The sequence below is a fragment of the Massilia sp. LXY-6 genome, assembly GCF_051233485.1.
GTDB lineage: Bacteria > Pseudomonadota > Gammaproteobacteria > Burkholderiales > Burkholderiaceae_D > Telluria.
Map to the genome: position 1 here is coordinate 1 of NZ_JBKFGF010000031.1, position 89,764 is coordinate 89,764.

Here is an 89,764-nt window from a genome sequence, read left to right on the forward strand (position 1 = left end):
CACGATATCGTGCAGAACTGCGATATGCTCAGGCTTCAGTGCTGGCGGCCTGCCGCCGGGATGGACCGACGGGACAGAACCGTCGAGTGAACGTTTCGTCGCCATAGCATGCTCCCTCCATACCCCAATAGCATGCCACACCTACGTCATTCATTTCGTCTACACCCTGTAAGCGCACGCTTGTCGTCGAAAGCTTCTTTTTAGTCCTTGGCGATATTGTCGAGCTTCGCTTATCGATATAGTCGTAAATAAGGGCCGGAGCGTTTTGCAAGTTGATAAGCGAATATGCTCCTAGCTCTGCTAATACCGGCTGGATACGCCCGGCCTCTGTTGTCCGGGTTTTCGGGGCTTTCTGCAAGAAAGATTGTGACTGGCGGTACTTCGCCCAGCACTCAGCCAGCGTGACGTCGGTGGGCGCTTCGACCGCTTTCTGTTCGCCGCGTATCGATGCTTCCGCATCCTCGGCTTCGTGGCGGGTTGCAAAAACTTTATCGTATTTCGGGTAGCCCTTGCGGCGAATCTGTACACGATACTTGCCGCTTGGAAGTTGACTTACTGGCATGACTTAAATGTGCGAGTGGTTCATGTGCAAAGAATTGCACAGCGGATTGCACAGAGTCAAGAAAAAAGGGGCTACGCTTTTGCGTAACCCCTTGATTTTATTGGTAGGCCTCCCGTGAGTCGAACACGGCACCAACGGATTATGAGTCCGCTGCTCTAACCAGGCATGAGCTAGAGGCCCGAAACTGGTACATCCAAGGGATGCTCACATCCCGCCACTTGCGGGCCGGCACCGAAGTACCGAAAACCCCGAAGTGGCGAGAGGATATTGCTTTAGTCTAGCCCCGTCAAGGCTCAACAACAATCAGCTGTTACCCTCGAGGAAACTCTTCAGCTTGTCCGAGCGCGACGGGTGGCGCAGCTTGCGCAGCGCCTTGGCTTCGATCTGGCGGATGCGCTCGCGGGTGACGTCGAACTGCTTGCCGACCTCTTCCAGCGTGTGGTCAGTCGACATTTCGATGCCGAAGCGCATGCGCAGGACTTTCGCCTCGCGCGGGGTCAGTGAATCCAGCACGTCCTTCACCACGCCACGCATCGAGGCATGTAGGGCCGCGTCCGACGGCGCCAGCGTGTTGTTGTCCTCGATAAAGTCGCCCAGATGCGAATCGTCGTCGTCGCCGATCGGGGTTTCCATCGAAATCGGCTCTTTCGCGATCTTCATAATCTTCCGGATTTTGTCTTCCGGCATTTCCATCTTGATCGCGAGGGTCGCCGGATCGGGCTCGGCGCCGGTCTCCTGCAGGATCTGGCGCGAGATCCGGTTCATCTTGTTGATCGTTTCGATCATGTGCACCGGAATACGGATCGTGCGCGCCTGGTCCGCGATCGAACGGGTGATGGCCTGGCGGATCCACCACGTCGCGTAGGTCGAGAATTTATAACCGCGGCGGTATTCGAACTTGTCCACCGCCTTCATCAGGCCGATATTGCCTTCCTGGATCAGGTCGAGGAATTGCAGGCCGCGGTTCGTGTACTTCTTCGCGATCGAGATCACCAGGCGCAGGTTGGCCTCGGTCATCTCGCGCTTGGCCTTGCGCGCCTTCATTTCACCGGCCGCCATCTGGCGGTTGATGTTGCGCAGGTCCGGCAGCGGCAGCACGACGCGCGCTTGCAGGTCGATCAGGCGTTGCTGCAGTTCCTTGATCGTCGGGATGTTGCGGCCGAGGATGGCGCTGTAGGCGTGGCCGGCGTTGACTTCGCCGTCGACCCATTCCAGGTTCGTCTCGTTGCCCGGGAAGACCTTGATGAAGTGGGCACGCGGCATGCCGCAGCGGTTCACGGCCACGTCCAGGATCTGCTTCTCGATGTGGCGCACTTCGTCGACCTGGCCGCGCAGGGTGTCGCACAGCTTCTCGACGACCTTCGCGGTAAAGCGGATGCCCAGCAGTTCGCTGGAGATCGCATCCTGGGCCCTGATGTAGTCCTTCGAGTTGTAGCCCTGCTTCTCGTAGGCCTTGCGCATCTTGTCGAACTGCTGCTCGATCATGCGGAATTTGTCGAGGGCCGAATTCTTCAGCTGTTCGAGCTGCTCGGCGGAATAGCCGGCCGCGCCGGAGCTGGCGTTGGCTTCTTCTTCCTCTTCCTCTTCTTCCTCTTCTTCCTCGTCGTCCTCATCGTCGTCATCGGTCGACGTCGGCGCGACCGCGGTCGGCGAGGTGTCCTCGGATTCGTCGGGATCGACCATGCCGTCGACGATCTCGTCGATCTTGATCTCGTCGTTCTCGATGCGGCGCGCGGCGTCGATGATCTCGGCGATCGTCACCGGGCAGGCGGAGATCGCCTGGATCATGTCACGCAGGCCGTCTTCGATGCGCTTGGCGATCTCGATTTCGCCTTCGCGGGTCAGCAGCTCGACCGAGCCCATCTCGCGCATGTACATGCGCACCGGGTCGGTGGTGCGACCGAAGTCGGAATCGACGGTCGACAGGGCGGCTTCCGCGGCGGCTTCGGCTTCGTCGTCGCTGGTGACGGTGGCGACATTGTCGGACAACAGCAGCGTTTCGGCATCGGGCGCATGCTCGTAGACGGCAATGCCCATGTCGTTGAAGGTGCCGATAATGCCTTCGATCGCTTCCGGATCGACGATGTTGTCCGGCAGGTGGTCGTTGATTTCGGAATAGGTCAGGAAGCCGCGCTCCTTGCCCGACTTGATCAGGGCCTTGAGCTTGTTGCGGCGGATCTCGAGTTCTTCCTCGCTCGCTTCGGTGTCCGACGAGAACGCGTCTTTCAGCAGCGCTTTTTCCTTGGCCTTGCGGTCCTTGGCCTTGGCCTTGTCCGCAGCCTTCAGTTCGGCGCGCTCGACCGCGTTGAGTGCGGCGACTTCGTCGTTCTCGGGCGTGAATTCCTTGGGCTTGCGACCGCGCCGTCCGGGTACCTTAACGGCCGGCAGCACATAGCCCGACGTGTCGATCGCGGCGAGTGCTTCCGCGTCGGTCGTCTGGCTCACAGGCGCAACACCCGCGACGCGGGCTTCCGCCTTGTCTTGAGAATTGTCCGCCTTGGCGGACATCCTGGTGGATTTGGTAGCCACTTTGGTTTCGGGTTTCTTGGTTGGCACAGGCGCTTTCGAAGTCACGACGACTACTTTACTAGGTTAAAGATAAAGTTTATTACCCTGTATTTGTTACCTTGTATTTATTACGTTGTATTGCCCCGCTAACTGACGTTCCAGGCCCGCATTGCGACGAAAAATCGATGCAAAGGTTGCAATAGTTAGCGTTTTATTATAGCACGCACCCCTATATTTTCCAGTCAAGAACACCCGTGTCGCCACGGGTACACTTCAGGCAAATTTGGCCGGGGTGTCGTTCGCGGCTTCCCGCGTCAGGAGGTCCTGCTGTGCTGTGATTTCGCGATAGCGGGCACTCACCTGATCTGGGGTCAGGCCAGAAGAAAACAACTGGTTCAACTCCTGTTTTAAGACATCCATCTTGATTTGCCGCACAGCACTTGTGAGCCAAACGCGATCCGCGTCGATATCCGATTCGGGTTCGGATGCAATCTCCGCGATCAGGTGGTCGTACTCGGTGCTGGACTCCTTCAATTGCTGGGACAACGCGGCGAAGCTGGCATTCGCGCCCAATGCCTGGGCTTGCGCGATCAGCCAGCGCAAGCGGTCCGCGGGTTCCGCGCCGAAGTGGTCGAAGGCGCGCAGCGCGCCCTCATCGAGGCCCAAAGCCAGCGAGGGATGGCCCACCAGCATGCGCATGATCTGCAGTTCCAGCCCGACCGGCTCCGGGCGGCCCTGGCGCGGCGGCGCCTTGCGCGCAACCGATACCGGCTTGGACAACTCGAACAGGGCTTCGATCTCCGCCGGCGTCGATTGGGTCATGCTGGCCAGGCCGCGCACGATCTGCAGGCGCAGCGCGGTCGGCGCCATTGCCTGCAGCAGCGGCTTGGCCTCGAACTGGGCATGTGCCCTGCCCTCCGGCGTGTCGAGCTCGTGTTCCTGCGTCACCTCGCGCAGCAGGAACGAGGACAGCGGCATCGCTTCGTTGATTTCCTGCGCGAACGCGTCGCCGCCGAATTCGCGCACATAGCTGTCCGGGTCATGCTCCTGCGGCAGGAACAGGAACTTGATGGTCTTGTCGTCCGACATCTGTGGGAGGCAGGCTTCCAGCGCGCGGCGGGCGGCGCGGCGGCCGGCCTTGTCGCCGTCGAAGCTGAAGATCACATGGTCGGTCTGGCGCAGCAGCTTTTGCACATGGGTGCTGGTGCAGGCCGTGCCGAGCGTCGCCACCGCCTGCGGGAAGCCAAGCTGGGCCAGGGCGACCACGTCCATATAGCCTTCGGTAACCAGCACATAGCCGGCGTCGCGAATCGGCTGGCGCGCCTCGAACAGGCCGTACAGCTCCTGCCCCTTATTAAATAGCGGGGTTTCCGGCGAGTTCAGGTATTTCGGTTCGCCGCCATCCATCACGCGGCCGCCGAAGCCGATCACCTGGCCCTTGGTGTTGCGGATCGGAAACATGATGCGCTCGCGGAAGCGGTCGTAGCGTTTCTTGTTACCACCGTCCTCGTCCACGCGGTCGATGACCAGGCCGGACTCGACCAATGCAAGCGCCTCGTAGTCCTTGAACACCGAGCGCAGGTTGTCCCAGCCGGGGGGCGCGTAGCCCATGCCGAAACGCGCCGCCACCTCGCCCGTCAGGCCGCGGCCCTTCAGGTAGGCGATCGCGGCGGGCGCCTGGCGCAGCTGGGCCCGGTAAAAGTCGCAAGCCATCTGCAGCGCGTCGGTCATCGCCAGCGACTGGGCCTGCTGGGCGGCGCGCTGGGCCGGGGGAATCTTGTCGTCCTCGTTCGGCACGACCATGCCGACGCCCTGGGCCAGGTCCTTGACCGCGTCGACGAAGCCCATGCCCGAGTATTCGATCAGGAAGCCGATGGCGGTGCCGTGCGCGCCGCAGCCGAAGCAGTGGTAGAACTGCTTGGTCGGGCTCACCGTGAAGCTGGGCGACTTTTCATTGTGAAAAGGGCACAGGCCCATGTAGTTGGCGCCGCCCTTCTTCAGTTGGACATAGCGGCCAACCACATCGACGATGTCGATACGATTGAGCAGATCGGTAATGAATGATTGCGGAATCACTAGAGCAATAACAGTGTTTGTCTAATCTCAGACTATACCGCAGCGTTCGCCACAGATTGATTTGCAGCAAGGCAAAAGGGCATTGCCACCTCGAAGCACCGGAAAGCAGGCGCGGCCGTGGCAAGGATGCCGACAGCCACGCCGTGCGGCCGGGCTCACCTGGACGCTTACGCGCCCGCCAGCGCCTTCTTCACCAGGGCCGACACGGCCGTCATGTCGGCGCGTCCGGCCAGCTTGGGCTTCAGGATGCCCATCACCTTGCCCATGTCCTGCGGGCCGGCGGCACCGGAAGCGGCTACCGCGGCTTTCACCTCGGCGGCGATTTCCTCGTCCGACAGGCCGGCCGGCATGTAGGCCGACAGCACGGCCAGTTCCTTCTTTTCGATGTCGGCCAAATCCTGGCGGCCACCGGCTTCGAACTGGGTGATCGAATCCTTGCGCTGCTTGATCATCTTCTCGACGACGGCGGTGACCTGGGCATCGTCCAGTTCGATGCGCTCGTCCACTTCCTTGCGCTTGATGTCGGCAAGGATCAGACGGATCGTGGCCAGGCGCTCGCTTTCCTTGGCGCGCATGGCGGCTTTCATGTCGTCGGTCAGTTGTTCTTTCAGGCTCATGAATTCTCCACGGTAAAATCAGTAGGGAAAAAGGCAAAACCCGCTGCGGTATCGACCGGAGCGGGCTTCGACATGTTCAGGTCTCGCATGCCGGGACTGGCAATGGGCCGTCACCGGGGGAGACAAGAACGAAATTAGTACAGCTTCTTCGGCAGTTGCTGGCTGCGGATGCGCTTGTAGTGGCGCTTCACGGCAGCGGCCAGCTTGCGCTTGCGCTCTGCAGTCGGCTTCTCGTAGAACTCGCGTGCGCGCAGTTCGGTCAGCAGACCGGTTTTTTCGATAGTGCGCTTGAAGCGACGCATAGCGACTTCGAACGGCTCGTTTTCTTTAAGGCGGATAGTGGTCATGTAAAAATGAAACCGTTGGATTTAGGGAAGAACGAAATTCTAACAGCTTTTCAAAATCCGTGGTAGGTTTTCTCATCATGTGCCGCAATTGCTACATCAATGAAAATCATTCGATGCTGGAGCCGGCCACGAAGCCCGACGCCCAGGCCCACTGGAAATTATAGCCGCCCAGCCAACCCGTCACGTCGACCGTCTCGCCGATGAAATACAGGCCCGGCACCTTATTTGCCATCATCGTCTGCTGCGACAACTCGCGCGTATCGACCCCGCCCAGCGTCACCTCGGCCTTTTTATAGCCTTCGGAGCCGGTCGGCACGATGGCCCAGCGGTTGATCGCATCGCCCAGCTTGCGCAATTTGGCGTCGGCCATGTCCGGCAGGCGCGCGTCGGGGGCGAAACCATTCGCGACCAGCAAGCCTTCGGCCAGGCGCGCCGGCAGCCATTGCGACAGGATATTGCCGAGCTGCTTCTTCAGCGTCGTCTTCGCACCGATCAATTCCTCGGCCACGTCCAGTTCCGGCAGCAGGTTCAGCACGATCGGCGTCCCCGGCTGCCAGTAGCTGGAAATCTGCAGGATCGCCGGGCCGGACAGGCCGCGGTGGGTGAACAGCAGGTCTTCGCGGAAGTGGCCATATCGATTACCTTTAGCTTTGCGGCTGCCGGTTTCGACCTCGACCTCGAGCGCGATCCCGGCCAGTGGCACGAAGGGCTGCCAGCTCGGCCCGTCAAAGGTCAGCGGTACCAGGCCCGGGCGCGGCTCGATCATGTTCAAGCCGAAGCGCTTGGCGATGCGGTAGCCGAGGTCGGTGGCGCCGATCTTCGGGATCGACAGGCCGCCGGTGGCGACCACGACGTTGGCCGCCTCGATCGCACCGCCATCCGTGCCGACACTGAAGCCGTCATCGAGCTCCTCTACCCCCGTCACCTTGCAGGGCATGCGCCACTCCACGTCGCCGGCGTTGCACTCGATCTTCAGCATGCGGATGATCTGTTCCGAGGAGTCGTCGCAGAACAACTGGCCGCGGTGCTTCTCGTGGTACGCGATGTGGTGTTTCTTTACCAGCGCGAGGAAATCCTGCGCCGTGTAGCGCGACAGCGCGCTGCGGCAGAAGTGCGGGTTCTCCGACACGAAGTTCTGCCAGCCGGCGTTGATGTTGGTGAAATTGCAGCGGCCGCCACCGGAGATGCGGATCTTTTCGGCAAGCTTCGCGGCATGGTCGACCAGCACCACGCGCTTGCCGCGCCGGGCCGCCACCGCCGCGCACATCATGCCGGCCGCGCCCGCGCCGATCACCACCACATCGTATCGTCTTGCCATGCCGTCCGTCCCGTTGCGGTTTGCCGCGCACAAAAGACGAGATTGTAAGCCGGCGGACGAACTTAGGCATATCTATAGATCAGCGGGCGGCCTCCCCGCCCGCGCGCAGGGCCGCAGCAACGCGCCGGCAATGCGCCACCTGGGCCGCGATCGGCGGCGGTACCGGCTGCTCGCCGCGCAGGGCGCGCAGGATCCAGTCGGCGGTGGCGGGCGCGTCGCGCCCTTCCGGCGCCGGCGCCGGCGCGTCGGTCGGGGCGTCGCGCTCGGCCAGCAGGGTCTGTTGGCCGGCGTGGAACCAGTCGATCTGCTGGGCGCGGTTGGCATTCGCCACCGTCTCGCCCTCGGTACCGCGCATCAGGAAGGCGTCGCCGCGCCCGGCCGGCGCCGCGCTCCTGAAGTAGTCGGTCAGCATCGTCAGGTACTCGGGGTGCGTGTAGGAGACCAGGCGCAGCGCCGGCCCGTCGAAAGGCTGCAGGATCTTGACCAGGGTATGGGTCGAGTTCCGCACCCCGAGGATGCGGCGCAGCGACAGCTGCCGGGCCAGCTTCGGGGCCAGCGTCTCGACCCGCATGAAGCAGGGTTTGCGGTCCGCGAAGGCGTCGAGCATGTCGGCGGTGGAGCCGGCTGGCTTGAATCCCATCTCGGCCAGGATCTCGGCCGTGGTCACCCGTCCCGGATCCTGCTGCACGCCGTGGATCAGCACCGGCACGCCCTCGCGCGCCAGCAGCAGGGCCAGCAAGGGCGTCAGGTTGGCTAACTTGCGCGAACCGTTGTAACTGGGGATGAGCACCGGCGCGTACTCGCCCGGCGGCGACGGCAGCGGCGCGAACGAGCCTTCCGCGGCTTCCATGAAGCCGGCGATCTCGTCCACCGATTCGCCCTTGATGCGCAGCGCCAGCAGGATCGCGCCCAGCTCGAGGTCGGACACGCGGCCGTCCAGCATGGCGGCGTACAGCGCCCTGGCATCGTCGCGCGTCATGCTGCGTGCGCCTTTCACGCCACGGCCGATCTCCTTGATGAAGCGGGCGGCGTGGAAGGCTTCCTGGTCCGGGTGGTCATTGGTCTGCATGACGATAGCATACCGTCATTTTTTGGACATTGCAGTGCAACATCGACGATTTCGGGCTAGACTGGTCCTCCCCTTCGGAAAATACGCTGAGAAAAACGTCAAGCCATGCTGATCACGCCCGATATCGAAAACACCAACGTTACCTCGTTCGCGACCATGCCGTCGCCAGTCGAACTGCACCAGAAGCTGCCGTTGACCGACTTGGCCTTCAGCACCGTGATGAAGAGCCGCGAAACGCTGCGTAACATCCTCGACCGCAAGGACAAGCGCCTGTTCGTGGTCGTCGGCCCCTGCTCGATCCACGACCCGGTTGCCGGCCTGGATTATGCGCGCCGCCTGAAGGCGCTGCAGGCCGAGGTCGCCGACACCATGGTGCTGGTGATGCGCGTGTACTTCGAGAAGCCGCGCACCACCACCGGCTGGAAGGGTTATATCAACGATCCGTTCATGGACGACTCCTTCCGCGTCGACGTCGGCATGGAGCGCGCGCGGCAGTTCTTATTGGATGTTTGCGAACTCGGCCTGCCGACCGCCACCGAGGCGCTGGACCCGATCTCGCCGCAATACCTGGGCGATTTGATTGCCTGGACCGCGATCGGCGCGCGCACCACCGAATCGCAGACCCACCGCGAGATGTCGTCCGGCCTCTCGACCCCGGTCGGCTTCAAGAACGGTACCGACGGCGACATCGAAATCGCGGTCAATGCCGTGCTGTCCTCGTCGAGCCCGCACTCCTTCCTGGGCATCAACGGCCAAGGCACGGTCTCGATCGTGCGCACCAGCGGCAACGCCTACGGCCACGTGGTGCTGCGCGGCGGCGGCGGGCGCCCGAACTACGATTCGGTGTCGGTCGCGATCGCCGAGCAGGCGCTGAAGAAGGCCAAGCTGCCGGCCAACCTGGTGGTCGACTGCTCGCACGCCAACAGCTACAAGAAGCCGGAGCTGCAGCCGCTGGTGATGTCGGACGTGATCCAGCAGATCAGGCACGGCAACCGTTCGCTGCTGGGCGTGATGATCGAGTCGAACATCGTCAGCGGCAACCAGCCGATTCCGGAAGACCTGTCGCAGCTGAAGTACGGCTGCTCCGTCACCGACGGCTGCATCGGCTGGGAAGATACCGAGGCGATGCTGCGCAGCGCGCACAAGGAGCTGCTGCAGCGGCCTTGATGCCGCGGGTCTGCGAGCGTCACGCGTGGGCATTTCGTTTTGAGGCCCCCGGCCTCAAAACCCCACCCTACGGTAAAATGGCGGATTCTGCTTTTTCGCTTCCGCTATTCCCATGATTGTCCTCGGCGTCGAATCCTCCTGCGATGAAACCGGCCTGGCTCTGTACGACACGGAGCACGGGCTGCTGTCCCATGCCCTGCACTCGCAGGTCGCGATGCATGAGGAGTACGGCGGCGTGGTGCCGGAACTGGCCTCGCGCGACCACATCCGCCGCGCCCTGCCGCTGCTCGAACAGGTACTGGCCAAGGCTGGGTTGCCGAAGGAACGCATCGACGCCATCGCCTACACCCAGGGTCCGGGCCTGGCCGGCGCGCTGCTGGTCGGCTCGTCGGTGGCCTGCAGCCTGGCGCTGGCGCTGGATAAACCGGTGCTCGGCGTGCATCACCTCGAGGGTCACCTGCTGTCGCCGCTGCTGGCCAGCGAACGCCCGGAATTCCCCTTCGTCGCCCTGCTGGTCTCGGGCGGCCATACCCAGCTGATGCGGGTCGACGGCGTCGGCCGCTACACCCTGCTCGGCGAGACCCTCGACGATGCCGCCGGCGAAGCCTTCGACAAGTCGGCCAAGCTGCTGGGCCTGGGCTACCCGGGTGGACCGGCGATTTCGCGCCTGGCCGAGTTCGGCGATCCGGAAGCCTATACACTGCCGCGCCCGATGCTGCACTCGAAGGATTTCAACTTCAGCTTCTCGGGCCTGAAGACGGCCGTGCTGACAGTGGCGAAGAACAGTGCCGGCGGGATCGCCAACATCTGCGAGCAGGACAAGGCCAACATCGCGCGCGGCTTCGTCGATGCGATCGTCGATGTGCTGACCGCCAAGTGCGTGTCCGCGCTCAAGCACACCGGCCTGAAGCGCCTGGTGATCGCCGGCGGCGTCGGCGCCAACCGCCAGCTGAGGGAATCGCTGAACGCGGCGGCCGCGAAGAAGAAATTCAGGGTCTACTACCCGGAACTCGAATTCTGCACCGATAACGGCGCCATGATCGCCTTTGCCGGCGCCCTGCGCCTGGAGCGCAATCCGCAGGCCGCGACCCACGATTACGGGTTCAACGTGCGTCCGCGCTGGCCGCTGGACGAGATCGAACCGGCCTGAATTGTGAACTTGCAAGCCTGACATCGATCCTACCGTGTGACCTTTCAGCCCGAATAGATGGCAATATCGGGCAGTTGAGTCTTACGGAGGTTCTACATGCGCGTAGTCAGTTGGAATATTCATTGGGGCTGCGGAAAGGACGGGCGCATCCGGATCCACGCCATCATCGATGTGCTGCGCAAGCTGAATCCGGATGTGATCTGCCTGCAGGAAGTGGCGGCCAATCATCCGGAACTCGAGGGCAGCGCCAGCGCCAGCCAGTTCAAGCAGCTCGGCGGCGCACTCGGCGGTTACCACATGATCGAACACGCGCCGAGCGAAATCTACCGTAACAACCTGCCTCGCCAATTCGGCAACATCCTGCTGTCCAAATACCGCATCACCCAGGCCCAGCGCCACATGCTGCCGTGGCCGGCCGCTCCCGAGCATCCGGCCGGCATGCCGCGCGGGATGATCGAAACCGTGCTCGACGCGCCCGGCGGCAAGCTGCGCGTGCTGACCACCCACCTCGAGTACTATTCACCGCCGCAGCGCCGCGCGCAGGTCGCACGGATCCGCGAGCTGCATGCGGAAGCCTGCGCGCGCGCCGCCATCTACCAGCCGGAGCCGGAGCTCGATCCGCCGTTCCAGCTGGGCTTCCGGCCCGGCACCGCGATCTACTGCGGGGACTTCAATTTCACGCCCGAGTCCGACGACTACCGTGCGCTGCTGGCCCCGCCCGAAGGGGGCGCCCTGGCCCTGGTCGACGCCTGGAAGGCCCGCCACAGCAGCATGGCGCGCGCGCCGACGGCCGGCCTGCACGGCTATCCCTGGCCCGACCGCGCCGATTGCTACGACTACTTTTTCGTGACCGAGGATTTGGCGCCGCGCATCGCGGAAGTCAACGTGCAGTCCGAGACCGCAGCCTCGGACCACCAACCGGTCGTACTCGACCTACTCAGTTGATCGAGTAAAACCGCTCATTCGAGCATCAGACTGTTTCTTCCTGTTCGGCGAGCTGGCGCAATGCCTGTTCGAACACCTCGGGCGGCTGGCCGCCCGAGATCAGGTGGCGCTCGTTGATGACGATCGCCGGCACCGACCGGATGCCGGCGCGCTGCCAGTAGTACTCGCGCTGGCGCACCTCGTCGGCGTAGCTGTCCGATTCGAGCACGGCGCGCGCCTGTTCCTGGTCGAGACCGGCATCACCGGCGACGCGCACCAGCAGCTCGTGCGAGCTGGGGTCCTCGCCGCGCGTGAAATAGGCTTCGAACAGTTTTTCCTTCAGCGCGCGCTGGCGTCCTTCGCCCTGGCCCTCGGCCCAGTGCAGCAGGCGGTGCGCATCGAAGGTGTTGTAGATGCGTCCGCGCTTGCTCATGTCGAAGGTGAACCCGACGTCAGCGCCGCGCTGGCGGATCATCTCGCGCGACTGGTCCTGCTGGGCCGGTGTCGACCCGTATTTTTCAGTGATGTGTTCGAAGATGTCCTGCCCCTCCGGGCCCATGCCCGGGTTCAGTTCGAACGGTTGGAAATGGATGTCCGCCTGCACCTCGCCGACGACGCGCTCGAGCGCCTTTTCCAGCGATTTCAGGCCGATCGCGCACCAGGGACACGATACATCCGACACGAAATCAATTCTCATTTGCTTGCTCACGACTCACCACCTTCCTGGAATAGCCGCCGCTACCATGCGGCGTTTGGCATATGGTGACACATCGAAGGAAAGCGGGCAGCGCGTATAGGGAAACGCGCCGCCGTTTGATTAACGACAAACCGGGGTCAGACTCCGATTTTTAGAAATAGCTAACGAGCCATTGCCAAAATTTGGAGTCTGACCCCGGTTTTACGGAGATCAGGTAAGAGCTTATTTTTTCTTGACGGGCTGCTTGGCGCCGGCGGCCTTGCTGCCGATGCGCGATTCTTTGCCGGCCAGCAGGTTGCCGATGTTCTTGCCGTGGCGGATCAGCAGCAGCGCGCTCATGATGACGACGGCGAACAGGATCTCGTTGGCGCCGAACAGCAGGCCGTAGTAGAACGGCGCGAAGATCGCCGCCACCAGCGCCGCCAGCGAGGAATAGCGGAAGGCGTAGGCCACCACCAGCCAGGTCACCAGGGTCGCCAGGCCCAGCCAGACGTTCAGGCCGAGCAGCACGCCGAGCGCGGTCGCCACGCCCTTGCCGCCGACGAAGCGGAAGAATACCGGCCACAGGTGGCCGGCGAAGACCGCGATCGCCACCAGGGCGATGCCGCCGTCCTCGATGCCGAAGCGGTCGCCGAAGTGCACCGCCAGCCAGACCGGCAGCCAGCCCTTGAGGCAGTCGCCGGCCAGCGTGGCGATGGCCGCTTTCTTGCTGCCGCTGCGCAGCACGTTGGTCGCGCCCGGATTCTTCGATCCATAGGTGCGCGGGTCGGACAGGCCGAAGGCGCGGCTCATCACGACCGCGAAGGAAATCGAGCCGATCAGGTAGGCTGCGATGGTGAAGATAACTGTGTACATGCTGTCTCTTTTCTATTGATCCCTGTGCCGGACAGGGCCGGCGCGTGGAATATACACCATCGGCCGAGCCCGGCGGTAATTCCAGCGGCTAATCGACCAGCGCGCAGTGGACCGGGCGGGCCTTCAGCACCGCGGCCAGCACGGCCGGGTCGATGCCGATCAGGAAGCCGCGCCGGCCGCCGTTGATATAGATTTTCGGCAGCGCCAGGATGCTCTCTTCGACGTACACCGGCATCGCCTTGCGCACGCCGAACGGCGAGGTGCCGCCGACCAGGTAGCCCGAATGGCGCTGCGCCACCTCCGGCTTGCACGGCTCGACCGACTTGCAGGGAATGGCGCGCGCCAGGTTCTTGGTCGAGACCTTGCAGTCGCCATGCATCAGCACGATCAGCGGGCGCGCCGCCTCGTCCTGCATCACCAGCGTCTTGACGACCGCGTGTTCGGGCACGCCCAGTGCGCGCGACGACACCGCGGTGCCGCCGTGCTCCTCGTAGGTGTAGGGATGCTCGGAAAAGACCACATTGTGCTTGCGCAAGAACTGGGTTGCCGGGGTCTCTGAAATGTGCTCTTTCTTGGCCATGCGTGTTACGCTAAAAGCAAACGGAGGAGTTGCTTATTATGCAGCAAGAAATTCGCTTTGCCACCTTCAACGTCTGCAACCTGGCGCCGCCGGGCGCCAAGCTCTACGAGAACCTGGAACCGAGTACGCCCGAAGAGTACGAAGCGAAGATTGCCTGGACCGCGCGCCAGATCGACATGCTGGGCGCCGACGTGATCGGCTTCCAGGAAGTGTTCTCGCAGGCCTCGCTGGCCGAGGCGCTGTCGCGCACCCGCCGCTACCGCGAAGCGATCCACGTCGGTTTCGACCCCGACCCCGGCGCCGACAAACTGACGCCCAGCGTCGCCCTGGTCTCGCGCCTGCCGCTGGCGGACGCGCCGGCCTCTTTTCCCTACTTCCCGCCCGGGATCGCGATGCCCCCCGGGAACCGCGACCCGGAGCGCTTCACCCGCGCGCCCCTGCACGCGGCAATCGAGATCCGACCCGGCCTGACGGTCGACGTGGTGGTTGTGCACCTAAAGTCGCGCCGTCCCGACTACCGCGCCAACGACAGCGGCGACGACCCGCAGCTGTTCGCGCTGGCGTCGCTGCGCTCGCTGATCCGGCGCGGCACCGAGGCGGCCGGCCTACGCGTGATCCTGACGAACATGGGCCGCGAGAACCGCCGCCCGCGGGTGGTGCTGGGCGACTTCAACGACGTCGCCGACGCCGTCACCACCGGCATCGTGCTGGGCCTCGGCTCCCCCAGCGGCGACCGCCTGTACGACGCCTGCCAGCTGCAGCGCCGCCAGGACCGCCTGCGCCACGTCGGTTTTTCCAACCTGCACGAAGGCCAGTACACGACCATCGACCATATCCTGGTGTCGGAGGAATTCAACGCCGAGCTGCCGGGCGCGCTCGGCGAGATCGCCGACGTGGTCTACCTGAACGACCACCTCGACCTCGGCCTGCCGGAAGCGTCCGACCATGGCCAGGTGCTGGCGCGCCTGCGCCTGTTCGAGCAGGCCGGCGACACCGCCCCGTCCGCCACCAAGCCGGGCGGCCCGACTATTCCGCCCTACGGCGACGCCTGATCAGCTTGGGTTCCCGCCTTCGCGGGAACGACGAGCGGGAATACGTGTCCGGCATGCTGTCCGCCCCGTCCGCGCGTACTGACGTCCGTCCCGGCTTTTTGACGTTTCAGCGGCCGGAATGCACGGCTCGTCGCATTCCGATAGCTGTTCGTCATGTCCTTCTCTATTCTGCTGCAATCCCCTGAATAAGAAGAGAGAAGAGCGCCGCCATGAAAATCGAGTCCCTGCCGCCCGCCTCCGCCGCCCCGTCGAGCACCGCCAAGGCCGGGCGCCGCCGCTGGCGCGCTCCCGCCATCGGCCTGGCCGTCCTCGCGCTCGCGGGCGCCGGCGGCTACGCGACCATGCAGGCGGGCGCCAAGCCCACCCCGGCCTCGCCCGCAGCCGCGGCGAAGAAGGACCCCGTCCACGAACTGTCGCCACGCGACGTCGCCCTGGTCGAAGCGCAGCCGCTGGCGGTGACGCTGCCGCTGTCCGGCTCGCTGACGCCGCTGGCCCAGGCCACGGTGCGCTCCAAGGTGTCGGGCGTGGTACGCCAGACCACGGTGCAGGAAGGTATGAACGTGACGGCCGGCCAGGTGATCGCGCGGCTGGACGACAGCGAGGCGCGCGCCCGCGTGGCCCAGCAGCAGGCGGCCTTGAACGAGGCCAGCGCGCGCCTGGCGCTGGCGAAGAAGAACCAGGCCAACAGCGCGGCCCTGCTCAAGCAGAACTACATCGCCCAGAACGCCTACGACACGACCTCGAACGCGGTCGACCTGGCCCAGGCCGCGGTCGACTCGGCCCGCGCCCAGCTCGAACTGGCGCGCATTGCCCTGAACGATACGGTCATCCGCGCGCCGCTGTCGGGCGTGGTCAGCAAGCGCCATGCCCAGGCCGGCGAAAAGCTCTCGCCGGACAGCCCGGTGTTTTCCATCGTCGACCTCAAGCAGCTGACGCTGGACGCCCAGGTGCCGGCGTCCGACATCCCGCGCATCAAGGTCGGCCAGGAGGTGCAGTTCAAGGTCGACGGTTTCGGCAGCCGCAATTTCGCCGGCAAGGTCCTGCGCATCAATCCGGCCGCCGAAGCCGGCTCGCGCGCGATGCTGGTGTATATCGGCGTCGACAACCCTGACGGGCTTCTCCGCGCCGGCATGTTCGCCAAGGGCGCGGTGACGACCGCGAAGTCGGCCGCGCATCCGCTGCTGCCGCTGGGCGCCGTGCAGAAGGAGAACGGCAAGGACGTGGTCTATCGCGTGGACGCCGGCAAGGTGACGGCGCAGCCGGTCACGCTCGGCCTGAAGAACGAGGACGCCGGGCTGGTCGAGGCGCTCGACGGTGTCCAACCGGGCGCCATGGTGCTGGCCGTGAAGCTCGACGACGTCAAGCCGGGCTCGCAGGTCAAGCTGCCCGCAGCAGCAGCAGCAGCGAAGAAGGACTGAGCCATGTGGATGACCCGTACCAGTATCAAGCACCCGGTGTTCGCGACCATGGTGATGGTCGGCCTGATGGTGCTTGGCCTGTTCTCCTACCGCAGCCTGGGCGTGGAAAGCATGCCCAACATCGAGATCCCGGCGGTGTGGATCGAGACCCAGTATCCGGGCGCCTCGCCCGAGCAGGTCGAGAACGACGTCACCCGTCCGCTCGAGGAAGCGGCGAATACCGTCGGCGGCATCAAGACGATTCGCAGCAATTCCTGGGAAGGCCGTTCCGGCATCGGCGTCGAGTTCCAGCTCACGGTCGACATGGACCGCGCCGTGCAGGACCTGCGCGACCGCATCGGGACTGTCCGCGGCGCCTTCCCGCGCGAAGTCAAGGAACCGGTGGTGTTCCGCCAGGAAGGCGAGAACGCGCAGCCGGTGCTGCTGATATCGCTGACCTCATCGGAGCGCAGCCTGCGCGACCTGTCGATGCTGGCCGAGCAGGTGATCGTCAAGCGCATCCAGTCGGTGGCCGGGGTCGGCCAGGTGCGCATCAACGGCAAGCAGGCGCGCCAGATCCTGGTCGACATCCGCCCCGAGCAGCTGCGCAGCCTGAACGTCGGCGTCGACGAGGTGATGAGCGCGATCAGCGCCACCAACGCCAACCTGCCGGCCGGCCGCATCAGCCGCGGCGAGCGCGAGAACCTGGTCCGCATCGAAGGCAAGATGAAGGAAGCGGCCGACTTCAAGCGCATCATCGTGGCCAAGCGCGCCAGCGGCCCGGTCTACCTGAGCCAGGTGGCCGAGATCAGCGACGGCGCCGCCGAGGAACAGTCGATCTCGCGCGTGAACGGCGAGCGCGCGATCTCGCTGGAGATCGCCAAGGTGCAGGATGCGAACACCGTCGCCGTCGGCAACGGCGTCAAGGCGGCGATCGAGGCCATGAAGGCGAGCCTGCCGAAGGACGTGCAGTTCCGCGTCCTCGACGACAAGGCGAAGACCGTGCAGGGCCAGCTCGACAACGTCAAGGGGACCATCGTCGAGGGCGCGATCCTGACCATGGTGATCGTGTTCCTGTTCCTGCACTCCTGGCGCAGCACCGTGATCACCGGCCTGACCCTGCCGATTTCGGTACTGGCCAGCTTCATCGCCATGAAGTGGTTCGGCTTCACGCTCAACTTCCTGACCCTGATGGCGCTGTCGCTGTGCATCGGCCTCTTGATCGACGACGCCATCGTGGTGCGCGAGAACATCGTGCGCCACCTCGGCATGGGCAAGAACCACGTGCGCGCCGCCGAGGACGGCACCAACGAGATCGGGCTGGCGGTGATGGCCACGACCTTCGCGATCGTCGCCGTGTTCGTGCCGATCGCCTTCATGCAGGGCATCATCGGCCGCTTCTTCCTGCAGTTCGGGATCACGGTGGCGGTGGCGGTGATGGTGTCGCTGTTCGTCAGCTTCACGCTCGATCCGATGCTGTCATCCGTGTGGCCGGACCCGGTCAAGGGCCGCTTCAAGTACCTGCCCTGGCTGGGCCGCCTGATGGCGCGCATCGAGGTGCTCATCGAGCACGTGCACGGCTGGTACGCGAAGGTGCTGGGCTTCGCGCTGGCCTGGCGCAAGTCGACCCTGCTGCTGGCGGTGGCGCTGTTCGCCGGCAGCCTGCTGCTGATCCCGAAGATCGGCGGCGAGTTCGTACCGCAGACCGACGACGGCTTCGTCCAGCTGAAGTTCAAGACCGCGGTCGGCTCCAGCCTCGACTACACCGACGCCAAGATGCGCCAGGTGGAAAGCGCGCTCAAGGAATTCAAGGAAATCGACAGCATGCAGACCATCGTCGCCGCCTGGGAAGGCCGCAACACCTCGATGGTCAACGTCAAGCTGACGGACGTGCGCAAGACCCACCGCCGCTCGCAGCAGGAGATGGAGAAGGCGATCCGCGACCGCCTGTCGCGCATTCCCGGCATCGGCATGACTGTCGGCCAGCGCCCGATCTTCATCGCTATCCTGGGCAGCGACGAGGCCAAGCTCGACGAGGTCGCGCACCGCCTGATGGACAAGATGAAGAAGATCAAGGGAGTGGCCGACATCGAGTACAGCCAGGAAGGCGCGAATCCGGCCACCATCGTCAAGATCAACCACGAGATGGCGAACGACCTGGGCCTGAACGTGCAGCAGATCGGCGCCGCGCTGCGCCCCTTCGTGGCCGGCGACCAGACCAACCGCTGGCTGGCGCCGGACGGCCAGAACTACGAGGTCAACGTGCAGCTGCCGAAGTCGGGCCGCGAGAAGGTGGCCGACCTGGCCGACCTGTCGGTGGCCTCCAGCCGCCTGGACGCGGCCGGCAACCCCATCATGGTGCCGCTGCGCCAGGTGGTCGAGTTCCTGCCTTCGACCAGCCCGCAGGTGCTCAAGCGCCAGGCGCTGGAGCGGCGCGTGGCGGTGTATGCGGGCCTGGAAGGCCGGCCGCTGGGCGACGTGATGGGCGACGTCAACAAGGCCATGAAATCGATCGAGCTGCCGCCGGGCATCCGCTTCGACGTCGGCGGCCAGGCCCAGGAAATGGACGAGACCATGGGCGGCTTCGCGGTCGCGCTTGGCATCGCCGTGATCTTCATCTACCTGGTGCTGGCTTCGCAGTTCGGCAGCTTCCTGCAGCCGATCGCGATCATGGTGTCGCTGCCGCTGTCGATGATCGGCGTGCTGGTCGCCCTGCTGGTCACGAAGACCACGCTGAACATCTTCTCGGTGATCGGCATCGTGATGCTGATGGGCCTGGTGACCAAGAACGCGATCCTGCTGGTCGACTTCGCCAACCACGGCCAGCGCGAAGGCAAGGGACAGTTCGCGGCACTGATGGAAGCCGGCCAGGTGCGCCTGCGCCCGATCCTGATGACGACCCTGGCGATGATTTTCGGCATGCTACCGATGGCGATCGGCATGGGCGAAGGCGGGGAAACCCAGGCCCCAATGGGCCGCGCAGTGATCGGCGGCGTGATCACCTCGACCCTGCTGACGCTGGTGGTGGTGCCGGTGGCGTACACCTACCTGGACAGCCTGGGCAAGCGGGTGGCGCGCTGGTTCAAGCGGGGGCATGAGGAAGACATGGCGCAGGAACTCGGCGACGCCGAAGCCGCTGCAGCGAAAGGGCAGGCAATCTGACGCTGCGGCGAAAGGAAAGGGAAACCAACGTCGTTCCCGGCACTGCCGGAAACGGCTCCCCGGAGGCGGGGATCCATGCTGAGCCACTAATCACGCGGCGCATGGGGAATCGTGCCGGGGGCACTATTCCACCTCCGCGGGAACGACGGTTTACGCCGAATCACGCTCCGGCTCAGCCACTTCTCCCGAATCCTGTTCCGGAGAAGCCTCGCCCTCCTCCCCCTTGTGCTGCTTGGCATCCTGCTTGCGCCTGGCCTTCTCTTCGGCCTTCTTCTTTTTCTCCAACTCACGTTGCCGTTTTTCGTACTGGAAATTCGTCTTGGCCATGGTGTCCTCGTGCATGTGGAAAGTGTTTTACTAAACCATTATGACTCACCAGACCCGCCAGGTCTTGAGAATTAACCACGCGGGTGGTGCTGGGCGTGGAGGTGCTTCAGGCGCTCGCGCGCGACGTGGGTGTAGATCTGGGTCGTCGAAATGTCGGAATGCCCCAGGAGCAGCTGCACCACGCGCAAGTCGGCGCCGTGGTTTAGCAGGTGGGTGGCGAAGGCGTGGCGCAGCGTGTGCGGCGACAGCGGCGCCGTGATACCGGCCTTCGCCGCGTGCTTCTTGATGACGATCCAGAACATCTGGCGCGTCATCGGTCCGCCGCGGCCGGTCACGAACAGGGCATCGTCGACCTGGCCGTTCAAGATCGCCCCGCGCGCTTCCTTCATGTAACGGTCGAGCCAGTGGCGCGCCTCTTCGCCGAAGGGCACCAGCCGGGTCTTGCTGCCCTTGCCCGTGACGCGCAGTACGCCGTCGTTCAGGCTCAGCTCGACGAGCCGCAGCGTGACCAGTTCCGACACCCGCAGGCCGCTCGCATACATCAGCTCGAGCATGGTGCGCTCGCGCAGGCCGAGCGGGGTGGCGACGTCCGGCGCCGCCAGCAGGGCCTCGACCTGCGCTTCGCTGAGCGTATGCACGAAGCGGAGCGGCTGGCGCGCCGAGGCCATCTTCAGGCAGGGGTCGTGTTCGATGCGGCGCTCGCGCAGCGCCATCTGGTAGAAGCGCTTCAGCACCGACAGGCGCCGGTTGGCCGAACTCGGCTTGGTGTCCTCGTGGCGTTCGGCGAAATAGGCGGCGATGTCCTGCGGCTGCACCGCGTGCAGGCTGGCGCAGTCCGGACGTTTGACTTCGAGCCAGTTGGCGAACAGGCGCAGGTCGCGCCGGTAGGCGTCCAGCGAATTCTTCGCCAGCCCATGCTCGAGCCAGAGCGCGTCGCAGAAGCCGTCGATCAGGGAAAGATTGACTGCTGCTGCCATGGAACGTCGGTGGGAAGCGCGCCTTCGTGACGCAACAGCCAGCGCTTGACCGTCAGCGTAAAGCCGTGTTCGTCGTCGCTGCTGGCGAAGCCGCCCAGGCCGCCGGCTGCCGTCACGCGGTGGCAGGGAATCACCAGCGGGAACCAATTGGCGCCGCAGGCCTGGCCAACCGCGCGCGGATGCGATTCCAGCAGCTTGGCGATCTGGCCGTAGGTGCGCACGCTGCCGCGCGGAATCGCGCAGATCGATTCCCAGACGCGGCGCTGGAACACGCTGCCGGCCTCCACCAGCGGCAAGTCGAAGCGGAAATCGGCGTCGGCGAAGTAGCGCACGACCTGCTCCGCAGCCTGTTCGGCGGCGGCATCCTGGGGCGCCTTTTCCTGGTAATGCGGCGGCAGGTAGACCAGCTCGCGCAGCCGGGTTTGCTCCCCCTGGGTCTCGGTACGGATCCCCATCGCCCCGAACGGCGCGCCGACGATCGCGCTGAAGAGTTCGCTGCCTTGTTGTATGTTCATTGATTCAGTGTAGCAAAAAAAAACGCACCCTCGTGGGGTGCGCTCTTAGTCGGTTCACGTTTGCGGCCACTCGGTCAATGCCGGCGGCATCTATAAAACGTGTGTCTCCTCAAAATTTCTCCGGTAGTCCACTGCTGGATTACCGATTTTTTTGCTTCTCCCCACATTCAATCCGGGCTTTTCGAACGCACCATGATGGTGCCAAAGCTGCGCCATCATAACGCATTCGAATAAGAAAAGCGTAGTTTTTTATATACATTCACCAAATATATTTCAGCTATAAATCAGACGCGGGAGCCACAGGCTGATCGCCGGAACGTAGGTGATTAACAGCAGGAAACCAATCATCGTCAGCAGCCATGGCAGCACGGCCACCGTCAGTTCCGAGATGCCCATCTTGGTCACCCCCGAGGCCACGTACAGGTTCAGGCCGACCGGCGGGTGGCACATGCCGACTTCCATGTTCACGACGATGATGATGCCGAAGTGGACCGGGTCGATGCCGAGCTGGACCGCGACCGGGAACAGGATCGGCGCCATGATCAGCACGATCGAGGACGGCTCCATCACGTTACCGGCCAACAGCAGCAGCACGTTCACGACCAGCAGGAAGCTGATCGGGCCCAGGCCCTGGGTGGTGAGCCAGCCGGCCATTGCCTGCGGCACGTTCTCGCTCGTCATCAGGAAGGAGAACAGCACGGCGTTGGTGATGATGTACAGCAGCATCGCCGACATCGCCGCCGAATCCAGCAGCACCTTGCCGACCTGGACCAGCCTCAGGTCCTTGTAGACGAACACCGCGATCACGAAGGCATACACGGCCGCGATGCCCGCCGCTTCGGTCGGGGTGAACACGCCGCTGTAGATGCCACCCATGACGATCACGATCAGGAACAGGCCCCAGGCGCTGCGCCGGAAGGCGGTCAGGCGCTCGCCCCAGGTGGCGCGCTGCATGCGCGGGTAATCATGCTTGCGGGCGATGACCCAGGTCGTCAGGCCCAGCAGGAACGCCAGCAGCAGGCCCGGCACCACGCCGGCCATGAACAGCTGGCCGACCGAGGTATTGGTGGTCACCGAATACATCACCATCACGATCGACGGCGGAATCAGGATGCCGAGCGCGCCCGAGGTCGTGATCACGCCGGCACCGAAGCGCTTCGGATAGCCCTGCTTGACCATGGCCGGCAGGATGATCGAGCCGATCGCCACCACCGTCGCCGGGCTCGAGCCCGAGACCGCGGCGAACAGCGCGCAGGCCAGCACGCCGGCCAGCGCGAGGCCGCCGTGCCAGTGGCCGACCATCGAGGTGGCGAAGTTGATCATGCGGCGGGCCACCCCGCCGTGGGTCAGGAAGTTGCCCGCCAGGATGAACAGCGGGATCGCCATGATCTCGAAGTTGTCGATGCCGGTGAACAGCTTCATCGCCACCGACTCGATCGGCACGTGCGTCATGGTGAACAGGAAGGTCAGCACCGTCAGGCCGAGCGAGATCGAGACCGGCATGCCGGTCAGCATCAGGACGATCAGCAGCGCGAAAATAATGGCGGCGTTCATGTGGATTTCCTTGCATCTTCAATTTCGTCTTCCAGGCCTTCGACGTAGGCATGGTCATGGCGCGGCAGTTCGCCGTTGCGCAGGAAGTGCCAGGTCACTTGCAGGAAGCGGAAGCACATCAGGTAGGAGCCGAGCGGCAGCGCCATGTAGACGATCCACATCGGGACTTCCATGTCGGACGAGGTCTGGTCGGTACCGGCCAGGCGCAGGATGAAGTTGAGGCCCAGCGTGCCGATGATGCCGGTGAACAGTGCGCCGGCCAGCAGTGCGAACACGATGAACTTCTTGCGCCAGCGTTCGGACAGGCGGTTGACCAGCACGTCGACGCCAACGTGGATGCCGGTGCGCACGCCGTAGGCGGCGCCGAACTTGGCCATCCACACGAACATAAAGGTGGACAGTTCCTGGGCCCAGCTGGTATTCAGGCTGATGAGCCAGTCCTGCAGGCCGGGAATCGGCAGGCCGGACAGGTAGCGGTGCAGCACCGCGATGAAGATGATGAGAGTGGCGCAGGCCATCAGGCTGGCGATGATCCACTCTTCGAGGCGATCGAGGATTTTCATGGGGGTCCTTGGCGAACTGCGTCGTCCCCGCGAAGGCGGGGACCCATGCTGAGGTTCCGGCTACCGTGACAGCAAATCGCTCGGTGGCAGCGCCGAATGCTCAGTATAGATCCCCGCCTGCGCGGAGACGACGGGGACTTTACTGGGCCGAAGCCGTGGCCTTGTTGATCGTGGTGATCAGGTCCGCGCCGACGCGGCCGGCCATCTGCTTCTGGACCGGCACCAACACCTTGCGCCACTCGGCCTGCTCTGCCGGGGTTGGGGTGTAGATGGTGGTCTTGCCGGCCTTGCGGATGGCGTCCAGGGCGGCGTCGTTGTCCTGCTGGGCGATCGCCTTCTCGTACTTGGTCGCTTCACCCATGGCTTGCTGCAGCTGGCCGCGCACGTCGGCCGGCAGGCCGTCCCAGAACTTCTTGTTGACGATGACGGCATAGCCCAGGTAGCCATGGTTCGACATCGTCACGTGCTTCTGCACCTCATGCATCTTCTGGGTGTACATGTTCGACGGCGGGTTCTCGGTGCCGTCCACCACGCCGGTCTGGAGGGCCTGGTAGACTTCCGAGAAGGCCAGCACCTGCGGATTGGCGCCCAGCGCGCGCATCTGCGCGTCCAGCACCTTCGAGCTCTGGATCCGCATCTTCAGGCCGCGGAAGTCACTTGGCACGTGCAGCGGCTTGTTGGCCGACATGATCTTGAAGCCGTTGTCCCAGTAGGCCAGGCCGGTGATGCCCTTCGGCTCCAGCTTCTGCAGCAGGCCCTTGCCGATCGGGCCTTCGGTCACGGTGTACAGGGCGGTCTTGTTCGGGAAGATGTACGGCAGGTCGAACACCTCGAATTCCTTCACGCCCAGCGGCGCGAACTTAGCGAGCGACGGCGCCAGCATCTGGACCGCGCCCAGCTGCAGGGCTTCGAGTTCTTCCTTGTCCTTGTACAGCTGGCTGTTCGGGTAGACTTCGACCTTGACGCGGCCCTTGGTGAGCTTTTCGGCCAGGTCCTTGAAGCGTTCGGCGGCACGGCCCTTCGGCGTGTCGGTCGCGACCACGTGACTGAACTTGATGACGATGGGGGCCTGGGCCGATGCGTTGAGTGCGAAGCTGGCGCCCGCAACCATAGCAAGTGCCGCGACCATGGATCTGATCTGCATGCTGTCTCCGTTAAGTATGTTTTTTATATGTCACTGCAGTCTGCTGAGCTTTCCCCTCGATTGCTATTGTGGAAAACCACAATAGGCGCTCAACAGTAAACGTATCACGTTATTTGCATGAAAAACCCATTTCCGATCCCGCGGCCGGTGCCGGACGGCCCCTGGCGCTGGCTGGTGCCGGTGCTGCTGGTGCTGCTGTTCCTGCTGGTCCTGCTGTGGTTGCCCTGGCAGGCGCGCCAGATGGAGAGCAACGAGCGCCAGGAACAGCTGATCGCCGATACCCTCTGGGTCGAGCAGACCCTGCGCTTCGAACTGGCGCGCAGCGAAGAGGCGCTGGCGACCCTCGGCGTCGACCTGGCGGCCGACACGCGGCCCACGCAGCAAACCCTGCAGGCACGCCTGGCGCAGATGTTCAAGAACGGCCACGAACTGCGCCGCGTGGCCTGGCTGGACGCCGACGGCAGGCTGCTGGCCATGCGCGGCGCCGAGCTGCCGGGCGAGCCGATCCAGTCCTCGCGCGAGGCCCAGGCGATGTCGCGCACTACGCGCAGCGGGCGCTACAGCGATCCCTACGGCCCCTCGCCCACCCTGCGCGGCTTGGTCGACTACCACCTGCCGCTCTACCACCACGGCAAGTTCGCCGGCAGCCTGGTCGCCACCTACAGCCTGCAGACCCTGCTGGACGAGAACGTGCCCTGGTGGTTCGCCCAGGACAACGCCCTGTCCCTGCTCGACCGCGACGACCACGTGGTGGCCCAGCGCGCCGCCGGCGGCCCGGGGCGCGGCGTGTACACCCACAAGCGCGCCCTCGACCTGCCGGGCGGGCAGATCGTGCTGGCCACCGACAGCGTGAAGGGCGCCCCAAACCTGCTGCCCAACCTGCTGGTCGGCTCGGTGATCGTGCTGGCGCTGGGACTGGTGCTGTCGCTGGGCGCGCTGTGGCGCCACATCGCGCGCACCATCGCCGCCGAGAACGCGCTGCGCCAGCAGATGGCGTTTCGCACCGCGATGGAGAATTCGCTGCTGACCGGCCTGCGCGCGCGCGACCTGGAAGGCCGCGTGACCTATGTGAATCCGGCCTTCTGCCGCATCGTCGGCCTGCCGGACCACGAACTGCTCGGCAAGAAGCCGCCCATGCCCTACTGGGCGCCGGAAGCCATGGACGATTACGAGCAGCGCTTCCGCAAGGTCCTGGCCGGCCACGCCACGCCGCAGTTCGAGACCGTGTTCCAGCGCCCCGACGGCTCGCGCGTGCCGGTGCTGGTGTTCGAGGCCCCGCTGGTCGACAGCCACGGCCGCCACACCGGCTGGATGAGCTCCATCCTCGACATCACCGACCGCAGGCGCGCCGAGGACCTGGCCCGCCAGCAGCAGGAAAAGCTGGAGACCAGTGCGCGCCTGGCGACCATGGGCGAGATCTCGTCGATGCTGGCGCACGAGCTGAACCAGCCGCTGGCGGCGATCTCCAGCTACACGGCGGGGGCGCTGAACGTCCTGGCGCGCGTCGGCGACGGCGGCCCGTCCGCTCCCGCGCTCGACGCCGGCATGCTGCGGCGCGCGCTGGAACAGGCCAATACCCAGGCCCGGCGTGCCGGCCAGATCATCCGCAGCGTGCACGAATTCGTGAAGAAGCGCGAGCCGCGCCGCGAGAGCGTCACCGTGCAGCACGTGATCGACGGCATCCGCGCGCTGGTCGACCTGCAGGCGCGCCAGAGCTACGTCACGCTGCAGGTCGAGGTGCCGCCCGACCTGCCGCCGGTACTGGCCGACCGCCTGCTGCTCGAGCAGGTGCTGCTGAACCTGACCCGCAACGCGATCGAGGCGATGCAGGACATCGACAGGGAACGCCGCGTGCTGCGCATCGAGGCCGCGCACACCCGCACGGAGGAGCAGGGCCAGGTGGCGGTGTCGGTGATCGACAACGGCCACGGGATTCCGCCGGAGGTGGCCGAGCGTTTGTTCTCGCCGTTCTTCTCGACCAAGGCCGAGGGCATGGGCATGGGCCTGTCGATCTGCCGCACGGCGATCGAATTCCACGGCGGCACCCTCACCCACGCCGACAATCCGGGCGGCGGCACCGTGTTCACGTTCACGCTGCAGCAGGCGCAGGCTACAATACCCACCTGAAGAGTAGGAGCCCAACACCATGCTGCACATCGTCGACGACGAAGACGTCATCCGCGACGCCCTCGAATGGCTGGCGCAATCGCGCGGGCTGGCCGCGCGCGGCTATGCCGGCGGCCAGGCCTTCCTCGACGCCCTGGATGCCCGCCCCGCGGCGGCGGATGGCCAGGGTTCCCAGGGCGATTGTGTGCTGCTGGACGTGCGCATGCCGGGCATGAACGGCATCGCCGTGTTCGACCAGCTGGTAACGCGCGGCCTGCTGGCGCGCCTGCCCGTGATCTTCCTGACCGGCCACGGCGACGTGCCGATGGCGGTCGATTCGCTCAAGCGCGGCGCCTTCGATTTCGTCGAAAAGCCCTTCAACGACAACCAGCTGATGGACCGCGTCGAGGAAGCCCTGGCCAGGTCGCGCCAGGCCGCCGCCGCCAGCGCGGTGCGCGAACGCCTGGCCACGCTGTCGGCGCGCGAACGCGAAGTCCTCGACCTGATCCTGGCCGGGAACCTGAACAAGGTCGTGGCCGACAAGCTCGGCATCAGCATGCGCACGGTGGAGGTGCACCGCGCCCATATCTTCGACAAGATGCAGGTCAAGACCGCGGTCGAGCTGGCCGGATTGTTGAAGTAGCCGGCAAAAAATTTCGCAGCGGCCTCTTGCGAATCAGCATCCCCATCCCTAGCTAGCTTTTTCCCCTTCGGCACCAGACGTTCCGCGGCTTCAATCCTCGCGGGCGGATGGCGCCGCTTTTGCTCCCGGACCCCGCGCACGGCAGGTTTTCTCCGCTGTGTTTTAGGGGTTCGCTTGTAAAATCCAATGAACACGACCGTGGCCCACGCAGCCACACCGAACATTATTTAGGAACGCAGATGAGCGAAAAGACGATTGCAGACAAGATGTTCCTGAGGAACGCGAAATCGATGCTGATCCTGAACGGGAACGTCCATCCTGGCATGGTGGCGCAGATGCCGCCCGACCTGATCAAGAACGACCAGGAGCAGGTCGACGTGGTGCTGATGTTTGCGATGAACCGCAAGGAACTCGAACAATATTTCCCGACCGCGAAGGCGCGCCTGGGCGAAAAAGGCTCGCTGTGGGTCGCCTACCTGAAGCAGACGGCATCGAAGGCGACTGATATCAATCGCGACTCAATCAACGCCTATGCAAAGGAAAACGGTATCACCGGCGTCGCCATGATCTCGATCGACGGCGACTGGTCGGCCCTGCGCATGAAGCGCATCGAGATCTAAACCGCGACGCCATGGCGCGTGAGGGCCCAGGCCACGTGCTCGCGCACCAGCGCTGACGGATGCTCCAGCCGGGCCCGCAGCGCCGCCACGATCCGCTCGTCGCCCCCGGCGGACTCCGCGACGTTACCCATACCCACCGCCAGGTTGCGCAGCCAGCGTTCATGCCCGATCCGGCGGATCGGGCTGCCCTCCATCCTGCGGTTGAACTCTTCTTCTTCCCACGCGAACAATGCCACCAGCCCGGCCTGGTCCAGCCCGTTGCGCCCGTCGAAATCCGGCAGCACGGCGCGCTGCGCGAACTTGTTCCAGGGGCAGGCCAGCTGGCAGTCGTCGCAGCCATAGATGCGGTTGCCGATCAGCGGCCGCAGGTCTTCCGGAATACTGCCTTTCAGCTCGATCGTCAGGTAGGAGATGCAGCGCCGCGCATCCAGCCGTCCCGGCCCCAGGATCGCGCCGGTCGGGCAGGCGCCGATGCAGGCCTCGCACTGGCCGCAGTGCGCGCCCGTGGCCTGGTCGACCGGCAGCGGCAGGTCGACCAGGATCTCGCCGATGAAGAAGGTCGATCCGGCTTCCCGCGACAGCAGCAGGGTGTGCTTGCCGCGCCAGCCCAGCCCCGCCTTTTCCGCCAGCGGCAACTCCATCACCGGCGCCGAATCCGTGAACACGCGGAAGCCGTACTCGCCGGCCACGCCACGGATGCGCTCGGCCAGCTGCTGCAGGCGGTTCCTCAGCACCTTGTGATAGTCGCGTCCCCTGGCGTACAGCGAGACCACGGCCGCCCGCGGATCCTGCTGGCGCAGGCGTTCGCGCGCGCGCCAGTCGGCCTCCGTATCCATCGGCAGGTAGTCCATGCGGGCGACGATCGCGCGCACCGTCCCCGGCACCAGTTCGGCCGGCCGGGCGCGCTTCATGCCGTGGCTTGCCATATAATCCATCTCGCCATGGTGGCCGGCATCGAGCCAGGCTTGCAGGCCGGCCTCGTGGCGCGCCAGGTCGACGTCCGCGATCCGCACGTCGGCAAAGCCCAGCTCCCTGCCCCAGGCCTTGATGGTGTGCGCTAGTTCGATCAGGTCAGGCTGGGATGAGGACATAATTTACTATTCTATTCGATGCAGCATTCACTAGCAGCTTACCTTCCCGACGAAACCGCGACCCAGGCCCTGGGCGGCGCCCTGGCGCGCGCGCTCGTCCCCGGCCTCGTGGTCTACCTGCACGGCGACCTCGGCGCCGGCAAGACGGCCCTCACGCGCGCCACCCTGCACGCGGCCGGCCACAAGGGCGCGGTCAAGAGCCCGACCTATACGCTGTCCGAGCCCTACTGGATCACACTGGACGGGCAAGCCGTCAACCTGATCCACTACGACCTGTACCGCATGTCCAGCCCGGAAGAATTCCTGGATGCGGGCTTCCGCGAAGACTTCGACGGCAGCAACATCTGCATCGTCGAGTGGCCGGAAAAAGGCGAGCCGGTGTTGCCGCCGCCCGACGTCAATATTTCGCTTTCGGTCAGTGGCCACGGCCGTCATGTAGAATTGCAGGCGTTGTCTGAACTGGGCCAGCTATGCCTCGAACGCCTGCACTATCCCCCGATTCCCTGATTCCAGATTCGCCCAAGCGCCGTGCCACCCTGAAGGCCGGCGGCACGCTGCTCCTGTCGGTGCTCGCTCCCGCCCTGCTCCCTTCGATGGCCATGGCCGCGCAGATCATGGCGGTACGCGTGTGGCCGGCCGACGAGTACACCCGCGTTACCCTGGAAAACGACGGCGAGCTGAAAACCACGCACTTCATGGTGGCCGATCCGCCACGCCTGGTGGTCGACATCGACGGCCTGGCGCTGAACGATACCCTGAAAAGCCTGGTCGCGAAGGTCGAGTCGAACGACCCCTACATCAAGCAGGTGCGGGTCGGCCAGAACCGCCCGAACGTGGTGCGCCTGGTGTTCGACCTCAAGGAAGAGGTCAAGCCGCAGGTATTCAACCTGGCCCCGGTGGCCGGCTACCGGCACCGTTTGATCTTCGACCTGTACCCGGTGCGGGCAGTCGATCCGCTGGCGGCCATCATCGCCAAGGAGAACTGGTCCGACGGCGGCGTCCCGGCCGCGACGCCGGCCCCGGCGCCCCGGCCGGGCGCGCCGACGGTCGGCCAGGCCGGCCCCGACGCGATCGCCAAGCTCGAAGCCGACGCCGCCCGCGCCGGCAGCACCCCGGCCACGCCGCAGCCGACCGCGCCGCAAGCCCAGCCTCAGCCGCCGTCGCAGGGCAAGGGGACGCCCGGCAAGGTAATGCGCATGCTGACCATCGCCCTCGACCCCGGCCACGGCGGCGAAGACCCGGGCGCGACCGGCGCCACCGGCGTGCACGAGAAGGACATCGTGCTGGAGATCGCGAAGCGCCTGAAGGGCAAGCTGGAAGACCTGCCGAACACCCGCGTGATGCTGACCCGCGACGCCGACTTCTTCGTGCCGCTGGGCCAGCGCGTGGAAAAGGCGCGCAAGGTCCAGGCCGACCTGTTCGTCTCGATCCACGCCGACGCCTTCATCCAGCCTTCGGCGCGCGGCTCCTCGGTGTTCGTGCTGTCGGAAAAAGGCGCGAGCTCGAGCGCGGCGCGCTGGCTGGCGGCCGACCAGAACAAGGCCGACCTGATCGGCGGCGTCAACCTCGGCACGCAGGACAAGCAGCTGGCCAGCGTGCTGTTCGACCTGTCGACCACGGCCCAGATCAACGATAGCCTCAAGCTCGGCAAGGCCGTGCTGAGCGAGATCGGCGGCATCAACCGCCTGCACAAGGGTGCGGTCGAGCAGGCCGGCTTCGCGGTGCTGAAAGCGCCGGACATTCCCTCGATCCTGGTCGAGACCGCGTTCATCTCGAACCCGGAAGAAGAGGCCAGGCTGAAGGACGACGCCTACCAGAACCAGCTCGCGGACGCGATCACGAAAGGCATCAAGCGCTACTTCGCGTACAATCCGCCGCTGGCGAAGAGCCGAATGACCTGATCTCAGCCTGGAGGTTTGTCGTGAGCGCAACTACCACCCAATTCGGGCAACTGCCCGCCCTGCTGCTGCGTGCGCCGGACGGCGCCGAAGCGACCATTACCCTGTACGGCGCCCACTTGGTGTCCTGGAAATCCGTTTCCGGCACCGGTGCCGCGCCACAGGAACGCATGTTCATGAGCAGCCTGTCCGCGCTCGACGGCAGCCGCGCGATCCGCGGCGGCGTGCCGGTGATCTTCCCGCAATTCGCCGAACGCGGCGAGGGCATGCGCCACGGCTTCGCGCGCGTCAGCACCTGGCGTGTGCTCGACAGCGGCGAGCAGGACGGCGCCGCCTTCGCCGTGCTGGGCCTGAACCAGGACGACCTGTCGCCGCAGGCGTCGAGCGCCTGGGCCTACGCCTTCGAACTGGTCCTGCGGGTGTCCGTGCGCGACGCCGAGCTGGACATGACGCTCGACGTGCGCAACATCGGCACCCATCCCTTCTCCTTCGCCGCCGCCCTGCACACCTACCACCTGGTCGAGGACGTCGAAGCCGTACGCATCGACGGCGTGCAGCCCGAGACCCTGGCCATCACCGACAAGCTGGACCAGGTGTTCGAAGGCATCGCCGGCCCCATCACCTTCGACAACGGCGCCGACAAGCTGCTGCTGCGGCAGACCGGCTTTACGGATGCGGTCGTATGGAATCCGGGCGCGGCCGATGCGGCGGCGCTGGCCGACATGGAGGACGAGGAATACCGGAACTTCGTGTGCATCGAGCCGGCCCTGCTGGGGCCGCAGACGCTGGAGCCGGGCGGGAACTGGCGCGGGGAATACCGGGTTACGCCGGCGGTTTGACTAGTACCCGTTACGCCAGCACGTCGTTCCCGCGCAGGCGGGGGCGACGTTGCCGAAGCGAGCGCGCCTGCCTCAGTTCGATTCCTTGATCATCCGCCCCGAGGTCGACTGCACCGGCCGCGCATTCAGCGGATACAGGCGCGAGAACAGCGCCATCTGCGCCGGCGAGGCCTGGCGCGGCTGCTTGAACACCAGCCACAGCACGTTCTCGGTGCAGGGCGGCTCGGTCAGCGAGCCCATGTAGGTAAAGTATTCGCGGCTCGAAGGCAGCGCCTCCATCGGGTCGATCACGATCGACGGCGACACCACTTCCTGCTTTTCCAGCGGCAGGTTGTCCCAGATGGTCTGGATCAGCTGGTGCGGCTGGCCGCGTTCGAGCAGGACGGCGATGATCGCAATCTTGCCATCGAAGCTCTTGTGTACGAGGTGCATGACCATCTCCGTGCCCTTGCCGTTGATCTTTTCTTCGGACGGGCGGTGGAAGTGGAACTGCTGCAGCTCGTAGGTCTGGTTGCCGACGGTAATAAAATTGCCGCCGCCGACCGTCACCTGGATCGTGTGGCCGTTGTTCACCTCGTTGAACGAGGAGGGGTGGTAGTCGAAGCCGATCTGCTCGAGGTTGACCTTGATGCCGTCGCGCAGGTCGATCGGCGACTGGCGGTTGCCACTGCCGCACTTGGCCCAGTCCACATTGATCTTCGACCAGTTGGCCGGGCCGAGTTCGCCCTCGTAGGACCAGACGGTGCCGTGCTTGGGCGCGGCGGCCAGGATCGCGGCGGCCGCGGCGGCCCGCTCTTCCTCGCGGCGCCTGGCGTCCACCGCTTTCTTCGCGCGCGCGGCCGCGGCGGCGCGCGCCTGCTGGCGCTCGCGCAGCTCGGCCAGGCGCTCGGCGATCTTGGCCGAGAGGGCGACTTCGGCTTCTTCTTCCTTGTTGTCCTGGGCGGCAGCCGGTGCGGCCTTCCTGGCCGGCACCGCTTCCTTGGCGGCGTCTTTAGCCGATCCTTTGGCCGATTCCTTGGCCGATTCCTTGGCCGAGGCCGCCGGCAGGGAGGCCGATGCGGGCCTGGACACGGAAGCCGCGAGTTTGGCTGCCGCGGCGGGGGCAGGATCGTTCGCGCTTGCGCTCAGGACAACGCAGCTGCAAGCGAACAGGGCGATCAGGTTACGCATGGGATTCCAGTAGTGTTGCTATCCCCTGCTTTATCGGCGTGACCGACAGTAAACTTGAGCCTTGCGGACGAACGATCAACGGCTGAGCATGCGGCGCCCGAACTTGTACAGGCCGCCCAGGGCGAGCGGCACGATGGCTGCGCCGACGCCGACCAGCACGATGGCGGTCAGGTGGTCGCGCACGACCGGGATGTTGCCGAAAAAGTAACCAGCGGTCACGAGGCCGGCCACCCACAGCACGGCGCCGGTGATGTTAAACATCTGGAAACGCGTGTGCGTCATGTCCGAGACGCCGGCCACGAAGGGGGCGAAGGTACGCACCACCGGCACGAAGCGCGCCAGGATGATGGTCTTGCCGCCGTGCTTTTCGAAGAAATCATGGGTCCGCTTCAGGGCGTCCTTGTTCAGCCAGCGGTAGTCGTGGGTGAACACGCGGTGGCCGATGGCCCCGCCGATGTAATAGTTCAGGGTATTGCCGGTGACGGCGGCAAGGACCAGCAGCAGCATCAGCAGCGGATAGCTCATCTCGCCGGTGGCGCAGAAGGCGCCGGCGATGAACAGCAGGGTGTCTCCGGGGAAGAAAAACAGCACCACGAGACCGGTCTCGCAGAACACGATCGCGAACAGGACCGCGTAGACATACACACCATACTGGGCCAGCAGGTCGCCCAAAGTTTTATCGACGTGCAGGAGCATGCCGAAGAGTTGCATCAGATCCATGATTGTCCTAAATGGTAGCGCCGCATCATACCATCAGACCGTTGCCAAAAAATGGCCGGTGCCTCAAGTTCTGGCACAGAAAATTGTCGCCGTCTGCACAAGTTTTAAGATTGTCTACTTTCCGGATTACAATCATTAACAAAAGAACGACGGGAGATGACATGCAAGCTCTGCAGAAAAAAGTGGTGGCGGCCCTGGTACTGGGCATGACGGCGGTGCTGGCGGCGGGCGCCAAGGAACTGCCGCCCAGGCCCAGCGTCGGCGACGTGCTGAAGGGATCGAAGCCGGGCGACTGGCGTCCGCTCGACGCCGACAACACGCTCTACCTGGAGCTGCCACAAGGGCGCGTGGTCATCGAACTGGCCCCGTCGTTTGCCCCGAACCACGTCAGGAACATCAAGGCGCTGGCGCGCGAGCACTTCTACGACGGCTTGGCGATCATCCGCTCGCAGGACAACTTCGTGGTCCAGTGGGGCGATCCGCACGAAGACGACGAGCAGGCGCGCCAGGTGAAGAGCGCGCAGAAGACCCTGCCGGGCGAATTCACGGTGCCTTTATCGAATGACAAACAGTTCACGCGCATGCGCGACGTCGACGGCTTCGCGCCCCAGGTCGGGCACTCCGGCGGCTTCCCGGCCGCGCGCGATCCGAAGGCCGGCCAGACCTGGCTGACGCATTGCTACGGCATGGTCGGCGTCGCGCGCGGCAACGAGTCCGACAGCGGCGGCGGCACCAGCCTGTACGTCGTCACCGGCCACGCGCCGCGCCAGCTCGACCGCAACATCACCGTGGTCGGCCGCGTGGTGGCCGGCATGCCGATCCTGTCGACCCTGCCGCGCGGCCCGGCGCCGATGGGCTTCTACGAGCAGCCGGGGATGCAGGTGCCGATCGGCGCGGTGAAGGTCGCGGCCGACGTCCCCGAAGCCGAGCGCGTCCGCCTCGAAGTACTGCGCACCGAGAGCCCCACCTACCAGGCCGTCCTCGACGCCCAGCGCAATCGCGGCGGCCCGTGGAACAAGTACTCGCCGAACTACCTCGACCTGTGCAATGCGCAGATTCCGGTGCGCGAACAGAAATTGTGATTTAGTTCAAACCGGGGTCAGACTCCCAATTTTGGCAACTCACCTTGAGAAATTGCCAAAATTGGGAGTCTGACCCCGGTTTGGGAAAAATCAAACACCTGCGGTTGGCGGCTTGGCGGCGAGCTATAATTTATGAATGAACGCCCCGGCCCCCACCCACCGCCCCATCCAGCAGCTCCCTGACCAGCTCATCTCGCAGATCGCCGCCGGCGAAGTCGTCGAGCGGCCCTCGGCCGTGGTCAAGGAATTGCTGGAAAACGCGCTCGACGCCGGCGCGACCCAGGTCACGATCCGCCTCGAGGAAGGCGGGGTCAAGCGCATCGCCATTACCGACAACGGCCGCGGCATCCCACCGGAAGAGCTGCCGCTCGCGCTGGCGCGCCACGCGACTTCGAAGATCGCCTCGCTGACCGACCTCGAGAACGTCAACACCCTCGGCTTCCGCGGCGAGGCGCTGGCCTCGATCGCCTCGGTGGCGGCGGTGTCGATCACCTCGCGCACGGCGGACGCGGCGCATGCCTGGGAAATCGTCGGCTCGCACCAGGGCACCGTCTCGCCCTCCTCCGGCGCATTCGGCACCACGATCGACGTGCAGGACCTGTACTTCAATACGCCGGCGCGCCGCAAATTCCTGAAGTCCGAGCAGACCGAGTATGGCCACTGCGCCGAAGTCGTGCGCCGCATCGCGCTGGCGCGTCCCGACGTCTCGTTCAGCCTGACCCACAACGGCCGCACCATCGACCACTGGAACGTCAGCGAGCCGGCCAAGCGCAGCGCCCAGATCCTCGGCAACGATTTCGCCGAGGCGCGGCTGCAGCTCGACGAAGCCGCCGGCCCGCTGCGCCTGCACGGCTACGTCGGCCTGCCGACCGCCTCGAAGGCGCGCGCCGACGGCCAGTTCTTCTACGTGAACGGCCGCTTCGTGCGCGACAAGCTGCTGGTGCACGCGGTGAAGGCCGCCTACGAGGACGTGCTGCACGGCGACCGCTTCCCCAGCTACGTGCTGGCGCTGGAGCTGGACCCGGCCATGGTCGACGTCAACGTGCACCCGTCGAAGATCGAGGTGCGCTTCCGCGACAGCCGCGCCGTCCACCAGTTCGTGTTCCACGCGGTGCAGCGCGCGCTGGCCCAGACCTCGGCCACTGCCCACGGCAACGCGCCGGCACCGGTCAGCGCGGCCGAGATCGCGCCGTCGTCGGGCGCGTCCTGGGGCGGCGGCTTCGGGCGCGATTCCGGCAGCGGCGCAACCCCTGCCTGGCGCCGCCCGCACGAGCAGACCTCGTTCGGATCGCAGCTGACGCCGTCGTCGCCGTATGCATCGACCTTTTCGCCGTCTCCCTTCCCGGCCGGCAGCCGCTGGGAGGCTCAGTCCGGCGGTGGCGTGGCGCAGCGCACCGAGAGTTATGGCGCGCTGTTCACGGGCCTGAAGGACAGCGATGCGGCGCCATCCAAGCCCTCGGGCTTCGACATGCCGCTGCCGTCGGCAACGCAGCCGGCTTCCGACGACGACTTTCCGCTCGGCTTCGCCCTGGCCCAGCTGCACGGCATCTACATCCTGGCGCAGAACCGCAAGGGCCTGGTGCTGGTCGACATGCACGCGGCCCACGAACGCATCCTGTACGAGCAGCTCAAGAACGCGCTCGACGCCCAGGCCGGCGGCGAGCAGATGCAGGTGCAGCAGATGCTGATCCCGGTGACCTTCTTCGCCGACGCCATCGAAGTCGGCACCGTCGAGGAAAACCAGGAAACGCTCAAGGCGCTCGGTTTCGACATCGCCGCCGTCTCGCCGACCACGCTGGCCGTGCGCGCCGTGCCTACGCTGCTGAAAAACGCCGACGCGCAGACGCTGGCGCGCGACGTGCTGCGCGACGTGCGCGAATACGGCGGCTCGCGCGTGCTGATCGAGCGCCGCAACGAACTGCTCGGCACCCTCGCCTGCCACACGGCGGTGCGCGCCAACCGCATCCTGTCGGTGCAGGAGATGAACGCCCTGCTGCGCCAGATGGAAGCGACCGAGCGCGCCGACCAGTGCAACCACGGCCGCCCGACCTGGGTGCAGCTGGAAATCTCCGCGCTGGATAAACTGTTCCTGCGCGGGCAGTGAAGAGGTTGTTCCAGAATGGGCATGGCTAGGCGCAGCGACGAAGACAGTGCCTCTGCACGGCGAGGACGTGCAACAACGCCATGGCCATTCTGGAGCAACCTCTATTATTTATGACTGTGAATCACAAATCTATGGCGGTCGCCATCATGGGCCCGACCGCGTCCGGCAAGACCGCGGCCGCACTCGCCATCGCGAACGAGATGCCGGTCGAGATCATCTCGGTCGACTCGGCCCTGGTCTACCGCGAGATGGACATCGGCACCGCCAAGCCCAGCGCGGAAGAACTGGCCAGCGTGCCGCACCACCTGATCGACATCATCGACCCGCTCGAGTCCTATTCCGTCATGCAGTTCCGCGAAGACGCGATCCGGCTGGTGGCCGAGATCCAGGCGCGCGGCAAGCTGCCGCTGCTGGTGGGCGGCACGATGATGTACTTCAAGGGCCTGGTCGACGGCCTCGACGACCTGCCGACCGCCGACGCCGACGTACGCGCCCGCATCGACGAAGAGGCCGCGCGCATCGGCTGGCCCGGCATGCATGCCAGGCTGCGCGCGCTCGACCCGGCGACCGGCGACCGGCTGGCGCCGAACGACGCCCAGCGCATCAACCGCGCGCTGGAGATCATCGAATTGAGCGGCAAGCCGATGTCCGAACTGCTGGCCAGGCGCGAGAAGACGGCGCTGCCCTTCGACCTCGTGTCGTTCGCGCTGGAGCCCTCCGACCGCGCCGTGCTGCACAAGCGGATCGCGCTGCGCTTCGACCAGATGCTGGGCGAGCGCGACGACGAAGGCATCGTGGCCGAAGTGGCAAGGCTGCGCGCGCGCGGCGACCTGCATGTGGGCCTGCCGTCGATGCGCTGCGTCGGCTACCGCCAGAGCTGGGAATACCTCGACGGCCTGGTCGACCGCAAGCAGCTGCGCGAAAACGGCATCGTCGCCACCCGCCAGCTCGCCAAGCGCCAGCTGACCTGGCTGCGCTCGATGCCGGAGCGCATCGCAATCGACTGCCTGGGGCAGGATCCGGCGGGGCAGATGCTTGCCCATCTGACGACGTTGCAGGCGTGACGCGCTGGACACACCGACCCAAAACGCGTAGCCTTGACACCTCGGCGAGCGGACGGCATAATGCTCCCCGTTCTGGTGATATAGCTCAGTTGGTTAGAGCATAGCATTCATAATGCTAGGGTCGGTGGTTCAAGTCCACCTATCACCACCAAGATTCAAGCGGAATGGCTTGGCTTCCTCAGCTGAGCCATTTTGTTTTAGGTCCGTTTTAGCTGGTGATATAGCTCAGTTGGTTAGAGCATAGCATTCATAATGCTAGGGTCGGTGGTTCAAGTCCACCTATCACCACCAGAATATAAGCCAGAAAAAAGCCGCCGGCTCTCACGAATCGGCGGCTTTTTTCTTTGATCGGCTCCAGGTCTTGGTACAATGACATCACCATGAACAAGACCGCCATTTCCCTCATCCTCGGCGTGACATTGTCCGCCGCGCTGTCCGCCTGCGACAGCAAGACCTCCGCCAACGAAAAGAATTTCGCCATCACCGTCACCCAGTACTTGGACAAGAAGGGCGACATGTGCCTGGACCCCGTGAAATGGCCGGTCGACGTGTACGAAACGGACCTGCGCCAGCAGAAGTTGTATCCGGACGGCGTTGCGGGCCAGATGGCGGCGCTGGAGGCGGCGGGCCTGGCCAAGGGCGAGGACATGGAATTGCCCGGCGCCGCAATCGACGGCCAGCCGAACGGGCTGAAGGTGAAGGCCAGGCGCTACACCATGACCGACGCCGCGAAGCCCTATCTGCGCGCGGATGCGGGAGGGCAGCCGCGCATGTGCTGGGGCCGCAAGTCGCTGGACAAGGTGGTGCGCTGGGCGGACCCGGCCAAGGTGGGCGACCACGAGGAATCCAGCGTTATCTACACCTACAAGCTGTCGAACGTGGCCGCTTGGGCCAGGAAGCCGCAGACCAAGGAGGCGTTCACCGTCCTTGGGCGGACCGTCGACGGCGAGCACACGCAGAAGGAAAAGCTGTACGTCAAGCTCACGCCGCAGGGCTGGGAAGCGCTTGGCTTGAACGACTGAGGCTCAGGCAGTCCGGACTGATGTGACCAAAGTCCGGACCTCGCCCTCGATCCTGCGTGATCAATGGCTGTCCGGGGCAAAATCCCGGATCCGCCGCACCTCCGCCGCATCCAGTTTCTTCAGCATCGAAACCACCAGCTCCACCATCTGGTCGAAATCGCGCCGGTTCAAGATGCCGTTATGTGCATGCGTATACCGCACCGGCACCACCAGGTTCACGGTCGGCACGCCGCCATTGCTCTTCTGGATCTCGGCCGAATCGTCGCCATAGCCCTGCACCAGGTCGAACTGCAGCGGCAGCTTGCGTTCAAGCGCGGTCTGCTTCACGAAGGCGGTCAGCTTGCGGTTCGGCAGCGCCGACGAGTCGTACAGGAAGATGCCCGGCCCCGCGCCCAGCTTCACCTGGGTCTCTTCCGGCTTGCCCGGGAAAACGTCACCGGTGATGCCGCCCTCGATGGCGATGGCGAGATCGGGCTTGACCACGTCGGCAGCGGTATGGGCGCCGCGCAGGCCGATCTCTTCCTGGGTCGTGATCACCCAGGCAATCTGGTTCGGGTGGCTTTCGCTGGCCAGCCGGCGCATGGCCTCGACGATGACGGCGCAGCCGACGCGGTCGTCCCAGCCCTTGCCGAGGTAGTTCTGGGTGCCGTTCAGGATTTCGAAGGGTGCGTCGGGAACGATCGGGTCGCCCGGCGAGATGCCCATCTCGCGCACTTCCGCCTCGGTGCGGGCGCCGACGTCGAGGAACAGGCCGTCGCGCGCGAACACGCGCGTGCGCTCGTCCGCCGGCACCACGTGGATGTCGCGGATGCCCGTCACCGCCTTCACCGGACCCTTGCTGCCGATGATGACCCAGCGCTTGTCCGGCAGTGCCTGGTCGAGCCAGCCGCCCAGCATCTGCATGGTCAAGAGGCCGTTCGGCGTGATGCGGCGAACCATGCCGCCCAGTTCGTCCATGTGGGCGTCGACCATGATCTTCGGTCCGCCCGAGCCCTGCGTGGCGATGATCGACCCCATGCCGTCGTAGGCGAGCGAGCTGGCGAGCGGTTTCATCATCCCGACCAGCACGGCGCGCACCGGTTCCTCGAAGCCCGGCGGGCCGGCGGCGTCGGCAATTTTTTGCAGGGTGTCGACGGTGCGGTCTGGAGCGGGAGCGGCGATCGCGCCATAGGTAGCCGCCAGCAGTGCGATGGCGGCGGTAAGTCGACGGCTTGTGTTCACTTGGGAGTCTCGTTATCGTTGTGTTGGCGGCACACGGCCGCGTGCCGTCGAGTATGCCAATAAAATGGCGGCTTTGACAATCCACTCAGGAGAACAACGATGAGCGACCATGCCGATGAGGTGGCGCGCCGCGAAAACGCCGCGCGCCAGGCCATCAAGAACGGTTTCGATATGGAGGACGAGGACTCCGGCGCCGCCATGTTCGTCGCCTTCCACCTCGAAGAACTCGCGCCCGACTACTGGCAGGCGCGCACCGGCAGCGGCCGGCCCGATCCGTCCGCCGTGCTCGACATCCTCGAATTGCGCGCGCACTGGGGCGGCGAGGATGAGCTGGAATACTTCGATTTCACCTTGCCGGACAAGGTCACCGACTACGTCATCAGCGTCCGCTTCGACAGCAAAGGCAAGGTCGACGAAATCTCGATGGAGAGCTAGGCCTCCGCCACCGGCTGGCGGAAATGCTCGACCAGGAAGTCGATGAAGGCCCTGGTCCGCGCGGCCTGGTTGCGGCGGTTCAGGTAGTACACGAACAGGTCCGCCGACGGCAGCCGGTACTGCGGCAGCACGATCTTCAGCCGTCCGCTTTCCACAAAGCGCGCCAGGTCCCATTCCGAGCGCACCAGGATGCCGTGCCCGTCCAGCGCCCAGCCCAGCACGATGTCGCCGTCGTTGCTCGACAGTGCGCCATGCACCTTCACCACCTCGCTGTGTTCCTCCCCCTCCCCCGAATAAAAGCGCCAGACGCCGTGCGCCTCGTCGTTCTGGCGGTGCACGATGCAGCGGTGCTTCACGAGATCGGACAGTTGCGCCGGCGTGCCATGCTCCTTCAGGTAGCGCGGCGAGGCGCACAGGAAGCGCCGGTTGCTCATCACCCGGCGCGCGTTCAGGCGCTTGTCGGGTAGTGTGCCGAAGCGGATCGCCAGGTCGTAGCCGCTCTCCACCAGGTCGACCGGGCGGTCGGTCACTTCCATCTGCACCTCGACCTGCGGGTAGCGCTTCGCAAACCCGGAGACGATCGGCGCGATCGTGGTGCGGCCGAAGCCCAGGGTCGCGTTCACGCGCAGCAGGCCCTTGGGGACCGCGCGGCCGCTCGACACCGCATCTTCCATCTCGCGGATCGCGGCGAGGATGCGGCCGGCGTGCGCCAGGTAGGTCTCGCCTTCGCTGGTCAGGCTGATGCGGCGCGTGGTGCGGTTCAGCAGCCGCACGCCGAGCCGCGCCTCCAGTTGCGCCAGGCGCTTGGTGGCGCTAGGAGGGGTCAGGTCGAGTGCGCGCGCGGCCGCGGCCAGGCTGCCGTGGCGCGCCACCAGCGTGAAGAATTCCATGTCGGCGGTGTGGTCGGGTGTCATCCGTTATTCACTTCAGGTTAATAATCAATTCATCCCTGCGACATTATAGGCAAGGCGGCGGGGACTAAGCTATCGGCTCCATTACCCATGCAGGACCCCACCATGAGAATCGTCGAGATCCGCGAACAGACCCTCCCCATCAGCTCTTCCATCCGCAACGCCTACATCGATTTCAGCAAGATGACGCTGAGCCTGGTAGCGGTGATCACCGACGTGATCCGCGACGGCAAGCCGGTGGTCGGCTACGGCTTCAATTCGAACGGCCGCTACGGCCAGGGCAAGCTGATGCGCGAGCGCTTCATCCCGCGCATCCTGGAAGCCGAGCCAGGCTCGCTGACCAACGACAAGGGCGACAACCTCGATCCGCACAAGATCTGGGACGCGATGTTCACCAACGAGAAGCCGGGCGGCCACGGCGAGCGCTCGGTGGCGATCGGCACGATCGACATGGCGGTGTGGGACGCGGTCGCCAAGATCGAAGGCAAGCCCCTGTTCCAGCTGCTGGCCGAGCGCTACGGCAACGGCCAGCCCGACCGCAAGGTGTTCGTATACGCGGCCGGCGGCTACTACCATCCGGGCCAGGATCATGAAAAGCTGAAGGACGAGATGCGCAGCTACATCGACCGCGGCTACACCGTGGTCAAGAAGAAGATCGGCGGCGCCTCGCTGGATGAAGACCTGCGCCGCATCGACTCGATCCTGTCGGTGCTGAAGGACGGCCAGAAGCTGGCGGTGGACGCCAACGGCCGCTTCGACCTCGACACCGCGATCCAGTATGCGAAGGCGCTGTCGCAGTACGACCTGTTCTGGTACGAGGAAGCCGGCGATCCGCTCGACTTCGAGCTGCAGGCGACCCTGCGCAATTACTACGACAAGCCGATGGCGACCGGCGAGAACCTGTTCTCGATGCAGGACGCGCGCAATCTGATCCGCTACGGCGGCATGCGCCCGGACCGCGACTGGCTGCAGTTCGACTGCGCCCTGTCGTACGGCCTGGTCGAATACCTGCGCACCCTCGACATGCTGCACCAGCACGGCTGGTCGCGCAGCCGCTGCATCCCGCACGGCGGCCACCAGATGTCGCTGAACATCGCGGCCGGCCTGGGCCTGGGCGGCAACGAGTCCTATCCGGACCTGTTCCAGCCCTTTGGCGGCTTCCCGGACGGCGTGAAGGTCGAGAATGGCTACGTCACCATGCCGGACCTGCCGGGCATCGGCTTCGAGGGTAAGGCGGACCTGTACCGCGAGATGCAGAAACTGTCGGCCTGAGCCTGGTATCGGCCGGCGTCATTCCCCGACGTCGGCATCCTCCCCCAGCGCGAACTCGCCGCGCTGGAAGGCTTCCAGCACCGCCTGCGCTTCCTGCAGGTGCGCGTGCGGCACCAGGATGCGCACGCCGCCAAGGGCCGGCGCCAGCAAAAGGTCGGTCTGCATCAGGTGGGCGTCGGCCAGCACCGCCGGGATGCCGGAGGCAACCAGGCAGCCTTGCACCAGGCTGGCTTCCAACGGGATCAGGTAGCGGGCCACCTCGAACAGGTCACGTCCGGGCAAGAGCTCCGCTTCGGGTGCGCCGGCCAGTACGGCATGCGATGCTGGTGTCATACATCCCCCTTTGGCAAACGGATCGGACAGCTCTGCGGCCATCTTACACCGGGGCCTATCTCTGATCCAGGTGAACACCGGAGCCGTGCGCCCCCCTACACTGGACCGTGATCGACCACCCATGGAGGTAACAATGGCCCAGTTGCAGAAAATCGCCGTGCTCGGCGGCGGCGCCGGTTCGCTCGCCGCGGCGTTCTACCTGAGCGCCCGGCCCGGATGGCGCGAGCGCTACGAGATCACAGTCTACCAGCAGGGCTGGCGCCTCGGCGGCAAGGGTGCGAGCGGGCGCGATACCCTGCTCGGTCAGCGCATCGAGGAACACGGCCTGCACATCTGGTTCGGCTTTTATGCCAACGCCTTCGCGATGCTCCGCGCGGTCTACGACGAGCTCGGACGTCCGCCCGGCGCGTCCCTGGCCGCCTGGGACCAGGCCTTCCGGCCGCACGACTACATCGTACTGGCCGAGCAGGTGGGCACCGGCTGGCGGCCATGGAACCTGGTGCTGCCGCGCCGCCCGGGCGAACCGGGCACCGGCAGCGATTCCGTCGCGCCGTGGCGGATGGCACTGGAAGCGCTCGCCTGGTTGCGTCGCTGGCACAGCGAGCTGCGTGCGCTGGCGCCCGTCGCGGCCGAGGATGACGATCCGTTCGGCGGGCTGCAGGCGCTGGCGGCCGCGCTGCCGCTTGACGCGCGCCTGCACGGCGACGCCGACCGGGCGCGTCTGCTGGAGGCGCTGCGCCGCGCCGACCGCGATGTGTGGGCGCTGTCACTCGCCCTCATCGACGACGACCATACGCGCCGCATGCTGGTCGGGCTGGCCATCGGCACCACCGTGCTGCGCGGGATGCTGGCCGACGGCGTGTTCGCGCGCGGCTTCGACGTCATCAACAGAGAAGACCTGCGCGCCTGGCTGCTGCGTCATGGCGGCGATCCGGCGCTGTGCGTGGACTCGGCGCCGGTACGCGCCATGTATGCCCAGCTGTTCGCCTTCGAGGACGGCGACCCTGGCCGGCCCAACCTGGAGGCCGGCGTGGCGCTGCGCTGGATATTCAGGATGTCGTTTGCCTACCGCGGCGCGCTGATGTACCGGATGCAGGCCGGCATGGGCGACGCCGTGTTCGCGCCGCTGTACGACGTACTGGCGCGGCGCGGCGTGCGCTTCGCCTTCTTCCACCGCGTCGAGGAGATCGCGGCCGATGCGGACGGTGTCGGCACGGTGCGCATGGCGGTCCAGGCCGATATTCCCGGCGGCGACTACCGACCGTTGGTGACGGTCAAGGGCCTGCCCTGCTGGCCGAGCGCGCCCGACTACGGCCAGATCGCGCCGGACCAGGCGGCCCTGCTGCAGGAGCACGCGGTCGACCTGGAATCGTGGTGGAGCGACTGGCCGGCGCTGTACCGGCAAGCCTTCGGCCGCGACCTCCCGCAACGCGTGCTGCTGCGCGGCCGCGACTTCGACCAGGTGGTGCTGGGACTGCCGGTCGGCACGCTGCCGCTGGTGGCGCCCGGCCTACTGGCCGCCAGCCCGGCGCTCGCATCGACTGCCGCGGCGCTGCGCAGCGTCGTCACCCAGGCCTGCCAGGTCTGGTTTGAGCGCAGCACGCAGGCGCTCGGCTGGACTTACCTGCCGGACGGCGAGGAGCCGATCCTGACCGGCTTCAGCCAGCCTTACGACACCTGGGCCGCGATGAGCCAGGTGCTGCCCGGCGAGGACTGGCCGCCGGCCTCGATGCCGCACAGCGTGCAGTATTTTTGCGGGGCGATGGCGCTGTCCGAGCTGCCGCCGCGCGCCGACAACGGCTTTCCCGCGCGCGCGGCGGCGCAGGCGAAGGCCAACGCCGTCGAACTGCTGGACAAGCGCATAGGCGCCCTGTGGAAGGAAGTGGGCAGTGCGTTTCCCTGGCAGTGGCTGGTCGATCCGCTCGGCGCCGCGGGACCGGCACGCATGGACCGCCAGTACTGGCGCGCGAACGTCGACCCGTCGGAACGCTATGTGCTGTCGGTGGCCGGCAGCGGTGCGTCGCGCCTGGCCAGCGATGGCACCAGCCTGCCGAACCTGTTCCTGGCCGGCGACTGGCTGCGCACCGGGCTCGATTCCGGCTGTGTCGAGGCCGCGGTGATGGGCGGCATGCAGGCGGCGCGCGCGATCGGCGGCTATCCGGAAGAGATCCTCGGCGACAGCGATGCCGGCTAGATGAATGGCAGTGTCGACAAGAAGTACAGCGCGACGCCGATCAGGCCGCCGACCACGGTGCCGTTGATGCGGATGTACTGCAGGTCCTTGCCGATGTTGAGTTCGATCTGCTCCGACATCTCGCGGCTGTCCCAGTTCTTGACCGTATCGGCGATGTGGCGCGTCAGGAAGCCCGCGAACTCGGGCGCCGCGCCGCGCGCTGCCAGCTCCAGGTTATCGTTGAGAGAAGCGCGCAAGGCCGGGTCCTCGGCCAGCGTGCGTCCGACCCAGGCCCCGGTCGCTTCCAGGCGCCGCCGCAAGACCGAGTCTTCCTTGTCCAGATCGGCCTTGATCCAGGTTTTCAGGTCGCCCCACAGCGCGCCGAGGTAGCCGTTCAGGGTCTCGTCGCCGATCAGGTAGCGCTTGATGTCCTCGCCCTTTTCCAGGAAGGCCGGATCGTCCTGCAGGCGCGCGATGAAGTCGGCGGTGAAGGCATCGAAGCGCTGGCGCAGCGGGTGCTGCGGGTCTTCGCTGACGCGCTTCAGGATGCCGGCGGCCAGCTTGACCGTGATGTCCGCCCCCTTCCTGCCGATCAGTTCCGAGGGCAGCATGCGCTCTATGAAGGCATATTCTTCGCGCAGCCAGTCGACGATGCCCTGGGCGATGAAGGCCTGGGTTTCCTCGTTGGCAAGCAATTTCGCCAATTGGACGATGCCCTCGTCCAGCAGCTCCTGGTGGCGGCCGTCGCGCGTCACGCTTTCGAGGATCGTGCCGGCGGTCTTCGACAGGTCGACGCCCTGGATCATGCCGTGCACGGCGCGCCGCACGAAGTTCTGCACCGCCGCGTCCTCGATGAAGTCGAGCGCCCAAGCGGCCGTCTTGACCAGGTAGCGGCCCAGGCGTTCGGTATTGTCGGGCTGGACCAGCCAGTCGGCCACCTTTTGCGCCGGATCGTGGCGCTGGATCAGGCGCACGATCGAATCGGTGTCGAGGAATTTCTCGTGCACGAAGGCCGCCAGGTTGTCGGCGATCCGGTGCTTGTTGGCGGGGATGATCTCGGTGTGGCGCGAGACGAAGGGAATCGGAATGCGCCGGAACAGCGCGGCGACCGCGAACCAGTCCGCCAGCGCGCCCACCATCGCGGCCTCGGCGAAGGCTTTCAGCAGGCCGGTCCACCAGTTTTGAGGAAGGAACAGCGACACCACGAACAGCACGGCCGCGCCGGCGAGGAAGCACAGCGCCAGCCGCTTCGACTGGCGCAGTTCTTCCTGCTTGTCCTTGATGGTGGTGTCGTCCTTGCTGCTCATGGCCATGGCTGAGATTACAAGGCCATGCTAACCCAGCCTAGACGACGCCGGCGCGCCGCAGGGCTTCCACGCCGGACGCGCTCCAGCCCCACTCCCCCAGCACCGCGGCGCCGTCCTGGCCGGGCTTCGACGCCGACGGGCCGAGCTCGGCTTCGGTGCGCGAGAAGCGCGGCGCCGGCGCCGGCTGGGTTACGCCGTCGCGCTCGACGAAGGTGCCGCGCGCCGCGTTGTGCGGGTGGCGCGGCGCCTCCGCCATGTCGAGCACGGGCGCGAAGCAGACGTCGGTTCCCTCCAGCAGCACGCACCATTCGGCCCGCGTGCGGGTGGCGAACAGGTCGGCGAACTTGCGCTTCAGCTCCGGCCAGTCGGCCTGGCGCCACTGCTTGCCGAACTGCGGGTCGTCGACCCCGGTCAGCGCCAGCAGCTGGGCATAGAACTGCGGCTCGATGGCGCCGATCGAGATGAATTTGCCGTCCGCGCAGGCGTAGCAGTCGTAGAACGGCGCGCCGCCGTCGATCAGGTTGGCTTCCCGCTCATCGCTCCAGGAACCGAAGGCGCGCAGACCGTACATCATTGCGCCCAGCAGCGCGGCGCCGTCCGTCATGGCGGCATCGACCACCTGGCCCTTGCCCGAGCTCTTCGCCTCCCAGGCGGCGCACATCACGCCGAAGGCCAGCATCATGGCGCCGCCGCCGAAGTCGCCGACCAGGTTCAGCGGCGGCGCCGGCGGACTGCCTGCCCTGCCCATCGCGTGCAGCATGCCGGACAGCGCCACGTAGTTCAGGTCGTGCCCGGCCGCCTGCGCCAGCGGCCCGGTCTGGCCCCAGCCGGTCACGCGGCCGTAGACCAGCCGCGGGTTGCGGTCCAGGCAGGAATCGGGGCCGAGCCCCAGCCGCTCCATCACGCCGGGGCGGAAGCCTTCGACCAGCACGTCGGCCTTCGCCACCAGGTCGAGCACCAGCTGGCGCGCACGCGGGTCCTTCAAATCCAGCGCCAGCGAGCGCCGCCCGCGCGCCATCACGTCGAACTTCGTGCCCAGCATCGGATACGGGGTCAAAGCATCGGGGTCGGGCTTGCGGTCGATGCGGATCACGTCCGCGCCCATGTCGGCCAGCATCATCGCCGCGAACGGGCACGGGCCGATGCCGACCATCTCTATTACCTTCAATCCTGCTAACGGTCCTGGCATAGCTCCCTCTATTCGAACCTGCCCTACAGCGAACGGGCAATGATTTCTTTCATGATCTCGTTGGCGCCGCCGTAGATGCGCTGCACGCGGGCGTCGAGATACATCTGCGCGATCGGGTACTCCAGCATGTAGCCGTAGCCGCCGAACAGCTGCACGCACTGGTCGACGATCTTGCACTGCAGGTCGGTGATCCAGTACTTGGCCATCGAGGCCTGCACGGTGTCCATGCGGCCGGCGATCACATCCTGGATGCAGCGGTCGACGAACACGCGCGCCACGAACGCCTCGGTCCTGGCCTCGGCCAGCACGAAGCGGGTGTTCTGCATCTCGATCAGGGCCTGGCCGAAGGCCTTGCGCTCCTTCGCATGCGCGACCGTGAGTTCGATCGCGCGCTCGATCGAGGCCACGCCGCATACGCCGACGATGCTGCGCTCGTAGGGCAACTCCGTCATCAGCTGGGCGAAGCCGCGCCCTTCATCCCCGCCCAGCACGTTCTCCAGCGGCACGTGTACGTCGTCGAAGAACAGCTCGCAGGTGTCCTGGCCCTTCTGCCCGACCTTTTCCAGGATGCGGCCGACGCGAAAGCCGGCCACGTTCGCGCCGGCGCAGTTGGAGCCCGATTGGTCTCGGGTTTCGACCAGCATCAGCGAGATGCCGCGGCTTCCAGCGGCCGGATCGGTCTTCGCGACCACCAGGATCAGGTCGGCCATGTAGCCGTTCGAGATGAAGGTCTTCGAACCGTTCAGGCGATAGCCGTCGCCGCTCCGGGTGGCCGTGGTGCGGATGCCCTTCAGGTCGGAGCCGGCGCCCGGCTCCGACATGGCGATCGCCGCGATCAGCTCGCCGCTGGCCAGCTTCGGCAGATAGGCGCGCTTCTGCTCCTCGGTGCCCTGGTTCAGCAGGTAATGGGCGACGATGGCGTGCACGTGCAGGCCGAAGGCGGTGTCGCCGGCGTAGCACAGCTCCTCGAACACCACGCACTGGTGGGCAAAGCTGCCGCCCGAGCCACCGTATTCGTCGGGGACGTCGGCCAGCAGCAGGCCCATCTCGCCGGCCTTGCGCCAGACCTCGCGGTCGACGTGCTGCTGCTCGCGCCAGTGCTGCTGGTGCGGAACGATCTCATGGTCGACGAAGCGGCGCACGGCCGAGCGAAAGCCGTCGAGTTCCGCGTCCATCCAGGGAGAAACGTAGTCCATGCTCGCTCCCTTTTACGCGCGGTACATGGTGACGACACAGGCGCCGCCCAGCCCCAGGTTGTGCTGCAGCGCGACCTTCGCGCCCTCGACCTGGCGCGCGCCGGCGCTGCCGCGCAGCTGTTGGGTCAGCTCGAAGCACTGCGCCAGGCCGGTCGCGCCCAGCGGGTGGCCCTTCGAGAGGAGCCCGCCGGACGGATTCGTCACCACCTGGCCGCCGTAGGTGTTGTCGCCATCCCGGATGAATTTGTCGGCGCCGCCTTCGGGGCACAGGCCGAGGGCTTCGTAGGTGATCAGTTCGTTGTGGGCGAAGCAGTCGTGCAGCTCGACCACGTCGAGGTCGTCGGGGCCGATGCCGGCCTGGGCGTAGACCTTCTGCGCCGCTTCGCGGCTCATGTCGTAGCCGACCAGGCGCATCATGTCGTCCGCATCGAAGGTGCTGGGGCGGTCGGTGGTCATCGCTTGGGCCGCGATATGGACGTCGGCGCGCAGGCCGTGCTTTTTCGCGAAGCTTTCCGAAACCAGCACCGCGGCGGCCGCGCCGCAGGTCGGCGGGCAGGCCATCAGGCGGGTCATCACGCCGGGCCAGATCTCGGGCGCGTCGAGCACGTCCTGCGCGCTGACCTCCTTGCGGAACAGGGCCAGCGGGTTGTTGACGGCATGGCGGCTGGCCTTGGCGCGGATGCGGGCGAACGCCTCCAGCGGGGTGCCGTATTTTTCCATATGCGCCAGCCCGGCACCGCCGAAATAGCGCAGCGCCAGCGGGATCTCGGCACGGCCCACCAGGCGGTCGGTGACGGCGTCGAAGTCGTCGAAGGGCGCCGCGCGGTCGGTAAACACGGACGCCAGCGCGCCGGGGCTCATCTGCTCGAAGCCCAGCACCAGCACACAATCGGCGGCGCCGCTCTGCACGGCCTGCCGCGCCAGGTACAGCGCGGTGGAACCGGTCGAGCAGTTGTTGTTGACGTTGACGATCGGGATGCCGGTCATGCCGACGCCATACAGCGCCTTCTGGCCGCAGGTCGAATCGCCGTAGACGTAGCCGACGTAGGCCTGCTCGACATCCTCGTAGGCGATGCCGGCATCCTCCAGCGCGGCGCGCGCGGCCAGCGCTCCCATCTCGTGGTAAGGGGCGCTCGCGCCCGGCTTGGCGAAGGGGATCATGCCCACGCCGGTGACGAATACTTTCTGGCTCATCGATGTCTCCTTTTTTCCGGTCACGCGACCTGGTTTTCGGACAATTATAGGTCAAGTGTACTAGTCGATAAAGTATAATCGGCACATGGCGACGACACTCGACAGCACGCTCAGGAACAAGGTCTCGGGCACCACCGAAAAGGGACTGGGCCGGGCGCAGGACATCCTGCTGGCGGCGCGCGGCCTGCTCGCCGCCGAGGGCTATGCCGGGCTGTCGATGCGCCGGGTGGCGCAGGCCGCGGGCATGAGCCTGTCGAACGTGCAGCACTATTACGGCAGCAAGGACCAGCTGCTGGAAGCGCTGCTGCTGACCACCATGGACGCGTTCCAGGCCCGCATGGACGGCATCGCCGCCGCCATGCGCGAGCGCTCGCAGCTGGAGCGTTTCCTGTCGACGGTCGACATGTTCCTGGAAGAGATCACCGATCCGGTCATCCACGCCCTGTTCTTCGAGATCTGGGCGCTGGCTTCGCGCAATCCCTTCGCCTCGACCCTGATGGACAAGATGCTGGGGCGCGAGCGCAAGACTGTCTACAACCTGATCCGCGGCCTGAACCCGGCCATCTCCGACGAGGAAACCATGCAGCGCGCGATCCTGATGGTGGCCCAGATCGAGGGTCTGATGCTGTTCCGGCTCGACAAGCGCCGGCGGCGCGCGCAGTTCGACGCGGTGCGGGCGTCGCTGCGCAAGGCCTTGCTGGCGCTGGCGACCATGCCGTAGGGTGGGCACCACGTGCCCACGCCGGCCGGGCCTCCCCTACGCGATGTCGCTTATACTGGACCGGTTTTTCTTTACAAGGAGGCCACGTCCGCATGCCCCACAACATCAGTCTGATCACCACCATTGCCGCCGCCCTCGGGTCCGGCTTGCTGTTCGGCATGCTCGCCGTCCGCATGCGCCTGCCGGCCCTGGTCGGCTATCTTGCCGCCGGCGTCCTGATCGGCCCCGCCACGCCCGGCTTCGTCGCCGACGTTGCGCTCGCGTCCCAGCTGGCCGAGATTGGCGTGATGCTGCTGATGTTCGGGGTCGGCCTTCACTTCTCGCTCGACGACCTAATGGAAGTGAAGGGCATCGCCCTGCCCGGCGCGGTGCTGCAGATCACGGTGGCAACCCTGATGGGCATGGGCGTGAGCCATCTGTGGGGATGGGGACTGGGCGCGGGCCTGGTGTTCGGCCTGGCGCTGTCGGTGGCCAGCACGGTGGTGCTGTTGCGGGCGCTGGAAGACCGCGGCCAGCTCGATTCCTTCAACGGCCGCATCGCGGTCGGCTGGCTGGTGGTCGAGGACCTGGTCACGGTGCTGATGCTGGTGCTGCTGCCGGCGCTGGCCGGTCCGCTGGGCGGCAACGCCGGCGACGCCGCCGGCGGTTCGCTGTGGCTCGCGCTCGGCAAGACCCTGCTGTTGGTGGGCGCCTTCATCGCCTTCATGCTGGTGGTGGGCCGCAAATTGTTCCCCTGGTTCCTGTGGCGCGTCGCCAAGACCGGCTCGCGCGAGCTGTTCACGCTGTCCGTGATCACGGCGGCGGTCGGCATCGCCTACGGCTCGTCGGAACTGTTCGGCGTCTCGTTCGCGCTGGGCGCCTTCTTCGCCGGCATGGTCCTGCGCGAGTCGGCGCTGAGCCACCGCGCGGCCGAGGAAACCCTGCCGCTGCGCGACGCGTTCTCGGTGCTGTTCTTCGTCTCGGTCGGCATGCTGTTCGATCCGCGCGTGCTGGTCGAACATCCGATCGAGGTGCTGGCGGTGGTCGCCATCGTCCTGTTCGGCAAATCGCTGGCGGCCTTCATCCTGGTGCTGGCGCTGCGCTATCCGCTCAACACGGCGATCACGGTCTCGGCCAGCCTGGCCCAGATTGGCGAGTTCTCCTTCATCCTGGCGGCGCTGGGCATGTCGCTGGGCCTGCTGCCCGAGCTCGGCCAGAACCTGATCCTGGCCGGCGCCATCATCTCGATCGCGGTGAACCCGCTGATGTTCAAGGCGATCAACCCGCTGCAGGAGTGGCTGCGCTCGAAGTCCGACCTGGCGCGCAAGCTGGAGCGTTCGGCCGACCCGCTGGCCGAGCTGCCGACGACGGTCACGCACGAGCGCCTGACCGGCCAGGTGGTGCTGGTCGGCTACGGCCGCGTGGGCAGGCGCATTGCCGAAGAACTGAGCCGCGAGGGCGTGCACTACGTGGTGGCGGAGCAGAACCGCGAGATGGTCGAGGAACTGCGGCGCCACGACCAGCCGGCGGTGGCCGGCAACGCGGCCGATCCGGCGGTGCTGATCCAGGCCCACATCGCCCGTGCCTCGATGCTGGTCATCGCCACGCCCGATACCTTCCACGTGCGCGCCATGATCAAGACGGCCAAGGCGCTGAACCCTGACATCCGCTGCGTGGTGCGGACCCACAGCGAGGAAGAGGCGCGCCTGCTGCGCGAAGAGACCGGCGGCACCGTGTTCGTCGGCGAGCGCGAGCTGGCCAGGAGCATGACGGACCATGTGCTGAATGGACTGGCGGCAGCGCCCACGGCGCATTGAACCCGCCGGCCCCGGCGGGATCAGGCGTGCGTGGCCGATTCTTGCCGTCTTGTACAGTGGCCGCTCGGCCACTGCCGGGATGCCCGGATTCGACATGCACCATGACCGCCACCGCCTCGCCTACCTGATCGACCGCCTGGTCGCCTCCGACCCCGCGCTGGAGCGGCTGCGCGGCAGCCTGCGCGGGGTCCTGACCGCCGGCATCGCCGCCGGCCTGTTCCTGCTCCTGACCCGCCGTCTGGGCCTGAAATTCGAACTGTCCCTGGGCGGTATCGTGGTGCCGATGATCGCCGCCGTCGCCCTGCCGGATGCCGGCCGCCGCCAGCAGCAGGTGACGATGGCCTGGGTGCCGGTGGTCGCCAGCGCAATGCTGGTGCTCGGCAGCCTGGTGGGCGGCAATCCATGGCTGAGCGGCGGCTGCTTCCTCCTGATCATCTTCGTGGCCTTCGAAGTGCGCCGCTTCGGCCCCCGCGCCGGCGGTCTCGGCACGATCGCCTACCAATCCTTTTTCTATGCGCTGCTGCTGAAGGTCCCAGCCTCGAAAGCGTACTGGGATCCGCTGTTCGTGTTCGCCGGCTGCGCCATCGCCTTCGGCATCCGTTTCTGGCTGGTGCCGGAGCACCCCGGCCGGATGCTGCGCAACGAGCTGCGCGCCTGGCGCGCCCGCATCGCCGCGCTGCTGCACGACCTGGCGCGCCGGCTGGACGATGGTGGCAAGGCCGGCGGCGAGGCGGCCGGCAAGCGGGTCGATGCCCACCTGGCCGCCCTGAACGGACAGTCGCTCGGCCTCGAATCGCGCCTCGCCGGATTCGCTCGGGATCCCGACGGCGCGGATACCGCCGCCCTGCGCGCGGAAGTCCTGCACGGCGAGCTGGCGGCGGAAGCCGTCGCCGCGGCGGTGCGCGCGGCCGGCGGGAGCGGCGACCGCGAGCGGCGCCGTCTCGCGGCCGGCCTGCGCGCGCTGGCGGAGGAGGTCGGCCACGGCCGCGCGATCGATTCCGCCGCCTGGAGCGCGCGCTACGCGCCCGCCGCCGGGGTACTGCCGGAAGCGCTGCGCTGGCGGCTGCGCCGGGCCCTGGATACGCTGGCCCGGCTGCCCTCGTTGCGCCAGCCTTCGCCGGCCATGCGCGACGAGCGCCAGCCGCTGCCCATCCCCGCCTCCGCCGGCGCCGGGAACAGAGCCTGGTGGGACGACGACACCACCCGGCGCGCGCTGCAGGCATGCGCCGCCGCGCTGGCCGCCCTGCTGGCGGGACGGGCGCTGTCGCCGGATCACTGGTTCTGGGCGGTGTTCGCATCCTTCGTGGTGTTCGCGCGCACGGCGACGGTCGGGCAGACCCTGTCGGGCGCATGGCGGCAAATCCTGGCCACGGTCGCCGGCGTCTGCGTGGGCATCGCGGCGGCGGAACTGGTGCACGGCCACCGCGGCATCGAGCTGTCGCTGCTGTTCGTCTTCATCGCGGCGGGCTTCTACGCCTTCCACGGCATGCAGAACGCCTACACGGTGCTGCTGAGCGCCATGCTGGCCATGCTGTACGAATTGATGGGCATGAACAGCCCGGGCCTGCTGCTGCTCAGGCTTGAAGAAACCGCGATCGGCGCGCTCAGCGCCGTCCTCAGCGCCCGGCTGGTCCTGCCGGCCCACACCCGCGACGAATCCGGCAGCAAGAGCGCCGGACTGCTGCGGGCGGCGGCCGGCTTGCTGCGCGCGGTATGGACCAATCGGCAAGCCGCGGCCCAGCATGCGGCGATGCGCGAGCTGGACCGGGCAGTCCAGGCGCTGCGCCAGGCGCTCGGCCCGGTCACCGGGACCGACTATCCGGGCTCGAAGCAAAACCGCCGCCAGCACCTGGCACGGCTGGCGCGCCTCGCCTACTGCGTGCGGCATGGCTGCGCGCTGGCGATGCACCATGCGCCCCGGCTCGCGCAATCGGACCCGCTGCGCGAGGCGGCCGGCGTACTGGCGTCCCGCCTCGATGGCACGGCCGGCCTGCTGGCGTCGCCGGAGCGGCGCACGCAGCCGCAGGAAGCCCTGCCCGCGCTCGTGCTGCCCGAGGAGAAACGGGCCGATGCCGACGCCATCCCGTTTCAGCTGGCCGCGCGCTGGCTGGTGGAGACGGACCAAGCCCTGCGCGCAGTCCGCGCCGAGCTGCAGGCCCCCGGCAAGCCCTGAAAAAAAAGCGGCGGACATCGCTGTCCGCCGCCTCATCCATCACTTCCGGTCGCTCTTTACATCAAGCCACCGCTTCGTCGGTTTCCGTGCACAGCTTCAGGCTGGCGTGGCGCTGCAGCTTGAGGCCGGACAGCAAGGCCTCCTTGTGCTCTTCGAGCAGGGCGAACACGGCATCCTTGGACAGCACGTACTGGTCGAGCAGGGTTTCCTTGATGGCGAGGATCACCTTCTCGTAGTCGCGGATCGCATCCAGCGTGTAGCTGTACAGCTCATCGGACTTTTCCTCGACCTGGCGCAGGGTGTGCTCGCCGGAGGCGTCGTTCTGCAACTGGCTGTAGTCGATCTTGGCGCGCGAGTACATCGAGAGGCGGCCGACCATCAGGTTCAGCATCTTGGTGATCTTCTCGATGTCGTTCTGGCTGCCGACCGAGATGCCGCGGGCGCCGTAGAACAGCTCTTCCGCGGCGACGCCGCCGTACAGGCCGATCACGTCGCGCTCCAGCTCTTCCAGGGTGCGCAGCGACATGTCGTCGCCCGACTGCAGCACGTAACCCAGGGCGCCGATCTTCGACACGGCTTCGGTGCTGATCTTCAGCAGGTGCGATTTTTCCTTCACCTCCTCCAGGCTCATGCCGGCACGCAGGAAGGGGTCGATCTGCATGAAGAAGTGGCCCAGTTCGTGCACGGCGATGCGCTCGCGCTGCTTGTGCTTCTCGGCGGTGGTGGCGCGGTCGGTCAGGCCGATGGTCGCGCGCTCATACGCACGGAACAGCAGGTCGGTGTTGATGATGACCTTTTCCTGGATCGACAGCATCGATGCGCGTTCGACCACGGATTCCAGCAGCGCCGGGCTGAGGTTCTGGGTGATCTCGGCCACCTGGTCCAGGTCGAGGTCCTGGTAATCGACCAGGCCTTCCTTCTTGCGCGACAGGAAGCTGCGCAGCAGTTCGCGGCGCTCGGCCTTGTTCGGCAGGCGGAAGTTGATCTTCACCGAGAAGCGGCGCAGCATCGCTTCGTCCATGTCGGTCGAGGCGTCGTCGAAGTTCGAGGCGACCACCCAGATCACGCCCTGGCCCTTGTCGCTCTTTACGCCGTCCAGCAGGCCCAGCAGGGTGTTGGCGGTATCGTCTTCCCATTTCTTTTCGCTGCGGCCGCGCGGCATGAACAGGCTCTGCGCTTCATCCAGGAAGATGATGCAGCGGCCGCGGCTTGCCGCCTTGCGGTACAGGGCGTTCAGGGCCTTGGAGCCGCCGCCGACGTAGCCCGATTCCAGCGCCGAGCCCGAGGCCTGGATCAGCGGGATGTCGAGGCGCTTGGCCAGGTAACCGACCAGCTTGGTCTTGCCGGTGCCGGCAGGACCGGTCAGCATGACGTTGAAGGGCTTGTCGATATTGTGCTCTTTGTACAGCTCGCGGTTGCGGATCATGTCTTCCAGGTGGAGGACTTCCTGCTTGATGTCTTCCATGCCGATCAGGTCGTCCATCGAGCCTTTCAGCTTGTCCGGCGAGATCAGCTGGGCGTTGCCGTTCATGCCCGGGATGCCGAATTTCACGGCGTACAGGATCACCAGCAGCACGGTCAGGTCGAGCGCGTGGCGCTTCAGGAAGGACAGGACGTCGGTGCCGAAGCCTTCGTTCTCGTCCTGCAGCACGGCCTTGTGCGATGCCAGGTAGTCGTCCTTGGCGATCGAATACGGGATCGCGTTCTTCAGCAGGACTTCACGCTCGAGCGACAGGTGGGAGGTGCTCGGCACCTTCACCACGTGCAGCTGCGGCGCGCCCTTGAACTTGTAGATATAGCGCGGCGTGTCGGACAGCGGATTGGCCACCAGCAAATAGTCCAGGCGGTCCTTCTGCATGGCCAGCTCGGTGATCTCGGAAATGTTCTGCGAATGGACGACCGGGGATGGGTCCTGCGGGACGTCGGCCTTGTAAATGCCCCAGCCCACCAGCATGCCTAATAATACGGCAGTCACGATACGGACGTAAACATTCTTAAAGGCAATTTGAAGTCGAGCAAAATTGGGCATATATCAGTACTCTTTAATCTGAAGGTGCTTCACGACGTTGATATTGCGTGCCTTCCGAAGTGCCGAGTGGACGCGAAAGGCGGCGGTGCATGGGACCGCATGGGATGCAAACGTAGGCGTCTGCTATTGTTTTGATGCCCGAGGGCAATAGGGATATGGAGACTATACCCCCAAAGAAAAGGGAGGTGTATACCGTGCGCTTAAAAAACTTTAGAACACAACAGAAGTAATCAAACTGATACCAATTTTCTTTGCAATTTCAATAAGTTAACTAAACAAAACGCAAAGTTTTCTCATTTATTTGCGTATTAAACAAGTATTCCTGAGATAATATTTTCAATTCTATTAATTATAAAATATTCATTTTTTCTATTCATAAAGAAACAGGTAACAAGACGTAACGCGCGCAATTAAAACTGTATTTTTGTTATGCTGAATTCATACCCGGATGCGTTGTCGAAGGGGCATTGCCGGGTCATGCCGGTATTGTCGCCAGACATTTAGAAGGAATGACCGTGAAACGATACGTTCTTGCCGCAACACTCAGTCTGCTCTTCGGCAGCGCCGCCCAGGCCGCCGCCATCGACCTCGACACAACCCATGCCATCGCCCATCGCCTTGCCGATATTTCGGCGGCCGCGCGTACCGAAGTGGTAGCACCGCCCTCGCCTTCCATGTCCGAGCTGCCGGAACCCGAAGTATTTGCCATGATGCTGGTGGGCCTGATTCTGATCGGCTACCGCGCGAGCCGCGACAGTAGCGAAAAGTTCGAGAAATAAACTGGCCTGGAGGACGGGAGAGTCGACGGCGCCGGTGGCGCCGTTGTCGTTTGAAGGGTACGTGAACATCATACCCAGGTTCTTTATATGGTGCTGGAAGCCCGGTTCACAAGTGGCCGTTCACGCCGCTTCGGTGCACAGCGCGTGCAGCTTCAGCAAGGTGGCCCAGTTGCGCGACGTGGTCGTATCGCCCAGCTGCTTGCCGAGTGCGGCGGCGGCAGCACTGTCGAGGATGCCGCCCGGGCACCAGACGTAGGCCGCACGTCCGCCGAGCGCGGCGGCGCCGGGATGCCAGTCCTGGCCGCACAGGGCTTCGAGCGCCTCGCGCGCCTGCGGATGGGCATGCGGGTCGGAAAGGATGAAGGCCAGCAGGCGCGAATGGTCGCCCGCCTGGCCGAGCAAGGGATTGCCGGCGATGATGGAGGCGAGCTCGCCGGCGTCGAGCACCAGGACGCGTGCCGCCACGCCCAGTTTCAGCACCAGGGTTTCTTCGATCTCGCCGGCCACCTGGTCCTGCGGCCGCACCGGTCCGCTGAAGACCAGATTGCCGCTGTTGAGAACACTGCGCACCTCGGTATAGCCCAGGTCGCCGACCAGCTTGCGCAGGTCGGCCATGGCGATACGTTTTGCGCGTCCAACATTCACGCCCCTCAGCAGGGCGATGTAGCGTTTGCCTGTCATGGCGCGCATGGTACCTTGGCGCCGCCGCGGATGGCGCAGCACACTTATGCCGGCCTTAAAAGCTGGTCCGATCGGCAGGCGGGACAGGTTCTTACTTGAGCAGGCCTTCGTTGCGCAGCGCCTGCTGCACCGCCGGACGGGCGGCGACGCGCTGTGTGTAGGCGGCGAACACCGGCCATTGCCCCAGGTCGAACTGGACGAAATTGGCCCAGCCCAGCACCGTGAACAGGTAGCCGTCGGCCACCGTGAATTGCGAACCCATCAGGTAATCGCGGCCTTCCAGCTGGCCGGCCAGCCAGTTCAGGCGGTTCGTCAGGTGGGCGCGCGCCGCTTCCTTCATGTCTTCGGTCGAGGTCGGGCGGAACAGCGGGCTGAAGCTCTTGTGCAGCTCGGTCGAGATGAAGGTCAGCCACTCGATCAGGCGATAACGCTCCAGGCTGCCGTTGGCCGGCGCCAGCTGGCGCTCCGGGGCCAGGTCGGCAATGAACTGGACGATGGCCGGGCCTTCGGTCAGCACGGCGCCGTCCTTCAGCTCGAGTGCGGGTACATAGCCCTTCGGATTGATGGTGAGGAAATCGAGGCCGCTGGCGGTCTGCTTGGCGCGCACGTCGACGCGCTCCAGCGTGAAATCCAGACCTGCCTCGAGCAGTGCGATGTGGGGAGACAGCGAGCAGGCGCCGGGGCTGAAATACAGTTTCATGGTGGTCCTATCAAAAAAGGGCTCGCCGAGAATACAACAGTTTTCGGCGTCTTGCCGGTCCGACCAATCTTTCATCCATGCCGGATGGTAATATAAATCCGTTAACAAAAAGCAAGAGGTACGCATGAATAGGGCTTACCGGATGACACCCCTGGCCGAGGTCCAGCCCGGCATGATGCTGGGCGAGGTGCTGCGCGACGGGAAGGGGAACGTGCTGCTGGCGCACGGCGTGGTGCTGAGCGAGGGCATGCTGGCATCGCTGGCCCGGCACGGCATCGAGATGCTGCCCATCCTGGCCGCCGACCGTCCCGTAGCCACGATCGACCCGGGCCGCCTCCAGCAAAGGCTGGACCGCGTGTTCCGCAATCATGAGCGCGGCAACCATAGTGACTGGGCAACTGGCATCCTGCGCCAATACGTCGAGGATTTCCGCCTGGGACGCAAGGTGCAGCCATGAGCATGTTCTCTTCGGAACGACTGGCCCAGGGCGTGCAGGACCTGCCTTCCCTGCCCGCCGTCGTGATGGAACTGCTCAGCAACCTCGAGCAGGAAAACGTCGACATCTCGGTACTGGCGAAAAAGGTTTCCTACGACCAGGCCCTGACCGCCAAGACCCTGCGCCTGGCGAATTCGTCCTCCTACGGCCTGCAGGTCAAAGTCGCGACGATCCAGCAAGCGATTACTTTCCTCGGCTTCCAGACCACGCGCAACCTGATCACGGCGGCGGCCGTCACCGGCTGTTTCCCGAATGGACGCTGTCCGGGCTTCAACGACAAGGCGTTCTGGCGCCATTCGATCGCGACCGCAGCCTGCTCCCGTTCGCTGGCGCGGCGCCTGCGCTTCAACCAGGATGTCGCCTTCACGGCAGGCTTGCTGCACGACATAGGCCGCCTGGTGCTGGTGAGCGGTCATCCGCAGGCCTACGGCGAGGTGTTGGCCTGGCGCAGGAAACACAATGGCGAGTGGCTGGATGCCGAGCGCGCCATACTGGGCGTCGATCATGTGGAGGCCGGGGTGGCCCTGGCCGAGCATTGGAACTTTTCGGACACGATGCGCCAGGCGATCGCCTACCACCACGCGCCCGGGACGCCGGGGGCGGGTTTCCTGGCTGCCATCGTCCATGTCGCCAACGCGGTCGTCCATGCGCTCGACCTGGCGGGCGAGGAAGATGAACTGGTGCCGGCGCTGTCCAGCGTGGCCTGGGATGCAATGGGTTTGAACGAGGAAGCGTATCTGGATCTGTTCCGCGAAACGGAACAGCAACTGGAAGAGATGTCGGCCATCCTGATGGCGTGAGGTCTTTCAACCTCCAGGCTCAGGATGGCCTTCAAGTGACGGCAGCGGATGCGAACCCGCTGCCGGGTCTAGCCGAAGGCATGACAGGACCGGCTGTCATGCCTACGGCATCAGTGCGCATAATTGCCGGATTTCGAAGCCTCGCTTTGATCTTGCGGCTGGGCTTGTTGCTGCTGAGCGGCTTGCTGAGCGGCGGCCTCTTTCGCAGCTTTTTCTTCAGGCTTCGGGCGGCCTTGTGCGTCGGACAGGCGATATTTGGTGCGGCGATCGCCCATCAGGTCGCGCAGGTCGCGGATGCTCATGCCGGTCACTTCGTGCATACGGATCAGCAGCGACGCACCGACCGGCAGGCGATGGTGACGGATCTTGCTGATCACCGGCGGAGCGACTTCCAGCATGCGCGACAGCGCTGCGTCGTTCTTCAGCTGCATCTTGCCGAGCAGGATGTCCAGCAAGTGGTTCGGGTTGTAGCTTTCCTGTGAAGACAGAGCGTGATGTGCCATGATTACCTCGTGAGTGGTTAAAATAGTTCTCTTACGAACTTTGTTAAAGACTTCGTTTCGTCAACATAAGTTCCCGGATCACGTTACCGAACGATTAAGCTTCTGCGCGTCGACAACGGCCCCGGATCCCGTGCGCTCCTAACTCGCTTCCCTTACGCACTTGTTTTTCGAACAAATTATCAAACTCATATGTCGAGTTCACACCCGACCTGAGCACGAAAATCATTGGTCGATATCAAGCTATCGTTTGGAAAGCTTGTCATACAGTCATTTCAGCACATGGTGACAGATTGTGGCGCACGCAAGAGTTTTCTTTAACTAAATTTGCAGTTGCTGTTCCGCAGGAACTCTTTGATTTACAAGAAGAAATAAAATATTCGTTCCTACAAGCTAAACATAACAGCTAGCAATGCGATTTCAATATTTAACAATGTAACTGACTGTATCAAAACTTTTGGTTTGGAAATTAACCATTCCCAGTAGCACCGAAACGATGCGCACACGCCCATTTCCTGGCGTGTTTCCGATTTACGGTAAACTGGAATTCACTTGTCAAAGCATCAGCCATGCAGAAAAAAGTATTCATCAAGACCTTCGGTTGCCAAATGAACGAGTACGACTCGGACAAGATGGCGGACGTGCTCGGCGCGTCCGAAGGTCTCGTACGCACCGACACCGCGGAGGATGCCGACGTCATCCTCTTCAATACCTGTTCGGTGCGTGAAAAAGCACAGGAAAAAGTCTTCTCCGACCTTGGCCGCCTGAAGGAGCTCAAGCGCGGCAAGCCGGACCTCGTGATCGGTGTGGGCGGCTGCGTCGCTTCCCAGGAAGGCGCGGCGATCGTCAAGCGCGCGCCCCACGTCGACCTGGTGTTCGGCCCGCAGACCCTGCACCGCCTGCCGCAGATGATCCAGGCGCGCCGCGCGTCCGGCGCGGCCCAGGTCGACATCAGCTTCCCGGAAATCGAGAAATTCGACCACCTGCCGCCCGCCAAGGTCGAGGGACCGGTCGCCTACGTCTCGATCATGGAAGGCTGCAGCAAGTACTGCAGCTACTGCGTGGTGCCGTATACCCGCGGCGAGGAAGTCTCGCGCCGCTTCGAGGACGTGCTGACCGAAGTCGCCGGCCTGGCCGCCCAGGGCGTGAAGGAGATCATGCTGCTGGGCCAGAACGTGAACGCCTACCGCGGCCTGATGGAGGGCGGTGAGAGTGCCGCGCAGTATGCTGATTTTGCCCTGCTGCTCGAATACATCGCCGCGATCCCCGGCATCGAGCGCCTGCGCTTCGTCACCAGCCACCCGAAGGAATTCACCCAGCGCCTGATCGACGCCTACGCCAAGATCCCGCAACTGGTGAACCACCTCTACCTGCCGGTGCAGCACGGTTCCGACCGCATCCTGCAGGCCATGAAGCGCGGCTATACCGGCCTCGAATACAAATCCATCATCCGCCGCATCAAGGCAGTGCGCCCCGACATCTCGATCTCGTCCGACTTCATCGTCGGCTTCCCTGGCGAGAGCGAGGCCGATTTCGAGGCGATGATGAAGCTGGTGGAAGACGTCGGCTTCGACAACAGTTTCAGCTTCATCTTCAGCAAGCGCCCCGGCACCCCGGCCGCCAACCTCGAGGACGACACCCCGCACGAGGTCAAGCTGGCGCGCCTGCAGCGCCTGCAGGCCCGGATCGACCTGAACACCCGCAAGACCAGCGCAAGCATGGTCGGCAGCGTGCAGCGCATCCTGGTCGAAGGCCCCTCTAAAAAGGGCCTCGGCGAGCTTGCCGGCCGCACCGAGAACAACCGCGTCGTAAACTTCGCCCCGGGCGAACTCGGCGAGACGCTGGTCGGCCAGCTGGTCGACGTGCGCATCACCGAAAGCCTGGATTACACCCTGCGCGGCGACCTGGTCGCCAACCTTGAATACGATTGCCAAAACCTTTGAAAACCCAGACACCCACCCAGCCTTCGTACTTCATCCCCGAGCCGCTCGATAACACGCGGCTCGCCCACCTGTGCGGTCCGCTCGACGAAAACCTGCGCCAGATTTCGGCGGCGCTCGACGTCACCATCTTCCGGCGCGGTGAGAAGTTCATCGTCAGCGGCACCAACGCCGAGCGCGCGGTCGAGCTGCTCGAACGTTTCTACGCGGTCGCCAACAAGGTCGTACCGATCGAGGAAGTCCAGCTGGCCCTGGTCGAACAGCGCGCCGGCCTGACGCCGGCCATCGCCGACGCCCCCGCCGCGGCCGAGCTGAAAAAGGAGCCGGGCGAGGCGCTCAGCGAAGAAGCCGAGGGCGGCGAAGAAGCCGGCGAGCTGGTCAGCCCGATGCTGAAGACCCGCCGCAGCGACCTGCGCGGCCGCACCCCGCACCAGATCCAGTACCTGAAGGCGGTGCTGGAACACGACATCAGCTTCGGCATCGGCCCGGCCGGCACCGGCAAGACCTATCTTGCGGTCGCCTGCGCGGTCGATGCCCTCGAGCGCGACGCCGTCAAGCGCATCATCCTGACCCGCCCGGCGGTGGAAGCCGGCGAGCGCCTCGGCTTCCTGCCGGGCGACTTCGCGCAGAAGGTCGATCCCTACCTGCGCCCGCTGTACGATGCGCTGTACGACCTGCTCGGCTTCGACCGCACCCAGAAGCTGTTCGAGAAGCAGGTCATCGAGATCGCCCCGCTGGCCTTCATGCGCGGGCGCACGCTGAACCATGCCTTCGTGATCCTGGACGAAGCCCAGAACACGACGGTCGAGCAGATGAAGATGTTCCTGACCCGCATCGGCTTCGGCAGCAAGGCCGTGGTCACCGGCGACGTCACCCAGGTCGACCTGCACAAGACCCAGCGCAGCGGCCTGGTCGACGCGATGCATGTATTGAAGGACGTGCGCGGCATCGCCTTCAGCCAGTTCTCCAGTGCCGACGTGGTGCGCCACCCGCTGGTGGGCCGCATCGTCGACGCCTACGAAAAATCCGCCTCGATGCAGGAGCTCGGCGCCCTGCCCGGCGTGGCCAAACCCGTGAACCGAAATGCAAGAAAAAAAGCATAAGCTCGAACTGGACGTCCAGTATCCCGACACCCGCCTGGAAGCCTCGATCACGCCCGCGATGATCGAACGCTGGGTCCAGGCCTCCCTGCTCGGCCCGGCCGAGCTGGCGATCCGCTTCGTCGACGCCGCGGAAGGCCAGCAGCTCAACCGCGACTACCGCGGCAAGGACTACGCCACCAACGTGCTGACCTTCGCCTACAACGAAGGCGCCGAACTGGCCGACGACGAGCCGACTCAGGCCGACATCGTGCTCTGCACCGACGTGCTGCAGCGCGAGGCCGAGGAACAGAAGAAGACGGTCGAGGAACACGTCGCCCACCTGGTGGTGCACGGCGTGCTGCACGCGCAGGGCTTCGACCACGAGAACGACGAGGAAGCCGAGGAGATGGAACAGCTCGAGCGCGACATCATGGAAGTGCTGGAGTATCCGGATCCGTACGCGGAGGATTAACCGTAGGGTGGGCACCACGTGCCCACCCTACGCTTTCTTCAACTGCTCCCCGATCGGCAGCTTCCGCACCCTTTTCCCCGTCGCCGCAAACACGGCGTTGGCAATCGCCGGCGCAATCCCCGCCGTCCCCGGCTCGCCGATCCCGCCCGGCTCGTCGTGGCTGTTGACGATATACACCTCGACCGTCGGCGCCTCGTTCATGCGCATCACGCGGTAGTCGCCGAAATTGGTCTGCTGCACCCGGCCATTCTCGATGGTGATCTGGTCCCACAGCGCGGCACTGGCGCCGAACACGATCCCGCCTTCCATCTGCGCGACGATGCCGTCCGGGTTGACGTTCTGGCCGCAGTCGACCGCGCACACCACACGGTGCACGCGCACGTCGCCGTCCGGGCCGACCGACACTTCCGCCACCTGGGCCATGTAGCTGCCGAACGCGAACTGGGTCGACACGCCGCGCCCGACCTTGCGCCCCGCCACCGGCTTCAGCGGCCGGCCCCAGCCCGCCTTCTCGGCCGCCAGATTCAGCACCGCCAGCGTGCGCGGCGATTTGGTCAGCAGCGAACGCCGGAACGCGACCGGGTCGGTCTTGCCCGCATACGCCAGCTCGTCGATGAAGCTCTCGACCACGAAGATATTGTGGGTCGGGCCGACGCCGCGCCAGAACGCGGTCGGCACGCCGGGCGGCTCGTGGCGCACGTACTCGACGCGCATGGCGGGAATCGCGTACTGCAGGTCGGCCGCGCCTTCCACGGCATCCGGGTCGACGCCGTTCTTGACCATCGGCGGGGCGAAGCGAGACATGATCGAGGAACCGGTCACGCGGTGGAACCAGGCGCTCGGCATGCCCTTGTTGTCGAGCCTTGCCGACAGGCGGTCGTAATAATAAGGACGGTACATGTCGTGCTGGATGTCTTCCTCGCGCGTCCAGATGACCTTCAGCGGGCCCTTGGCCAGCTTGGCGAAGGCCACCGCCTGGATCACGTTGTCGACTTCCAGCCGGCGTCCGAAACCGCCGCCCAGGTAGTGGTTGTGCACCTTGACCTTCTCGACCGGCAGGCCGGTGAGCTTGGCCGCCGCGCCCTGCGCCAGCGCCGGCACCTGGGTGCCGACCCACAGCTCGCAGGCATCGGGGCGCAGGTCGACCGTGCAGTTCATCGGTTCCATGGTCGCGTGCGCGAGGAAGGGCATCTCGTAGACCGCGTCGATGCGGCGCCCGCCTTCCTGGGCCAGCGCCTTCAGGGCGTCGCCCTTGTTGGTGGCGACCGCGCCGGTGCCCTCCGAGGCCTTGGCCATGTCGGCCACGATCGAGGCGGTGCTGACCTTGGCGTTCGGACCGTCGTCGAATTGCGGGGCCGCCGCCGCCAGGCCCTGCTTGGCGGTCCAGAAGTTGTCGGCCACTACCGCCACCGCGCCTTCGATGCGCAGCACCTGGCGCACGCCCTTGACCGCCATCGCCTTCTGCTCGTCCACCGCCGTCACCTTGCCTCCCAGGACCGGCGAGGCCATCACCGCCGCGATGCCCATGTTCGGCAGGCGCGCGTCGATGCCGAACAAGGCCTGGCCGTTGACCTTGGCCGGCGAATCCAGGCGCTTCGTCGACTTGCCGATCAGGGTGAAGCCGGCCGCGTCCTTCAGCGTCACCGTCTTCGGGAAGTTCAGCTTGGAGGCGGCATCGACCAGCTGGCCGAAATGGGCCGATCGGTTCGAGGCGTCGTGGCGCACGGTCCCGCCGACCACCTTGAGCTCCTTCTCGTCGACCTTCCAGGTCTGGGCCGCTGCCTGCACCAGCACCGTGCGCACCTTGGCGCCGGCCTCGCGCAGCGGCTTCCAGGCGCCGCGCACCGAGGTCGAGCCGCCCGTCACCTGCCCGCCCAGCAGCGGGTCGGCATATAAACTGTTGTCGGCCGGCGCCTGCTCCAGCTTCACCTTCGACAGGTCGGCGCCGAGCTCCTCGGCCAGCAGCATCGGCATCGAGGTGAAGGTGCCCTGCCCCATCTCGACCTTGTGGATGATGAGCGTGACGATGCCGTCACGGTCGATGCGGATGAAGGCGTCATGGGCCAGGCCCGCCGGCTCGGAGGCGGCGGTGGCGGCCTGGCCGACCGCCTTCTCGGACGGCGGCTCCTTGCGGTCGTTCTGCCCTTCCTTGCCGTCGCCGGCGCGACTGCAGCCGAACAGCGAAAAGCCGAACAGCAGGCTGCCGCCGGCTGCCGCGCCGGCCTTCATGAAGCCGCGGCGCGCGTTTGATACGTTTTCCTTGATGTCCATGTGCGCTCCTCCGATCACGCCTTGCGGGCCGGCGCCGGCTGGGCGGAGGGCGCCACCGCCGGGGACGGGATGCCCGCTGCAATTTTTATCGCCTTGCGGATCCGGCCATAGGTGCCGCAGCGGCAGATGTTGCCGGCCATGGCGCCGTCGATGTCGGCGTCGCTCGGCTTCGGGTTCGCCTGCAGCAGCGCGGTGGCCGACATGATCTGGCCCGACTGGCAGTACCCGCACTGCACGACGTCGACCTGGCGCCACGCGTCCTGCACCCTGGCGCCAACCGGATCGTTGCCGATCGCCTCGATGGTCGTGATCTTCTTGCCCGCCGCCGCCGAGACCGGGGTGACGCAGGAGCGGATCGGCTGGCCGTCCAGGTGGACGGTGCAGGCGCCGCACAGGGCGGCGCCGCAACCGAACTTGGTGCCGGTCAGGCCGAGCACGTCGCGGATCGCCCACAGCAGGGGCATGTCGTCGGGGACGTCGAGATTGGTCGTGGTGCCGTTGATATTCAGGCCGGGCATGGGAAGCTCCTTCGCTAGCGAATGAGCAACTATATGGCAAGCACATGCATCGGTGGCGCACACCAGCGCCGCGCTATCTGGACTGCATAAAAAACAGGCATGGCAGCTTTTGGTGTATCCTAATGCCCATCGCAACAACGGCTTCACGCCAACTATGCCCGAGCACCCTGCTGATGTCCGCACGGACGTCAAAACCCACCGGTCCCTCTTCGAACGGCTGACCGCCCTGATCTCCCCCGAGCCCGAAAATCGCGCCGAGCTGCTCGAAGTGCTGCACGACGCCCACGAACGCAACCTCATCGACGCCGATGCCCTCTCCATGATCGAGGGCGTGTTCCAGGTTTCCGACCTGTCGGTGCGCGACATCATGGTCCCGCGTTCGCAGATGGACGTCATCGACATCACCAAACCGATCGAGGAATGGCTGCCGATCGTGCTGGAAACGGCGCACTCGCGCTTTCCCGCCATCGAGGGCGAACGCGACAAGGTGGTCGGCATTTTGCTCGCCAAAGACCTGCTGCGCTACTACGCCGAGGAATCCTTCGACGTGCGCGACATGCTGCGCCCCGCCATCTTCATCCCCGAATCGAAGCGCCTGAACGTGCTGCTGCGCGACTTCCGCGCCAACCATAACCACATGGCCATCGTGGTCGACGAGTACAGCGGCGTGGCCGGCCTGATCACCATCGAGGACGTGCTCGAGCAGATCGTCGGCGACATCGAGGACGAATACGACTTCGACGAGGAAGAAGACAACATCCTCTCGATCAAGGAAGGCCATTTCGGCCCGCGCTGGCGCGTCAAGGCACTTACCGAAATCGACCAGTTCAACGAAGAGATCGGGGTCGACCTGCCCGAGGACGACGTCGACACCATTGGCGGCCTGGTGGCCAGCCACCTGGGACGCATGCCGCACAAGGGCGAGGTGTTCGACCTGAAGAATCTTCGCTTCGAAGTGCTGCGCGCCGACGCGCGCCAGATCCATGTGCTGTTGGTCGAAAAACTGCCGGCGCGCGACGGCGACGACGAGCACGACTGATGATTCTGCGCCGCCGTACCCGCCCGGCCGTCGCGCCGGACCCGGCGCTGCGCGGCACCCGCCCTTCCCTGCCCGGCCTGGCCGCCGCCGCCATCGCCGGGGCGCTGAGCCTGTTCTCCTTCGAACCCTTCGGCTGGTGGCCGCTGCAGTTCCTTTGCCTGGCCTATTTCTTCTACCAGGTCGGCATGGGCAGCTCGACCCGCCGCGCGCTCTGGCTCGGCTGGGCCTTCGGCTTCGGCTGGTCGGTGGCCGGCATGCACTGGCTGTATATCGCACTGAACCGCTTCGGCGGCCTGGCCGCGCCGCTGTCGGCCGCCGCGATCGCCCTGCTCGGCCTGTACATGGGCCTGTTCGCCGCGTTCGCCGCAGGTGCCTCCACCTGGCTGAGGAAGCGCTGGTCGCTGCCCGTTCCCGCCTTCCTGCTGCTGGTGTTCCCGGCAATGTGGGGCGTGTCGGAATGGATGCGCGGCTGGGTCTTCACCGGGTTCCCCTGGGCCGCCTCCGGCTATGCCCACAATACGGCGCCGCTGGCCGGCTTCGCGCCGATCCTGGGAGTCTATGGCATCGGCGTGCTGGTGGCCGTGTGCGCATCCAGCCTGGTGATGCTGACCCAGCGCCGCAAGCTGCCGGCGCTCGGCCTGGCGGCCGGCGTGCTGGCGGCCGGCTGGGACCTGTCGCATGTCGAATGGACCCACCCGGTCGGCCAGCCGATCGGCGTGCGCCTGCTGCAGGGGAACATCCGCCAGGACGAGAAATTCGCCGCCGCCTACCTGAACGAGATCCTGGTGCGCTACCGCGACATGATGACCGCCGCGCCGGCCGACCTGATCGCCGCGCCGGAAACCGCGATCCCCGTGTTCCCGCAACAGCTGCCGCCCGACTACCTCGCCACTTTTAACGAGTATGCGAAGCGCACCGGCAGCTTCTACCTGTTCGGGATCCCGCTGGCCGACGGCCCCACCGCCTATGCCAACAGCGTGGCCGGCATCGGCCCGCAGGGCCAGTCCTACCGCTATGACAAGCACCACCTGGTGCCGTTCGGCGAATTCATCCCGACCGGCTTCCGCTGGTTCACCAACCTGATGAACATCCCGCTGGGCGACTTCACCCGCGGCCCGGCGGTGCAGGCGCCGTTCCCGGTGAAGGACCAGCTGGTGCTGCCCAATATCTGCTACGAGGACGTGTTCGGCGAAGAGATCGCGCAGCAGCTGCGCGACGCCCCGCGCCCGGCCACGCTGCTGCTGAATGTGTCGAACCTGGCCTGGTACGGCGAGTCGGTGGCGATTCCGCAGCACTTGCAGATCTCGCGCATGCGCTCGCTCGAGACGGGCCGCCCGATGCTGCGCGCGACCAACAACGGCGCCACCGCCGTCATCGACGGCCGCGGCCGGGTCCAGCAGCTCATCCCCTACTACCGCCAGGACGTGCTGACGGCGAAGGTGCAGGGCATGGCCGGCAGTACGCCGTATATCCGCTTCGGCAACTGGGCCTTCCTGGCACTCGGGGCGCTGATGCTGGGCGCGGCCTGGCTGGGCGGGACGATGCGCAAGCGCCCGGCGACAAGCGAAGAAAATTAACCAAATCCCGGCTGATTCGCGTTTCGATGTCGAGTCAGCCGTCAAAAACCGCTAAAATTGGTGTTTTAGCAAACTCACCGTGTTCGCGGCCCGAGTGCCCGAAGCCTACAAGATGCTCACATTCCAACAAATCATTTTGACCTTGCAAACCTACTGGGACAAGCAAGGCTGCGCCCTGCTCCAGCCGTACGACATGGAAGTCGGCGCGGGCACCTTCCATACCGGCACCTTCCTGCGCGCGATCGGCCCTGAGCCGTGGCGCGCCGCCTACGTCCAGCCCTCGCGCCGCCCGAAGGACGGCCGCTATGGCGAGAACCCGAACCGCCTGCAGCACTATTACCAGTACCAGGTGGTGCTCAAGCCGGCCCCGGAAAACATCCTCGAGCTCTACCTCGGCTCGCTGGAAGCGCTGGGCCTGGACCTGAAGAAGAATGACGTCCGTTTCGTCGAGGACGACTGGGAAAGCCCGACCCTGGGCGCCTGGGGCCTGGGCTGGGAAGTCTGGCTGAACGGCATGGAGGTGACCCAGTTCACCTACTTCCAGCAGGTCGGCGGCCTGGATTGCAAGCCGGTGCTGGGCGAGATCACCTACGGCATCGAACGCCTGGCGATGTACCTGCAGGGCGTGGAAAACGTCTACGACCTGGTGTGGACCGAGTGGGAAGAGAAGGGGCCGGCCGGCGAAACGGTGACGAAACGCATGTTGTATGGCGACGTGTTCCACCAGAACGAGGTCGAACAGTCGACCTACAACTTCGAGCACTCGAATACCGAGCTGCTGTTCCAGGCCTTCGGCAACCACGAGAGCGAAGCCAAGCGCCTGATCGAGCTGGAACTGACCCTGCCGGCCTACGAGCAGATCATGAAGGCCTCGCACAGCTTCAACCTGCTGGACGCGCGCGGCGCGATCTCCGTCACCGAGCGCGCCGCCTACATCGGCCGCGTGCGCACGCTGTCGCGCCTGGTCGCCCAGGCTTATTACGATTCGCGCGAGAAGCTCGGCTTCCCGATGCTCCCGAAAGAATAAAGAATGATGAACCAGACCCCACTCGCTCAGACCTTGCTGATTGAGCTGCAAACCGAAGAGCTGCCGCCGAAGGCCCTCGTCAAACTGGGCGCCGCTTTTGCGAACGGCATCGCCAACGGCCTGAAGGCGCGCGACTTCCTCGAAGCCGACAGCGTCGTCACCGCTTATTCCACCCCGCGCCGCCTGGCGGTAGCGATCACCAAGGTGCGCGCCACCTCGCCGGACAAGGCGATCCGCGAAAAGATGCTGCCGGTTGCGGTGGCCTTGGACAAGGACGGCAACCCGACCGCGCCGCTGGCCAAGAAGCTGGCCGCGCTCGGCTTCCCCGACCTGAAGATCGCCGACCTCGAACGCGCCCAGGACGGCAAGGCCGAGAGCTTCTTCTATAGCCATACCGCGCCGGGCAGCGCGCTTTCCGACGGCCTGCAGCCGGTGCTGATCGATGCCGTCGCCAAGCTGCCGATCCCGAAGCTCATGAGCTACCAGCGCCCGGACGGCGAGACCGTGCAGTTCGTGCGTCCGGTGCACTCCCTGCTGGCGCTGCACGGCGACGCCGTCGTGCCGCTGTCGCTGCTCGGTCTGGCGAGCGGCCGTTCCACCCTGGGCCACCGCTTCCTGTCGAACGGCCAGCCCTTCGACATCGCCCACCCCGACCAGTACGCCGCCATGCTGAAGGAACAGGGCAAGGTGGTCGCCAGTTCCGAAGAGCGCAAGGAATCGATCCGCGCCCAGTTGCTGGCCAAGGCCGGCGCCGACCAGGTGCTGATGCCGGAAGCGCTGCTGGACGAAGTCGCCGCGCTGGTCGAATGGCCGGTGGTCTACGAGTGCCGGTTCGAGGACCTGTTCCTGTCGGTGCCGCAGGAATGCCTGATCCTGACCATGCAGACCAACCAGAAGTACTTCGCGCTGACGGACGCTGCTGGCCGCCTGCGTTCGCGCTTCCTGATCGTCTCGAACCTGCAGACCGATGACCCGAGCGCCATCGTCGGCGGCAACGAGCGCGTGGTGCGCCCGCGCCTGTCGGACGCCAAGTTCTTCTTCGAGCAGGACAAGAAGAAGTCGCTGGAATCGCGCCTGCCGCTGCTGGCCAACGTGGTCTACCACAACAAGCTCGGCACCCAGCTTGAACGCACCCAGCGCGTCACCCGCCTGGCCGGCGCCATCGCGCGCCGCCTCGGCTACGACGTGCTGCTGGCCGAACGCGGCGCCCAGCTGGCCAAGGCCGACCTGCTGACCGATATGGTCGGCGAGTTCCCGGAGCTGCAGGGCATCATGGGCACCTACTATGCCCGCAACGACGGCGAGAACGAAGAAGTGGCGCTGGCCGCGTCCGAACACTACCAGCCGCGCTTCTCCGGCGACGCCCTGCCCTCGACCAACACCGGCCTGGTGGTGGCGCTGGCGGACAAGCTGGAAACCCTGGTCGGCATCTGGTCGATCGGCCTGCAGCCGACCGGCGAGAAGGATCCGTTCGCGCTGCGCCGCCATGCGCTGGGCGTGATGCGCATGCTGGTCGAGAAGCGCCTGCCGCTGGGCATTTCCGACTTGCTGGCGGATGCCGCCGGCGTGTTCGACTACATGGCCGCCTTCAAGGACCCGACCCAGGAAGTAAGCGCCTTCATGCTGGACCGCCTGCGCGGCCTGCTGCGCGACCGCGGCTTCTCGCCGAACGAGGTGGAAGCGGTGCTGGCGCAGAACCCGGACCGCGTGGACGACGTGGTGCAGCGCCTGGAAGCCGTGCAGTCCTTCGCCGCGCTGCCGGAAAGCGCCTCGCTGGCCGCCGCCAACAAGCGCATCGCCAACATCCTCAAGAAGAACGAGGAAGCGCTCGCCCAGGCGGGTTCGGTCGATCCCTCGCTGCTGCAGGACGAGGCCGAGAAGAAGCTGTACGCCAGCGTGCAGCGCGTGCAGCCGGAAGTCGACGCGGCCTTCGAGCGCGGCGACTTTACGGGTACGCTGCGCACCCTGGCCCAGCTGCGCGACGACGTCGACGCCTTCTTCAACGACGTGATGGTGATGGCCGAGGACGTCAAGCTGCGCAATAACCGCCTGGCCCTGCTCGCCATCCTGCACCGCATGATGAACCGCGTGGCCGACATCTCGAAGCTGGCAGCATGAAACTGGTCATCCTCGACCGGGACGGGGTCATCAACCATGACTCCCCCGAGTTCATCAAGTCGCCCGCCGAGTGGATCCCGATCCCGGGATCGCTCGAGGCGATCGCGCGCCTGAACCAGGCCGGCTACCGCGTGGTGGTGGCGTCGAACCAGTCGGGCATCGCCCGCGAACTGTTCGACATCACCACGCTGAACGCGATCCACCAGAAGATGCATGCGGCGGCCCAGCTGGCCGGCGCCGACATCGACGCCATCTTCTTCTGCCCGCACGCGGCGATCGACAACTGCGACTGCCGCAAGCCGAAGGCCGGGATGTTCGAGGAGATCAGCAAGCGCTTCAAGCTCAGCCTGAAGGGCGTACCGACCGTCGGCGATTCGCTGCGCGACCTGCAGGCCGGCTTCATCAGCGGCTGCGCACCCTATCTGGTCCTGACCGGCAAGGGCGAGAAGACCTACGCCACCGGCGGCCTGCCGCCCGGCACCCAGATCTTCCCGGACCTCGCCGCGATGGTGACCGCCTTCCTCAAGCAAGCTGCCACTAGTCCGCCTGCCCCTTGATCTGCTAAGCTGAGCCGATGCTGTTGAGCTTAACCCGCACCACCATCCGATCCACGTCCCGGAGACCGTTCTTGCGTACTGCCACCCTGTTCCTGCGTTCCCTGTTGTTCACGATCGTGATGGTGGTCGCCACCGTCGTCTGGGCCTGCATCTGCTTCCTCGCCGCGCCCTTCAAGTACAACACGCGTTTCTGGATCACCTCGCGCTGGAATGTCTTCATCATCTGGTGCGCCAAGACCATCTGCGGCATCCGCTACCAGTTCAAGGGCTACGAGAACCTGCCTGACGGTCCGGCGATCCTGCTGTCGAAACACCAGTCGGCCTGGGAGACCATCTTCCTGCTGCCGAACATGACGCATCCGCTGGTCTTCGTCTTCAAGAAGGAAATCCTGTACATCCCCTTCTTCGGCTGGGCCATGGCGCTGCTGCGCATGATCCCGATCGACCGCAAGCAAGGCAAGAACGCATTCGCCAACGTGGTCCGGCACGGCAAGCGCCGCCTGGCCGACGGCCAGTGGATCATCATGTTCCCCGAAGGGACCCGTATCCCGGTCGGTCAGAAGGGTAAATACAAAAGCGGCGGCACGCGCCTGGCAATCGAGACAGGTGCCGTGGTTGTTCCGATCGCGCATAATTCAGGCGAGTGCTGGCCCAAGAACTCGTTCATCAAGCGTCCGGGCCTGATCACCGTCTCGATTGGCAAGCCGATATCGCCAGAAAACCACACTCCCGACAGTCTGATGCAAGAGGTCGAAAATTGGATAGAATCGGAAATGCGCGTCATTTCGCCCCACGTCTACTGAGGTACCTGAATGAGTTGGGCGCGCAGATGACAGCACCATCCAAAGTACCAGCGCTGCAGCCCACCATGACCTCCCCCAAGACCGACGCGACACAGCTCGAGCTGTTCGCGCAAGAACTTTTTGCGGCGTTCAAGCCCACCGCATCGCCACCGGCGGCACCCAAGCCGCCCGTCCCGCTGTTCAGGGCGCCCCCGAGCCCGACCCGCACCCTGCCGGTTCCGCCGGTCGGCCCGAACGACGCGCCGCTGCGCAAGATCCAGCTCGGGTCGCACACCGTCCACTACGTGCTGCGCCGCTCGGCGCGGCGTTCCCACGGCTTCATGATCAGCGACGACGGCCTGCACGTGACCTCGCCGCGGCGCGCGCCGATGGACGACATCGAGCGCGCCATCCGCGCCAAGCAGGGCTGGATCCTGACCAAGCTGTTCGAACGCGCCGAGCGGCGCACGCTGCGCGAGCAGCGAGCGCCGGTGGAATGGGTCGACGGCGCGCGCCTGCCCTATCTGGGTGGCGACATCGTGATGCGCCTGCAGGACGCCACGCGCAGCCACTGTCTGTTCGACGAGGAGTCGCGCGAGCTGCGCCTGGGCGTGACGCCGGGGCTGTCGGAGTGGCAGATCCGCGAACGCGTCAAGCTGTGGTTCCAGGACGAGGCGAAACGCATGTTCCGCGAACGCCTGGACCTGTACGCGCCGCGCGTGGGCGTGAGCTACAAGGCGTTCGCGCTGTCGTCGGCCGGCACGCGCTGGGGCTCGTGCACGGTGGCCGGCAACATCCGCCTGAACTGGAAGCTGATCCACTATCCGCTGGCACTGCTGGATTACGTGGTGGTGCACGAACTGGCCCACCTGCGCGAGATGAACCACAGCCCGCGCTTCTGGACCGTGGTGGGCGAAGTCTTCCCGGACTATGACGGCGCCAAGTCGGCGCTCAGGAAGCGTTCGGTCGAGATGCCGGTCTTGTTTCCGGATGAATGATGGCGTGGGCACCGTCATTAAGGCCCCAGCCTTAATGACCCCACGCACACATTACGCCGTGCCGCGCAGCTGCAATTCCCCCGCCGCGCGCGCCGCGGCGATTCCCTTCATCGCATCGACCTCTTTCGCGCTCAGGCAGCGGAACGGAATCGGCAGGGTCCCGCGCTTGAGCACCATCATGAAGCCGTTCGTGTAAGTGCGGATGCGCGCCACGTCGTCCCAGCCGATCAGGGTCACGCCGGTGTCGCTGGTGCGCACGATGCCATGCTGGTCGATGGTGAATTCGTAGGTGCGGCGGCCGCGTCGCAGCAGCACGAAGTGCATGGCGGCCGACAGCGTGCTCTTGACGCGCAGGTACAGGGCCATCGGCCAGCGGATGTGGCGGCGGCGGATCAGGTAGCCGCCGTGCTCCCACATGAAGCGCATGTATTCGCCGAGCGAATAGCGTACCCAGAAATGCAGGCTGTACAGCGCTGCGGGAGGATGCACGACCGGAATCGGTGCCGGCGGCATCGCGTCGGCTCCCAAGTCCGTCATTTCAGGCGCGTCCATGAGCGCGGCGCCGCCATCCACGTTGCCGCCCGCTCGCGCACGATTAGACCACAACATGTGCATCCCCTTTCGTTATTCAAGCTAAAGAGAATGGTAACAAAAGTTAACGAATAAATTGTCGCAAGAGTTCAACAGTGCGCACGGTCGCACCGCGATGGCGCCCGGCGAAGGCCAGCGCCTGTTCGCTCATCCGCGCGCGCGCGGCCTCGTCGCCCAGCAAGCGGGCTGCCTCGCTCATCAGTGCGCCAGCATCGGGCACGCGCAGCGCAGCGCCGGCCGCGACGGCTTCCTCGGTCGCCTGCAGGAAGTTGAAGGTGTGCTTGCCGACCAGCACCGGCTTGCCGACGGCGCAGGCTTCGATCAGGTTCTGGCCGCCCAGCGGCAGCAGGCTGCCGCCGATGAAGGCGCAGTCGCAGGCGGCGTAGTAGGCGAACATCTCGCCCATCGAATCGCCCAGCAGGACGTCGCTGTCGACCTCGCCGTTGCTCCCTTCCGGCAAGGCCGACCTGCGCGCCAGGCTCAGGCCGCGTTCGCGGACCATCTGCGCGACCTCGTCGAAACGCTGCGGATGGCGCGGCACCAGCAGGAGCAGCATGCCTGGCGGTTGATGCGCCAGCGCGCGGTAGGCGTCGAGGATGAGCGCCTCCTCGCCCTCGCGGGTCGAGGCGCACAGCAGCACCGGGCGCCGGGCGAACCGCGCGCGCAGCATGGCGCCGGTCTGCAGCGCAGCTTCGGGAGGCACCACGTCGAACTTGATGCTGCCGGTGACGGCGACCCGCGGCGCGCCCAGCGAGGCGATGCGTGCGGCATCCGCCTCGGTCTGGGCCGCGGCCAGCGTGATGCCGCGCGCCGCTTCCATCATCAGGCCGCCAAAGCGCTTCCCGCGCCGCAGCGACCGTTCCGACAGGCGCGCGTTCACCAGCGCCACCGGCACGCTGTGCGCGGCGCAGCCGGCGATCAGGTTGGGCCATACCTCGGTCTCCATCAGGATGCAGACCGAAGGCGCGAAATGGCGCAGGAAGCGGCCGACCATGAAACCGGTATCGTAGGGCAGGAAGGACTGGATGACGCGCTCCCCATGTTTGGAGAACAGCGCCTTGCCGGTGGCACGGCCGGTGGGGGTCATGTGGGTCAGCAGGATGCGGCAGTCGGGCCATGCGCGCAGCAGGGCCTCGACCAGCGGCTCGGCGGCGCGGGTCTCGCCGACCGACACCGCATGCACCATGATCGTACGGCGCAGTTGCCGGTCCGGCCCCGGCGCCGGGCCGTAGAATCCCAGCCGTTCGCCAAGGTGGCTGCGGTAGCCGGGCTCGCGGCGCCCGCGCCACCACAGGCGGCCCAGCACCAGCGGCAGCGCCAGCCACCACATCAGGGAGTAGAACAGCCGTATCAAGCTTGCTCCAGCAGGCGCCGGGCGGCGCCGACGACCTCGTCGATCGACGGCGGACTGCCGGTATCCCCGAGGTTGACGATGCGCGGCGACCAGTTGCCCTCGGTCTTCCAGCGCGGCGAATCGCCGTAGATCTCGACCGTGGGGCGCACGAACGCCGCGGCGATATGGGTCAGGCCGGTGTCGACGCCGACCGCCAGCGCCGCATGGCGGGCCAGTTCGACCGCATCCATCATCGACAGCTTCGGCAGCACGGTGGCGTTCGGCAGCGCCGCGGCCAGCCGTTCGGCTTCGTCCTTTTCCTTCGGCGAACCCCAGGGCAGCAGGATGGGCAAGGGTGCCAATGCATGGCCGAGCGCGATCCAGTTGGCGGTGGCCCACTTCTTGGCGTCGCGCGCGGTCCCGTGGAAGAACACGGCATATTCGCCGGCCGGCATCCAGGCCGGGCGCCGGGCCGGGTCGGGTGCCGGCAGGCCGAAGTCGGGCGGGGTGTCCAGCGCATAGCCGAGCGCGGCGGCGGCGACCACGCGGCCACGCTCCACCGCATGGGTGCGCGGCTCGACCGGAATGCTGCGGCTGTGGAAGATGCGCGAGGCAGCTTCGTAGCCCGAATCCTCGGTGCCGTTCGCCATCCCGATCTTCTGGCCGCCCGGGCGCACGCGCGCGGCGGCCATGATCAGGCCGGTCTTGATCAGGCCCTGGGTGTCGAACACATAGTCGTATTCTTCGGCGCGCAGGTCGCGGAAGAAGGCGCGGACTTCGGCGCGCACGGCCCGGTGCTTGAGCCCTTTCTTCCAGCGTCGCAGCGCAAACGGGATCACCTTGCGCACGTGCGGGTTCAGGCGCACCAGGCTGACGTAGCCCTCTTCCACCACCCAGTCGATCCGGGCATCGGGATGGTGGCGCAGGATGTCGGCCACCATCGGCAGGTTGTGCAGGACGTCGCCCAGGGACGACACCCGCACCAGCAGGATCTTCATCAGAACGGCAGGTGGGCGTCGGGCTTGGCGGCCAGGATTACGCGCGCAAATTCCTTCTGGATGCGGTCGAGCGCTTCCGGGGTCTCGCCTTCGAAGCGCAGCACCACCACCGGGGTGGTGTTCGAGCCGCGCGCCAGGCCGAAGCCATCCGGGTACTCGACGCGCAGGCCATCGATGTCGACCACGCGCTCGGCGCCCGGGAACTCGGCCTCGAGGCGCAGCTTCTCGATCAGCGCGAAGTTCTCGCCTTCCTGCAGGTGCAGGTGCAGTTCCGGTGTGCTGCTGGCCTTCGGCAGCGCATTCAGCACCGCGGACGGGTCGCTGCTCCTGGTCAGGATCTCGAGCAGGCGCGCACCGGTGTACAGGCCATCGTCGAAGCCGAACCAGCGATCCTTCCAGAAGATGTGGCCGCTCATCTCGCCGCCCAGCGGGGCGCCGGTTTCCTTCAGCTTGGCCTTGACCAGCGAGTGGCCGGTCTTCCACATCAGCGAGCGGCCGCCGTGCTCCGCGATCCAGGGGCCGAGGTGGCGCGTGCACTTGACGTCGTACAGGATCTCGGCGCCCGGGTTGCGCGACAGGACGTCGGCCGAGAACAACATCATCTGACGGTCCGGGAAGATGATCTGGCCATCCTTGGTGACCACGCCGAGGCGGTCGCCGTCGCCGTCGAAGGCCAGGCCGATCTCGGCGTCGCCGTTGCGCACGGCGTCGATCAGGTCCTGCAGGTTTTCCGGATGCGCCGGGTCCGGATGGTGGTTCGGGAAGTGGCCGTCGACTTCGCAGAACAGTTCCGTCACCTCGCAGCCCATCGCGCGGTACAGCTCGCCGACGAAGGCGCCGGCCACGCCATTGCCGGCATCGACCGCGATCTTGATCGGACGGGCGATCTTGACGTCGCCGGCGATGCGCCGGATGTAGGCGTCGCGGATGTCGTGGGTGGTGTAGCCGCCCTGGCTGGCCGCCGGCGCGAAATCGCCGCGCTCGATCCCTTGATACAGCGCCAGGATCGCGTCGCCGTAGATCGCTTCGCCGGCCAGCACCATCTTGAAGCCGTTGTAGTCGGGCGGGTTGTGGCTGCCGGTGACCATGATGCCGCTATGCGCGTCCAGCACGTTGGTGGCGAAATACACCATCGGGGTCGCGACCATGCCGAGGTCGATCACATCCACGCCCGCTTCGCGCAGGCCCTCGGCCAGCGCGGCGGCCAGTTCAGGGCCCGACAGGCGGCCGTCGCGGCCGATCACGACCTTGCGCTCCCCCTTCGCCAGCGCCGCGGCGCCGAAGGCCTGACCGATCTTTTTCGCGATGCCGGCGTCGAGAGTGCTGCCGAGCACGCCGCGGATGTCATATGCCTTGAAGATCGTTTTCGAGAGAGGGACCATTACTTATACCTTGATGAAGTGACGTGGATCGGCGCGTGGAATCGCTTATGAAGTTGACATTGTAATGGCAAGCACGGGGCTTGGGAACGCTGCGCTCTGCTGTGCGGAGGAGGCGGTTCGGCTGGCCGAAGGGGCCGGGGAAAGGAAAAACGGGAAAGCGGGGGGAGGATCGGCAAACGCGATCGATGCGGCAATCCGCCGCCGCGGATCAGGCGGCGGCGAGCGCGGGATGAATCAGACGCGCAGCTTGTCCAGCGATTTACCGCCTTCGACCCATTCCTTCACCCATTTCGGCTGGCGGCCGCGGCCGGTCCACTGCTGGGATTCATCTTCGGGATTACGATAACGAACGGCGACCGAACCCGATTTGGTGGCAGCCTTGACGCCGCGGCCGCCGCTGGCGATCAGGTCTTTCAGGGGAACGCCCACGCTTTGCGCGATCGCCATGATCTGCTCGCGGGCTTTTTGCACTTCCTGCTGTTCGCGCTGTTTCATCTCCTGCTTGATCTGCTCCTGCAGGTTACGCAAATCGCCCAAGGACATATTAGACAGATCCATCATCGTTCCTTTATAAGTGTTAAGTTGAAACCGATTTCATCGAAATCTCACCAATTGTCGCAATATACACCATCCGCAATATTCTGTTAGTTCTTTTTGTTCCAAAGCAGCCAGCGCGGTGACTTGAAACGAACAATACGCGCGTACAACCAAACGTAACTGATAACGAACAACAAACAGAAGAATATCAGAGCTCCGGTATATCGCCAGAACACGGTTGCCGGAATCACCGCGGTCAGGGAAAACAACCACAAGTAAGGCGAGGTACGCGCATTCCTTTTCATCAGCGCGCGCGCTTCCTTGCGGCCCACGGTCCATTGCACGATACGTCGGAAAATCAGGCTATGCAGGTGAATACCGTCCGGCATAGTCGGCGATTTGCCGCGCACAAACATGCGCCTATATGCGGAAAACAGGGTTTCGAAAGCCGGGTAAATCAACAGTAATGCGGCATACCAGGTCGATACGGCGGGATTGCGCATCACCAGCAGCATGGCCAGCTCGCCCAGCATGAAACCGATGAAGTAGGCGCCGCCGTCGCCGAGGAAAATCAGCCCCACCGGATAATTCCAGACGAGGAAGCCGGCGGTCGCGCCGGCCACCGTCAGCGCCGACACCAGCACGAACATGTCGCCGACCTGCCAGGCGACATAGGCCAGCGATACCAGCATGAAGATCGTGACCACGCTGGCCAGTCCATTGAAGCCGTCGATGATATTCACCGCATTCGCGATCCCGGCCACCGCCAGCACCGTCAGCGGCAGCACGATCCACGGCGAGATCAGGTTCCAGCTCATGAACGGCATATCCAGCCGCGCGATTTTCGCATCCAGCACCAGATATCCGAACAGTGCCGCAACCATGGTTAATACCAGACGCCGCGACGGCCGCACTTTACCGGTATAGTCTTCGACGATTCCGCCGGCAAAGGCAATCGACGAACAGACCAGCAGCGCCAGCAGCCAATAACCGAGGGACGGTTCGCGCCATACCGAAATGCCCGCGCTGACGGCAACCGCCAGGAATATCGGCAGGCCGCCGATCCGTGCCACGTCATGCAAATGCACTTTCTGAACACCGCCGAAATTCTTGTCGAGCGCAGCTCCATGCAATTTAGAATGCTTGATGACCAGCAGGGTCAGCAATGCAGAGGAGACAAAGCTCACGAGGAATGAAAACATTTATTATTCTTCAAACGCAATAGCCGGCAAGGCGATCCGTATGCATGGAGGAGATATATGAACGGACTGCCGTTATTCGATGCACGCGGCGGCAAAACGTCATTGTACTGGATTAAGGACGGCGCCCGGAGCTCAGCAGTTTACGCGCGCATGCCATGTTCCGATTGACGAAGATCGGGATTTTCCGCGGCCTCGCACGCGCCGGCTGACAATTTTACATTTAGAAATGAACCCAAGCCGCACCCCTGCATGAAACCATCCAAATACATTAGTATCGCCCTATGATGAAAACCTATGTGATTGGCGACCTGCAGGGTTGCGCCCATGAAGCCGGCCTGCTGCTGGAACGGATTGGCGCCGACGCCCGGGCGATGAAGGATGCGCGCATCCTGTTCGTCGGCGACTTGATCAACCGCGGGCCGGAATCGTTGGCCGCGCTGCGGCGCATGAAGGCGCTGTCGGAAAGCAGCGGGGGCCGCATCGAAGCCTTGCTCGGCAACCACGACCTGCATTTGCTGGCGGTGGCGGCCGGCGTGCAGAAGGCCAGCCGCTCGGACACCCTGGACGAGATCCTGGCCGCTCCCGACTGCGAAGAACTGATCGCCTGGCTGCGCCGGCGCCCGCTGGCGATGTTCGTCGACGCGCACTTGCTGGTGCACGCCGGCGTGCCGCCGCAGTGGAGCGCCGAGCAGACCATGCGGCTGGCGGCCGAGGTCGAGGCGGTGCTGCGCGGCGACGGCTGGATCGATTTCCTCGCCCAGATGTACGGCAACGAGCCGGACCGCTGGGATGACTCCCTGACCGGCATCGAAAGGCTGCGCTGCATCGTCAACGCCCTCACCCGCATGCGCCTGTGCTGGCCGGACGGGCGCATGGACTTCCTGCACAAGGAAAGCGACAAGGGGCCGGAAGGTTCGGATCTGCTGCCCTGGTTCGACGTGCCGGGCCGCCGCACGGCGGGCGTGACCGTGGTGTTCGGGCACTGGTCGGCGCTGGGCCTGGTATTGCGCCCCAACCTGGTGGGCCTGGACAGCGGTTGCGTGTGGGGCGGCAAGCTGACCGCCGTATGCCTGGACGACCGCACGCTGCTGCAGGTGGACTGCCCGGAATATCGCCCGCACAGCGGCAAAAAATGACCGTCGCCCCCGCGCAGGCGGGGGCCCAAGTTCTGCTTGCGTTTCGATAACGCCAGCAAACTTGGGTTCCCGCCTGCGCGGGAACGACGGTGTTTACTGCGCCGGATCGCGCACAGCCACGCCAAGCGCGACGGCGATGGCATCATGCGCAGCCCCGGCCAGCTCGCGCCGGTGGCTGCCCGCCGCATCGATCGGCGCCAGGCAGGCCAGGCGGGCGATCACGCGCTCGCCGCCGAGGATGCGCAAGATGCTGTTTACGAAGGTGGTGTCGCCGGTGTAGTCGACCGCCTGATGCCAGCCGCCCGCGCCGTCGACATAGGACAACGCATACGGCTGCACCGGGACCCCGGCGTCGATCGCCGCTTCGAACAGATTGGCATGGAAGGGCAGCAGGCTGCCCTGGGTGGCCGTGGTCCCCTCCGGGAAGAAGGCCACGCGCTGGCGCTGGGCCAGGGCGTCCACCAGTCCCTTGAAGATGTGGCGCAGGTCGCGCCGGTTGCCGCGCGCGATGAACACCGTGCCGGCCTGCGCGACCAGCCAGCCGAGCACCGGCCAGGCGCGGATCTCGGCCTTGGCCACGAAGCGGCACGGGTGCAGGGCATTGATGACGAAGATGTCGAGCCAGGAGATATGGTTCGACACGATCAGCGCGTGCTGCAGCGGCGCGTGGCCTGCGCCGCCGTCACGCTCGACCTCGACCCGGCAGATGCGCAGCAGGCGTGCCGACCAGCGCTGCACCAGGCGCTCACGCAGCGCGGCGCCGGCCCAGGGAAAGACCAGCGCGCAGGTCGCCAGGCCTTGCAACAGGTGCAGGACGAGGCGCGCAAGGCGCCCCGCAAGCCGGATCTTCACCGTCCTGCTCAACGCTCCCAGGCCAGGTGGCCGGCGACGATGGTCGCCTTCACCTGTCCGGACAGCTCGTAGCCGAGGAAGGGCGTGTGCTTGCCCTGGCTGGCCAGCGCGGACGGCGCGACCTGCCAACGGGCCTGCGGATCGAACACGACCACGTCGGCATTCGCGCCGACCGACAGGGTGCCCGCCGGCAGCCCCGCCATGCGCGCCGGATCGGCCGTGATCTTGCGGACCGCCAGCGCCAGCGCATCGGTGCGGCCGTGCTGCTCTTCCGCCCACTTCAGCATCAGCGACAGCAGCAGTTCCAGGCCGGTGGCGCCGGGCGAGGCTTCGGCGAAGGGCAGCAGCTTCTCGTCGTCGTCGACCGGGGTGTGGTCCGAGCACACGGCGTCGATGGTGCCGTCGAGCAGGCTTGCTCTGATCGCTTCACGGTCGCGCTGGCTGCGCAGCGGCGGCGTCAGGCGCGCGTTCGGATCGAAGAAGCCGATGTCGGCATCGGTCATGTGCAGGTGGTGCACGCCGACGTCGCAGGTGACCGGCAAGCCTTCCTGCTTGGCTGAACGAATTAATTCCAGCGCGGCGGCCGACGAGATGCGGCACAGGTGCACGCGCGCGCCCGAAGCACGCATCAACTCGAAGATGGTGTGCAGGGCAATCGTCTCGGACATCACCGGCACGCCCGACAGGCCCAGGCGCGAAGCCAGCGGGCCGGCGTGGGCGACGCCGCCAAAACCGATATACGGATCCTGCGGCCGCAGCCAGACGGTGTAGCCGAAGGTCTTCGCGTACTGCAGGGCGCGCAGCAGCACGGTGGTGTCGGTGATCGGCTCCTCGGCCTGGGCGAAGCCGATGCAGCCGGCTTCGGTCAGCTCGGCCATCTCGGTCAGGGCCTTGCCCTTCAGGCCGACGGTCAGCGCGCCGAGCGGATGCACGTTGGCCTGGTTCAGGATGCGCGCGCGGTGCTTGAGCATCTCGACCAGCCCCGGTTCGTCGAGCACGGGGTCGGTGTCGGGCGGGCACACCAGGGTGGTCACGCCGCCCTGCACCGCCGCCTGCATCTCCGATTCCAGCGTGGCCTTGTATTCGTAGCCCGGCTCGCGCAGGCGCGCCGAGAGGTCGACAAGGCCGGGCGCCACCACCAGGCCGGCGGCGTCGATGGTGCGCTCGGCATGGAAGCCTTCCGGTGCGCTGCCCACGGCGGCGACCTTGCCGTCGGCGATGTACAGGTCCTGCACGGCGTCGATGCCGTTCGCCGGGTCGATCAGGCGCCCGTTCTTGATATGTAGTTTCATGCCGAAGTTCATGCGTGAGTCCCTGCCAGAATGCTCATCACCGCCATTCGCGTAGCGATGCCGAAGGTAACCTGCGGCAGGATCACCGCCTGCGCGCCGTCCGCCACCTTTGAATCGATCTCGACGCCACGATTGATCGGGCCCGGATGCATCACGATCGCGTCCGGACTGGCCAGCGCCAGCCGCTCCGGCGTCAGGCCGTAGCTCTTGAAATACTCGCCGGCCGAGGGCAGCAGCGCGCCCGACATGCGTTCGTTCTGCAGGCGCAGCATGATGATCACGTCGACGTCCTTCAGGCCCTCGTCGATGTTCGTGAACACGCGCACGCCCATCTGTTCCAGGCCGCCCGGCAGCAGCGTGTGCGGGCCGATCGCGCGCACTTCGGGCACCCCCAGCGTGGTCAGCGCGTGGATGTCCGAGCGCGCCACGCGGCTGTGCAGGATATCGCCGACGATCGCCACCCGCAGGTTGGTGAAGTCCTTTTTATAGTGGCGGATGGTGTACATGTCGAGCAGGCCCTGGGTCGGGTGCGCATGGCGCCCGTCGCCGGCGTTCACCACGTGCACGTGGTTCTGCTTCGTATCGTTCAGGTGCTTGGCGATCAGGTAGGGCGCGCCCGACTGCGAATGGCGCACCACGAACATGTCGGCGTGCATGGCCGCCAGGTTGTCGATGGTGTCGAGCAGGGACTCGCCCTTCGAGGTCGAGGAGGCCGCGATGTTCAGGTTGATGACGTCGGCCGACAGGCGCTTGGAGGCGATCTCGAACGTGGTGCGGGTACGCGTCGAGTTCTCGAAGAACAGGTTGAACACGCTCTTGCCGCGCATGAGCGGCACCTTCTTCACCTCGCGGTCCGAGATGCCGACGAAGCTCGAGGCGGTGTCGAGGATGTGGTTGATGATGGACTTGGGCAGGCCTTCGATGGTGAGAAGGTGCTGCAGCTCGCCGTTCTTGTTCAGTTGCGGGTTATGCATTGTCGTCTTCGATCGTGAGCGAGAGTTGGCCGGCGCTGGTACGGGACAGGGCCAGCGATTGTCCCGGCTGGAGGGTAGCGCTGCTGCCGACGAAATCGGCCGCGACCGGCAGTTCGCGTCCGCCCCGGTCGGCCAGCGCCGCCAGCATGACTCGCTGCGGGCGGCCGAAGTCGAACAGCACGTTGATCGCCGCGCGCACCGTGCGGCCCGTGTACAGCACGTCGTCGACCAGCAGGACGGTGGCGCCGTCGACGTTGAAGTCGATGCGGGTCGGCTTCACGTCCGGGTGCAGGCCCTTCTTCGCATAGTCGTCTCGGTAGAAGGACACGTCGATGAAGCCCAGGCGGCTTTGCAGGCCGAGGTCGGCGGCGAGCCGCTCGGCCAGCCAGGCGCCGCCCGAGTGGATGCCGACGATGGCGGCATCGGGCACGCCGGCAATCCCGGCGCGGACCTGCTCGAGCAGGGTGCGGTACAGCGCCTCGGCGTCGTAACCGGCGTGGTCAGTAGGAGTTGGCATGATCGTCAAAGTATTGTTGCAAAATGATGGCGGCGGCCTTCGCGTCGATGAGCTCGCCGCGCTTGGCGGGGATCACGGCGGACGAGTAGCGCTCGTCGACCAGCTCGATGGGGAGGTCGAAGCGGCCGTGCAGCTGGTTGGCGAAGCGGCGCGCGCGCAGGGTCATCTCGTGCTCGGCGCCGTCCGGGTGGCGCGGCTCGCCGACCACCAGAAGCGCTGGACGCCATTGCTCGATGAGTTCGCCGATGACCTTGAAGCGGGTCGCGTTGTCGATGGCCTTGATGACGGACAGCGGCTGTGCCTGCCCGGTCAGCGTGTTGCCCATCGCGATGCCGATGCGCTTCACGCCGAAGTCGAATCCGAAAACGATCTCTACCATTACAGGGACACGGCCCCCTTATGCATGGCCGGCTTCCGTCGCCAGCATCAGCGGATCGATTCCCAGCAGTTTGATGGCGGCATTGTAGCGCTCCTCGATCGGCAGGTCGAACAGCACGCGGGCGTCGGCGCCCACGGTGAGCCAGCCGTTGCGGGCGATTTCCTCTTCCAGCTGGCCCGGACTCCAGCCGGCATAGCCGATCGAGACGAGCATGCGCTGCGGCCCGGTGCCGTTGGCGACCGCTTCCAGCACGTCGATCGAGGTGGTGAAGGAGACGTCGTCGGTCACGCTGAGCGAGGACGAGTAGCGGCCGCCCGGCGAATGCAGCACGAAGCCGCGGTCGTCCTGCACCGGGCCGCCGAACATGATCGGTTCGTCGACCACGCTGGGGCGCAGGCTGTCGGTCACCTTGAGGTCGATGCGGTCGAACAGCACGTCCATGGTCATGTCGGTCGGCTTGTTGATGACGACGCCGAGGACACCCTTGTCGTTGTGTTCGCAGATATACACGACCGTGCCGCCGAAAATCGGGTCGTTTATCGACGGCATGGCGATCAGGAAATGGTTCGCCAGGTTCAGTTGGGACTGGACCGAGCTCGGTTGTACCAGGCTCGCGGGCGGCTCGTGCGGCATCCCGGGCATGGTTAGAGGCTTGCCGGCCTTACTTTTCTTCATACTCATACTCTCTGTTGGCTCACTCTCTCTGACCGCCGGTGGACCAAAACGATAAGCTTGGGCTTTTCGCTAGTTTACACCGTTTTCCTTACGCGGCCATGAAGGCACGTTGCGGGGCGGCTGGTCGGAGAATGGTAGACAGTAAAATTTCCAATTACATTGACTCCGCACACAAAAGATGACTTTAAGAAACTCCTTGGTCTGGTTCCGGCGCGACTTGCGGGTCGAAGATCATGCCGCACTGCACCATGCACTGCGCTCGTCCAGCCGGGTCGCCTGCGCGTTCGTGTTCGACACCGACATCCTGGCCGGCCTGCCGCGCGACGACCGCCGCGTGCAATTCATCCATGCGAGCCTGGTGCAACTCGACGCCCGCCTGCGTGAATGGGGAGCTTACCTGATCGTGCGCCATGGGCGCGCCGCAGACGAGATCGTGCGCCTGGCCGGCGAGCTGGAGGCAGAGTCGGTGTTCGCCAACCATGATTACGAACCGCAGGCCGTCGCGCGCGACCGCGAAGTCCAGCAGCGCCTGCGCGAGCTTGGGCGCAGCCTGCAGACCTTCAAGGACCAGGTGATCTTCGAAAAGGACGAGGTGCTGACCCAGGCCGGCGGCCCCTTCTCCGTGTTTACGCCCTACAAGAACGCCTGGCTCAAGCGCTTGGCCGCGCACCCGGATGCCCTGCAGGCCTTCGAGACCGCGGCCTGGGCCGGTGCGCTGGCGCCCGCCCCCGCCGGCTACGCCCTGCCCTCGCTGGAAGCGCTCGGCTTCGTTCCGAATCCGGCCCCGATCGTCCCGGCCGGCATGGCGGGCGCGCAGCTGCTGCTGGAAGCCTTCCTGGAGCGCATCGACGGCTACCATGCGCAGCGCGATTTCCCGGCCCTCGACAGCACCTCGCGGCTGTCGGTGCACCTGCGTTTCGGCACGCTGTCGATCCGCAGCCTGGTGCGCATGCTGGCCGGGCGCAGCAGCGACGGTGCCCGCACCTGGCTGTCGGAACTGATCTGGCGCGAGTTCTACATGATGATCCTGCAGCGCCATCCGCGCGTGGTGACGCACTCCTTCAAGGCGGCCTTCGACAGGCTGCGCTGGGAACAGGGGCCGGAGGCGGACCAGGCCTTCGCAGCCTGGTGCGAGGGCCGCACCGGCTATCCGCTGGTGGACGCGGCGATGGCGCAGCTGAACCGCACCGGCTTCATGCACAACCGCCTGCGCATGGTGACGGCCAGCTTCCTGACCAAGGACCTGGGCATCTCATGGGTGCGCGGCGAGCGCTATTTCGCCCAGCGGCTGAACGATTATGAGTTGTCGTCGAATAACGGTGGCTGGCAGTGGGCGGCCTCGACCGGCTGCGATGCCCAGCCCTGGTTCCGCATCTTCAACCCGGTCACGCAGTCGAAGCGCTTCGATCCGGACGGCGCCTTCATCCGCCGTTGGCTGCCGCAGCTTGGCCGGCTCGAAGGACCGGCCATCCATGCGCCGTGGCTGGCGAAACCGGCCGTACTGGAGCGCGCCGGCCTGGTGCTGGGACGCGATTATCCGTTCCCGATCGTCGACCACGAGCAGGCGCGCGAACGCACCTTGGCGCGTTTCGGCGTGCTGCGTGCCGACGCGCAGGAAGCGGACTAAGCGAGCAGGCCTTCGATCGCGGCCAGCAGCGCGTCTTCCTGGAAGGGCTTGCCGAAGTAGGCATCCACGCCCAGGCCGAGCGCATAGTTGCGGTGCTTGTCGGCGGTGCGCGAGGTGATCATGATGATCGGGATGCCGTGGGTGGCGCCGTTGCCGCGCACGTTGCGGGTCAGGTCGAAGCCGTCCATGCGCGGCATCTCGATATCGACCAGCATCAGGTCGGGACGCGTCTCCGGCGCCTGGAGCTGCTCGAGTGCCTCGACGCCGTCCTTGGCCAGCAGCACGCGGTAGCCTTCGCGCTCCAGCAGGCGCTGGGTCACGCGGCGCACGGTCAGCGAATCGTCGACCACCATCACGGTGGCGCGGTGCGCCGGCTGGGCCGGCAGCTGCCGCGCCTGGCGCTGCCCGTTCGGCTGTGGCTCGGCATGGGCCGGCAGCAGCAGCGGGTTCAGGATCAGCACGATCTCGCCCGAGCCCAGTACGGTGGCGCCGGCGATGCCCGGCATGCGCGCCAGCTGCGGGCCGACGTTCTTGACCACCACTTCGCGGTTTCCCAGCACCTCGTCGACCTGCAGCGCCAGCCGGCCGCTGCCGCTGCCCAGCACCAGCACCGGCGCGGAACGCTGCGCGGCGCCGCCGCCCGGTTCGTTCAGCAGTTCTGCCAGGAGCCGCAGCGGCACCGCTTCTCCCTGGACCTGGATCGCCCCGGCCGCGTGCGCCGCGGCCAGCTCGGCCTCGCGCACCTGCGCTACCAGCCCGACCAGGTTGGCCGGCAGCGCATAGGTTTTCGCCCCGCTGGCGACCAGCACGACCTGGTTGACGGCCAGGGTCAGCGGCAGGTGGATGGTGAAGGCCGCGCCCTTGCCGGCCTCGCTGGCCACATCGACGCGCCCGCCCAGCGCGCGCGCCTCGGAGCGCACCACGTCCATGCCGACCCCGCGGCCGGCCAGTTCGGTCAGCGAATCCGCGGTCGAGAAGCCCGGCTCGAAGATCAGGTCGGAGGCCTCGGGGTCGGACGGCTGCTCGCCGGCGCCGAGCAAACCGCTGGATGCCGCCTTGGCG

82 protein-coding genes and 3 tRNA genes are annotated in these 89,764 nt (G+C 65.6%); 39 read left to right on the forward strand and 46 right to left on the reverse strand.

Annotated features, from left to right (window positions below; translation table 11 throughout):
* Positions 1-28 precede the first annotated feature (28 nt).
* From ACI48D_RS14945 to ybiB, 8 genes are all read right to left on the reverse strand, one after another.
* Positions 29-562 (reverse strand): hypothetical protein, encoded by a 534-nt coding sequence (locus ACI48D_RS14945; RefSeq protein ID WP_435572024.1) that lies wholly within the window; start codon positions 560-562, stop codon positions 29-31.
* Between the two features lie 101 nt (positions 563-663).
* Positions 664-742: transfer RNA gene (locus ACI48D_RS14950), tRNA-Ile, on the reverse strand.
* Between the two features lie 123 nt (positions 743-865).
* Entirely contained in the window at positions 866-3,070 is a 2,205-nt protein-coding gene (rpoD, locus tag ACI48D_RS14955) for an RNA polymerase sigma factor RpoD (protein WP_435572100.1), read from the reverse strand.
* 273 nt (positions 3,071-3,343) lie between these two features.
* A complete protein-coding gene (gene dnaG, locus ACI48D_RS14960; RefSeq protein WP_435572025.1) occupies positions 3,344-5,146 on the reverse strand; it encodes a DNA primase in 1,803 nt (600 codons plus the stop codon).
* 167 nt (positions 5,147-5,313) lie between these two features.
* Positions 5,314-5,763, reverse strand: coding sequence for a GatB/YqeY domain-containing protein (locus ACI48D_RS14965; RefSeq protein WP_435572026.1), 450 nt, complete (start codon positions 5,761-5,763; stop codon positions 5,314-5,316).
* 134 nt (positions 5,764-5,897) lie between these two features.
* Positions 5,898-6,110 carry a 30S ribosomal protein S21 gene (rpsU, locus tag ACI48D_RS14970; RefSeq protein ID WP_005665410.1) on the reverse strand — a complete coding sequence of 71 codons (213 nt, stop codon included), beginning with the start codon at positions 6,108-6,110 and terminating at the stop codon, positions 5,898-5,900.
* Positions 6,111-6,216: 106 nt separating this feature from the next.
* On the reverse strand, positions 6,217-7,428 hold the full coding sequence (locus tag ACI48D_RS14975; RefSeq protein ID WP_435572027.1) for an NAD(P)/FAD-dependent oxidoreductase: 1,212 nt from the start codon (positions 7,426-7,428) through the stop codon (positions 6,217-6,219).
* 79 nt (positions 7,429-7,507) lie between these two features.
* Positions 7,508-8,497 carry a DNA-binding protein YbiB gene (ybiB, locus tag ACI48D_RS14980; protein ID WP_435572028.1) on the reverse strand — a complete coding sequence of 330 codons (990 nt, stop codon included), beginning with the start codon at positions 8,495-8,497 and terminating at the stop codon, positions 7,508-7,510.
* Positions 8,498-8,605: 108 nt separating this feature from the next.
* On the opposite strand from ybiB, the gene ACI48D_RS14985 reads away from it, so the two are divergent.
* The 3 genes from ACI48D_RS14985 to ACI48D_RS14995 all read left to right on the forward strand — a co-directional run bounded on the left by ACI48D_RS14985 (position 8,606) and on the right by ACI48D_RS14995 (position 11,759).
* Positions 8,606-9,664, forward strand: coding sequence for a 3-deoxy-7-phosphoheptulonate synthase (locus ACI48D_RS14985; RefSeq protein WP_435572101.1), 1,059 nt, complete (start codon positions 8,606-8,608; stop codon positions 9,662-9,664).
* 112 nt (positions 9,665-9,776) lie between these two features.
* Entirely contained in the window at positions 9,777-10,814 is a 1,038-nt protein-coding gene (tsaD, locus tag ACI48D_RS14990) for a tRNA (adenosine(37)-N6)-threonylcarbamoyltransferase complex transferase subunit TsaD (RefSeq protein ID WP_435572029.1), read from the forward strand.
* Between the two features lie 96 nt (positions 10,815-10,910).
* Positions 10,911-11,759, forward strand: coding sequence for an endonuclease/exonuclease/phosphatase family protein (locus tag ACI48D_RS14995; protein ID WP_435572030.1), 849 nt, complete (start codon positions 10,911-10,913; stop codon positions 11,757-11,759).
* Positions 11,760-11,784: 25 nt separating this feature from the next.
* Here the strand turns inward: ACI48D_RS14995 and ACI48D_RS15000 are convergent, their stop codons facing one another.
* The 3 genes from ACI48D_RS15000 to ACI48D_RS15010 all read right to left on the reverse strand — a co-directional run bounded on the left by ACI48D_RS15000 (position 11,785) and on the right by ACI48D_RS15010 (position 13,870).
* Complete coding sequence (locus ACI48D_RS15000; protein ID WP_435572031.1) at positions 11,785-12,435, reverse strand: DsbA family oxidoreductase; 651 nt, start codon at positions 12,433-12,435, stop codon at positions 11,785-11,787.
* Between the two features lie 222 nt (positions 12,436-12,657).
* Complete coding sequence (gene plsY, locus ACI48D_RS15005; protein WP_435572032.1) at positions 12,658-13,290, reverse strand: glycerol-3-phosphate 1-O-acyltransferase PlsY; 633 nt, start codon at positions 13,288-13,290, stop codon at positions 12,658-12,660.
* Positions 13,291-13,378: 88 nt separating this feature from the next.
* Positions 13,379-13,870: an aminoacyl-tRNA deacylase gene (locus ACI48D_RS15010; RefSeq protein WP_435572033.1), complete on the reverse strand. Its 492-nt coding sequence runs from the start codon at positions 13,868-13,870 to the stop codon at positions 13,379-13,381.
* Between the two features lie 38 nt (positions 13,871-13,908).
* Between ACI48D_RS15010 and ACI48D_RS15015 the strand changes: the two genes are divergently transcribed.
* The 3 genes from ACI48D_RS15015 to ACI48D_RS15025 all read left to right on the forward strand — a co-directional run bounded on the left by ACI48D_RS15015 (position 13,909) and on the right by ACI48D_RS15025 (position 19,481).
* On the forward strand, positions 13,909-14,922 hold the full coding sequence (locus tag ACI48D_RS15015; RefSeq protein ID WP_435572034.1) for an endonuclease/exonuclease/phosphatase family protein: 1,014 nt from the start codon (positions 13,909-13,911) through the stop codon (positions 14,920-14,922).
* A 209-nt stretch (positions 14,923-15,131) separates the two neighbouring features.
* A complete protein-coding gene (locus ACI48D_RS15020; protein ID WP_435572035.1) occupies positions 15,132-16,340 on the forward strand; it encodes an efflux RND transporter periplasmic adaptor subunit in 1,209 nt (402 codons plus the stop codon).
* A gap of 3 nt (positions 16,341-16,343) precedes the next feature.
* Positions 16,344-19,481, forward strand: coding sequence for an efflux RND transporter permease subunit (locus ACI48D_RS15025; RefSeq protein ID WP_435572036.1), 3,138 nt, complete (start codon positions 16,344-16,346; stop codon positions 19,479-19,481).
* Between the two features lie 150 nt (positions 19,482-19,631).
* On the opposite strand, the gene ACI48D_RS15030 is transcribed toward ACI48D_RS15025, so the two are convergent.
* The 6 genes from ACI48D_RS15030 to ACI48D_RS15055 form a co-directional block, all read right to left on the reverse strand.
* Positions 19,632-19,808 carry a hypothetical protein gene (locus ACI48D_RS15030; protein WP_435572037.1) on the reverse strand — a complete coding sequence of 59 codons (177 nt, stop codon included), beginning with the start codon at positions 19,806-19,808 and terminating at the stop codon, positions 19,632-19,634.
* Between the two features lie 71 nt (positions 19,809-19,879).
* Complete coding sequence (gene xerD / locus ACI48D_RS15035) at positions 19,880-20,785, reverse strand: site-specific tyrosine recombinase XerD (protein WP_435572038.1); 906 nt, start codon at positions 20,783-20,785, stop codon at positions 19,880-19,882.
* Positions 20,758-21,300 carry a methylated-DNA--[protein]-cysteine S-methyltransferase gene (locus tag ACI48D_RS15040; protein WP_435572039.1) on the reverse strand — a complete coding sequence of 181 codons (543 nt, stop codon included), beginning with the start codon at positions 21,298-21,300 and terminating at the stop codon, positions 20,758-20,760. Before ACI48D_RS15040 ends, xerD begins: the two co-directional genes overlap by 28 nt.
* A 273-nt stretch (positions 21,301-21,573) precedes the next feature.
* Positions 21,574-22,854, reverse strand: coding sequence for a TRAP transporter large permease (locus tag ACI48D_RS15045; RefSeq protein ID WP_435572040.1), 1,281 nt, complete (start codon positions 22,852-22,854; stop codon positions 21,574-21,576).
* Entirely contained in the window at positions 22,851-23,417 is a 567-nt protein-coding gene (locus tag ACI48D_RS15050) for a TRAP transporter small permease (RefSeq protein ID WP_435572041.1), read from the reverse strand. The genes ACI48D_RS15045 and ACI48D_RS15050 overlap by 4 nt, the downstream gene beginning before the upstream one ends.
* 139 nt (positions 23,418-23,556) lie before the next feature.
* Positions 23,557-24,561: a TRAP transporter substrate-binding protein gene (locus ACI48D_RS15055; protein WP_435572042.1), complete on the reverse strand. Its 1,005-nt coding sequence runs from the start codon at positions 24,559-24,561 to the stop codon at positions 23,557-23,559.
* A gap of 117 nt (positions 24,562-24,678) precedes the next feature.
* Between ACI48D_RS15055 and ACI48D_RS15060 the strand changes: the two genes are divergently transcribed.
* The 3 genes from ACI48D_RS15060 (at position 24,679) to ACI48D_RS15070 (ending at position 27,930) form a co-directional block, all read left to right on the forward strand.
* Positions 24,679-26,688 (forward strand): ATP-binding protein, encoded by a 2,010-nt coding sequence (locus ACI48D_RS15060; protein WP_435572043.1) that lies wholly within the window; start codon positions 24,679-24,681, stop codon positions 26,686-26,688.
* A gap of 19 nt (positions 26,689-26,707) precedes the next feature.
* Entirely contained in the window at positions 26,708-27,310 is a 603-nt protein-coding gene (locus tag ACI48D_RS15065) for a response regulator transcription factor (RefSeq protein ID WP_435572044.1), read from the forward strand.
* Between the two features lie 239 nt (positions 27,311-27,549).
* Positions 27,550-27,930, forward strand: a complete 381-nt coding sequence (locus tag ACI48D_RS15070) for a DUF3052 family protein (RefSeq protein ID WP_435572045.1) — start codon at positions 27,550-27,552, stop codon at positions 27,928-27,930.
* Here the strand turns inward: ACI48D_RS15070 and queG are convergent.
* Complete coding sequence (queG, locus tag ACI48D_RS15075; RefSeq protein WP_435572046.1) at positions 27,927-29,021, reverse strand: tRNA epoxyqueuosine(34) reductase QueG; 1,095 nt, start codon at positions 29,019-29,021, stop codon at positions 27,927-27,929. The two genes, ACI48D_RS15070 and queG, sit on opposite strands and share 4 nt — an antisense overlap.
* A gap of 18 nt (positions 29,022-29,039) precedes the next feature.
* On the opposite strand from queG, the gene tsaE reads away from it, so the two are divergent.
* From tsaE to ACI48D_RS15090, 3 genes are read left to right on the forward strand one after another with little or no spacing between them, the layout of a single operon-like run.
* Positions 29,040-29,528 carry a tRNA (adenosine(37)-N6)-threonylcarbamoyltransferase complex ATPase subunit type 1 TsaE gene (gene tsaE, locus ACI48D_RS15080; protein WP_435572047.1) on the forward strand — a complete coding sequence of 163 codons (489 nt, stop codon included), beginning with the start codon at positions 29,040-29,042 and terminating at the stop codon, positions 29,526-29,528.
* On the forward strand, positions 29,492-30,922 hold the full coding sequence (locus tag ACI48D_RS15085; protein ID WP_435572048.1) for an N-acetylmuramoyl-L-alanine amidase: 1,431 nt from the start codon (positions 29,492-29,494) through the stop codon (positions 30,920-30,922). The genes tsaE and ACI48D_RS15085 overlap by 37 nt, the downstream gene beginning before the upstream one ends.
* A 20-nt stretch (positions 30,923-30,942) precedes the next feature.
* The gene (locus tag ACI48D_RS15090; protein WP_435572049.1) at positions 30,943-31,758 is read left to right on the forward strand and encodes a D-hexose-6-phosphate mutarotase; all 816 of its coding nucleotides are present in this window, start codon (positions 30,943-30,945) and stop codon (positions 31,756-31,758) included.
* Positions 31,759-31,830: 72 nt separating this feature from the next.
* On the opposite strand, the gene ACI48D_RS15095 is transcribed toward ACI48D_RS15090, so the two are convergent.
* Both ACI48D_RS15095 and ACI48D_RS15100 read right to left on the reverse strand, forming a co-directional pair.
* The gene (locus tag ACI48D_RS15095; protein WP_435572050.1) at positions 31,831-32,928 is read right to left on the reverse strand and encodes a carbonic anhydrase; all 1,098 of its coding nucleotides are present in this window, start codon (positions 32,926-32,928) and stop codon (positions 31,831-31,833) included.
* Positions 32,929-33,003: 75 nt separating this feature from the next.
* Complete coding sequence (locus tag ACI48D_RS15100; protein WP_435572051.1) at positions 33,004-33,648, reverse strand: VTT domain-containing protein; 645 nt, start codon at positions 33,646-33,648, stop codon at positions 33,004-33,006.
* Positions 33,649-33,809: 161 nt separating this feature from the next.
* Here ACI48D_RS15100 and ACI48D_RS15105 point away from each other — a divergent pair, with 161 nt between their 5' ends.
* The 6 genes from ACI48D_RS15105 (at position 33,810) to ACI48D_RS15130 (ending at position 38,920) form a co-directional block, all read left to right on the forward strand.
* Positions 33,810-34,730 carry a peptidylprolyl isomerase gene (locus ACI48D_RS15105; RefSeq protein WP_435572052.1) on the forward strand — a complete coding sequence of 307 codons (921 nt, stop codon included), beginning with the start codon at positions 33,810-33,812 and terminating at the stop codon, positions 34,728-34,730.
* Positions 34,731-34,866: 136 nt separating this feature from the next.
* A complete protein-coding gene (gene mutL / locus ACI48D_RS15110; protein WP_435572053.1) occupies positions 34,867-36,834 on the forward strand; it encodes a DNA mismatch repair endonuclease MutL in 1,968 nt (655 codons plus the stop codon).
* 131 nt (positions 36,835-36,965) lie between these two features.
* A complete protein-coding gene (gene miaA / locus ACI48D_RS15115) occupies positions 36,966-37,898 on the forward strand; it encodes a tRNA (adenosine(37)-N6)-dimethylallyltransferase MiaA (RefSeq protein ID WP_435572054.1) in 933 nt (310 codons plus the stop codon).
* Between the two features lie 74 nt (positions 37,899-37,972).
* Positions 37,973-38,049 (forward strand) — tRNA-Met (locus ACI48D_RS15120).
* 63 nt (positions 38,050-38,112) lie between these two features.
* Positions 38,113-38,189: transfer RNA gene (locus tag ACI48D_RS15125), tRNA-Met, on the forward strand.
* 89 nt (positions 38,190-38,278) lie between these two features.
* Positions 38,279-38,920: a hypothetical protein gene (locus ACI48D_RS15130; RefSeq protein WP_435572055.1), complete on the forward strand. Its 642-nt coding sequence runs from the start codon at positions 38,279-38,281 to the stop codon at positions 38,918-38,920.
* A gap of 60 nt (positions 38,921-38,980) precedes the next feature.
* On the opposite strand, the gene ACI48D_RS15135 is transcribed toward ACI48D_RS15130, so the two are convergent.
* Positions 38,981-40,141 carry a M42 family metallopeptidase gene (locus tag ACI48D_RS15135; protein ID WP_435572056.1) on the reverse strand — a complete coding sequence of 387 codons (1,161 nt, stop codon included), beginning with the start codon at positions 40,139-40,141 and terminating at the stop codon, positions 38,981-38,983.
* Positions 40,142-40,240: 99 nt separating this feature from the next.
* On the opposite strand from ACI48D_RS15135, the gene ACI48D_RS15140 reads away from it, so the two are divergent.
* A complete protein-coding gene (locus ACI48D_RS15140) occupies positions 40,241-40,576 on the forward strand; it encodes a DUF2004 domain-containing protein (protein WP_435572057.1) in 336 nt (111 codons plus the stop codon).
* Here the strand turns inward: ACI48D_RS15140 and ACI48D_RS15145 are convergent.
* On the reverse strand, positions 40,573-41,490 hold the full coding sequence (locus tag ACI48D_RS15145) for a LysR substrate-binding domain-containing protein (protein ID WP_435572058.1): 918 nt from the start codon (positions 41,488-41,490) through the stop codon (positions 40,573-40,575). The genes ACI48D_RS15140 and ACI48D_RS15145 overlap by 4 nt on opposite strands.
* A gap of 102 nt (positions 41,491-41,592) precedes the next feature.
* Between ACI48D_RS15145 and ACI48D_RS15150 the strand changes: the two genes are divergently transcribed.
* Complete coding sequence (locus tag ACI48D_RS15150) at positions 41,593-42,759, forward strand: mandelate racemase/muconate lactonizing enzyme family protein (RefSeq protein WP_435572059.1); 1,167 nt, start codon at positions 41,593-41,595, stop codon at positions 42,757-42,759.
* Between the two features lie 18 nt (positions 42,760-42,777).
* Here the strand turns inward: ACI48D_RS15150 and ACI48D_RS15155 are convergent, their stop codons facing one another.
* Positions 42,778-43,092 (reverse strand): putative signal transducing protein, encoded by a 315-nt coding sequence (locus ACI48D_RS15155; RefSeq protein WP_435572060.1) that lies wholly within the window; start codon positions 43,090-43,092, stop codon positions 42,778-42,780.
* A gap of 133 nt (positions 43,093-43,225) precedes the next feature.
* Here ACI48D_RS15155 and ACI48D_RS15160 point away from each other — a divergent pair, with 133 nt between their 5' ends.
* Complete coding sequence (locus tag ACI48D_RS15160) at positions 43,226-45,286, forward strand: NAD(P)-binding protein (protein WP_435572061.1); 2,061 nt, start codon at positions 43,226-43,228, stop codon at positions 45,284-45,286.
* Here the strand turns inward: ACI48D_RS15160 and ACI48D_RS15165 are convergent.
* Genes ACI48D_RS15165 through ACI48D_RS15180 form a run of 4 tightly spaced genes read right to left on the reverse strand, consistent with a single transcriptional unit; the run spans position 45,283 to position 50,151 of the window.
* The gene (locus tag ACI48D_RS15165) at positions 45,283-46,572 is read right to left on the reverse strand and encodes a DUF445 domain-containing protein (protein ID WP_435572062.1); all 1,290 of its coding nucleotides are present in this window, start codon (positions 46,570-46,572) and stop codon (positions 45,283-45,285) included. The two genes, ACI48D_RS15160 and ACI48D_RS15165, sit on opposite strands and share 4 nt — an antisense overlap.
* A 37-nt stretch (positions 46,573-46,609) precedes the next feature.
* Entirely contained in the window at positions 46,610-47,761 is a 1,152-nt protein-coding gene (locus ACI48D_RS15170) for a CaiB/BaiF CoA transferase family protein (RefSeq protein WP_435572063.1), read from the reverse strand.
* Positions 47,762-47,784: 23 nt separating this feature from the next.
* Positions 47,785-48,957, reverse strand: a complete 1,173-nt coding sequence (locus ACI48D_RS15175) for an acyl-CoA dehydrogenase family protein (protein ID WP_435572064.1) — start codon at positions 48,955-48,957, stop codon at positions 47,785-47,787.
* Between the two features lie 12 nt (positions 48,958-48,969).
* The gene (locus ACI48D_RS15180) at positions 48,970-50,151 is read right to left on the reverse strand and encodes a lipid-transfer protein (RefSeq protein ID WP_435572065.1); all 1,182 of its coding nucleotides are present in this window, start codon (positions 50,149-50,151) and stop codon (positions 48,970-48,972) included.
* Between the two features lie 85 nt (positions 50,152-50,236).
* Between ACI48D_RS15180 and ACI48D_RS15185 the strand changes: the two genes are divergently transcribed.
* The 3 genes from ACI48D_RS15185 (at position 50,237) to ACI48D_RS15195 (ending at position 54,841) form a co-directional block, all read left to right on the forward strand.
* Positions 50,237-50,872: a TetR/AcrR family transcriptional regulator gene (locus ACI48D_RS15185; protein WP_435572066.1), complete on the forward strand. Its 636-nt coding sequence runs from the start codon at positions 50,237-50,239 to the stop codon at positions 50,870-50,872.
* A 92-nt stretch (positions 50,873-50,964) separates the two neighbouring features.
* Complete coding sequence (ybaL, locus tag ACI48D_RS15190; RefSeq protein ID WP_435572067.1) at positions 50,965-52,668, forward strand: YbaL family putative K(+) efflux transporter; 1,704 nt, start codon at positions 50,965-50,967, stop codon at positions 52,666-52,668.
* A gap of 94 nt (positions 52,669-52,762) precedes the next feature.
* Positions 52,763-54,841, forward strand: a complete 2,079-nt coding sequence (locus ACI48D_RS15195) for an FUSC family protein (RefSeq protein ID WP_435572068.1) — start codon at positions 52,763-52,765, stop codon at positions 54,839-54,841.
* Positions 54,842-54,902: 61 nt separating this feature from the next.
* On the opposite strand, the gene ACI48D_RS15200 is transcribed toward ACI48D_RS15195, so the two are convergent.
* The gene (locus ACI48D_RS15200; protein ID WP_435572069.1) at positions 54,903-56,870 is read right to left on the reverse strand and encodes an AAA family ATPase; all 1,968 of its coding nucleotides are present in this window, start codon (positions 56,868-56,870) and stop codon (positions 54,903-54,905) included.
* Positions 56,871-57,385: 515 nt separating this feature from the next.
* On the opposite strand from ACI48D_RS15200, the gene ACI48D_RS15205 reads away from it, so the two are divergent.
* The gene (locus ACI48D_RS15205) at positions 57,386-57,649 is read left to right on the forward strand and encodes a hypothetical protein (RefSeq protein ID WP_435572070.1); all 264 of its coding nucleotides are present in this window, start codon (positions 57,386-57,388) and stop codon (positions 57,647-57,649) included.
* 120 nt (positions 57,650-57,769) lie between these two features.
* Here ACI48D_RS15205 and ACI48D_RS15210 read toward each other — a convergent pair whose 3' ends face one another.
* Both ACI48D_RS15210 and gstA read right to left on the reverse strand, forming a co-directional pair.
* Complete coding sequence (locus ACI48D_RS15210) at positions 57,770-58,339, reverse strand: DUF1697 domain-containing protein (RefSeq protein WP_435572071.1); 570 nt, start codon at positions 58,337-58,339, stop codon at positions 57,770-57,772.
* 82 nt (positions 58,340-58,421) lie between these two features.
* Positions 58,422-59,030: a glutathione transferase GstA gene (gstA, locus tag ACI48D_RS15215; protein ID WP_435572072.1), complete on the reverse strand. Its 609-nt coding sequence runs from the start codon at positions 59,028-59,030 to the stop codon at positions 58,422-58,424.
* A gap of 124 nt (positions 59,031-59,154) precedes the next feature.
* Here gstA and ACI48D_RS15220 point away from each other — a divergent pair, with 124 nt between their 5' ends.
* Together ACI48D_RS15220 and ACI48D_RS15225 are read left to right on the forward strand one after the other, a co-directional pair.
* A complete protein-coding gene (locus ACI48D_RS15220) occupies positions 59,155-59,487 on the forward strand; it encodes a hypothetical protein (RefSeq protein ID WP_435572073.1) in 333 nt (110 codons plus the stop codon).
* A complete protein-coding gene (locus tag ACI48D_RS15225) occupies positions 59,484-60,326 on the forward strand; it encodes an HDOD domain-containing protein (protein WP_435572074.1) in 843 nt (280 codons plus the stop codon). Before ACI48D_RS15220 ends, ACI48D_RS15225 begins: the two co-directional genes overlap by 4 nt.
* Positions 60,327-60,436: 110 nt before the next feature.
* On the opposite strand, the gene ACI48D_RS15230 is transcribed toward ACI48D_RS15225, so the two are convergent.
* Entirely contained in the window at positions 60,437-60,781 is a 345-nt protein-coding gene (locus ACI48D_RS15230; RefSeq protein WP_435572075.1) for a hypothetical protein, read from the reverse strand.
* 614 nt (positions 60,782-61,395) lie between these two features.
* On the opposite strand from ACI48D_RS15230, the gene miaB reads away from it, so the two are divergent.
* Genes miaB through ybeY form a run of 3 tightly spaced genes read left to right on the forward strand, consistent with a single transcriptional unit; the run spans position 61,396 to position 64,320 of the window.
* On the forward strand, positions 61,396-62,769 hold the full coding sequence (gene miaB, locus ACI48D_RS15235) for a tRNA (N6-isopentenyl adenosine(37)-C2)-methylthiotransferase MiaB (RefSeq protein WP_435572076.1): 1,374 nt from the start codon (positions 61,396-61,398) through the stop codon (positions 62,767-62,769).
* Positions 62,766-63,869, forward strand: coding sequence for a PhoH family protein (locus tag ACI48D_RS15240; protein ID WP_435572077.1), 1,104 nt, complete (start codon positions 62,766-62,768; stop codon positions 63,867-63,869). The genes miaB and ACI48D_RS15240 overlap by 4 nt, the downstream gene beginning before the upstream one ends.
* The gene (gene ybeY, locus ACI48D_RS15245) at positions 63,850-64,320 is read left to right on the forward strand and encodes an rRNA maturation RNase YbeY (RefSeq protein WP_435572078.1); all 471 of its coding nucleotides are present in this window, start codon (positions 63,850-63,852) and stop codon (positions 64,318-64,320) included. The genes ACI48D_RS15240 and ybeY overlap by 20 nt, the downstream gene beginning before the upstream one ends.
* A gap of 27 nt (positions 64,321-64,347) precedes the next feature.
* Here the strand turns inward: ybeY and ACI48D_RS15250 are convergent, their stop codons facing one another.
* Together ACI48D_RS15250 and ACI48D_RS15255 are read right to left on the reverse strand one after the other, a co-directional pair.
* Positions 64,348-66,591 carry a molybdopterin cofactor-binding domain-containing protein gene (locus ACI48D_RS15250; protein WP_435572079.1) on the reverse strand — a complete coding sequence of 748 codons (2,244 nt, stop codon included), beginning with the start codon at positions 66,589-66,591 and terminating at the stop codon, positions 64,348-64,350.
* Between the two features lie 14 nt (positions 66,592-66,605).
* On the reverse strand, positions 66,606-67,109 hold the full coding sequence (locus tag ACI48D_RS15255) for a (2Fe-2S)-binding protein (RefSeq protein ID WP_435572080.1): 504 nt from the start codon (positions 67,107-67,109) through the stop codon (positions 66,606-66,608).
* A 154-nt stretch (positions 67,110-67,263) separates the two neighbouring features.
* Here ACI48D_RS15255 and ACI48D_RS15260 point away from each other — a divergent pair, with 154 nt between their 5' ends.
* The 7 genes from ACI48D_RS15260 to ACI48D_RS15290 all read left to right on the forward strand — a co-directional run bounded on the left by ACI48D_RS15260 (position 67,264) and on the right by ACI48D_RS15290 (position 75,207).
* Positions 67,264-68,148 (forward strand): HlyC/CorC family transporter, encoded by an 885-nt coding sequence (locus tag ACI48D_RS15260; RefSeq protein ID WP_435572102.1) that lies wholly within the window; start codon positions 67,264-67,266, stop codon positions 68,146-68,148.
* Positions 68,148-69,725, forward strand: a complete 1,578-nt coding sequence (lnt, locus tag ACI48D_RS15265) for an apolipoprotein N-acyltransferase (RefSeq protein ID WP_435572081.1) — start codon at positions 68,148-68,150, stop codon at positions 69,723-69,725. Before ACI48D_RS15260 ends, lnt begins: the two co-directional genes overlap by 1 nt.
* Before the next feature lie 112 nt (positions 69,726-69,837).
* On the forward strand, positions 69,838-70,752 hold the full coding sequence (gene glyQ / locus ACI48D_RS15270; protein WP_435572082.1) for a glycine--tRNA ligase subunit alpha: 915 nt from the start codon (positions 69,838-69,840) through the stop codon (positions 70,750-70,752).
* Positions 70,753-70,755: 3 nt separating this feature from the next.
* Positions 70,756-72,870, forward strand: a complete 2,115-nt coding sequence (gene glyS / locus ACI48D_RS15275; RefSeq protein ID WP_435572083.1) for a glycine--tRNA ligase subunit beta — start codon at positions 70,756-70,758, stop codon at positions 72,868-72,870.
* Positions 72,867-73,427 (forward strand): D-glycero-beta-D-manno-heptose 1,7-bisphosphate 7-phosphatase, encoded by a 561-nt coding sequence (gene gmhB, locus ACI48D_RS15280; RefSeq protein ID WP_435572084.1) that lies wholly within the window; start codon positions 72,867-72,869, stop codon positions 73,425-73,427. The genes glyS and gmhB overlap by 4 nt, the downstream gene beginning before the upstream one ends.
* Positions 73,428-73,498: 71 nt before the next feature.
* On the forward strand, positions 73,499-74,230 hold the full coding sequence (locus tag ACI48D_RS15285; RefSeq protein WP_435572085.1) for a lysophospholipid acyltransferase family protein: 732 nt from the start codon (positions 73,499-73,501) through the stop codon (positions 74,228-74,230).
* Between the two features lie 65 nt (positions 74,231-74,295).
* A complete protein-coding gene (locus ACI48D_RS15290; protein WP_435572086.1) occupies positions 74,296-75,207 on the forward strand; it encodes a M48 family metallopeptidase in 912 nt (303 codons plus the stop codon).
* Positions 75,208-75,258: 51 nt separating this feature from the next.
* On the opposite strand, the gene ACI48D_RS15295 is transcribed toward ACI48D_RS15290, so the two are convergent.
* The 6 genes from ACI48D_RS15295 to ACI48D_RS15320 form a co-directional block, all read right to left on the reverse strand.
* Entirely contained in the window at positions 75,259-75,816 is a 558-nt protein-coding gene (locus tag ACI48D_RS15295) for a YcxB family protein (RefSeq protein ID WP_435572087.1), read from the reverse strand.
* Positions 75,817-75,862: 46 nt separating this feature from the next.
* Entirely contained in the window at positions 75,863-77,149 is a 1,287-nt protein-coding gene (gene waaA / locus ACI48D_RS15300) for a lipid IV(A) 3-deoxy-D-manno-octulosonic acid transferase (protein ID WP_435572103.1), read from the reverse strand.
* Positions 77,149-78,129 (reverse strand): lipopolysaccharide heptosyltransferase I, encoded by a 981-nt coding sequence (gene waaC / locus ACI48D_RS15305; RefSeq protein WP_435572088.1) that lies wholly within the window; start codon positions 78,127-78,129, stop codon positions 77,149-77,151. Before waaC ends, waaA begins: the two co-directional genes overlap by 1 nt.
* Entirely contained in the window at positions 78,129-79,511 is a 1,383-nt protein-coding gene (locus tag ACI48D_RS15310) for a phosphomannomutase/phosphoglucomutase (protein ID WP_435572089.1), read from the reverse strand. The genes waaC and ACI48D_RS15310 overlap by 1 nt, the downstream gene beginning before the upstream one ends.
* A 234-nt stretch (positions 79,512-79,745) precedes the next feature.
* The gene (locus tag ACI48D_RS15315) at positions 79,746-80,069 is read right to left on the reverse strand and encodes an H-NS histone family protein (RefSeq protein WP_435572090.1); all 324 of its coding nucleotides are present in this window, start codon (positions 80,067-80,069) and stop codon (positions 79,746-79,748) included.
* Between the two features lie 86 nt (positions 80,070-80,155).
* Positions 80,156-81,250 carry a glycosyltransferase family 4 protein gene (locus ACI48D_RS15320; protein WP_435572091.1) on the reverse strand — a complete coding sequence of 365 codons (1,095 nt, stop codon included), beginning with the start codon at positions 81,248-81,250 and terminating at the stop codon, positions 80,156-80,158.
* A gap of 284 nt (positions 81,251-81,534) precedes the next feature.
* On the opposite strand from ACI48D_RS15320, the gene ACI48D_RS15325 reads away from it, so the two are divergent.
* Positions 81,535-82,386, forward strand: a complete 852-nt coding sequence (locus ACI48D_RS15325) for a symmetrical bis(5'-nucleosyl)-tetraphosphatase (protein ID WP_435572104.1) — start codon at positions 81,535-81,537, stop codon at positions 82,384-82,386.
* A 93-nt stretch (positions 82,387-82,479) separates the two neighbouring features.
* Here ACI48D_RS15325 and ACI48D_RS15330 read toward each other — a convergent pair whose 3' ends face one another.
* The 6 genes from ACI48D_RS15330 to ACI48D_RS15355 are packed head-to-tail and all read right to left on the reverse strand — an operon-like array spanning position 82,480 to position 87,075.
* On the reverse strand, positions 82,480-83,238 hold the full coding sequence (locus ACI48D_RS15330; RefSeq protein WP_435572092.1) for a lysophospholipid acyltransferase family protein: 759 nt from the start codon (positions 83,236-83,238) through the stop codon (positions 82,480-82,482).
* 8 nt (positions 83,239-83,246) lie between these two features.
* Positions 83,247-84,530 (reverse strand): dihydroorotase, encoded by a 1,284-nt coding sequence (locus tag ACI48D_RS15335; RefSeq protein ID WP_435572093.1) that lies wholly within the window; start codon positions 84,528-84,530, stop codon positions 83,247-83,249.
* A gap of 8 nt (positions 84,531-84,538) precedes the next feature.
* Positions 84,539-85,504, reverse strand: a complete 966-nt coding sequence (locus ACI48D_RS15340) for an aspartate carbamoyltransferase catalytic subunit (protein WP_435572094.1) — start codon at positions 85,502-85,504, stop codon at positions 84,539-84,541.
* Positions 85,497-86,021, reverse strand: coding sequence for a bifunctional pyr operon transcriptional regulator/uracil phosphoribosyltransferase PyrR (gene pyrR, locus ACI48D_RS15345; RefSeq protein ID WP_435572095.1), 525 nt, complete (start codon positions 86,019-86,021; stop codon positions 85,497-85,499). Before pyrR ends, ACI48D_RS15340 begins: the two co-directional genes overlap by 8 nt.
* Positions 86,005-86,400: a Holliday junction resolvase RuvX gene (gene ruvX / locus ACI48D_RS15350; protein WP_435572096.1), complete on the reverse strand. Its 396-nt coding sequence runs from the start codon at positions 86,398-86,400 to the stop codon at positions 86,005-86,007. The genes pyrR and ruvX overlap by 17 nt, the downstream gene beginning before the upstream one ends.
* Before the next feature lie 18 nt (positions 86,401-86,418).
* The gene (locus ACI48D_RS15355; protein ID WP_435572097.1) at positions 86,419-87,075 is read right to left on the reverse strand and encodes a YqgE/AlgH family protein; all 657 of its coding nucleotides are present in this window, start codon (positions 87,073-87,075) and stop codon (positions 86,419-86,421) included.
* A gap of 178 nt (positions 87,076-87,253) precedes the next feature.
* On the opposite strand from ACI48D_RS15355, the gene ACI48D_RS15360 reads away from it, so the two are divergent.
* Positions 87,254-88,702, forward strand: coding sequence for a cryptochrome/photolyase family protein (locus tag ACI48D_RS15360; RefSeq protein ID WP_435572098.1), 1,449 nt, complete (start codon positions 87,254-87,256; stop codon positions 88,700-88,702).
* Here ACI48D_RS15360 and ACI48D_RS15365 read toward each other — a convergent pair.
* Positions 88,699-89,764, reverse strand: a 1,066-nt coding sequence (locus ACI48D_RS15365) for a response regulator (RefSeq protein ID WP_435572099.1), incomplete at its 5' end; no start/stop codon positions are given. The genes ACI48D_RS15360 and ACI48D_RS15365 overlap by 4 nt on opposite strands.

What these genes read in the sequence shown, in the direction of transcription:
- tsaE (WP_435572047.1), top strand. Translation starts at nt 29,040, where the DNA reads ATGCAGCATTCACTAGCAGCTTACCTTCCCGACGAAACCGCGACCCAG.
- ACI48D_RS15310 (WP_435572089.1), bottom strand. Translation starts at nt 79,511, where the DNA reads ATGGTCCCTCTCTCGAAAACGATCTTCAAGGCATATGACATCCGCGGC.
- ACI48D_RS15025 (WP_435572036.1), top strand. Translation starts at nt 16,344, where the DNA reads ATGTGGATGACCCGTACCAGTATCAAGCACCCGGTGTTCGCGACCATG.
- ACI48D_RS15360 (WP_435572098.1), top strand. Translation starts at nt 87,254, where the DNA reads ATGACTTTAAGAAACTCCTTGGTCTGGTTCCGGCGCGACTTGCGGGTC.
- ACI48D_RS15210 (WP_435572071.1), bottom strand. Translation starts at nt 58,339, where the DNA reads ATGCGCGCCATGACAGGCAAACGCTACATCGCCCTGCTGAGGGGCGTG.
- ACI48D_RS15015 (WP_435572034.1), top strand. Translation starts at nt 13,909, where the DNA reads ATGCAGCAAGAAATTCGCTTTGCCACCTTCAACGTCTGCAACCTGGCG.
- ACI48D_RS15030 (WP_435572037.1), bottom strand. Translation starts at nt 19,808, where the DNA reads ATGGCCAAGACGAATTTCCAGTACGAAAAACGGCAACGTGAGTTGGAG.
- ACI48D_RS14965 (WP_435572026.1), bottom strand. Translation starts at nt 5,763, where the DNA reads ATGAGCCTGAAAGAACAACTGACCGACGACATGAAAGCCGCCATGCGC.
- ybeY (WP_435572078.1), top strand. Translation starts at nt 63,850, where the DNA reads ATGCAAGAAAAAAAGCATAAGCTCGAACTGGACGTCCAGTATCCCGAC.
- rpsU (WP_005665410.1), bottom strand. Translation starts at nt 6,110, where the DNA reads ATGACCACTATCCGCCTTAAAGAAAACGAGCCGTTCGAAGTCGCTATG.
- ACI48D_RS15320 (WP_435572091.1), bottom strand. Translation starts at nt 81,250, where the DNA reads ATGTTTTCATTCCTCGTGAGCTTTGTCTCCTCTGCATTGCTGACCCTG.
- ACI48D_RS15340 (WP_435572094.1), bottom strand. Translation starts at nt 85,504, where the DNA reads ATGCATAACCCGCAACTGAACAAGAACGGCGAGCTGCAGCACCTTCTC.
- ACI48D_RS15185 (WP_435572066.1), top strand. Translation starts at nt 50,237, where the DNA reads ATGGCGACGACACTCGACAGCACGCTCAGGAACAAGGTCTCGGGCACC.
- ACI48D_RS15065 (WP_435572044.1), top strand. Translation starts at nt 26,708, where the DNA reads ATGCTGCACATCGTCGACGACGAAGACGTCATCCGCGACGCCCTCGAA.
- ACI48D_RS15050 (WP_435572041.1), bottom strand. Translation starts at nt 23,417, where the DNA reads ATGAAAATCCTCGATCGCCTCGAAGAGTGGATCATCGCCAGCCTGATG.
- plsY (WP_435572032.1), bottom strand. Translation starts at nt 13,290, where the DNA reads ATGTACACAGTTATCTTCACCATCGCAGCCTACCTGATCGGCTCGATT.
- rpoD (WP_435572100.1), bottom strand. Translation starts at nt 3,070, where the DNA reads ATGTCCGCCAAGGCGGACAATTCTCAAGACAAGGCGGAAGCCCGCGTC.
- mutL (WP_435572053.1), top strand. Translation starts at nt 34,867, where the DNA reads ATGAACGCCCCGGCCCCCACCCACCGCCCCATCCAGCAGCTCCCTGAC.
- gstA (WP_435572072.1), bottom strand. Translation starts at nt 59,030, where the DNA reads ATGAAACTGTATTTCAGCCCCGGCGCCTGCTCGCTGTCTCCCCACATC.
- ACI48D_RS14945 (WP_435572024.1), bottom strand. Translation starts at nt 562, where the DNA reads ATGCCAGTAAGTCAACTTCCAAGCGGCAAGTATCGTGTACAGATTCGC.
- ACI48D_RS15180 (WP_435572065.1), bottom strand. Translation starts at nt 50,151, where the DNA reads ATGAGCCAGAAAGTATTCGTCACCGGCGTGGGCATGATCCCCTTCGCC.
- ACI48D_RS15255 (WP_435572080.1), bottom strand. Translation starts at nt 67,109, where the DNA reads ATGCCCGGCCTGAATATCAACGGCACCACGACCAATCTCGACGTCCCC.
- ACI48D_RS15225 (WP_435572074.1), top strand. Translation starts at nt 59,484, where the DNA reads ATGAGCATGTTCTCTTCGGAACGACTGGCCCAGGGCGTGCAGGACCTG.
- ACI48D_RS15100 (WP_435572051.1), bottom strand. Translation starts at nt 33,648, where the DNA reads ATGGATCTGATGCAACTCTTCGGCATGCTCCTGCACGTCGATAAAACT.
- ACI48D_RS15335 (WP_435572093.1), bottom strand. Translation starts at nt 84,530, where the DNA reads ATGAAACTACATATCAAGAACGGGCGCCTGATCGACCCGGCGAACGGC.
- ACI48D_RS15250 (WP_435572079.1), bottom strand. Translation starts at nt 66,591, where the DNA reads ATGGACATCAAGGAAAACGTATCAAACGCGCGCCGCGGCTTCATGAAG.
- queG (WP_435572046.1), bottom strand. Translation starts at nt 29,021, where the DNA reads ATGTCCTCATCCCAGCCTGACCTGATCGAACTAGCGCACACCATCAAG.
- ACI48D_RS15140 (WP_435572057.1), top strand. Translation starts at nt 40,241, where the DNA reads ATGAGCGACCATGCCGATGAGGTGGCGCGCCGCGAAAACGCCGCGCGC.
- ACI48D_RS15040 (WP_435572039.1), bottom strand. Translation starts at nt 21,300, where the DNA reads ATGAACATACAACAAGGCAGCGAACTCTTCAGCGCGATCGTCGGCGCG.
- ACI48D_RS15175 (WP_435572064.1), bottom strand. Translation starts at nt 48,957, where the DNA reads ATGGACTACGTTTCTCCCTGGATGGACGCGGAACTCGACGGCTTTCGC.
- pyrR (WP_435572095.1), bottom strand. Translation starts at nt 86,021, where the DNA reads ATGCCAACTCCTACTGACCACGCCGGTTACGACGCCGAGGCGCTGTAC.
- tsaD (WP_435572029.1), top strand. Translation starts at nt 9,777, where the DNA reads ATGATTGTCCTCGGCGTCGAATCCTCCTGCGATGAAACCGGCCTGGCT.
- ACI48D_RS15160 (WP_435572061.1), top strand. Translation starts at nt 43,226, where the DNA reads ATGGCCCAGTTGCAGAAAATCGCCGTGCTCGGCGGCGGCGCCGGTTCG.
- ACI48D_RS15130 (WP_435572055.1), top strand. Translation starts at nt 38,279, where the DNA reads ATGAACAAGACCGCCATTTCCCTCATCCTCGGCGTGACATTGTCCGCC.
- ACI48D_RS15060 (WP_435572043.1), top strand. Translation starts at nt 24,679, where the DNA reads ATGAAAAACCCATTTCCGATCCCGCGGCCGGTGCCGGACGGCCCCTGG.
- ybiB (WP_435572028.1), bottom strand. Translation starts at nt 8,497, where the DNA reads ATGCAGACCAATGACCACCCGGACCAGGAAGCCTTCCACGCCGCCCGC.
- waaC (WP_435572088.1), bottom strand. Translation starts at nt 78,129, where the DNA reads ATGAAGATCCTGCTGGTGCGGGTGTCGTCCCTGGGCGACGTCCTGCAC.
- ruvX (WP_435572096.1), bottom strand. Translation starts at nt 86,400, where the DNA reads ATGGTAGAGATCGTTTTCGGATTCGACTTCGGCGTGAAGCGCATCGGC.
- ACI48D_RS15055 (WP_435572042.1), bottom strand. Translation starts at nt 24,561, where the DNA reads ATGCAGATCAGATCCATGGTCGCGGCACTTGCTATGGTTGCGGGCGCC.
- ACI48D_RS15010 (WP_435572033.1), bottom strand. Translation starts at nt 13,870, where the DNA reads ATGGCCAAGAAAGAGCACATTTCAGAGACCCCGGCAACCCAGTTCTTG.
- lnt (WP_435572081.1), top strand. Translation starts at nt 68,148, where the DNA reads ATGATTCTGCGCCGCCGTACCCGCCCGGCCGTCGCGCCGGACCCGGCG.
- ybaL (WP_435572067.1), top strand. Translation starts at nt 50,965, where the DNA reads ATGCCCCACAACATCAGTCTGATCACCACCATTGCCGCCGCCCTCGGG.
- ACI48D_RS15145 (WP_435572058.1), bottom strand. Translation starts at nt 41,490, where the DNA reads ATGACACCCGACCACACCGCCGACATGGAATTCTTCACGCTGGTGGCG.
- ACI48D_RS15045 (WP_435572040.1), bottom strand. Translation starts at nt 22,854, where the DNA reads ATGAACGCCGCCATTATTTTCGCGCTGCTGATCGTCCTGATGCTGACC.
- ACI48D_RS14995 (WP_435572030.1), top strand. Translation starts at nt 10,911, where the DNA reads ATGCGCGTAGTCAGTTGGAATATTCATTGGGGCTGCGGAAAGGACGGG.
- gmhB (WP_435572084.1), top strand. Translation starts at nt 72,867, where the DNA reads ATGAAACTGGTCATCCTCGACCGGGACGGGGTCATCAACCATGACTCC.
- ACI48D_RS15200 (WP_435572069.1), bottom strand. Translation starts at nt 56,870, where the DNA reads ATGCCCAATTTTGCTCGACTTCAAATTGCCTTTAAGAATGTTTACGTC.
- ACI48D_RS15165 (WP_435572062.1), bottom strand. Translation starts at nt 46,572, where the DNA reads ATGAGCAGCAAGGACGACACCACCATCAAGGACAAGCAGGAAGAACTG.
- ACI48D_RS15290 (WP_435572086.1), top strand. Translation starts at nt 74,296, where the DNA reads ATGACCTCCCCCAAGACCGACGCGACACAGCTCGAGCTGTTCGCGCAA.
- ACI48D_RS15155 (WP_435572060.1), bottom strand. Translation starts at nt 43,092, where the DNA reads ATGACACCAGCATCGCATGCCGTACTGGCCGGCGCACCCGAAGCGGAG.
- ACI48D_RS15260 (WP_435572102.1), top strand. Translation starts at nt 67,264, where the DNA reads ATGCCCGAGCACCCTGCTGATGTCCGCACGGACGTCAAAACCCACCGG.
- ACI48D_RS15105 (WP_435572052.1), top strand. Translation starts at nt 33,810, where the DNA reads ATGCAAGCTCTGCAGAAAAAAGTGGTGGCGGCCCTGGTACTGGGCATG.
- ACI48D_RS15020 (WP_435572035.1), top strand. Translation starts at nt 15,132, where the DNA reads ATGAAAATCGAGTCCCTGCCGCCCGCCTCCGCCGCCCCGTCGAGCACC.
- ACI48D_RS15085 (WP_435572048.1), top strand. Translation starts at nt 29,492, where the DNA reads ATGCCTCGAACGCCTGCACTATCCCCCGATTCCCTGATTCCAGATTCG.
- ACI48D_RS15070 (WP_435572045.1), top strand. Translation starts at nt 27,550, where the DNA reads ATGAGCGAAAAGACGATTGCAGACAAGATGTTCCTGAGGAACGCGAAA.
- miaA (WP_435572054.1), top strand. Translation starts at nt 36,966, where the DNA reads ATGGCGGTCGCCATCATGGGCCCGACCGCGTCCGGCAAGACCGCGGCC.
- ACI48D_RS15220 (WP_435572073.1), top strand. Translation starts at nt 59,155, where the DNA reads ATGAATAGGGCTTACCGGATGACACCCCTGGCCGAGGTCCAGCCCGGC.
- ACI48D_RS15295 (WP_435572087.1), bottom strand. Translation starts at nt 75,816, where the DNA reads ATGTTGTGGTCTAATCGTGCGCGAGCGGGCGGCAACGTGGATGGCGGC.
- ACI48D_RS15355 (WP_435572097.1), bottom strand. Translation starts at nt 87,075, where the DNA reads ATGAAGAAAAGTAAGGCCGGCAAGCCTCTAACCATGCCCGGGATGCCG.
- glyS (WP_435572083.1), top strand. Translation starts at nt 70,756, where the DNA reads ATGATGAACCAGACCCCACTCGCTCAGACCTTGCTGATTGAGCTGCAA.
- ACI48D_RS15095 (WP_435572050.1), bottom strand. Translation starts at nt 32,928, where the DNA reads ATGCGTAACCTGATCGCCCTGTTCGCTTGCAGCTGCGTTGTCCTGAGC.
- glyQ (WP_435572082.1), top strand. Translation starts at nt 69,838, where the DNA reads ATGCTCACATTCCAACAAATCATTTTGACCTTGCAAACCTACTGGGAC.
- xerD (WP_435572038.1), bottom strand. Translation starts at nt 20,785, where the DNA reads ATGGCAGCAGCAGTCAATCTTTCCCTGATCGACGGCTTCTGCGACGCG.
- ACI48D_RS15315 (WP_435572090.1), bottom strand. Translation starts at nt 80,069, where the DNA reads ATGGATCTGTCTAATATGTCCTTGGGCGATTTGCGTAACCTGCAGGAG.
- ACI48D_RS15325 (WP_435572104.1), top strand. Translation starts at nt 81,535, where the DNA reads ATGAAAACCTATGTGATTGGCGACCTGCAGGGTTGCGCCCATGAAGCC.
- ACI48D_RS15150 (WP_435572059.1), top strand. Translation starts at nt 41,593, where the DNA reads ATGAGAATCGTCGAGATCCGCGAACAGACCCTCCCCATCAGCTCTTCC.
- ACI48D_RS15195 (WP_435572068.1), top strand. Translation starts at nt 52,763, where the DNA reads ATGCACCATGACCGCCACCGCCTCGCCTACCTGATCGACCGCCTGGTC.
- ACI48D_RS15170 (WP_435572063.1), bottom strand. Translation starts at nt 47,761, where the DNA reads ATGCCAGGACCGTTAGCAGGATTGAAGGTAATAGAGATGGTCGGCATC.
- ACI48D_RS14975 (WP_435572027.1), bottom strand. Translation starts at nt 7,428, where the DNA reads ATGGCAAGACGATACGATGTGGTGGTGATCGGCGCGGGCGCGGCCGGC.
- ACI48D_RS15000 (WP_435572031.1), bottom strand. Translation starts at nt 12,435, where the DNA reads ATGAGAATTGATTTCGTGTCGGATGTATCGTGTCCCTGGTGCGCGATC.
- miaB (WP_435572076.1), top strand. Translation starts at nt 61,396, where the DNA reads ATGCAGAAAAAAGTATTCATCAAGACCTTCGGTTGCCAAATGAACGAG.